We start from the raw sequence: 85,956 nt of genomic DNA on the forward strand, positions 1-85,956 counted from the left end.
GGGGCCGTTGCGGGGCGTGCCTGTGGCGTCGGCGCTCGGCGACCAGCAGGCGGCGGTTTTCGGGCAGGCCTGCTACGAGACGGGGACGGCCAAGAACACGTACGGCACGGGGAGTTTCCTGCTGCTCGAGGGCCGGTTGGGCGGTGTGCGGGGACGACGTCCGGTCCGCGAGGAACGCGAACGCCAGGAGCCTGCCGTCCGCGGTCACCACCGTGCCGGCCAGGGCGTTGACGCCGCTGAGGGTGCCGGTCTTGGCGCGGATGAGTCCCGCGCCCGGTGAGCCATCGGCGTAACGGTCCTTCAGGGTGCCGGTGAAGCCGCCGACCGGGAGGCCGGTGAGGACCGGGCGCAGTTCGGGGCGGGCGGGATCGGCCGCCCGGGCGAGCAGGCCGGTCAGCATCGTGGCGGAGAGCCTGTCGTGCCGGTCCAGGCCGCTGCCGTCGGCGAACCGGGCCCCCTTGACCGGCAGGCCCAGTTCGCGCAGCCGGTCGGCGACGGCGCGGCCGGCGCCCTGGAAGCTCGCGGGGCGGCCGGAGGCGAGGGCGGTCTGGCGGGCGAGGGCCTCGGCGAGGTCGTTGTCGCTGTGGGTCAGGGTGTGCTCGACCAGCGCGGACAGGGGCTGGGACCAGGTCCTGGCGAGCATGGTGGCCTTTTCGGGGGCGCGCGCGGGGGCCGGGGCTGCCTCGGTGGCGACGCCCTGCCGGGTGAGCAGGTCCGCGAACGCCCGGGCGGTGTCGCCGGCGGGGTCGGCCGAGCGCGGGGCGGGACCGCTGGTCGAGCCGTCGAGGCGGCCCTCGTTGGTCATCAGGGCCGTGACCGGGGCGATGTTGTCGTTGACGCCGATCGGGTGGCGCCCGGGCCCGGCGTACCGCGAGGTGTCGTAGGCCAGCCGGACGCTCGTCACGCCGCGGCCGCGCAGGGCGCGGGCGGTGTCGGCGGCCAGGGCGCGCAGCCGGGCCGTGTCGAGGGTGGGGTCACCGCCGCCGACCAGGGTCAGGCGGCGGGCGTCGGGTGTGGCGACGACCGTGGTGGGGATGCGGTGGTCGGGGCCGAGGGCGGTGAGCGCGGCGACCGAGGTGGCGATCTTGATCGTGGAGGCGGGCGTCATCGGGGCGGCGGCCCCGTTCCCGTACAGCTGCTTGCCCGTCGCCACGTCGATGACGGACGCCGTCCGCAGCGGGCCGAGCCCGGGGGCGGCGAGCAGGGGGTCGAGGACGGCCGCGAGCGCGCCGGGCGGCGGGGCGGCGGCCTTGGCGGCGGTGTCGCCGAGGGTGGTGAGGACGCCGGGGGCGCTGGGCGCCGGGGCGGGCACGCCGGGGCGGCCGGGGCCCGCGGCCTGGTGATGTGCGCCACCTGTGCGGGCCTGGGCGGCCGCGACGGCGCGCTCGGCCGTACGCTGACCCGAGTCCCAGGGTCCGGCCAGGGTCACCGCCCCGGCCGCCAGGACGAGGCCGAGCACGGCGGAGCCCGCGGTGAGCTGCACCACCTTCGGCTCCAGCACGGCTGACCAGCCCCTTTCGCGAGCACTCAGTTGCGTGAGGGACACTTAACCACTGAGCTGTGCCGTGAGCACGGCAGCCCCGGTTTGTGTTGATCTTGGAGGAGCCACCCGTGGAGTTCGACGTCACCATCGAGATCCCGAAGGGGTCGCGGAACAAGTACGAGGTGGACCACGAGACCGGTCGTATCCGCCTGGACCGCCACCTCTTCACGTCGACCGTCTACCCGGCCGACTACGGCTTCGTCGAGGGCACCCTGGGTGAGGACGGTGACCCGCTGGACGCGCTGGTCCTGCTCGACGAGCCGACCTTCCCCGGTGTCCTGGTCAAGTGCCGCGCCATCGGCATGTTCCGGATGACGGACGAGGCGGGCGGCGACGACAAGCTGCTGTGTGTGCCGGCGTCCGACCCGCGGGTGGAGCACCTGCGCGACATCCACCACGTGTCGGAGTTCGACCGCCTGGAGATCCAGCACTTCTTCGAGGTCTACAAGGACCTGGAGCCCGGCAAGTCGGTCGAGGGCGCGAACTGGGTCGGCCGCGCCGAGGCCGAGGCCGAGATCGAGGCGTCCTACAAGCGCCTGGAGGCGCACGGCGGCGCCCACTGACCTCCGGTCCTTCGGCCACGACGGGCGGCGCACCTCACGGGTGCGCCGCCCGTCGTTCGTGTGTGCCCATGGTCGTGCCCATACTGGGCAAACGGGCCGGAGGCAAACGGGCCGGGCGGGTCCGATGGCTCCAGTGGTTCCCACGGTTCAGATGGGTCGACGGGGTTCTGATGGGTCGCTCGGTTCTGATGGGTCCGGGGGGGTTCTGATGGTTCGCAGGGTTCAGGTGGTTCGGATGGTTCGATGGGAGTGAGGGCAAGCACAGTGGCGCCGGAGACGGGCGGTTTCGAGGACCGCAAGCCTCAGTCCGACGAGGCACACAGCGCGTTCACGCCCCCGCCGGGCGTGGAGCAGCCCTCCGGGCCCGAGGAGGACCAGCCGACGTCGGAATTCGCCCTGCCGCGAGGGCTGGCGCCGGAGACGCCCGTCGAGCCGGAGGGTTCGGCGTTCGCGACGCCCTCGACGTACTCCACGAAGGAGTCCCCTCCCGCGTTCACGCCCGCGCAGGGCTTCCCGGCGGTCAGCCTGGCGAAGGACGCGCCGTGGCAGGACCGGATGCGCACGATGCTGCGGATGCCGGTCAGCGAGCGGCCGGTGCCGGAGCGGGTGCAGCGGCAGGACGACTCGGGGCCCGCCGTTCCCCGCGTACTGGACCTGACACTGCGTATCGGCGAGCTGCTGCTCGCGGGCGGCGAGGGAGCGGAGGACGTCGAAGCGGCGATGTTCGCGATCTGCCGTTCGTACGGGCTCGACCGCTGCGAGCCCACCGTGACCTTCACGCTGCTGTCGATCACGTACCAGCCCTCGCTGGTGGACGACCCGGTGACGGCGAACCGGACCGTGCGGCGGCGCGGTACCGACTACACCCGGCTGGCGGCGGTCTACACGCTGGTCGCCGACATCAACTCCGAGGACTACGAGGTCTCCTTGGAGGAGGCCTACCGGCGCCTGGCGGAGATCCGCCGCAACCGGCACCCCTACCCCGGGTGGGTGCTCACCGTGGCGGCGGGCGGGCTCGCGGGCGCCGCCTCCATGCTGCTCGGCGGCGACATGGCCGTGTTCCTGGTGGCGGCGGCCGGCGCGATGCTGGGCGACCGGCTGGCGTGGTTCTGCGCGGGGCGCGGGCTGCCTGAGTTCTACCAGTTCGCGGTGGCCGCGGTGCCGCCGGCCGCGATGGGTGTGGCGGTGAGCCTCCTCCACGCGGGGCTCCGGCCCTCCGCGGTGATCACGGGTGGGCTGTTCGCCCTGATCCCGGGGCGGGCGCTGGTGGCGGCCGTCCAGGACGGCCTGACCGGCTTCTACATCACCGCGTCGGCACGGCTCCTGGAGGTCGGGTACTTCTTCGTCGCCATCGTGGTGGGTGTGCTGTCGGTGCTGTACGGGGGTGTGCAGCTGGGCGCCAAGCTCAACCCCGAGGGGGTCCTCAACGCGGTCGAACGGCCAGTGATCCAGATCCTGGCCGCGGTGCTGCTCTCCGTGACGTTCGCGATCCTGCTCCAGACGGAACGTTCCACGGTGCTGTTCGTGGCGCTGAACGGCGCGGTGGCCTGGGTGATCTACGCCTCGATAGCCGTGACCGCGGGCGGGTCCACGGTGATGGCGACGGCGGTCGCGGCAGGGGTGGTGGGCCTGTTCGGGCAGCTGAGGGCGCGCTACGAGCACACCTCGTCGCTGCCGTACGTCACGGCGGCGATCGGGCCGCTGCTGCCGGGTAGCGCCACGTACCTGGGGGTGCTGAACATCGCGCAGAACAACATGGACGCGGGCTTCACGTCCCTGGCGCGTGCGGCGGCGCTGGCGCTGGCCATCGCGATCGGGGTCAACCTCGGCGGTGAGATGGCCCGGCTGTTCATCCGCGCGCCGGGCTCGGCCGCGGGTCGCCGCGCGGCCAAGCGGACGCGCGGCTTCTGAACCGGCGCGGCCCCGTCCCGGCCCCGGCGCCGCCCGCCCGCCGACTGGACCGGGGGCCGTCGCCGTCCCGAGGGGCGAGCGCCCGGGGCCGGTGCCGGCCCGCGTCAGGCCGCCGGGCGCCGCCGGGGCCGAGGGCGCTGCCGGGGCCGTCAGGCCCCCGGGCGTGCCGGGGCCAAGGGCGGTGCAGGCCCCGAGGGGCGAGCTCCAGGGCTGGTGTCGGGCGGTCAGGCCGCCGGGCTGCCGGGACCGAGGGCCGTCCCGGGGCCGAGGGCCGTACCCGAGGGGCGAGCGTCAGGGCCCGTGCAGGGTCGCGTCAGGCCCCCCGGCGTGCCGGGGCCGAGGGCCGTCCCGGGGCCGGGCGCTGCCGGGCCGGGGCGTCAGGTCGCTGGGCGCTGTGGGGGCGGGGGCGTCAGGCCGCCGCGGCGGCGGAGTACGGCGTAGCCGACGCCCAGGCCGATGGCGACCGGCCATTCGATGACGTCGGCGGCGCCCAGGACCCCGAGGCCGATGTAGACCGGCAGGCCGCGCTTGGCGGGCAGGACCTGGCGCGCGGCCGCGACCGGCAGCAGCGCCGCGTTCGCCGCGCCGCTCGCGACCCGGTCGAGAGAGGGCACCGTGAACGTGATCGTGCGCCCGCCCTCGTGCTTGTCGCTCTGTTCGGCCTTGCCGACCTTGTCGGTCTTGTCGCTCTTCGGGGACTGCGCGGAAGCCGGTTCCTTGGGCGCCCTGGTGCGCGACTCCGCCGGCTTGGTCGTCTTCGACGTGCGCTTGCGTGGTGATGAAGGGGTGGCCACAGATCTCACATCCAAGGATGTGTTATGAGCTGATTGTCTATATTTCAGGGTATCCATTCCGGGACGGCTGAATCGGACGCGACGACCGACCGGAGGCATCAGCCCATGTCATCACCCATGTCATCGCTGCACAGCGCGCGCCTGCTGGCGCCCTCTCTGTTCGGGCCCATCGCCTCCGGCGTGACGTACGGCGTCACGGCCGGTGTACGCGGCGCCGCCGGTGTCGCCGGGCAGCTCATCGGGCTGCCGCAGCGTGACGTGTGGTGGCGGCCCGGGCGGTGCTACATCGAGGTCCACGGGGTGCACGGGGTGGGCGGCGAACGGGTCGCCCGCCGTGTGGAGCGGTCGCTGGAAGGGCACCCCGGCGTGCTGTGGGCGCGGGTGAACGCCCCGTCCGAGCGCGTCGTCGTCGCCGTCGGCTCACCGCCGCCCGCCGAACGCGAGCTGGTCGCCCTGGTCAAGCGCGCCGAGGAGGCCCTCGGGGCGCACCCGGACGAGTTCGACGAATGGTGCCCCGAGCCGCACCACCCCTGCGAAGGCCCCCGGACCCGCCAGTCCGTGCCCGCGCTGGCCGCCGACACCGTGGGGCTCGGCATCACGGCCGTACGGCGGCTGGCACCGTGGTTCCGGCTGCCGCCCGAGGTGGCGGCGGTCGTCGGCGCCCTCCAGCACCACCCGCAGCTGCGCCATCTGGTCGCCGATCTCAGCAGCACCGAGCAGGCCGAGTCCCTCCTGCCCGTGGCCAGCGCCCTGACGCAGGGCGTCGCCACGCGCGGCGGCGGACTGGCCCTCGACGTACTCGAACGGGTCGCCCAGTGGCGGGAGGCCACCGCGGAACGCCAGGCGTGGACCGACGCCGAGCCCGGGCTGGTCCACGGACCCGAGGACGCCGAGGCCGAGCCGCTCGTCATCGACCGGGCCGGGCCGACGCCCAAGGACTCGATCGACCGGTACGCCGAGCGCGCCATGGCGGCGGGCCTGACGGCCGGGGCCCTCACGGTGCCCTTCGCGGGCTTCCGCCGCGGGCTGGCCGTCGCCCTGTCCGCCGTACCGAAGGCCACGGAGGCGGGGCGCGAGGGCTTCGCCACCCACCTGGGCAGGGCGCTCGCGCTGCGGGGCGTGGTGACCATGGACCGCGGCGCGCTGCGGCGGCTGGGGCAGGTGGACACCGTGGTCCTGGAGGAGGACGCGCTGCGCAGCGAGCGGTACGAGCCCGTGGACCTGGAACTGCTCAGCGGCGCCGACCCCGAGGCGACCGCCGAGCGGCTGTTCGCGCTGTTCGACGCGGACGCGCCGCTGAGCGTGGTCCGCGACGACGACGGCTGGGTGCTGGGGCCGCTGGACGACCTGGAGCTGTCGGGCCGTACGGGACGCCAGGCGGAGGCGCGGCTGCGGCGCCGGGGCAGCGAGCGGGCGCTCGGCCTGGCCAAGGGGCGGCGCCTCCAGGCCGTCGCGGGCCTGGGCACCCAGACGGCGCCGGGCGCCGAAGCCGTCGCGGCGGCGGCGCGGCGGGCCGGGGCGCGGGTGGTGCTGGCCACGGACCGGGAGGCCCCGGCGTTCACGTTCGCCGACGCCATCGTCCCGGCGGGCCGCCGCCTGGTCGCCTCCGTACGCGGGCTCCAGGCCGATGGGGCGGTGATCCTGCTGGTGTCGGGCAACCGGCGGGCGCTGGGCGCGGCCGACTGCGGCGTCGGGGTGCACCGGGAGGGCGAGCCGCCGGCCTGGGGCGCCCACCTGATCGTCGGCGCCGACCTCGAAGCGGCGGGGATCATCGTGGACGCCGTGGGCATGGCGGCGCGCGTGGACCGGGACAGTGCCGTGCTGGCCGCGGGCGGCAGCGGTGTCGGCGCGGTCGCGGCGCTCCAGGCCCCGCCGCCGCAGGCCACCGCGCGGGGCATGGCGGCCGGTACGACCGCCGGGGGCCTGGCGTTCTGCATGGGTGTCTGGCGCGCCCGGCAGCTCCTGGCACGGCCCCTCGCGCCGCCCGTCACCACCGTGCCCTGGCACCTGATGCCCACCGACCGCGTGCTGGAGCGGCTGCGCACCGCCGCCGACGGCCTGACCCCTGACGAGGCGGCCGCACGCGGCGCCTCCACGAGCGGCACCGGTAACGAGCCCGCGCGGCTCACCCTGCCCTCGGCGTTCATCGAGGAGCTGGCCAACCCCCTGACCCCCGTCCTGGCCGGCGGCGCCGCCCTCGCCACCGCCGTGGGCTCGCGCACCGACGCCGGGCTCGTCGCCGCGATCACCGGCACCTCCGCGCTGATCGGCGGCTTCCAGCGGGTGCGGACCGAACGCGCCCTGGAGGAGCTGTTCCGCCGCTCGGCCATCGGCGCGCGCGTACGCCGGGGAGGGCGCGAGCGGCTGGTGACGGCCGGGGACCTGGTGGAGGGCGACATCATCCTGCTGCGGCCCGAGGACGTCGTACCGGCGGACTGCCGGCTGCTGGAGGCGGAGGGCCTGGAGGTCGACGAGTCGTCGCTGACCGGCGAGTCGCTGGCCGTCCACAAGGACCCGGCCCCGGTGGTCGCCACGGACCTCACCGAGCGCCGTTCGATGGTGTACGAGGGCACCACCGTCTCCGCCGGCCGGGCCGTGGCCGTCGTGGTGGCGACCGGTTCGAGCACCGAGGTGGGGCGCAGCCTCGCCACCGCACGGCAGGCCGCGCCGGAGACCGGCGTGGAGGCCCGGCTCGCCTCGCTGACCCGCTCCAGCCTGCCCATCGCGCTCGGCTCGGCCAGCGCGGTGACCGCGGCGGGCCTGGCGCACGGGCGCCCCCTGGTCGACAACCTGGCCTCGGCCGTGAACCTCGCCGTCGCCTCCGTACCGGAAGGGCTGCCCTTCCTGGTCAACGCCGCCCAGCTGGCCGCCGCGCGGCGCCTGGCCGACGTCGGGGCGCTCGTCCGCAACCCGCGCACCATCGAGGCGCTGGGCCGCGCCGACGTCCTGTGCTTCGACAAGACCGGGACGCTGACGGAGGGCAAGCTCCAGCTCGCCGCCGTGAGCGACGGCGACGGCGCCGTGGCCCTCGACCAGCTGGACGCCCCGCGCAAGGAGGTGCTCGCCGCCGCGCTGCGGGCCACCCCGCCCGCCCGGCAGGCCGAGCCCATGGCCCACCAGACCGACCGCGCCGTGACCGCCGGCGCCCGCAGCGCCAAGGTCGGCGCCCGGCACGGGGCCGCGCGGTGGCGGCGGCTGGACACGCTGCCCTTCGAGCCGTCCCGCGCCTACCACGCCACGTCCGGCCACACCGGGCACGGCCTGCTGCTCAGCGTGAAGGGCGCCCCCGAGAACGTACTGGAGCGCTGTACGCGGCGCAGGGCGGCCGGCGACGCCGGGGAGGCGCCGCTCGACGGGGAAGGCCTGGAGCGGCTGACCGCCGAGGCGGAGCGGCTGGCGGGTGCCGGGCGCCGGGTGCTGGCGGTGGCGGAGCGCCGGATGGGCGCGGAGGAGGACCTCACCGACGAGAGCGTGCGGGACCTGGTGTTCCTGGGGTTCCTCACGCTCGCCGACCCGGTGCGGGCCGGGGCCGCCCCCGCGACCGCGCGGCTGCGGGAGGCGGGCGTGCACACCGTGATGCTCACCGGCGACCACCCGGCCACCGCCGACGCCATCGCGTCCACGATCAGCGAGGTCACGGACCCGAAGGTCTGCACGGGCGCCGAGCTGGACGAGCTCGACGACGACCAGCTGGACGAGCTGCTGCCCACCGTGGACGTCATCGCCCGGTGCAGCCCGCACCACAAGGTCCGTATCGTCCAGGCGTACCAGCGCGTCGGCCGGGTCGTGGCGATGACCGGCGACGGCGCGAACGACGCCCCCGCCATCCGGCTCGCGGACATCGGCATCGCGCTGGGCCGCCGCGGCACCCCGGCCGCGACCGCCGCGGCGGACCTGGTCGTCAGCGACGACCGGCTGGAAACGATCGTCTCCGCGCTGATGGAGGGCCGGGCGATGTGGGCCTCGGTGCGGGCCGCGCTCGGCATCCTCATCGGCGGCAACCTGGGCGAGGTCACCTTCAGCGTGCTGATCTCCACGCTGACCGGCACCACACCGCTCAACGCCCGCCAGATCATGCTGGTCAACCTGCTCACCGACCTCGCGCCCTCGCTGGCGATCGCCGTGCGGGAGCCGACCGGCCAGGTCGGCAAGCGGCTGCTGGCCGAGGGGCCGAGCCGCTCCCTGGGCAGCGCGCTGACCCACGAGATGCTGCTGCGCGGCGCGATCACCGCGACCGGCGCCGGGCTGGCGTGGACCGGTGCGCGCCTGACCGGGCGGGGGAAGCGGGCGAGTACGGTCGCGCTGGCGGCGGTCGTCGGCACGCAGCTCGCCCAGACGCTCACCACCGGCGGCCTCGACCGCCATGTCCTGGCCGCGAGCCTCGGCTCGGCGGCGGTACTGGCCGCCGTCATCCAGACGCCCGGCGTCAGCCAGTTCTTCGGCTGCACGCCGCTGGGGCCGGTCGGCTGGGGCATCGCGCTGGGCGCGATCACCACCGCGACGCTGCTCGGTACGGCCCTGTCCCCGCTCGTGCGCTCGCTGACCGAGGGTACGGAGGAGGGAGCCCAGCGGGAGGAGCAGGACGGGCAGAAGGAGCGGGACGGGGAGGAGTGACCGTCAGCGCTTGGCGTGGCGCCCGCGCGGGGCCGCCGGCGTCCCTTCCTCGATCGCCGGCTGCTTCTTGCTCTGCGAGCGGGCGCGCAGGTATTCGATGACGATCGGGACGACCGAGATGAGCACGATGAGGATCAGGATCGCCTCGATGTGCTTGTGCACGAACGCGATCTTGCCCAGCGACGCCCCGAGCAGCGTCACACCGGCGCCCCACAGAACGCCGCCGATGATGTTGAAGGTGATGAACGAGCGGTAGTTCATCCGGCTCACACCGGCGATGATCGGCGTGAACGTGCGCACGATCGGTACGAAGCGGGCCAGGATCAGGGACTTGGGGCCGTGCTTCTCGAAGAAGTCATGGGCCTTCTCCACGTTCTCCTGCTTGAACAGGCGGGAGTCCGGCCGCTTGAAGAGGGCCGGGCCGACCTTGCGGCCGAAGAGGTAGCCGACCTGGTCGCCGATGATCGCGGACAGCACGATCAGGGTGCAGACCAGCCACAGCGGCGTCTTCAGCACACCGGTGGTGACCAGCAGGCCCGTGGTGAACAGCAGCGAGTCACCGGGCAGGAAGAAACCGATCAGCAGTCCGGACTCGGCGAAGACGATGACCAGGACGCCGATGAGGCCGAAGGTCTCGATGAGATAGTCCGGGTCCAGCCAGCTCGGTCCGAGCGCAAGCGTATTCACGGGTTCCGGGGCTCCTGGGTCGGTGGGCGGGGGACGGCTGCCCAAAGCTATCAACGCTTCCCCTCCCGCACCCGTTCCACGCCCTCCTTGGCCCTCTGCCCGGCGCCTCGCGCCCCGTCCCGAGGCGCCGGGCAGTGTTCCCGTCAGGCGTGGCGGGACGCGTTCGCCAGGATGGCGTCGTGCAGGTGCCGGGCCAGGCCCGGACGCATGGCGTCGTAGAACGCCGTGAAGCGCTCGTCCGTCACGTACATCTGCGCCAGGCAGGTGTGCATCTCGTACGGGCACTCGGAGAACCACCGGCCGATGTGCCGGCGGTGTTCCTCCGCCAGCTCCATCGCCGGCTCGCCCGTCGGCGGCTCGTCCCGCGCCATCAGGGCCTGGTAGCGCTCCGCCCAATCCGCGGACTCGTCCTGGATGCGCTGCCAGTCCGCCTTGGTGTAGCGGGCGGTCCGCTGCTGGGACTCGCGGTACGCCTCCGTGCCGCCCCAGCGCCGCTGCGCCTCGTGGGCGTACTGCTCCGGGTCGTGGTCCCCGAAGACCTCGAACTTCTCCTCCGGCGTGAGGTTGATCCCCATTTTCCTCGCCTCCATGGCGTGTTCGACAGCCTCGGCCATCTTCCTCAGCTCGGCGATCCGTGTGGTCAGCAGCTGGTGCTGGCGCCGCAGGTGCTCCTGCGGGTCGGCGTCCGGATCATCGAGGAGGGCCGCGACCTCGTCGAGAGGGAAGCCGAGCTCCCGGTAGAACAGGATCTGCTGGAGCCGGTCGAGGTCGGCGTCGTCGTAACGCCGGTGCCCCGCGTGGCTGCGGCCGCTCGGGGAGAGCAGCCCGATCTCGTCGTAGTGGTGCAGGGTCCGCACCGTGACGTTGGCGAAACCGGCGACCTGGCCCACGGAGTAGCTCACGGCTTTCGGCTCCCTCGCTGAATCGGTACGTCCCTCAGCCTGGGCCCTCACGCCACGTGAGGTGCAAGCCCGGTTTCCGGGCCCTGACCTGGTCTCCCACCGCCGCCGCGCGACGCCCTCAGCGCACGTCGCCGGGGTGCGGCGTCCCCGTCGCGTACGGGTTCTTCCGGCCCTCCGCGAGGACGCCCACGAAGGGCTCGCCCTCGCCCGCGAACGTGTACGCGCCGCGCTCGATGCGCTGGATCAGCGCCCGGGTCCACTCGGCACCGGAGTCCGCCGAGTGGACCCACATGTTCATGATCTCGCCGATGTGGCCGAGCGCCTCCGGCCCCTCCTCCGGCGTGTAGTACTCGGTGACGGCCGCCCGCCACCGCTCCAGCCCCTCGATCCGCCGCTTGAGCAGCGCCACGGCCTCCTCGCGCGGCAGGTCGACGATGAAGCCGACGGCCGCCGACAGGACGTCCATCTTCTGGTCGTACGCCATCAGCGACTCGCGCAGCAGGGCGAAATACTCCTCGGTGCCCTTGTCGGTGAGTTCGTATTCGGTACGCGGCGGGCCGCCGGCCGTGCTGGGGGCGGTCTCGTGGGCGTGCAGCAACCCCTGCTTGGCCATCTGCTTGAGCGCGTGGTAGATGGAGCCCGGCTTGGCGGTGGACCACTCGTGCGCGCCCCAGAACTCCAGGTCGTTGCGGACCTGGTAGCCGTGCGCCCGCCCGTGCTGGCGCACGGCGCCCAGGACCAGCAGTCGGATCGCTGACATCCAGGTACCCTTCCTGGTCAATTTTGACCAGAGTACGCACCGCCGTCCCTACGCGTGCTGCGCCTGCCCGCGCTCCATGTCGATCAGCTCGAACGAGTTCTTCCCGTCCAGCGACTCGCGGATGATGTCCGCGTGTCCCGCGTGCCGGCCCAGCTCCTGGATCAGGTGCATGCCCAGCCAGCGCACCGAGACGCGGGCGCCCTTGGGGTACCAGGGCGCGTCCGGCAGCGGGAAGGTGTCGTCCAGGCTGGGCACCGACCGGATGAGCTCCTCGGTCTCCTTCGCGACCGCGTCCCAGAAGGCCAGGATGCCCTGGACGGTCTCGTCACCCACCAGCCGGAAGCCGTCCGCCCAGGTCTCCTGGTCGCGCTTGCGCTCGTTGGGCCGCTGCTGGGCCATGCGGAGCCAGCTCAGCTCGACCTCCGCCACATGCTTCAGCAGCCCCGACAGAGACAGTTCGCTGGCGCTCGGGCGGCTCGCCGCCTGCTCCTCGTCCAGTCCGATGACCGAACGGCGGAGCGCGCCTCGCTGCGCCTCGATGAAGGAGAGCAGCGCGCCGCGCTCGTCGCCGTGTGCCTCAGGGGGAACGAAAGTGACCATGGGGGGTGTCCGCCTTATCCGCCGTGCCTGGAGCCGTGTTGCCCTGACACCACCAAGCTAGGGGGACTCGCGGTCAGCCCCTGTCCGCAACTCCGCGCGGGACAGGAACCAGACGCAACCAGACGGAAACAGGCGGAATCAGATCGGGTCAGAACGGAAAGCGACTGCGTCCGTGCTGGATCGAAATCCACTTGTGCGTGGTGAAGGCGTCGACGGTCGACTCGCCGTTCAGCCTGCCGATACCGGAGTGCTTCTCACCGCCGAACGGCACGATCGGCTCGTCGTGGACCGTGCCGTCGTTGATGTGGATCATGCCGGTGTGGATCCGCTGGGCCACCCGTACACCGCGCTCGACATCACCCGTGTGAACGGCGCCGCTGAGCCCGTACGGAGTGTCGTTGGCGATCCGTACCGCCTCCTCCTCGCCGTCGAAGGGGATGAGCATCACCACCGGCCCGAAGATCTCCTGGCTGAGGACCGGCGAGCCCTCCGGTACGCCGGCGAGGACGGTCGGCGCCACGACATTGCCGTCGGCCCCGCCCCGCAGAAGCGCCGTCGCGCCCGCGCCCACCGTCTGCTCGACGAGCGTCGTCACCGCCTCGGCCTGCGAGGAGTTGATGAGCGGGCCGATGTGCGTGGCCGGGTCGGCCGGATCGCCGGTCTTCAGGGTCCGCACCTTGGCGACGAACTTCTCCGTGAACTCCCGCTCCACCGACCGGTCGACCAGCACCCGGTTCGCGGCCATGCACACCTGCCCCTGGTGCACGAACCGGCTGAAGACGGCGGCGTCGACCGCGTAGTCGATGTCCGCGTCGTCCAGCACGATGAGGGCGCTGTTGCCGCCGAGCTCCAGGACGGACCGCTTGAAGTTGGCCGCGCAGACCGTGGCGACGTGCTTGCCGACGCGGTCGGAGCCGGTGAAGGAGATGACCTTGGGCACCGGGTGCTCGATCAGCGCGTCGCCGATCTCGGCGATATCGGTGATCACGACGTTGAGCAGACCGGCCGGCAGACCGGCGTCCTCGAAGATCTTCGCGACCAGGCTGCCGCCGAGTATCGGCGTGTTCTGGTGGGGCTTGAGGACGACCGCGTTGCCGAGGGCGAGCGCCGGGGCGACGGACTTGATCGACAGCAGGAAGGGGAAGTTGAAGGGGCTGATGACGCCGACGACACCGACCGGCACCCGGTAGAGGCGGTTTTCCTTGCCGTCGATCGGGGAGGGGAGGATGCGGCCCTCGGGCCGCAGCGCCAGGTTGACCGCCTCGCGCATGAACTCCTTGGCGAGGTGCAGCTCGAAGCCCGCCTTGGTCCGCGTACCGCCGAGCTCGGCGGTGATCGCGTCGGCTATCTCGGCCTCGCGCTCCTCTATCAGCCGCAGCGCCCGCTCGAAGACGGCGCGGCGCGCGTACGGATTGGTCTCGGCCCACGCGCGCTGTGCCCGCTCGGCCGCCCGGTAGGCCTGGTCGACCTCGTCGACCGTGGCCACGGTGATGGAGGCCAGCTTCTCGTCGTTGTACGGGTTGAAGTCGATGATGTCCCACGAGCCGCCACCGGCCCGCCACTCACCGTCGATGTACTGCAGGGCCAGATCTGTGAAGTAGGACATGCCATCCCTTCCGGAGGCGCCACCGCTCGTGATGGGACGTCATCCTACTGGCGGGTCACGTGAGTTGGAGGAGTCCTCGGAGAAGGTCGCGGCTCTCCTCCGGACCGGGGCTGTCCTGATGCAGCCGCGCCATCACCCGCTCGTACTGAGCCACCTCCTCGCGCTTGTCCACGTACAGCGCGCTCGTCAGCTGCTCCAGGTAGACGATGTCGGAGAGGTCGGACTCGGGGAACCGGAGCATGGTGAAGGCGCCGCTCTCCCCCGCGTGACCGCCGAAGCTGAAGGGCATGATCTGGAGGGTGACGTTGGGCTGCTCGGAGACCTCGATCAGGTGCTTGAGCTGCCCGCGCATCACCTCCCGGTCGCCGTAGGGCCGGCGCAGCGCGGCCTCGTCGAGAACGGCGTGAAATCGCGGTGCCCGCTCCGAGACGAGCACCTTCTGCCGCTCCAGGCGCAGCGCCACCCGCCGGTCGATCTCGGCACTCGGGGCGCCCGGCATGCCCCGGGCGACGACGGCGTGCGCGTACGCCTCCGTCTGCAACAAACCGTGGACGAACTGCACTTCGTAGATGCGGATGAGCGAGGCTGCGCCCTCCAGGCCGATGTACGTCTGGAACCAGCCCGGCAGGACGTCGCCGTAACTGTGCCACCAGCCGGTGACGTTGGCCTCGCGGGCGAGGCCGAGGAGCGCCTCGCGCTCGGTCTCGTCGGTGACGCCGTAGAGGGTGAGCAGGTCCTGGATGTCCCTCGCCTTGAAGCTCACCCTTCCCAACTCCATACGGCTGATCTTGGATTCGGACGCCCGGATCGAGTAGCCGGCGGCCTCCCGTGTGATGCCGCGCGACTCCCGCAGCCGCCGCAGCTGCGAGCCCAGCAGGATGCGCCGCACCACGGAACCGCTCGATTCACCTGCGGTCACGTCTCCAACCCTCCCCATCGCTGATGTGTACGACGGAGCACCCCCGAGCCCCGAGGTGCCGGATTCTGCCACCAAAACGCTTCACCCCGTACTCATTCGGTTACGGAAAGACGAAGGCTTGGCCGCCCGAACGACGCCCAGGCGTCGGCAAGGTGAAAATCATCGGCGCAAGATATGGCCAGCAACCGGCACAGGGGCGGACACGTCGGGCGCGTGCACGTGCATCTGCCCTTGCATCAGATGGTCGCATTCGGAACCATGGACCCCGCGCACCTGCGTACTCGTTCGTGTTGTCGCACCACAGCCGCGAATCCCGGGAGTGCCTCGCATGGGGACGAATGGATCGACCATGCTCGAGCCTTTGAGGCAGGGGCTTCCGCCGATCGACGCCGCCTCCGTGTCCAGTTCCGCCTCGTGCGCGCTGCCCGCCCGCTATGAAGCGGTGCGTGGCGCACGGCAGTTCACCAGTGCGACGCTCACCCAGTGGGAGATCGGCGACCGGTTCGACGATGTCGCGCTGGTCGTGTCGGAACTGGTCACCAACGCGCTGCGGCACGCGCTGCCCCCGGACACGCGGGACGACGTCTCCTACGACCCGCCCGTGCGGCTGCACCTGATGCGGTGGGCGAGCCGGCTGGTGTGCGCCGTGCGCGACCCCAGCCCGGACAGTCCGGCCACCCGTGAGTCGGAAGAGGACTTCTCGGCGGAATCGGGACGCGGACTGTTCCTGGTCGAGTCCTTCAGCGACAGCTGGGGCTGGCACCCGCTGGCCGGGACGCTGCACGGCAAGGTGGTCTGGGCGCTGTTCCGCCTGACGGACACGCCCGCGTCGCCGTAAGCACGACGAGGTCGCCGTCGGCACGCCAGGACGCCGCGCCGCCGCTGAGGCAACGGCGGCGCGGCTCAGCCGTTGACCAGGTGGTCGAACTCCCCGTCCTTCACGCCCAGCAGCAACGCCTCTATCTCGGCCGGCGTGTACACCAGGGCGGGGCCCTCGGGGTGACGTGAATTGCGTACGGCCACGTGCCCGCCGGGAAGTTTGGCGAACTCCACGCAGGAACCCTGCGAGTTGCTGTGCCTGCTCTTCTGCCATATGACGCCGTGAAGCTCTGTGGCCGCCATGCCGTTGTACACGTGGTGCACAGGACGCTCCCCGAGATACATGGTGCAGGTGTCAACTACATGGATCATAGCTGTTCACGTGCAGCTGCATTGGCATATGCACGTGCACCGCCGGTGACCCTCGGTGACACGGGCGCGCCACTTCCCCCTACACCCGTAGAGACGTGCGGCGAGCCGGTTCGGCTCCCTTTTCTTCTCGCCCGCACGCGCAGCCATACGAAAAGGGCCCCCCACGGCATTCATGCGATGCCGTGGGGGGCCTGTGGCCCGGGAGGGTCGATCAGCGTGCCGAGGAGGAGTAGGGCAGCAGGGCCATCTCCCGGGCGTTCTTGATCGCGCGGGCCAGCTGTCGCTGCTGCTGCGCGCTGACGCGGGTCACGCGCCGGCTGCGGATCTTGCCGCGGTCGGAGATGAACTTCCGCAGCAGGTCGGTGTCCTTGTAGTCGACGTACGTGATGCCGTCGCGGTCCAGCGGGTTGGGGCGGGACTTGGCGGGCTTGCGCTCCGTCGAGCGGCGGGGGGACATGGGTCAGACCTCCAGGAGGGCGTCGAAGGCGGGCGGGAGCCGCTTCCAGGCCTCGCGGCCGGCGGCGAACTCCGCGTCGGTGAGCAGGCAGGAGTCGAGGAGTTCGGCGAGCCCCTCGCGGTCCAGGCCGGGCGAGGTGAAGACCAGGTGCTGGCAGCGGTCCCCGTGCTCGGGGTCCCAGTCCAGCGCGGCCGCCGCCCGGCGTACGGGCGGGACCATCTCCCAGGCGGCGTCCGGCAGCGAGGCGAGCCACGGCCCGGCCGGCTCGACGCACAGGGCGCCCCCGGCCGCGTCCCACGCCAGCAGCGTGTCGGGCCGGTCGGCCAGCCAGAACCGCCCCCGGCTGCGGGCGGCCGCGCAGCACAGGTCCTCCAGCGCCGCGTAGAGCCGCTCCGGGTGGAACGGACGGCGTCGGTGCCACACGTATGTGGCCACACCGTGCGCCTCCGCGTCCTGCGGCAGCAGCGCGCACGCCGGGTGCTGGGCGGCCGCCGCCGCCTCGGCGTCGAACCCCGCCAGCGCGGCGGCGGCGAGGTCCCCGTCCGGCACGGGGACCTGGCGGGCCGTCGGGTGGAGCTGGGCCAGCAGCGCCCGGTCCTCGTCGTCCGCCTCGGGGCTGTCGAGGACGGCGAGCACGGGGGCGTACTCCAGCTGGCGCGCCCAGGTGTCGGCGACCGTGCGCTGGTCGGTGGCGGCGGCCGCGAGACCGGCCTCCATCAGGTCGTCGCCGTTGCCGAGGTACGGCAGGAGCAGTGCCGGGTCGACGGCGGTGATGACGGACGTGACGGTGAGCCCGGCCGCCGCCACGACCTCGGCCATCGCCTTCGGCTCGACCGAGTCCCACAGCTCGACGACCGCGAGCCGGGTGAGACCGGAGTCGGCCAGCCGCTCCAGCTCGGGCACCAGGTCCTCGCGCAGCGCGCAGCACGCGCAGTCGTTGACCAGCGGCGTCTCACCCGTCGACAGCACACCGGTGGCGTCCCGGACGGTCCGCACGACCTGCCCGTCCGGCGCCGTCGCCAGGTCGTGGTGGAGCGCCACGCTGCCGGGGACGGTGGCGAGCAGCCGCTCGACCGCGGCCGCGCGGGCCTCGGAGTGCAGCCCGCCGACGATCGCGACGGACAGCATCAGCGGGCCCCGTGACGCCGGCCGTAGCGCTGCTCGAACCGCTCCACGCGCCCGGCCGTGTCCAGCACGCGCGCCTGGCCCGTGTAGAAGGGGTGGCTCGCGGAGGAGATCTCGACGTCGATGACGGGGTAGGTGTTGCCGTCCTCCCACTCGACCGTCTTGTCGCTGGTCGCGGTGGAGCGGGTCAGGAAGGCGAAGCCGCCCGCCTTGTCACGGAAGACGACGGGCTCGTACGGGGGGTGGATTCCCTGCTTCATCGCGCCTCAGCGCTCCTCTCGGAAGTCGACGTGCCGTCCGACGACCGGGTCGTACTTGCGCAGCGTCATGCGGTCGGGGTTGTTACGGCGGTTCTTGCGGGTCACGTAGGTGTAGCCGGTGCCGGCGGTGGACCGGAGCTTGATGACCGGTCGGAGTTCGTTGCGGGCCATGGGGTTAGAGTAAGTGGAAATGGTTTCCATTACCAAGGCAGCATCCAGAGAGGTAGGTCACCCTTGTCCGCCCACTGCCAGCTGACCGGCGCACAGCCGGGCTTCGGCAATCGCATCTCGCACTCGCACCGGCGTACGTCGCGGCGCTTCGACCCCAACATCCAGCGCAAGCGCTACTGGCTGCCGAGCGAGGGCCGGTACGTCCGGCTCACCCTGTCCACCAAGGGCATCAAGACCGTCGACGTCATCGGCATCGAGGCCGCCGTGGCCCGCATCCGCGCGCGGGGAGTGAAGGTCTGATGGCCAAGAAGAGCAAGATCGCCCGCAATGAGAAGCGCAAAGAGGTCGTCGAGCGGTACGCGGCCCGGCGCGCCGAGCTGAAGGACCTCATCCGGCGGCCCGGCACCGCCGAGGCGGAACGCCTCGCCGCTCAGGCGGAGTTGCGCCGCCAGCCGCGCGACGCCAGCCCCACCCGCGTACGCAACCGGGACAGCGTGGACGGCAGGCCGCGCGGCCACCTCCGCAAGTTCGGGCTGTCCCGTGTGAACGTGCGCCAGCAGGCGCACGCCGGATTCCTGCCCGGAGTGACCAAGTCCTCCTGGTAGCAACGGGGGTACCGGCTGGTGGCTTGGCGCGCGTTCCGGCACTCACTGGGGAGACGTGGCGTGGACGTGCACAGGCTCGTACGCACCGCAGTGGTGGCGGCGGCCGGAGCCGCTGCCGTGCTCGTCCTCCCGCTCGCGCCGGCCGGCTGCGGCGGCGGCCATGACCGGCGGAGCGACGACGACAGCGGCGGCGGGAAGCCCGTAACCGTAAACGGCCCCACCCCGTCCCCGAGCACCTCGGCCGGCACCTCCGGTGAGGCAGAGGGGTCGTGGGTGGGGTTCACGGACGGCAAGCCCGTGAACCTGACCATCAAGAAGGGCCGCGCCCTGGTGCTCGCGGAAGGGCACGTCCGCCACGGCGGCGCGCGGGACGACCACCGGGGCGCCCCTCGCCCTGACCCTGGCTCTGACCTGCGACGACGGCTACACCGGTCGTACCACGGGCACGAGCCGGAGCGACGGCACGAGGCTGGTCGTCTCCTGGACCGGCGGCACGAAGGACACGCTCACCAGGGCCGCCGTGCCCACGTCTCCTAAACCTCCTCGGTCTGCCGAAGGGCGTCCGAGAGCGAGTCCAGGGCCTCCAGCAGCAGCCGCGCCCCATCGCGTACGACCGGATCGACAACCGCACCTGATTCTCCCTCACCCTCCAGCCGGGCCACCGCTTCGCGCACCTCGTCCCAGCGCGGGACGCGGCGCTCGCGGATGGCCTTGGCGCCCTGCTCCGTCGCGTGCCGCAGCGCCTCCGCGAGGGCGGCGGCGGCCGGGAGCGGGGCGGCGTCGCGGTCCGGGAGGTGCGCCTCCATCAGCATGGCGACCCGGCCGAACTGCGCCAGGGCGTCCTGGGCGTCGGCGGCCGCGGCACGGGACAGCCCCCGGTGCCTGACCGGCTCGTGAGCGGCCCGCTCCACGGCCTCCTGCCAGGCGACGCGGGCGTCCCGGTTGCCGAGGAGCGCCTCGCGTACGGCGGCGGTGCCCCGGGCGGCCGGGTTCGCGTGGTGCGCGACGACGCAGGCCGCGTACCTGCCGTCCGCCGCCAGCCAGTCGGCCAGCCGGGTGCGCAGCCGGGGCGTCTCCCAGGCCGGGTACACGGCGTACGCCAGCATCGCGAGGACGCCGCCCAGCAGCGTCAGCACGACCCGTTCCGGAACCGTCTGCGTCCACGCCGTGCCGCCCATGCCCAGCAGGAACACCACGTACGCCGACACGCACGCCTGATTCGCCACGTACCCGCTGCGCATCAGCAGGTACATCCCGAACGCGCAGACCACCGCCAGCGCGGCCGATGTGTACGTGCCCGGATGCGCCGCCCGCACCACCCCCGTGGCGAGGGCGACGCCCAGCAGGGTGCCGCAGAAGCGGGCCACGGAGCGGGAGTACGTCTGTGTGAAGTCCGGGCGCATGGCCATCACCGCGGCCATCGGCGCCCAGTAGCCGTGCCCGAGCGGCAGGGCCGTCCCGATGACGTACCCGCCCGTCGTCACCGCGCTGACCCGGACCGCATGCCGGAACACGGGGGACTCGCCGCGCAGTTCGCCCCGGACGGTGCGTACGGCGACGGGCACGAGGCTGATGAGCGACGGCCTCTCCCGCAGCTCCCCCACGTCGGCCCGGTCGGTGCGCGTCGCGGTCTCCACGACGTCCGCCAGCAGGGCCGTGAGCCGGGTCGCGGCGCGGCGGGCGGGCCCGGTGAGGACGGCGCCCGTGTCGGGCCTCTTCAGCGCGGCGAACGCGGCGGGCGGGATGGTGGCGGGCCGGCCGTGGCGGATGGCGTGGGCGGCGGTGTGGAGTACGGAGGCGGCGGCGTCCAGCAGTTCGCGCACCCGCTCGCGCTGCGGGCCCTCGCGCGGGACGCCCACCGCCGGGTCGGCGAGCGAGGCGAGGACCGGCCGGATGCGCTCGGCCAGCCCGCGCGCGCCATGCAGTTCGGCGGGGCGGCGGCGGGCCTGGCGAGGGGTGACGGCGGCGGCACTGCGGGCGGTCATGAGCGGGACGGGGTCGAACGGGGCGTACGGGTCCTGGCACAGCCGCCGCGCGTAGCCGGCCTCGGCGCCCAGCGCGTCGGCGAGCGCGTCCCGCTGGGCGCCCCAGCGGCGGATCGGCACGAGGACGATGAGCGCGGCCTGGACGAACCCGCCCACGGCGATCATCGCGGCGTGGCCGGCGGCGTCCGCGACGGAGGTGGGGAGGGTGACGGTGACCAGCATGATCGCCACGTTGGACGACGCGATGATGCCGGTGGTGGGCCCGGTGGCCCAGGCCAGCCCGGACAGGAACGTCCACAGCGCGAGCAGGGCGATGAACAGGGCGATGTGCGCGCCGGTCAGGTAGCCGAGGAAGGTCGACACGGCGAGGCTGGCGCCGGAGGCGAGCGCGAGGGTGGGGCGCGGCCGCCAACTGCGCTGGAAGGTGGCGATGGCGGCCTGGAACGCCCCGAACGCGGAACTCACGGCCACGCCCGGCCCGAAGAGCGCGAGGCTCGCCCCGACGACCAGCCCCAGCCCGGCGGCCGCGCGCAGCGCGACGAGCGGCTCCGGACGCCGCCGCTCCACCTTCAGCCCCGAACGGGCGGTCGCCTTCAGGGCGCGGAGCCAGCTCATGGCGTCGAGGGTAGCCACGGCCCGTCACGGGTTCGGGGAGGTCGCCGGGCCGGTCATCGGTCGGGCACGTCAGGACGGCAGCCGGCCCTGGTCCGGGTGGGCCGTGCGTGCCCGGTCCGCCGCGGCCGTGCCGTGGTGCCAGCCCGCCTCGTCCGTCGCGCCCCGGACCCGGGTCGTGGTCGTCTCCGGGAACATCCGGTCCGCGCGGGCCGTGACTGCAACGTCCCGCGCCGCCAGGACCGGCAGCAGGGTCGGCTCCTCGGCGGTGACCCGGCGGGAGGTCGCGTTGAGCCGGTCGCCGAGCCGGTGGGCGTACGCCAGCAGGAACGACTGGCGGAACGTCTTCGTCCGCTTCCGGCCGCCCCGCCGCTGCTCGGCCTCCGCCTTCGTCATCGCGCCGGTGCCCTGGACCAGCAGCGAGGTGTGGAGCAGCTCCACGACCTCCAGGTCCGGTTCGAACCCGACGACCGTCGAGAACCCGAACGCCTCGTTCCACACCGCCCGGCAGCGGTTCGCCGCCGCGACCGCGTCCAGCAGGATCGCCTTCGCCGTCTCGTACGGAGCGTCGACGCCGATCCGTATCGCGGCGGGCTCCTCCGCGCTGTGCGTACGCGCCGCGAGAGCCGCCTCGTCCAGGCTGTGGCGGGCCATCAGCTCCTGCGCCTTCGCGGTGAGCGCCTCGGCCTCCTGCGGGTACCCGGTCGCCTCCGCCTTGGCCAGCAGCGCCCGGATCCGGGCCAGCATCCGCGGCTCGCCATGCGCCGGAGCCGCGTACAGCGGGGAGGCGCCGGGCGCGGGGCCGACCGGCTCGATCGCCGGCAGCCGGGCGAGCAGCCGGTACAGCTCCAGCACGGCCGTGGCGTACGAGAACCGGTCGGCGTGCCACCCGGTGGCGTCGAGCCCGGCGAGCTGCGCGGCCCAGCGGGGCGGCAGTTGTTCGTACGCCCGCGTCTCGGCGGCGATCAGCCGCGACACCAGCCGCACATGGTGCTCGTCGAGATCCCGCCGTACCAGCCGGACGACATCGGCCGGCTGCCAGCCGCGCTGCCAGGCCCGCCGCAGGAACTCCTCACCCCGCCGCGCCAGCTCCGCGTCGGCGCCCGGATCGGCCGCGAGCAGCGACGCGCCGGTGTCGAGGGCGGTGTCCTCCTCCGCGTACAGGGCGGCCGCCAAGGCCCTCTCGACGGTGCTCATGACTGCCGCTCGTCGCAGGAGCGGCGCGCTTCGGCGATCACCGGGCGGCGCTCCGGCGACCGGTCGACCTCCGTGTGCCCGACCGACATCAAAGTGCCTCCTCACGCGTACACCGACACCCGAACACCATGGTCGCAGCCGCCACTGACATCGAGCGCCGATTGTCAGTGCCGGGTGCCAGACTCGCGTGCGTGAGCGAACGCTGGGTTCTGGACGGCACCGAGGGCGGCGGGGCGCGGCTCGTCCCCCTCGGCGGGGACGGGCTGCCCGCCGGCCCCGTGCTGACCGAGCCCGACCTTGTCGAGGCGGTACGGTCGCGGCCGGGCGTCGGCCGGTGGGTGTGGCGTTCCACGGCCGCCCTCCACCCGCGGCTCCTGGCGGCCGGCGTCCGGATCGAGCGGTGTTACGACATCGAGGTCGCCGAGCAGCTGCTGCTCGGGCACGAGGGACGGCTGGGCGAGCCGCGTTCGGCGGCGGCGGCCTGGGCGCGGCTGCACGACCGTCCCGTACCGGCCGATCCACCGCTCAGGGCGGCCGAGCCGGGCTCGCAGTCGCCCCTGTTCGAGCCGCGGCCCGTGAGCGTCCCCTTCGAGGCGCTCCTGGAGGTGTACGCGGACCAGCAGCGAAGACACGCGGCCGCCGAGCATCCCGGCCGGATGCGGCTGCTGACCGCGGCCGAGTCTGCGGGGATGCTGGTGGCCGCCGAGATGACCCGGGCGGGGCTGCCATGGCGGGCGGACGTCCACCGGGCGGTGCTGCACGAACTGCTCGGCGAGCGGTACGCGGGCGGTGGCGAGCCCCGCCGGCTGGCGGAGCTGGCGGATGAGGTGTCGGCGGCGTTCGGGCGCCGCGTCCGCCCCGACCTGCCGGCCGACGTGGTGAAGGCGTTCGCCCAGGCCGGTATCAGGGTGAGGTCCACCCGCCGCTGGGAGCTGGCCGAGATCGACCACCCGGCCGTCGAGCCGCTGATCGCGTACAAGAAGCTGTACCGGATCTGGACGGCGCACGGCTGGGGCTGGCTCCAGGACTGGGTCCGTGACGGGCGCTTCCGGCCGGAGTACCTGCCGGGCGGCACGGTCAGCGGGCGCTGGACGACGAATGGCGGCGGCGCGCTGCAGATCCCGAAGGTGATACGCCGCGCGGTCGTCGCCGACGAGGGCTGGCGGCTGGTGGTGGCGGACGCGGACCAGATGGAGCCCCGGGTGCTCGCGGCGATCTCCCGCGATCCGGGGCTGATGGAGGTGGCGGGCCACGAGGACGACCTGTACACGCGCCTGTCCGACCGGGCCTTCTCCGGCGACCGCGAACACGCGAAGCTCGCGCTGCTCGGCGCGGTCTACGGGCAGACCAGCGGCGACGGGCTGAAGAATCTCGCGGCGCTGCGCCGCCGGTTCCCCCGGGCGGTGGCGTATGTGGACGACGCGGCGAAGGCGGGAGAGGAGGGCCGGCTGGTCCGCACCTGGCTGGGCCGGACGAGCCCGCGCGCGGCGGGCGCGGCGGAGGCCGACGAGGCGGGCCTCCCCCAGGACGACGCCGAACAGCCCGTGGCGGACGGCGAGTTCACGCCGGGGTACGCGTCGGTGAACGCCCGCGCGCGGGGCCGGTTCACCCGGAACTTCGTCGTACAGGGCAGCGCCGCCGACTGGGCCCTGCTGATGCTGGCCGCGCTGCGGCGGGCGCTGGCGGGGATGCGGGCGGAGCTGGTGTTCTTCCAGCACGACGAGGTGATCGTGCACTGCCCGGCCGAAGAGGCCCCGGCGGTCGCCGAAGCGATCCGCGCGGCCGGGGACACCGCCGGGCGGATCGCGTTCGGGGAAACCCCGGTGCGGTTCCCGTTCACGACGGCGACGGTGGAGTGCTACGCCGACGCGAAGTGACCGACGCGCCTCACCTCCGCGGTCGCGTGTCAGCCGCGAGCCGCGGCGGACGCGTGCCGGGAGATGACGCCCCAGGGTGTGCGCTGCCACGCCCTCGCGCGCGGCACCGGGGATGTCTGATCGGCCGCGATCCGGGTACACGCCCCATATGGAATCTCTCATCCCGTTCACCACGGAATTTGCCGCTAAGGACCATGTCATCGGCATTGGTCCGCTGGTCGCGGGCATCGTCGTCGTCGGATTCCTGATCGGCGCGTTCTGGGTGGGGCTGCGCATCAGAAATCGGGAGCCCGCGCCCCCGAAGCCGGACGAGCAGCCGCACCGGCCCCCGGACGCCGGGATTCCGGGCGAGGTCGAAGGTCACCGCCGGCCCGCTGAGCTGGACGAGCGGGAGGACCGGCTGATGCCGTACGAGCTCAGGCGCCAGAACACCGATCCGGACCCCACGCCGCGCACCGAGACGGACGCCAAGTGGGGCGGCTCCGCCAGCGGCGGCTTCGGCAGCGGCGGCCCCAACGCGACCGGCGGCTGACCGCCGGTACCCCGCTCGGCCCTGCCCCCGCCCCGGCCGGGTTGGGCCCCCGCCCCCGGCCGGCATGCGCCCCCGCTCCGGCCTCCGACGGCCCCGGGCCGTACCCCGCCCCGGGGCCGCGGCCTGCCCCCGGCCGACGCTCCCGCGTGCCGTTTCGTGGTCGTGCCGCCTGGGCACTCGGGGCCCATGACCGGTACGGACAGGGCCACGCACACCCCCGCCAAGGCCTCCGCCCGCGACACCGCGCGGCTGGCCGCACAGGTCATCGCCCCCACTCTCGCGGCGGGCGCCGTCATCCGCCGCCGCGCCGGTATGGCCCTGGCGGAGCGGTACGCGCTGGACCGGCGCGCCACGAGCCTGCTCGCCGAGCTGCGCGGCCACTACGGCCCCGGCCCGCTCCGGCTCGACCTGGCGGGACGCCGCTTCGCCGTGGTCCTCCAGGCGGGCGACGCCGCCCACGTCCTGGCCGGCACACCGGACCCGTACTCCCCGGCGACCCGCGAGAAGCGGGCCTCGCTGGAACAGTTCCAGCCGCACGGCGTGCTCATCTCGCGCGGTGCGGAGCGCGACGACCGGCGCGCGTTCAACGAGGCGGTGCTGGAGTACGGCCACCAGCTGCACAGCCTCGCCCCGCGGATGGTGCGCACCGTACGGGAGGAGGCGGGCAAGCTCCTGGGCGCGACGACCGCGGGCGACGGCGAGATCGGCTGGACCGCCTTCCGGACCGCCTGGGACCGCACCGCCCGCCGGATCGTGCTCGGCGACACCGGGCGCGACGACACCGGGCTCACCGCGATGCTCGGCCGGCTGCGCTCCACCGCGAACTGGTCCACCGCCGCACCCCGCCGCGCCACCCTGCGCGACCGCTTCGAACGCCGCCTGCGTACCCACCTGGACCGGGCGGAGCCCGGCAGCCTCGCCGCCGCACTCGCCGCCACGCCCGCCTCGCCCGGCACCGACCCGCCGGGGCAGGTGCCGCACTGGCTGTTTGCATTCGACGGGGCGGGTATCGCGGCGTTCCGGACCCTGGCCCTGCTGTCCACGCACGCGGCGCAGGAGACACAGGTGCGCAACGAGCTCGCGGTCACCGACCTGACGGAGCCGCACCTGCTTCCGTACACCCGTGCCTGCGTGCTGGAATCGGTGCGCCTGTGGCCCACCACGCCGTTCCTGCTGCGCGAGTCGGTGCGCGAGACCGCCTGGGGCGAGGACACGCTGCCCGCCGGGACCGAGTTCCTGATATACGCCCCGCTGTTCCACCGGGACGAGTCGCTGCCGTACTCCGACCGCTTCACGCCGGAGATCTGGCTCGACGGCACGGCGCAGGACACGGAGGCGCTGATGCCGTTCAGCGCGGGCCCCGGCGAGTGCCCGGGCCAGGACCTGGTGCTGCTGGTCACCTCGACGATGGTGGCCGCGCTGCTCGAACGCCACACCTATCTTCCGGAGCGGCCCGGCCGGTTGCGCCCGGACCGGCCATTGCCGCGCACCCTCGACCACTTCGGCCTGCGCTTCGCGGCCCTGCCCTTCCGTCCAGGGCGTTGACGGCAGGAGCTGTGACATGATGCGAGAGCCTCGCCAAGGCTGCTGTGAACCTGTGAACCTGGTGAACGGAGAGGTTCGGCATGGCTCCTCACGCCGGGAAATGGCAGCGTGTGCCGCTCATTCCACAGAGCAGGCAAGCGACGGAGGCCGAAACGCCTCCTGTCTATTCGGCACTGACGCGCGAATGGAAAGCGCTGGGGCGGACGGTGCCGGGACTGCCGGACCGCGAATGGGACGCGCTGGTCTCGACTCCCGTGTGGCCGGGCCGTTGACCCGTCTGCCTCCGGCCGCTGCTCAACGTTCGAGTGAATCAGCGGCGGACAGTACCCTCAGTGGTGTCTTTTCGGTTTCACATTCGTTGTGATTTTCGCAGCGGAAGCCGGGCCCCTCAGGCTCGTTGTCACGAAATCCGTGGCGAGACTTCCTCTGTGGAAAGGAAGCCGATCTATGAAGTGCAAGAAGGCTGCGGTAGCCGTCGCCGGTATCGTCATGGCGCTGGGTGCGGCCGCTCCCGCGGTCGCCGACGCGGAGGCCTGGGGTGCCGCCAAGAACTCCCCGGGCGTCATCTCCGGCAACGTCGTCCAGGTGCCGGTGCACGTGCCGATCAATGTGTGCGGTAACACCGTCAACGTCATCGCGCTGCTGAACCCCACCTACGGCAACGTCTGCATCAACAAGTGACGCGGCGCCGGGCCCTGCCCGCGTAACAGCCGGTCCCGGAGCGCTCCGGGACCGGCTTTTCCCTGTCCGAATGACCCAAGCGGGCGAGGTAATCCACCAACGGGCTACTGGGGGACGGACCGGCGCTCACGATCGGCCCATTAAGAATACTTTTGCTCCACGTGACGGCGAACGCGACATCCTGACGCCTGGCGAAGGAGCGGACATGGGTCATCCAAGAGGGCACCGGGGAGGAAAGAGACAGCGGACGGGCGCACGGCTCGCGGTGTTCACCGCCGGTGTGCTGGTGGCGGGCGTTGCCGTGTCCGCCCCGGGCCACGCCGCCGAACCGGCACCTCCCAGAGGCCCGGTCCCCGTCACCGGTCCGGTCGACGGAACGGCGCTGGGCGCCTATCTGGACTACGGGCCGCGAGGCATCCACCGCATGGCGGGCCTGCGCAAGTGGCTGGGCGGCACCGAACTCCGGGTGGGCCACACCTACCTGCCCGGTGACGTGTGGACCAACATCGAGGGCCGCCCCGGCTTCCTGGAGCACTGGGCACAGTGGCGGCGCGCCAAGCAGGACCGGCTCTTCGTCCTCAACGTACCCATGCTGGAGCGAAACGAGAGCCACCTGCCGGACCCGGTCGTGCGGCAGTTGCTGCGGCTCGGCGCCGACGGACGGTTCGACCGGCACTTCCGGACCCTCGCCGAACGCCTCGTGGCACTGGAGGTGCCGGACACCGTCATCGTCCTCGGCTGGGAGATGAACGGCATCACGTACTCGCACCGCTGCGGCCCCGATCCGCAGGCGTGGAAGGCGTACTGGAAGCGCATCGTCACCGCCATGCGCTCGGTGCCCGGGCAGAAGTTCCGGTTCGACTTCGCGCCCAGTCGCGGAGTGGACGCCATTCCGTGGACCGAGTGCTATCCCGGGGACGACGTCGTGGACATCATCGGGATGGACTCCTACGACCAGCCTCCGGGTGAGGACTTCGACGACCAGGTCAACCAGCCTTATGGCCTGCGCCACCACGTGGAGTTCGCCGCTGCCCACGGCAAGCCCATCTCGTACCCGGAATGGGGGCTGTTCCGCAACGGCGACAACCCCGAGTACATGCGGCGCATGCTGGAGTGGTTCGACCGGCACAAGCCGCTCTACCAGACGATCACCGACTACTGCCCGCACGGCGTGTGGCAGTGCGACGAGAACCCGAAGTCGTCGGAGGTGTTCCGTACGGTCCTCTCCGGCCGCGACGCTCCCACCGAACCGGCCCCCGAGCCGACCCCCACGCCTGAACCGGACCCGGACCCGGAGCCCGAGCCGGAACCGGAACCGGAGCCGGAGCCCGAACCGGAGCCCGAGCCGGAACCGGAACCGGAGCCGGAGCCGGAGCCGGAACCGGAGCCCGAGCCGGACCTGGAGCCTCAGCCCGAGCAGTCCGGGTGCATTCCGCTGGATCTCGGCCCCTGGATCGAGAAGTGGCTGGGCCGCAAGCTGTGCGTCCGGCTCGCCTGGCGCGAGTAGCGCACGTCATGCGCCGCCGCGCCCCGGCAGGCGCGGCAGGCGCAGCAGGCGCACCCACGCGCGGTCGCGCAGCCGGTCCGCCGCCCACCGGCGGCCGGCCGCGCATCCCGCCCGCAGCAGCATCGGCACCGCCGTGCGGCGCCGGGCCAGCAGCAGCCGCTGGTTGACGGCCGGTTCCGGGCGCCAGTGGTGCTTGTACGGCTCGGTGCCGCGCAGCATGCTGAGCGTGCCGCGGCCGCTGGCGCTGCACTCCTTGGCCCCGTTGCGCAGCAGCATGGTCGTCACGTCCACCTTGCCGGCGCGCAGGACGGGGTCCGCCCCGTACAGGTAGCAGCCCGACAGGCGCGGTGACATGAGATTGAGGTTGGCGGCGACGACCTGGCCGTCGACGCGGAACTCGGTCACCATCGCGTTCCCCGACTCGACCATGGTCCGCACCGCCCGTTCCAGGTGCTCGGCGAACCGGGTGCTGAGGTGCTCGGCCGTCACCTGGCGCCCGGCCCACTGGCGCTGGTGCAGCTCCAGCAGCCTCCGCAGCGCCACCGGCACCTCGGCGGCGGGTACGACGCGCTCCTGGATGCCCATCCGGTCGATCTTGCGCAGCTTGGAGCGGGACCGCTGCGCCCGCGACGAGGGCAGGCGGTCGACCAGCTTGTCGATGGTGAGGGCGGGCAGTTCCAGGCAGGTGGAGTCGGCGAGCCTGCGGCGCGGACCGCGCCAGTACGCGTAGACCCGCTCGGCGGCGGCCCCCGCGCGTACCTCCCGCAGGTCGATCACGGCGGTACGGGCGAGGTCGCGCAGCGCGTCGGCCAGCGCGGGGAGGGCCTCGTCGCAGGTGTCGTCGACGAGCACGTCGGAGAAGTCGGTGATCGAGCCGCCCAGGTGGGTCAGGACCGGCAGGGGCGCGCGCACCAGCCGCAGCGGCGCCGCCGCGACCAGCCGCCCGTCCTGGCGTACGAGCACGACCCGCAGGCGGCCCGGGATCCCGTACGACACCCACCAGGAGTGCAGCCACGAGTGCGCCTGGAACGGTGTGGCGGCCCCGCACCTGGCGTACAGGTCCGCCCACTCGCCCGCCAGCCGCCCGAACTCCTCGCCGTCCCGGCAGACCGTCACCTCGGTGCTCATACCGCCTCCGGCTGTGCCACCGAGGGGGAGCCCGGGCCGGGCACGGCCGCGTACCGGCCCCGTGCCGTGTCCCGGCGCGGCCGGACCAGGAGTGCCAGCCCGCCCAGCAGGCCACCCGCGCAGCCGCCGACGAGCGCGGACAGCGGCGCGGACGGCGAGACGGGGGCGGTGGGCGTGGCGGCGCGGGTGAACTGGACGACCCTCACGCCGGTGCTGTCCTGGGTGTGGGCGCCTTTCTGTACGAGGGCCCTGGCCACGCTGTCGGCCATGGCGACCGCGGTCTCGGGGCGCGGCGCCCGCGCCGTGAGGGAGATCATCGGGGCGTCGGGCGAGGTCGCGGCCTGGACGCCGGCGCGCAGGGTGCCCGCCGGAACCCCCGCCTCGACCTGGGCGTCGGCGGTGACCGCGACGTCGGTGGCGACCCGCCCGTACGCCTGTGCGAGGCCCAGCGCACCGGCCGGGTCGGACCCCTTGGCGGGTACGACCACGACGTAGCTGGTCGCCGCGTACTGCGGGGTCGCCAGCAGACCGTACGCGCCCCCCGCCGCCAGGCCCAGCAGCGCGGCGCCCGGGACGAGCAGCCGGCGGTAGGCACCCGCCCGGGTCAGTCGGGTCAGCCGGCCGATCACACGGCGTACGAGGAAGGAATGGGGGGTCATCGGTCACTCGCTTCGTAGGGGAGCTTCGTGGCTTCGTGGTAGAGGGACGTCAACTGCCGGGCGCTGTGGGCGATGTCGTAGCGGCGTACGGCGTCGGGGACCGGGAGCCGCTCACGGGGGACCGACCGCAGCGCGGCCGCCACCTCGGCCGCCGACGCGCCGATTCGCAGCGCCCCGGGTGCCTCCCCGGCCGGCAGGTCGTCGAGGGCCGGGCACGCCACGTACCGCACCGGCAGCCCGGCGGCCAGGGCCTCGACGATCGCGAGCCCGAACGCCTCCTCCGCCGACGTCGACACGAACACGTCCATGGCCGAGAGCAGCTCCGGCAGGCCCCGGGACACCGCGCCCGCCCACACCACCCGCTCCGCCGCCCCGCACTCCCGGGCGACCCGCTCCAGCCGCTCCCGCTGATCGCCCTCCCCCACCAGGAGCAGCCGCGCGCCGGGCACGTCGGCCACCGCGCGGATCAGCGTGCCGAACCGCTTGCCCGCCGCCAGCCGCCCCACCCCGCCGACGACGTACGCGTCCGGCGCCAGCCCCAGCCGCCGCCGCGCCGCCCGCCGCGCGCCCGCGTCGAAGGCGAAGCGCCCCACGTCGATGCCGTTGGGTACGACCCGGATGCGCGCCGGGCGCACGCCCCACCCGGCCAGGCGCCGCGCCACGGTGTCGGAGACGGCCACCGTCGCCGTGCCGAGCCGCTCGGTGGCGACGTACAGGGCGCGCGCCCCGGCGCTGAGCGGCCGGCCCTCGATCTGGGCGGCGCCCAGGGAGTGCTCGGTGGCGATGACCGTGCGCACCCCGGCGAGCCGGGCGGCGAGGCGCCCGTACACACAGGCCCGGTACAGGTGCGTGTGGACGAGGTCGAACCCGCCGCCCGCGATCAGCCGGGCGAGGCGGGGCAGCGCGGTCAGGTCGCGGTTGCCGCGCATGCCCAGGTGCGTGACCGGCACGCCGTCCGCGCGCAGGGCGTCCGCGACGGCACCGGGGTTGGTGAGCGTGACGACGCTGCTGTGGACCTCGCGCATATGGGGGATCAGCAGGCGCAGTTGCTGTTCCGCACCGCCGATGCCGAGGCCCGTGATGATGTGCAGGACCCTCATGACACGGGCATCGGGGCCGGGGCCAGGTCCACGGCGGCGCGCCGCAGCGCGTGCAGCCGGCGCTTGGCGTGCAGCCGCCAGCCGGTGTCGCGCTGCCCGATGTGCACGCGGGGCAGCGCGAACACACCGGCCAGCTCCGGCGGGGGGCCGACGGCGGCGCCATAGGCGTACCCGGCCTCGCGGACGGCGCGGACCGTGCGGGCGTCGAGGTGGCCGTAGGGGTAGCAGAAGCCCTCGGGGGCGGTTCCCGTGACCGTACGGAGCAGTTCCCGGCTGAGCCGGGTCTCCTCGGACAGCGCCAGGTCGGTGGCCGGGGGGAGGGAGACGTGCAGCAGACCGTGCGAGGCGACCTCCATGCCGGCGGCGGCGCAGCGGCGTACGCCGTCCTCCGTCAGCAGCGGCTTGCGCGGGCCGTCTTCGTCCCAGGCGTTGTCGCCGCCGAACCGGCCCGGCAGGACGAAGACGGTGGCCGTGCAGTCGTGGCGGCGCAGCAGCGGGACGGCGTTGTCGAGGAAGTCGGCGTACCCGTCGTCGAAGGTCAGCCCGACGAGCCCGCGAGCGTCGCCGCGCCGGGCCGCACGCAGCAGCTCCCGTACGGACACGCCGCGCAGCCCGCGGTCGCGCAGCCAGCGCAGCTGCCTGTCCAGCCGGGCGGGGGAGACGGTCACCCGGTACGGGTCGTCCGTCTCATTCGTGCGGTCGTCGATCGAGTGGTACATCGCCGTCCACAGGCGGGTGTTCCGAGTGGCCATGAGCGAGCCTTCGCGAAGCGGTACGGACGAGGGAGGGGACCACCGGCGCCCGCAGCGCGCAGGCGGCGGCGACGAACACGACGGTGACGGTGACGAGTGCGACGGGCGCCGCCGCGAGGGGCGCGCCCGCCGCCCCCGCGCACAGCCACCCCGCCGCGGTGGCGACGGCGGCGGCCGCGGTGAGCCTGGCCAGGCCGCGCACGAGGGGGCCGACGGCGAGCGGGATGCTCTGCCGGCGTACGCCGATCAGGAGCAGCGCGGCGGAGAGCGTGATGCCCAGGGCATTGGCGGCCGCGATGCCGACCGCGCCCCAGGGCCCGGCGAAGGCCAGGCCCGCCCCGGCGGTCACGGCCACGCCGGCGGTCATGACGGCGGCCGGGTACCACAGGGGCGTGGAGGCGGAGAAGTAGCAGCGGACGAGGGCGCTGACCAGTGTGTGGCCGAGCAGGCCGAGCGCGTAGATCCGCATGACGGCGGCGGTGGCGGCGGTGTCGGCGCGGTCGAACGCCCCGCGCTGGAAGAGCAGTTCGACGATCTGGGGCGCGGCGGCGATGACGGTCGCGCCACCGGCCAGCACGATCACTCCCGCCAGCAGCAGATCCCGCTCGACCCGCCGCCGGGCGGTGTCCGTGTCACCGGCCGCCATCGCCCGCGCCACCACCGGGAAGGTGACCGTGCACATCATGAGCGACAGCACCATCGGCAGCTGCGCGACCTTCTGCGCGTAGTTGAGGTGCGAGATGGCGCCGGCGGGCAGCGGCGCGGCGAGGAACCGCTCGACCAGGACCTGTGACTGGCGGGTCGCCGCGAACACGATCACGGGCGCGAGGAGGGCGACGACGAGCCCGCCCGCAGGTGCCCGCTTGCCCTCGGCCCGGGCACGTTCGCCCGTCAACTGCCGCCACAGCGACGGCGCCTGGACCAGCACCATCAGCACACCGCCCGCCGCGACCCCGGCCGCGGCCGCGCGCACCCCCCAGGCGGGCCCGAGCAGGACGACCGCCGTGAGGATGCCCATGTTGTACGCGATGTTGATCGCGGCCGGCGGCAGGAACCGGCCATGGGCGCGCAGTGCCGCGCTGCAGTACCCGGCGAGCGTGAAGGTGAGCACACAGGTCGCCGTCAGCCGGGTGCAGTCCACCGCGAGCCGCTGCTGCGGCAGGCCGGGCGCCAGCACGGGTACGAGCCAGGGCGCGGCCAGCACGAGGAGGCCGGCGGCCGCGCTCATGCCCAGGGCCGCCTTCGGAAGCGTGGCCCTGACCAGCGCCCGCACGGGGTCGTCGCCGGTCGTCCGGCGCGCGAGGGCGCTGCTGAACGCGGGGATCAGGATGAGCGCCATCCCGTCCTCGATCAGCAGCGTTGCGGCGAACTCGGGCACGGTCCAGGCGACGAGGAACGCGTCCGTGTCGGTGCCCGCGCCGAAGGTGTGGGCCAGGAGCTGGTCGCGTACCAGCCCGAGCAGGGCGCCGGCGGCGGTCAGGGCGGCGGTCAGCACGGCCGCCCTCGCGAGGAACCGGTTCGTGGGCCGCCACGCTCCGCCTCCCGGCGCGGACGGCTCGGCCACCCCCAGCGGCACGGCGCTGCCCTCACCCACGGGGCCGCACCTCCCGGTGGCGGCCGGTGTCGACGGCACAGGTGCGGTCGGGGCTCGGGCGGGCGGCGTCCGACGTGGGGACGCCCGGCCCGGCTACGCCCGCCGGGGCGGCGGCGCCCGGGGTGGCGGGCACCGGACCGGCGTCGCCCGGCGTACCGGCGCCGTGCGGGGACAGGGCCCACCAGGCCGCGAGGCCGAGGACGAGGCCCGTCAGGACGGTCGCGGGGCCGCCGATGTCCGCGTACGTGAAGTCGACGAGCTGCCAGACCAGCAGGCCCACCGCCACCAGCCCGCACTCCGCTCCCGGGAGCCGCCGCAGTCCCCGCAGCCCCCACAGCCGCCGCAGCCCGCACGCCAGCAGCGCGAGCCAGCTGCCCGCGACCGTCGCCAGGCCCAGCAGGCCCTGCTCGCCGAGGAGCAGCAGGTACATGTTGTGTGGCGACAGCAACGGCTGCCGCTGGAAGCCCGACCCCGCGCCCGCCGTGTCGCTGCCCGACGACAGGGCGAGCGAGGCGTGGCCGTCCCGGTACTGGGGGAAGCCCTTGAGTCCCACGCCGGTCAGCGGCTCGGCGCGCCACATCGACGCCGCCGCGGCCCACATGGTGTACCGGTCGGTGACCGACTGGTCGGGGGCGGCCGTGACCTGGGAAATGCTCGCCACCCGCTCCTCCACCATCCTGGACCCGACGCCGAGCCCCGCGACCAGCACGACGCCGACCGCCCCGGCGGCCAGTCCCGCCCACACCGCGCGCCGCAGCCCGGACAGGGCGAGGAGCACCCCGCAGGCCACCACCGTCGCGATCCAGGCGCCCCTGCTGAAGGACACCACCAGCGGGACCGCGAGCAGCCCGGCGCAGCAGACCGCCACCGCCCTGGCCCTCCCGGCCGTCCCGAGCGCCATGCCCACGGCGGCCACCAGCCCGAACGCGACGACCGCCGCCATGCCCAGCACATCGGTGGCCCCGAACGTCCCCACCGCCCGTACGTCCTCGCCCTGGTACGAGGCGCCCGTCCCGGTCAGGTACTGCACGACCCCGACCGCCCCCTGCACCAGGGCCAGGCCGATCACCGCCCAGGCGACCAGGGCGAAGTCGCGCCGGTCCCGTACCAGCAGCACCACGGCGGCGGGTACGAGGACGAAGACCTGGAGGTAACGGGCGACGCCCGGCAGGCTCGACGCCGGATCGTTCGACGCGACGGCGGCGGCACAGACACCCAGCACCGGCAGCCCGAGCACGACGGCCGCCGTCCGCGACAGCGGCCGCGCCCGGGCCCGGTCGCGGTCCCGCACCAGCCGTACGACGCAGAAGGCGACCAGCACGGCCGACGCGGCGTCCGCCACCGTGCCGGTCCCCTGCTCGCCCCGCGGCGGCGGCACCAAGAGCAGCGCGACGACCGCCAGCAGCGGCACCAGGGGCGCCCAGCGCGGAACCGCCATCAGCTGCCCGCCGGGCGGATCAGCGAGGCCGCCGTACGCAGCAGGATGCACACGTCCTGCCAGAGCGACCAGTGGTCGATGTAGTGGTTGTCGAAGCGGCACCGGTCCTCGATGGAGGTGTCACCGCGCAGCCCGTGCACCTGCGCGAGCCCGGTCAGCCCCACGGGCATGCGGTGCCGCGCCGCGTAACCGGGGTGGAGGCGGCTGAACTTGGCGACGAAGTACGGGCGTTCGGGACGCGGGCCGACCAGGCTCATGTCGCCGCGCAGCACGTTCCACAGCTGCGGCAGCTCGTCGAGCGAGGTGCGGCGCAGGAAGGTGCCGACCGCGCTCATCCGCTCGTCGTGGGCGACGCTCCAGCGGGTCGCCGCCTCCTCGTCGTCGGCGGGGCGCAGCGTACGGAACTTCAGCAGCGTGAACAGCCGCCCGTCCTGGCCGACGCGCTGCTGCCGGAAGATCACGCCCGGACCGTCCGACAGCCGGATCGCGGCCGCGCACAGCACCAGCAGCGGGCAGAGGGCGGCGAGCATCAGGCCGGCGACGGCGACGTCGAGGACCCGCTTGGACAGCCGCCCCCGGTGGGCGGGCGCCGGGTCCAGCCGCCGCCACTCGTGGCCCCACAGGTGCTGGCTCATCGGCGTACGTCCGCCGTCGCCGCCGCCGACCAGCCAGCTCGCGCAGCCGTAGTGGCTGAACAGCGTGACCAGCTCGGCCTGCTCGCTGCCCAGGAACACCGCGTCGCGCACGCCGTTCTGGATGACGGCCCGGTGGATCTCCTCGGTGGTCGTCAGAACGGGCAGTGACGATTCGCCCGGTACCCGGTGGCCGCTGACGACGCCGACCGGCCGGATGCCGTACTCCGGGTGCCCGGCCAGCGTGCCGGCCAGCCGGTGCGCCTCCGGCACGGGGCCGACGACGAGCGCGGACCTCGGGTGGGCGCGCGCGGCGGCGCGGCGCCTGTGGTGCAGCACGGCACGGCACGCGCAGACGAAGGCGAGGTGGACGCCGTACGCGGTCACCAGCGCCGCCGGGCCGATGGCGCGCGGCGGGGACTGCGCGGCCAGCAGGGCGGCGGCCGCGCACCAGGCGAGGGCGGCACGCCCGGCGAGGGCGGGCAGTTCGTCGAGTACGGAGGCGATGGCGCCGGGCCGGTAGAGGCCCGCGTACGCGTTGAGCGCGGCCAGGCACGCGGTGAGCTGCATGAGCAGGCCGGCGCCGCGCTGCTCGTCGGTGAGCACCAGCGCGCCGAGCAGGACGGCGACGCAGTCGGCGGCGACCAGCGAGGAGGTGAAGGGGGCGACGGGCGCGGGGCGGCGCGGCGGCAGGGCCACCCGGTCGGCCGGCCCGCGCGGCGGGGCCAGGTGCGGTGCCGCGGCGACTCCCTCCGTGGCCAGCGTGGCTTCCGTGGCTTCCGTGGCGTGGACGCGGTCCGCGGTCGGGGTGTTGGCAGCGGTGCTTTCCGTGGTCACTGGGAGACCGGCTCCCTGAGCTCACCGCGCGGCGCGGTGGCCACCTCGCGGTACACGTCCGCGAGGGCCGCGCCCGCGCGCCGCACGTCGAATCGCTGGAGTACGTGCTGCCGGGCCTGCCGGCCCAGTGCCTGCCGCAGGATGGGCCGCCGCAGCAGCCCGGCGAGGGCCGCGGCCAGCGCGGCCGGGTCGTCGGGGCGGACCAGGCAGTGCGCCGCGTGGCCCGGCGGCAGGCTCTCGCGGGCGCCGTCCACGTCGGTGAGGAGGACCGGGCGGCCGCCGGCCATGGCTTCGAGGGGCGCCAGGGCCAGCCCTTCCCAGCGGGACGGCAGGACGACCAGGTCGGCGGCCCGGTACCAGGGCGCCGTGTCGGCGACGGCACCCGCGAAGGTGACCGACCGGGGCGCGGCGGCACGCAGCGCGGGGGCGGAGGGTCCGTCGCCGACGAGGGCGAGCCGGGCGTGCGGTACGCGGTCGAGGACGGCGGGCCACGCCTGGAGGAGCGTGTCCTGGCCCTTCTGGCGGCACAGCCGTCCCACGCACACCACGAGCGGCGCGGCGGCGGGCAGCGCGAGCGCGGCGCGGGCGGCCGCCCGGTCCATCCCGGTGGCGAACCGGGCGACGTCGACGCCGTTGTGGATGACGGCCCAGGCGGCCCGTACCCCGGCGTGCTCACCGCGCCGCCGCTCCGCCTCGCTGACGCAGACGACGCGGTCGGTCCAGCGGGCGGCGGCCCAGCGCTCCCAGCGCCGGGCGAGCGCCCCGGTCACCCCGCCGACCGCCTCGAAGGACCAGGCGTGCGGCTGGTACACGGTCGGAACGCGGCCGCGTACGGCGATACGGGCGGCCAGCCCGGCCTTCGCGCTGTGCGCGTGCACCAGGTCGGGGCGTACGAGATCGACGAGCTCGGCGATCCTGCGGCTCTCGGCCACCAGCCGCCGCCCCGGTTCGCGGCCGGCCCGCCACGGGTGCACCTCGGCGCCGAGGCCGCGCACCGCCGCCGCCAGCGGCGTACCCGGCGGGCAGGCGACGGCCACCCGCATCCCCAGGGCCAGGTGCGCCCCCACCACGTCGGTGACCACACGGGCCACCCCGCCGTCACCGGGCTGGACAACATGCAATGCGGTGAGTGGGCGACGCACGCGTGACCCTTTCTTCGAAGCCTTCTACGACGTGGGTGGCAGTGAGGGGTCGGCGCTCTTCGGCGCGCGGCGGACGTCAGCGGCGCGCCGGACCGCGCCGCACGGCAAGAACCTCTGAATTCCCCATACGGGTTCTCCACTGTGACGATTGAGGACCGCGAAAAAGGGTTCCCGCTGGGACGGAGCGGAAGCAGCGGGAAGAACGTTATAGCTCAACAAACACGACCCGAAGCAAGGGAAACACCGGCGGGCCAACTTCCTGATTTTCAGGTCGCGTTAGCCGGTGCGGCGTGTCGCGCACGACCAATTCACGCGGTGGGTTCACCCGTTCGGTGGCGCAGGGGCTGTCCACGCCGGCGATCCTGGTGCCCTGGTGTCGGCCGGGATGCGGAAAGGCAGGTGACCATCCCTGGGCCGCAACAAATACGGGGCGGACCACCCTGTCGGCGGCGCCCGGAAAACACCCGGGGAGCGGCCACGATGTCCTTTCCGGGGCAGGTCAGGCGGTTGCATTCACCCATGGGGCCGAATCACACTCGCGCCGCATGCGTTTGCGGGCCGCGCGGGCGGGACTCACGGTGATGTCACATTCTCGACGCGTCACTGGAAGGACAAGGAATGCGTCTCCTGACACCCCGCCGCGTGGCGGTCACCGCGATCTGCGCCGCGCTCACGCTCGGTACGGCGGGACCGGCCCTCGCCCACTCCCACCACCCGCTGCCGCAGTCCACCGGCGCCGTCGACGCGGAGGCCAGGGCGCCCCAGGACATCGGCGACATCCTCAGTTCGCTCACCAGTCTCCTCGGCGGCGTCGTCACCACCGTCCTGGGCACGAACAGCAACCAGGCTGCCCCCGCCGGCAACCTGAACAGCGCGCAGATGACGGACCTCACCGCCGCCATCGAGGCCCTGAAGAAGGCGGCCGCCGAAGCGGAAGAGGAAGAGGAAGACGCCAGCACGCCCACCACCACTCCCACCACGGTGACCGGCGGCGGCTCCATGGCCGGGACGGACGCGGACATGGAGGAGGCGCTCGCCGACATGCAGGAGGCGGTCACCGAGCTCGTCGCGGCCACCTCGAAGAAGCAGGCGTCCGCCGACGCGTCGCGCATCCAGGCGGCGGTGAAGAACCTGGTCGACACGGTCATGCGCGATGTCACGAAGATGGCCGAGACGCCCACGACGGGGATGACCACCCTTCCGGCCCCCACGACCGCCGAGACGCCCCTCACCGGCGTCTGAGCAACCCGCGTCCGAGCAGGCCCGCGGGCCCCGAAGGCCCCCGGCGCACACCCTGACGGCCGTGCCGCCTCAGCTTCCCCGGCTGAGCCGGCACGGCCGCCTGCTTTTCTCCGTCACGCTGATCTGGAAATAGGACCGCTTCTCATCGTTCGAGTGCAGTGGCGAGAATTCCCCTCTCATGGAGTTTCCCCCGAGCGGAGGGCTCGTTACAGATGACAGAGCGCCGCACAGGTGATCCAAGTGGCCTGTCGCGTGCGCGAGTTGCAGCGAACAGACGCCATTCCAGGAAGGACTCACTCCCCATGAAGCCCACAAAGGTTGCCGCGGTCGTCGCCGGTTCCGTGATGGCTCTGGGCGCGGCCGCCCCGGCCTTTGCCGCCGAGACCCTTACCCCTTCCGGCCTGAACGGAGCGGTTGAACCGTTCGGCAAGCCCCGCCTCACCGAAGCGGTTCCCACCGAAGCGGTGACCAAGGCGACGACCGACGGCAAGGTCGTCAACAAGGTCAAGGACGCCGCGAAGCCGCTGCTGGGCGGAGTGCCGCTGGGCAAGTAGTCGCCGTACGCGGCGCTGCCGGGGCCGGCTGGGAAGATGGGTTCCTGTCGGCCTTTTGGCATGCCCTGCTGGGACGTTGCTGCAACCGGGCGAATGCTGAGTCGTTTCCCGGCGCGTGCTCGTTCTTTTGGTCAGCACCATACTCACAAGCAAACTTGGGAAGGCGCACGCAGCTATGAACCTGAAATCTCAGGCCCGCGTGGGGATTGTCGTCACCTCCCTCGCATCGGCGGTGATGGCGACCCCCGCAGCGGCGGCCACCGCGCCGGTGGCACCGGTGGACGTGCCGCTGCACGGCCTGCGCGCCGTACTCCCCATGGAGCCGCCGACGCTGCGTACCGGTGTGCCCCTCCCCATGCCGGGAGGGCCGATGGGTCTCACCGGCCACGGGGAGGGCACGTTGCAGCCGCTGCTCCTGCCGCAATTCCCCGTGACGGCCGGGCTCCCCGAGACGCTGGTCAGCGCCTCGCTGCCGGACGTCGTGGAAAGCCAGCCGTTGAGCCGCGCGCTGGTCTCGGCGCCCGCCTCCGACGCGCGGGCCATCACGCCCGGAGCGGTACTGGGCATCCCGCTCACGCTGCCGCGGGCCGAGACGCGCGGCCTGCCGGGCGTCGAGCTGCCGAGGGCCGGCGTTCTGACGCCGGCCGTCACCGCGGGGCTGGAGACGACCCTCGGACTGGCGCGGTCCGAGCCCTGATCCCCTGCTCTTCCACCGCCTCCCCCGCCCCCTCGGGCGGGGAACGCGCCATTGGAGTGGCACGCCGTTACCCCGGCCCGAAGAGCGGCGTTATAGGGCAGTGACAACCGCAGGTCCGCGGTCGATTTCCACGTACAAGGAGATACTGATGTCTCGCATCGCGAAGGCTGCCGCCGTTATGGCCGGCACGAGCGCCGTCGCCCTGAGCGGAGCCGGCATGGCGGTCGCCGACGCCGACGCCCAAGCCGCGGCCGCTCACTCCCCCGGTGTCATCTCGGGCAACGTCGTCCAGGTGCCGATCGAGATTCCGGTCAACTTCTGCGGCAACACCATCGACGTCATCGGTCTGCTGAACCCGACGTTCGGCAACAAGTGCGCGAACGTCGATCACAAGGACCACAAGAACCACAAGGACGGCTACGGCGGCTGAGTTCTGGCCACCCGTACGGCCCCCCGGCTCACCGGCCGGGGGGCCGTTCCGTGTCCCTACCGGTGGATACGGTGGTGGTCGGCGGCGTCCGCCGGGGTGACGTGACCTGGCGCTGCCTGGTGCCGGTGCGCAGGGTGCACGCCTGACACATTCGCGGCCCTATCCCTCGTTTTCGTGAAGAAAACAGGGAAAACCGCGACGAAAGGATTCGGCGTGTAACGTCCCCGCCATGACGATGACGAGCGTGCAGGACGAGGTGTCCCACGACCGCGATGAGGACGCCGCGCACGGCACGGGCACGGGTGCGAGCCGGGCGTTCGCGTGGATGCTGGTGGTCACCGGCGCGGCGGGGCTGCTCGCGGCGTGGGTGATCACGCTGGACAAGTTCAAGCTGCTGGAGGACCCGAACTTCACGCCGGGCTGCAGCCTGAACCCGGTGGTGTCGTGCGGCAACATCATGAAGAGCGAGCAGGCCTCGGCCTTCGGCTTCCCCAACCCGATGCTGGGCCTGGTCACCTACGGCATGGTGATCGCCATCGGGGCGGGGCTGCTGGCCGGCGCCCGCTACCGCCGCTGGTACTGGCTCGGCCTGAACGCCGGCACGCTCTTCGGCACCGGGTTCTGCATGTGGCTGATGTATGAGTCGCTGTACGAGATCAACTCGCTGTGCCTGTGGTGCTCCCTGGCGTGGGCCGCGACGATCGTCATGTTCTGGTACGTCACCTCCCACAACGTACGCAACGACATCCTCCCGGCCCCCCGCGCGCTGCGCGGCTTCCTCGACGAGTTCACCTGGGTGCTGCCGGTCCTGCACATCGGGATCATCGGCATGCTGATCCTCACCCGCTGGTGGGACTTCTGGACCAGCTGAGGCCCGGGCGGGCTCACCGCCGGTACAGCCGCACCGCCCGGGTCTGCTGCGTCACGGTCTGCCGCCTCACGGTCTGCTGCGTCAGGGGTCAGCCGCTTCGGGCGGGAGCCGCAGTTGCAGCATCGCCAGGAGGCGCTGCCGGGGCTGGGCGAAGTCCAGCCCGGTGAGCTCCTGCGCGCGCCGGATCCGGTAGCGCAGGGTGTTGCGGTGGATGTGCAACCGCGCGGCCGCCACGGGAATGTTGCGGTGTGGCGACCCGCGCGGCGCCCAGCAGCACTTCCTCCGAGCGCGGGGTGAGCGGCTGGGAGCCTTCCTGGACCCAGATGGTGCCCAGCGGCCGGGCCCCGGCTCGGATGGCGACCGCCAGTCGGCGCCGGATGCTCATCGACGGCGATCACCGTGTCGCAGGTCCGCAGGTGCTCGAAGGCCCCCCACTCGCGCAGCCTGGAGAGGTACGCCTCCGGGCTCTGCCAGCCCAGGATGGACAGCCGCCGCAGATCGTCCACCTCTCCGGTGCGGCGGGCTGCCCGCGGTCGCGGTCAACTACCGGTGGCCCGACGCCGTCTTCCTGTTCCTCCTGAACTCCTCGGGTGCGGTCGCACTGTTCGTCTGGCTGGTCGTCTGCTTCACCCAACTGCGCATGCGCGGAATCCTGCTACGCGAGTCGCCGGACAAGCTGGTCGTGCGGATGTGGCTCTTCCCGTACCTGACGTGGGCCACCATCGGCATGATTTCCTTCGTGCTGGTCTACATGCTCACCGACGACGCCGGCCGCGAACGGGTCATCCTGTCCGGACTGGTGGCGGCGCTGGTCGTGGCCATCTCGGTGGTACGTGACCGGCTCCGCACCGGTACGCGGGACGATGTCACGACCGACTCGGTCAGCCCGGTCGGCTCGGTCGGCTCGATCTCGAAGCCGTAGCACGCGGGCCGTACCGCTCGGTCCCGTCCTCGCCCAGAAAGGGCCCGAGCGGTACGGGTCCAGGCTCTCCGCAGCTCAGGAAGGGCAAGTGTTGGCGGCGACAGTATGGCTTGCAGTACGCCGACGCTCGCATGGAGAGAGCCGTTGGACCTCGCCGCCCAGCGCCTCGGCGATCGCCTCGAACTCGGCGAGGGGCCCTGCACAGCCGATCCCGCTCCGCTCACGCATTCGCTCACGCAAGCCATCTCGCGGCACCCCGGCCGTGTGACGCGTCATGCCCCGAGCAAGGAAAAACCCCAGGTCACGGCGAGTGAGTCCTGGGGTTTCTCTGAGCCGCCTTCGGGATTCGAACCCGAGACCTACGCATTACGAGTGCGTTGCTCTGGCCAACTGAGCTAAGGCGGCATGCCGTGCGATTCCCTCGCGGGTGCAGCGGCGGGCACAAGTCTACACAGGTCCGGAGGGTGCATCGCACACGCTCAGCGGCAGCGCTTGCCGGTGGGTGGGACCGTGCCGTCCACCAGGTAGGCGTTGATCGCGGTGTCGATGCAGTCGCTGCCGCGCCCGTACGCGGTGTGGCCGTCGCCGTCGTAGGTCAGCAGGGTGCCGGAGGCGAGCTGGGCCGCGAGGGAGCGGGCCCACTTGTAGGGGGTTGCCGGGTCGCGGGTGGTGCCGACCACGACGATCGGGGGTGCCCCGGCCGCCTCGATGCGGTGTGGGCTACCGGTGGCCTTGGCGGGCCAGTACGCGCAGCTCAGGGAGGCCCACGCCAAGCCCTCACCGAAGAGCGGGGAGGCCTTCTCGAAGGACGGAACAGCGGCGGCCACCTGCTTGGGGGTGGTGAAGGCGGGCGGCTGGTCCAGGCAGTTCACGGCGGCGTTGGCGAACATCAGGTTCGAGTACGTGCCGTCGCTCTCACGCTCGTAGTAGCTGTCGGCCAGGGCCAGCAGGCCGGAGCCCTCGCCGCCCATCGCGCGCGTCAGAGCCTCGCGCAGTTGTGGCCAGGCGGACTCGTCGTACATGGCGGAGATCACACCCGTGGTCGCCAGCGACTCGCCCAGCTCGCGGTCCTCGCCCGCCGGGATGGGATCGGCGTCGAGCCGGTCGAAGAACGCCCGGAGGAGGGCGGTGGCGCGGGCGGGCGACTCCGTGCCGAGCGGGCAGTCCGGCTGCTTGACGCAGTCGGCCGCGAAGGACCGGAAGGCCGTCTCGAAGCCGGCCGTCTGGTCGCGGTTCAGCTCGGCGGTCGGCAGGGACGGGTCCATCGCCCCGTCCAGGACGAGCCGACCGGTGCGGGACGGGAAGAGCTCGGCGTACGTCGCTCCCAGGAACGTGCCGTACGAGGCGCCGACGTACGTCAGCCTCGCGTCGCCCAGCACCGCGCGCAGGATGTCCATGTCCCGCGCCGCCTCGACCGTCGAGACGTGCGGCAGGATCCTGCCGGAGCGCTTCGCGCAGCCGGCGGCGAAGTTCCTGAACGAGGTTGCCAGACGCTCGGTCTCGCCCGGGTCGTCGGGGGTCTGGTCGACCTGCGTGTACGCGTCCATCTGCGGGCCGTCGAGGCACTGCACGGGCTCGCTGCGGGCCACGCCGCGCGGGTCGATGGCGACCATGTCGTAGCGGGCGCGGACGGGGGCGGGGTAGCCGACGCCCGCGTACCCCTGGAGGTAGCCGATGGCCGAGCCGCCCGGGCCGCCCGGGTTCACCAGCAGCGAGCCGATGCGCTTGCCGGGGCCGGTGGCCTTGATCCGGGACACCGCCAGCTTCACTTGCGCGCCGCGCGGCTTGGCGTAGTCGAGCGGGGCACGCATGGTGGCGCACTCGAATTCGGGGGCGCCGCACGCCCGCCAGGCGAGGCGCTGGCCGTAGTACGCCTTGAGATCCTCGGTCGACGCGGTGGTGGCCGACGCGGATGCGGGAGGCGCCGTGCTCCCGTCGGTGCAGCCGGCCAGGAGCAGGCCGAACGCCGCGAGGGCGACGGCGGACGTACGGAGGAGACGACTCGAGTCCATGCCCGGAGCGTAACCGGGACCTGACGATTCGTGCCTGCCCGTACCCGTATGGGTGATCCGTCGCGTGGGCTGCGGAGCCCCTGCGGGTGGGGGTCGGGCCCCGCACGTCACCGCCGCACCCCGTCGGCCCCGGGCCGCGTGTGCGGAGGGCTGACGGTCAGCCCGCGCGGAGGGCCATGGTCATCGCCTCCACCGCGAGCAGCGGCGCGACGTTGCGGTCCAGGGCCTCGCGGCAGGCCAGGATCGCCTCGATGCGGCGCAGGGTTCGCTCCGGGGTCGACTCGCGGGCTATCCGGTCGAGGACGTCGCGCACGTCCTCGTTGGCGATGGCCGTGCGCGAGCCCAGCTGGATGGCCAGCACGTCCCGGTAGAAAGCGGTCAGGTCGCTGAGGGCCAGGTCCAGGGTGTCGCGCTGCGTGCGCGTCTTGCGGCGCTTCTGCTTGTCCTCCAGGTCCTTCATGGCCCCCGCCGTGCCGCGCGGCATCCGGCTGCCCTGCGAGCCGCCCAGCGCGGCCCTCAGCTCCTCGGTCTCCTTGGTGTCGATCTCCTCGGCGACCTGCTTGGCGTCCTCACCGGCCGCGTCGATCAGCTCCTGGGCAGCCTTGAGGCAGCCGCCCACATCATCGATGCGCAGCGGCAGTTTGAGGACCGTGGCCCGGCGGGTCCGGGCGCGCTCGTCGGTGGCGAGACGGCGGGCTCGGCCGATGTGGCCCTGGGTGGCGCGGGCGGCGATGTACGCGGCCTCCGGCTCGATGCCGTCGCGCCGGATCAGTACGTCGGCGACCGCGTCGACCGGCGGCGTACGCAGCGTCAGGTGACGGCAGCGGGAGCGGATCGTGGGCAGGACGTCCTCGATCGACGGCGCGCACAACAGCCAGACCGTACGGGGCGCGGGCTCCTCGATGGCCTTCAGCAACACGTTGCCGGCGCCTTCGGTGAGGCGGTCGGCGTCCTCCAGTACCAAGACCTGCCAGCGGCCGACGGCGGGCGAGAGCTGGGCCCGCCGTACGAGCTCACGGGTCTCCTTCACGCCGATGGAGAGCAGGTCGGTGCGGATGATCTCCACATCGGCGTGGGTCCCGACGAGGGTGGTATGGCAGCCGTCGCAGAACCCGCAGCCGGGTTCCCCGCCGAGCGCCCGGTCCGGGCTGACGCACTGCAGGGCGGCCGCGAAGGCGCGGGCGGCGGTGGCCCGCCCGGAGCCGGGCGGGCCGGTGAACAGCCACGCGTGCGTCATCTTCGAGGCGTCGGGCGGCGCGGTGCCGTTCGTGACGGCGGTGACCAGCGCGTCGGCGTCACGCGCGGCGGCGGCCAGCTGCGCGTGCACGCGGTCCTGGCCGACCAGGTCGTCCCACACGGGCATGGGTCACCGCCTTCCTGCGTACGTGTCGGTGGGCTCGTGTCGCTGTGGAACCCATTGTGGGGGACGGGTCTGACAACGCCCGCGTCAGCGGCCGCGGCGGCCGTCCCGGGGGTCGTCATCGTCCTCGTGCGGGCCGAGCAGTTCGTCGGCGAGCGAGGGCAGGTCGTCCAGCGGGGTCTCCTCCGCCCAGTCGGAGCGGCGTCGCGGCCGGCCCCGTTCGTCGAACTGGGGCAGCTCGCGGGTCCGCTCGTTGTCCCGGGCGTTGTCCTGCGCGTCGTGCCGGGGCGGCTCGTGGCGTCCAGCACGGGGGGCCTCGGCGGCCCGTCCGGGGGCTTCGTCCCGGAAGAACCCCGGCGGCACGCGGTCGGCCGGCCCCGCGTCCCGTACGGGCGGCAGCACCGCCGTCTCCTCGGCATCAGCCGTGTCCCGAACCGGACGGAGGACCGCCGTCTCCTCAGCGTCGGCCGGCCCCGCGTCCCGTACGGGCGGCAGCACCGCCGTCTCCTCGGCATCAGCCGCATCCCGAACCGGACGGAGCACCGCCGTCTCCTCGGCGTCAGTCGGCCCCGCGTCCCGTACGGGCGGCAGCACCGCCGTCTCCTCGGCGTCGGACGGCGGCGCCTCCGCCTCGTCCTTGCGCATGGTGACGCGCGGGACCGGAACCTCCTGCGTCACCTCGTCAGGCCGCACGACCGGCGTCGGTACGGTCATCTCGTTCGCCGAAGCCGACGCCGCAGCCGCGGCGGACGCGGCGGCCGCTGCCTCCGCGAGGCGCCGCGCCTCCTCGGCGCGCAGCAGGGCCTCCTCGGCCTTGCGCTGCTTCTCCAGGCGCCGCGCCTCGGCCTCGGCGCGCAGCCGTTCCTGCTCCTCCTTGAGCTTGCGCAGCCGTTCCTGCTCGTCGCGGCGGGCCTTCTCCTCGGCCTCGCGCCGCCGCCGCTCCTCCTCGGCCAGCCGGCGCGCCTCCTCCGCCCGCCGCCTGGCCTCCTCGGCCTGCCGCTCGGCCTCGCGCTGCCGCGCCTCTTCCTCCTCGCGGCGCTTGCGCTCCTCCTCCTCGGCACGCAGCTTGGCGAGCTGTTCCTGGCGCTCGCGCTCCAGGCGCTCCTCCTCGGCCTTGCGCGCCGCCTCTTCCTCGGCCTTGCGCCGGGCCTCCTCCTCGGCCGCCCTGCGCGCCTCCTCCCGGGCCTTCACCTCGGCCTCGGAGAGCGGCAGCATCCGGTCGAGCCGGTGGCGTACGACGGTGGTGACGGCCTCCGGGTCCTGGCCGGCGTCCACCACCAGGTAGCGACCGGGGTCCGCCGCCGCGAGGGCGAGGAATCCGGCCCGTACGCGCCGGTGGAACTCCGCCGGCTCCGACTCCAGCCGGTCCGGCGCCTCCGTGAACCGCTCCCGCGCGGTCTCCGGTGAGACGTCCAGGAGCACGGTCAGATGCGGTACGAGGCCGTCGGTGGCCCAACGGGAGATGCGGGCGATCTCGGTCGGGGACAGGTCGCGTCCGGCGCCCTGGTAGGCGACGGACGAGTCGATGTACCGGTCGGAGATGACGATCGCGCCCCGCTCCAGGGCCGGGCGGACCAGCGAGTCGACGTGCTCGGCGCGGTCGGCGGCGTACAGCAGCGCCTCCGCGCGGTTGGACAGTCCGGCGCTCGACACGTCGAGGAGGATCGAGCGCAGCCGCTTGCCGACCGGCGTGGCGCCCGGCTCACGCGTGACGACGACCTCGTGCCCCTTGGCCCTGATCCACTCGGCCAGCGCCTCCACCTGCGTGGACTTGCCCGCGCCGTCGCCGCCTTCCAGGGCGATGAAGAACCCGGTCGGCGACGGCACCTGCGCCGGGTCGCCGCCGCGCAGCGCGTCCCGCAGGTCGCGGCGGAGCGGCACACCGGAACGGTCGTCCGTCTTGGCCAGGACCAGTGCCGCGACGGGCAGCAGCAGCGCACCGGCCAGCATGAGCGTGAAGGCGGCGCCGCCGTGCGCGAAGACGAAGTCGCCGCTCGCGAGGCGGTGCGGGCCGATCGCCGCGGCGAGCAGCGGGGCGGCGATCGCGCCGAGCGCGATGGAGACCCGGACGACGGCCTGGAGGTGCTCGGTCAGCCGCGGCCGCCGGAACTCCTCCGTCTCCTGGTCGAGCAGGACGTGCCCGGTGTGGGCGGCGACGCCCGCCACGAAGCCCGCGACGAGCGCGATGAACAGCACGGTCGCCGTGTCGGGCACCAGGCCCATCGCGAGGAGCGCGAGGCCCGTGGCCGCGATCGCGAGCGCGAGCAGGCGGCGGCGGGAGAGGGCAGGCAGGACGGACGGTGCGCGGCGGATGCCCACGCCCGTTCCGCCGGTCACCGCGAGGACGAGCAGCGCGAAGGCGACGGGGCCGCCGCCGAGGTCCCTGGCGTGCAGCACGGCGACGGCGACGGTGGCCGCGACGGCTCCCGCGACGGCTGCGCAGGCGAGCACGAGCACGGGTATGGCTCCCGTACGCCCCTTCTCGATGCCGCTTGCGGTGGACGGGCGGCGCAGGCCCTCCAGCGGGGAGCGGGGGCGCGGGGTCTGGGCGTCGGGCAGTTGCAGGAAGTACAGGACGGAGACGGAGGCGGCGAAGAGGCCGGCCGCCACGTACGACCCGAGGGCCGCCTGGTGCGCGGTGAACCACTCGATGCCCGTCCCGAGCAGGTTGCTGATGAGCGTGGCGACGAGGAGCGCGGCGGCCGCGCCGGGGATGGCGGCGAAGCCCGTGCGCAGGGACAGGCGGCGCAGCGCGTCCATGTGGTCCGGCAGCGGACGCACCGCCGCGCCCTCCGGGGGCGGGGCGGGCAGCAGAGCGGGGGCGGCGCCTTCCTTGGCGACGGTCCAGAACCGCTCGGCGACACCGGCCAGGAAGACGGTGCCCAGGAGAAACGCGAGGGCGTGGTCGGGCGTCCAGTCGATCCACAACGGCGCGACGACCAGCAGCGCGACGCGCACGCCATCGGCGGCGACCATGGTCCAGCGCCGGTCGAGCGGGCCCTTGGAGGCGGTCAGGCTGGTCAGCGGGCCGAGCAGGACGGCACCGAAGAGGACCGTGGACACCACCCGCGCCCCGAACACCGCCGCGACGGCGAAGGCCGCGCCCCGGTAACCGCCTCCGAAGGCTCCTTCGGTGACCGCCGCCTGTAGGGCCAGCAGCACCAGGACGAGCAGGGCGAGGGCATCACCGATCCCCCCGACGAGCTGCGCGCTCCACAGCCGCCGCAGGGGCGGGGTGCGCAACAGGGCCCGTACGGCGCGCTCGCGGGAGTCCGCGGCAAGTGCGGCGTCGGAGTCTGAGATGGGGCTCAAGACCGTTGGCTGCTCGGCTCGCGTCATCCCATCAGCCTATCCGCAGCGACCGACACCCAGTCGTCCCCGCCCGGACAACTGGGCGCGGTCCGGGATACGGGGGCCGGCGCCTCCCGGGCACCGGCGTGCCGGGACGCGTCGAAGCGGCCCTCCGGCTTGCTGCCGTCGGGCCGCTCCGCGGCGGACTACGGGCGGACTAGTCGTCCGACGAGGCCTTGGAGGCCGTGGCCTTCTTCGCCATCGTCTTCTTGGCCGCCGTCGTCGTCTTCGCGGCCGCCGTCGTCTTCGTGGCGGCGGTCTTCTTCGCCGTGGTGGTCTTCTTGGCGGCGGTCTTCTTGGCCGTCGTCGTCTTCTTGGCGGCCGTCTTCTTCGCCGGCGCCTTCTTGGCGGTCTTCTTCGCCGGGCTCTTCGCCCGCTTCTCCGCGAGCAGCTCGTAGCCGCGCTCCGGCGTGATCGTCTCCACGCTGTCGCCCGTCCGCAGCGTCGCGTTCGTCTCGCCGTCCGTGACGTACGGGCCGAAGCGGCCGTCCTTCACGACCACCGGCCGCTCGCTCACCGGGTCGACGCCAAGCTCCTTCAGCGGCGGCTTGGCGGCGGCGCGGCCGCGCTGCTTGGGCTGTGCGTAGATCGCGAGGGCTTCGTCCAGCGTGATGGTGAAGAGCTGCTCCTCGTGCTCCAGGGAGCGCGAGTCCGTGCCCTTCTTGAGGTACGGGCCGTAGCGACCGTTCTGCGCGGTGATCTCCTCGCCGGTCGCCGGGTCCGCGCCCACGACGCGCGGCAGCGACATCAGCTTGAGCGCGTCCTCCAGGGTCACCGTGTCCAGGGACATGGACTTGAAGAGGGAGGCCGTGCGCGGCTTCACCGCGTTCTTGCCCGTCTTCGGGGTGCCCTCGGGCAGGATCTCCGTCACGTACGGGCCGTAGCGGCCGTCCTTGGCGACGATCTGGTGCCCCGTCGCCGGGTCCGTACCCAGCTCGAAGTCGCCGCTGGGCTTTGCCAGCAGCTCCTCCGCGAGCTCGACCGTGAGCTCGTCGGGCGCCAGGTCCTCCGGGACGTCGGCGCGCTGGTGGCCTTCCTGGTCCTTCTCGCCGCGCTCGATGTACGGGCCGTAGCGCCCGACGCGCAGCACGATGCCGTTGCCGACGGGGAAGGAGGAGATCTCGCGGGCGTCGATCGCCCCCAGGTCGGTGACCAGCTCCTTCAGGCCGCCGAGGTGGTCGCCGTCGCCGTTGCCGGCCTCGGCCGCACGGCCCGCGGCGGAGCCGTCGCCCTCGCCGAAGTAGAACCGCTTCAGCCACGGCACCGCCTGCGCCTCGCCCCGCGCGATGCGGTCGAGGTCGTCCTCCATCTTCGCGGTGAAGTCGTAGTCGACGAGCCGGCCGAAGTGCTTCTCCAGCAGGTTGACCACGGCGAAGGACAGGAAGGACGGCACGAGCGCCGTGCCCTTCTTGAAGACGTAGCCGCGGTCCAGGATGGTGCCGATGATCGACGCGTACGTCGACGGGCGGCCGATCTCGCGCTCTTCCAGCTCCTTGACCAGCGACGCCTCGGTGTAGCGGGCCGGAGGCTTGGTGGCGTGGCCGTCCGCCGTGATCTCCTCGGCGGTCAGCGCGTCGCCCTGGGCGACCTGCGGCAGCCGGCGCTCGCGGTCGTCGAGCTCGGCGTTGGGGTCGTCGGCCCCCTCCACGTACGCCTTCATGAAGCCGTGGAAGGTGATCGTCTTTCCGGACGCGCTGAACTCGGCGTCCCGGCCGTCGCTCGACCGGCCGCCGATCTTGACGGTGACCGAGTTTCCGACGGCGTCCTTCATCTGGGAGGCGACGGTCCGCTTCCAGATCAGTTCGTACAGCTTGAACTGGTCGCCGTGCAGGCCGGTCTCCGCGGGTGTGCGGAAACGATCACCCGAGGGGCGGATCGCCTCGTGCGCCTCCTGCGCGTTCTTGACCTTCCCGGCGTACACGCGCGGCGAGTCGGGCAGGTAATTGGCCCCGTACAGCTGCGTGACCTGCGCACGGGCCGCGGCGACGGCCGTGTCCGACAGGGTCGTGGAGTCCGTACGCATATACGTGATGAAGCCGTTCTCGTACAGCTTCTGCGCGATCTGCATCGTCGCCTTGGCACCGAAGCCGAGCTTCCGGCTGGCCTCCTGCTGGAGGGTCGTGGTGCGGAAGGGCGCGTACGGAGAGCGGCGGTACGGCTTCGACTCGACGGACCGGACGCTGAACGACGTCTCGGCGAGCGCGGCGGCCAGGGCGCGCGCGTTCGCCTCGTCCAGGTGCAGGACCTGGCCGGACGACGCCTTGAGCTGCCCGTCCGGGCCGAAGTCGCGGCCCTGCGCCACGCGCCGGCCGTCGACCGCGGCGAGGCGGGCGATCAAGGTCGACGGGTCGGAGGAGTCGCCCACGCGGCCGGTGGCGAAGGTGCCGGTCAGGTCCCAGTACTCGGCCGAGCGGAACGCGATGCGCTCGCGCTCCCGCTCGACCACGAGCCGGGTGGCGACGGACTGCACGCGGCCGGCGGACAGCCGGGGCATGACCTTCTTCCACAGGACCGGCGAGACCTCGTAGCCGTACAGGCGGTCGAGGATACGGCGGGTCTCCTGGGCGTCCACCATGCGCTTGTTCAGCTCACGCGGGTTGGCGACGGCGGCCTGGATGGCGTCCTTGGTGATCTCGTGGAACACCATGCGGTGGACCGGGACCTTGGGCTTCAGGACTTCCAGCAGGTGCCAGGCGATGGCCTCGCCCTCGCGGTCCTCATCGGTGGCGAGGAAGAGTTCGTCGGACTCGGCCAGCTGCTCCTTGAGCTTCCTGACCTGGGCTTTCTTGTCGGCATTGACGACGTAGATGGGCTGGAAGTCGTGTTCGACGTCCACCCCGAGGCGGCGTACCTCGCCGGTGTACTTCTCGGGCACTTCGGCGGCGCCGTTAGGGAGGTCGCGGATGTGTCCGACGCTCGCTTCGACGACGTACCCCGGGCCGAGGTAGCCCTTGATCGTCTTCGCCTTGGCAGGCGACTCGACGATGACGAGTCGGCGGCCGCCCTGTGCGGTCTCGCTGGTCGGGGACAACTTCGCTCTTCTCTCCGGTCGACGCTCGGTGGCACGTGCGGCGCGGTGTGGTCATACCGCGTGCACTCCTGCGCACTGCTGTGGCGCTGTGCTGTGACGCTGCTGTCGCTGCGGAGTGTGACGGTACAACCCGCCCCCGTGTCAAACGGCAAAAGACCGCAACGGCCACTCGAACGGTAACCCGAGTCCGGGCTTTCCTGCCGCCCGGACTCCCCTCAGAACGCGGAGCCCCCCATTCCACCGCCCCTTCAGATCCGGCCGAAGCACCACACCCCGAGGATCAGGAACGCCGCCCCCAGCGACGTCGCGAACGTGATCGCCGCCACCGGGCTCACGCCGTGCGCGACCGGCGCCCGGTGCAGCGCGCGTGCGCCGGTCCACAGCAGCAATCCCGCTCCGAACAGCGTGAACGCCGTGCCGGCGAAGATGGCCGGTCCGCTCTCCATGCCCGTACCCCGCTCCTCGATGATCTTCTGGTTGCCCCGAGGGCGAGGCTGACACCTCCCGGCGTCATGAGGGCGAATTACGGGTGAACGGCACGCGGTGCGGCGCGTGCGTTCACCCGCGCGGAGCCGGGCGGAGTGTCATGGCCCACGTCCCGGGCCGAGCCGCCGGCGAGGTCACCGGTCCGCGACCGCCTCGATGCCGGGACGGCCGGACAGACCGTGGCCGCCGGAGGTGCCGGACACACCGTGGCCGCCGGAGACGCCGGGTACGCCCTGACCGCCCGGCGTGCCGGACAGGCCGGCGCTGTCCACCGGTCCGCTGACCCGGCCGGTCGTCGGCTTGAGGTCCGGGCGGCCGACCGTGCACACGAGGGTGCGCATGCCGTCCTCCCACTGGGACTCCCACGGACGCCATCCGAACATCGCCAGGTCGGCTCCGGGTGCCCAGGCGGACTCGTACCTGTTGGCGCAGAGCTTGTGCATCTTCTTCTCCACGTCCTTGAACTGCGTGGTCTGCGGCATCTTCACGAAGCCCACCACCTGGTCGGTGTGCGGCTCGGCGCAGTCGGTGAGCGGCGTGATGACGGTGTCGTCGTCCACCTCCTTGTAGAGCAGGCAGTCACCCATGGCCCAGGTGCTCACGGGCAGGTCGGCTCCTTCGTCGCGGAAGGTGCCTATCTCGCCCCCGAGAGCCGCCTTCTGCCCCACGACGAGGCATGCGGTGGCGCCCTCCGCGGCGTCGAAGCCCTCCTTCGTCGGCACGACGGCGTAGGACGCCGCCTCCGGCAGCGACTTCACGAGCGCGTCCGTCTGCCCGGAGCACCGGCCGGGCCCTTCCGTACGGGCGGCCTCCGCGTCCGCGCTGCGTTCGACCGCGATGACCTGGCCGTCCGGATCGTCCTCGCCGCAGTCGACGACGCCCAGGTTGGGCGGGGCGGCGAGCGGTGCGCCGGGCCAGACGACGGAGACGCAGTCGCCCGCCTTCAGCGGGGCCAGCAGCCCTACGGATTCGCCGTATGGGTAGACCGGCCCGGTGGGCGTCGCCGTGGCCGAACCGCTCGGTGATGACGTCCCCTTGGCCGCCGGGTGCTTGGTGTCGTCGTCCCCGAGGAGCGCCACGACTGCCCAGGCGGCGCCGCCGAGCACCAGGACCACGGCGGCGACCATGGCGACGACGGCGGCGGACGGTTTGATGCGCCGCGGGGCGGGTGCGGGCTCGGGCGCGGGTGTGGCGTACGGGTTCCACGTCCCGTACGGCCCCGGCGCCGGTGCCGGTCCTGACCCCCCGGGCAGCGGGAGCGAGGCGTACGGCGAGGGCTCGGACGTCCCGTGCGGCGGCGTGGAGGGCGTGGCGGGGGCCGGGGGACCGCCCGGTTCCGGCCCGCCCGCGACCGGCGGCCCGAAGCCCGCCGCCGCGGTCCGCCGCGCCGCCTCCAGGCCGCGCGCCACTACCTCCGGAGCCGCCCGGCGCACCGGGTCCTTCAGCAGCAGCCCGTGCAGTACGGCGCCGAGTTCGGCGCCCGCCCGCACCGGAGGGGTCGGGTCCTCGGTGAGCAGCGCGGTCAGCGTGCCGTACTCGTCGGCCCGGTCGAACGGCCCTCGCCCCTCGACCGCGGCGTACAGCGTGGCGCCCAGCGAGAAGAGGTCCGCCGCCGGTGTCGGCGGTTCGCCCCGCGCGCGCTCCGGCGCCAGGTACCCCGGCGTACCGAGCACCCCGGCGGTGGCGGTCAGCCGCGGCTCGCCCGACTGCGGCTGGAGCGCGATGCCGTAGTCGGTCAGCAGCACCCGGCCGTACGGCGCGCCGGACGCATCGGGCGCGAGCAGGATGTTGGCCGGTTTCACGTCCCTGTGCAGGATTCCGATCCGGTGCCCGGCCGTGAGCGCGTCGAGCACGGCGAGCCCGACCCGGGCCGTCTCGGCAGGCGTCAGCGGCCCCGCCCGCCGGATCAGTGCCTGGAGGTCGACCGCTTCCGGTACGAACTCCATGACGATCCAGGGCAGTCCGTCGTGGACGACCACGTCGTGCACGGTGGCCACGTGCGGATGACCGCGCAGCCGTGCGGCGTACCGTGCCTCACTGCGGGCCCGGGCGATCCGCGCGGCCGGCTCGCCGTCGGCCATCGCCGTATCGGACATGGCGATCTCCTTGATGGAGACCTGGCACGCCAATTCCTCGTCGTACGCGAGCCACACGCGCCCCATACCGCCCGCGCCCAGCTTGCGCAGCAGCCGGTACCGGCCCGCGACGACCCTGTCTTCGCCCTGATCCGGCGTGTCTCCGGTCATGGCGCCTCCCCCCGAGACCGCGGCGTCTGTGCGACACCGCCCACGTACTGTCGACGGTAGCCGCGGGCACCCCTTACGCAGGAGCCCTTCCGCGGTCAAATACCGTCACTCCGGATTCCTCAAACACCCCCTCATCAGCCATGTCGTGCTGTCACAGCGCTTCGCACACCCGCTCGGACGGACAGACCCGGCGGCGGCCCCTTGGCTCATCCCGCCGTGGCCGGTTCCAGGAACCCTTCCTCCACCAGCAGCCGGATCGCCTGTGGCGTACGGTCACGCAACAGCACCGGGTCCTCACCCATCAACTGGGCGATGGCGTCCAGGATTCGTCCGGCGCTGAGCGTCCCGTCGCACACGCCCGCGAAGCCCGCCCCGACGGCGTCCACCTTGGTGGCGCGGCGCATCCCGCGGTTCTGCCGGAGCACCACATGCTCGGGGTCCTCCGCCCCCGGCAGCCCGACCTGCTCCTGCACCACCTCGGGCGCGAGCACGAAGTGGTCGGCCAGCAGCGCCGCGTCGTCCCGCGACCGCAGGTAGTCCTGGCGCGCGAAGTGCGCGAGGACCGTCTCGCCGAGCGGCTGCTCAACCGGGTGCGGCCACTCCTCGATCACGATCGACGGCTCCTCGGCGCCGGACTTGCGCAGCGTGATCCAGCCGAAGCCGACCGCCTTGGTCCCGCGTGCCTCGAACTCGTCCAGCCACGCCTCGTACCGCGCCGCGTACCTCTCGGGGTCGTCGCGGTGGTCCCCGGCGTCCCGCAGCCACAACTCGGCGTACTGCGTGACGTCCTGCACCTCACGCTGCACGATCCAGGCATCGCACCCAGGCGGCACCCAGGACCGCAGCCGCTCCTGCCACTCCTCGCCCTCCACGTGCTGCCAGTTGGCGAGGAACTGCGCGAACCCCCCGTCGTTCAGCCTCGCCCCGGCCTGCCGGACGAGCGTGCGGCACAGATCGTCTCCGCCCATCCCGCCGTCCCGGTAGGTCAGCCGGGCACCGGGCGAGATGACGAAGGGCGGGTTGGACACGATCAGGTCGAACGTCTCCGAATCCACCGGCTCGAACAGCGAACCGGCGCGCAGGTCGGCCTCCGGCGCACCGGACAGCGCGAGCGTCAGCCGGGCGAAGTCCAGTGCCCGCGGGTTCAGGTCCGTCGCCGTCACCCGGGTGGCGTGCTGTGTGGCGTGCAGCGCCTGGATGCCGGAGCCGGTGCCGAGGTCCAGTGCCGAGGCGACGGGCGTACGGACCGTGATCCCGGCGAGCGTGGTGGACGCCCCGCCCACGCCGAGAACCACGCCCTCGCCGCGGCCTCGCGCTCCGCTCGCCCCGCCCACGGCGCAGCCCAGGTCGGAGACGATGAACCAGTCCTGGCCCTCCGGCCCGCCGTACGGCCGTACGTCCACGGTGGCGCGGACCTCGCCGGCGTCCTCCCTCACCCACCCGTCGGCGAGCGCCTCTTCCAGCGGCAGGGCGGCGCGCGCCTGTTCGTACGTCACGGGCCGCTGGAGGAGGAAGAGGCGCACGAGCGTGTCGAGGGGGCCGTCCCCGCGCGTGGCGCGCAGAGCGGGCACCGTCTCGCTGCGGGCGAGCGCGGCGTACGCGGGTGCGCCGAGCAGCTCGAGCAGCCCGTCGGCGGTGAAGCCGATGGCGAGCAGGGCGTCGCGGAGGCGGGCGGCGCGATCGGGCACCGGGAGGCTGGCGGTAAGGCTGGTCGTACTCACATGCTCATTGTGGCCGCCGCCACTGACAATCAACGCGCGGCCCGGCCCCCTGCCGGGGACCGGGCCAAGGCTCGCAAGGAAAACGCGTACGAGTGCCTACGTGCGTTCGGGTACGGAGAAGCGGGCGCTAGCTCGCCGAGGCCGGCTTCGAGGCCGAAGCGGAAGCGGCGGGGGCGGAGGCGGAGGCGGCCGGTCCGGGCTTGGCGGGCGGGATGGTCGGCGACACCGACGCCTTGGCCTTCTGGCAGCCGGGCTGCTTGGCCATCGCCTGGCCGAGCTGGCCGGACTGCAGTTTGGCCAGCGCGTCCTGGTCCATCTTCTCGATCTTCTTCAGCCCGTCCGCCACGTTCTGCAGCCCATCGGCGAACTTCTGCTGGTCCCTCGGGTTGAGCGCGTCGACCTGCTTCTTCAGCGCCTCGTACGCCGCGGCCGTGGCGTTGAGCTCCTTGACCGCGTCCTGCTGGAGCTTCTCGCCGTTGTCGACGGGCGGCACCCCGGCGTCCTGCACCGCCTTGGCGAGCGCCTTGTCGGCGTCGGCGATGTCCTGGAAGGCCTTGGAGTCGGCAGCCTGGATGTCCGCGGGCTTGCCGTCCGCCGCCGTCGAGATGATGGTCTGCTGGGCGTTGGCCCTCTTCTGGATCTGCGGCTGCGCCTGGTCGCAGACCTTCTTGGCCCAGGCGTCCACCTTGTTTTCACCGTCGTCTTCGCTGCAGCCCGACAGTGCGAGCACCAGTACCGCACCGCCGGACAGTGCGGCCGCAAGCTTCTTGTTCACCGGATTGGTCCCTTCCGAGGCTCTCGGCCCCGGAACATACACGCCAAGTGGGCGACATTCGCGTGTCGGGTGACCGTTCCGTACGCTTTTACAACCATTTGCACCAAGGGAGATAAGCCTCACGACCCTCGGCTCGACGGGCGGACGGAGCGTCTATGCGTCCGTCCGCCCGTCACCCGATCGGGTGTTACAAGGCGGTCGCCTTGCTGGCGACCCGCCCGGCCGAGCTGTCCTCGTCGTCCCCCATGTCGACGGAACGCCGCTTGGACGCGTACACCGCTCCGACGATGATGACGATCGCGACAGCCGCCACCACAGCCCGTACGCCCGCGCTGGCGTCGCCGCCGTAGCTGAACTGCACGACCGCGGGCGCGATGAGCAGCGAGACCAGGTTCATCACCTTCAGCAGCGGGTTGATGGCCGGTCCCGCCGTGTCCTTGAAGGGGTCGCCGACCGTGTCGCCGATGACCGTCGCGGCATGCGCCTCGCTTCCCTTGCCGCCGTGGTGGCCGTCCTCGACCAGCTTCTTGGCGTTGTCCCAGGCACCTCCGGAGTTGGCGAGGAAGACGGCCATCAAGGTGCCGGTGCCGATGGCTCCGGCGAGGTACGAGCCGAGGGCGCCGACGCCCAGGGAGAAGCCGACGGCGATCGGGGCCATGACCGCGAGCAGGCCGGGGGTGGCCAGCTCGCGCAGCGCGTCCTTCGTACAGATGTCGACGACGCGCCCGTACTCCGGCTTCTCGCTGTAATCCATGATCCCGGGGTGCTCGCGGAACTGCCGGCGCACCTCGTAGACCACCGATCCGGCCGACCGCGACACCGCGTTGATGGCCAGCCCGGAGAAGAGGAACACCACCGCGGCACCGAGGATCAGCCCGACGAGGTTGTTGGGCTGCGAGATGTCCATGGTCAGGTTCATCTCGGAGGCCCTGGCCCCCACCTCGCGTACGGCCGTGGCGATCGCGTCCCGGTAGGAACCGAAGAGCGCGGCCGCCGCCAGGACCGCCGTGGCGATGGCGATGCCCTTGGTGATGGCCTTGGTGGTGTTGCCGACCGCGTCGAGGTCGGTGAGCACCTGGGCGCCGGCGCCCTGGACGTCGCCGGACATCTCGGCGATGCCCTGCGCGTTGTCGGAGACCGGTCCGAAGGTGTCCATCGCGACGATGACGCCGACGGTGGTGAGCAGGCCGGTGCCGGCCAGCGCCACCGCGAACAGCGCCAGCATGATCGACGTACCGCCGAGCAGGAACGCCCCGTACACCGACAGCCCGATGAGCAGGGCCGTGTAGACGGCGGACTCCAGGCCGACGGAGATGCCCGCGAGGACGACCGTGGCGGGGCCGGTCAGGGAGGACTTCCCGATGTCCCTGACCGGGCGGCGGCTGGTCTCGGTGAAGTAGCCGGTCAGTTGCTGGATCAGCGCGGCCAGCACGATGCCGATGGCGACGGCCACCAGCGCGAGGACGCGCGGGTCGCCGCCGTGCGTCGTGATGGCGGACTCGGTGACGCCTTCGAGTTCGGCGTACGAGGACGGCAGGTAGATGAAGACCGCGGCCGCCACGAGGGCGAGCGAGATCACCGCGGAGATGAAGAACCCGCGGTTGATCGCGCTCATCCCACTGCGGTCGGCGCGCCGCGGGGCGACCGCGAAGATGCCGATCATCGCGGTGACCACGCCGATCGCCGGAACGATCAGTGGGAAGGCCAGTCCGTAGTCGCCGAACGCCGCCTTACCGAGGATGAGCGCCGCGACCAGCGTCACGGCGTACGACTCGAAGAGGTCGGCGGCCATGCCCGCGCAGTCGCCGACGTTGTCCCCGACGTTGTCGGCGATGGTGGCGGCGTTGCGCGGGTCGTCCTCGGGGATGCCCTGCTCCACCTTGCCGACGAGGTCGGCGCCGACGTCGGCGGCCTTGGTGAAGATGCCGCCGCCGACACGCATGAACATCGCGATGAGCGCGGCACCGAGACCGAAGCCCTCGAGCACCTTGGGGGCGTCGGCGGCATAGACCAGGACCACGCAGGAGGCACCGAGCAGGCCGAGGCCCACCGTGAACATGCCGACCACGCCGCCCGTACGAAAAGCGATCTTCATGGCCTTGTGCGACACGGCCGTCAGATCCTTTTGCGGCTCTCCGGGCGCCGGAGTGGCCTCACGCGCGGCCGCCGCCACGCGCACATTGGCGCGGACGGCCAGACGCATGCCGATGTATCCGGTGGCCGCCGAGAAAAGCGCCCCCACCAGGAAGAACAGTGATCGTCCCGCACGCTGTGACCAGTCGTCCGCGGGCAGCAGCATGAGCAGGAAGAACACGACGACCGCGAAGATGCCGAGGGTCCGCAGCTGACGGGCCAGATAGGCATTCGCGCCTTCTTGTACGGCCGCCGCGATTTTCTTCATGGCGGCGGTGCCCTCACCGGCCGCCAGTACCTGGCGTACGAGCAGTTGGGCGACGACCAGGGCGGCCAGCGCCACAGCCGCGATGACGACGACGATGATCCGGTTGTCGTCGGTGAGGACCGCGGCCGCGAGAGAAGTGGGGTGGTCGGACAGGTGTGGTGTGAAGAGCCCCGCCATTCGTCCTCCTTGACGTCAGAAGAGCTCAAGATGTGGACGGATTGTAGGGAGCAGAACCCGATCAAAACAGAGCGCCGTAGAACAGAATTGACCTTTGCTCGCCACTAGGCAAATGTTCGACGCAAGGAATCCACTCGAAAGTAGTAATGACCTAGAACCGTTGACACTTGGCGACGATCTAGGAAAAGCAAAAAGGCCCTGCTCAGCAGGGCCTTTTCATTCGCGGGACGGCGGTCAGGAGACTACCGCGGCCGGGTTCGTCGGCCAGGTCATTCGGATGACGCCGCCCGCCTTGCCGGCGGACACCTCGACGTCATCGACGAGCCCGGTGATGACCGCCAGGCCCATCTCGTCCTCGCCCTCCGCGTCGTCGAACTCCTCCGCGGGCGCCGAGCTGCGCTTGCCGGGCACCCCGGCGGCGTCGGCCGCGGCCACGCCCGCGCCCGGCACCTCGTCACCGACCTCGATCGAGAACGTCTTCTCCTCCTCGTTCAGCACGACCCGGACCGGAGAAGTGACGTTATTGCTGCGGTGCAGCCCGACGGCGCGGGAGCACGCCTCACCGACGGCGAGCCTGACCTCGTCCAGCACGGCTTCGTCGACCCCGGCCCGGCGCGCCACGGCGGCCGCCACCAGACGGGCGGTCCTGACGTGCTCGGGCTGGGCGCTGAAGCGGAGTTCAACGGTGGCCATGCGGTCCCCCTCGGTCCCTACGAGCGTGCGTCCCAGAGGGCCGGGCTCGACGCCCGGCACCCTGCCTTCCTCCCGGAGCCTCCGGCGGCCCGGCCGAAGCGCCGCCGAAAGCCCGGCCCGAACCTCCGGCCGTGAGCCCCAGCCGGAACCCCGGCCATGAGGCCCAGCCATGAGGCCCGGCCCTGTGGCCCTCGGCCATGAGGCCCGACCTGCGGCCCGACCTGCGGCCCGGCCTGTGGCGCGGCCGAAGCGCCAACCGGTGCCGACCGGCGCTGACCGGCACCGACGGTGCGCCGACTGCGGCATCGGTCGAGGCGCCGGCCGGGGCCGGTTTCCTCGCCACGATCCGCGATCGGCACGGCCCGACGCGCCCGGGCCTCCGTCCGGCACGCGGCCCGGACCTCGGTACAGCGCCGGACCGGCCGGAACTCGGCGCGACCGGCCTTGTCTCCGGCCCGGCCGACCGGCCTTCTCAGTCGGTCGCCGCGACGGCTTCCTCCACGGTGGTGTGGATCGGGAACACCTTGGTGAGACCGGTGATCCGGAAGATCTTGAGAATGCGCTCCTGGTTGCAGACCAGGCGCAGCGAGCCCTCATGCGCGCGGACGCGCTTGAGGCCGCCCACGAGCACGCCGAGGCCGGTCGAGTCGAGGAAGTCCACGCCCTCCATGTCGACAACCAGGTGGTAGCTGCCGTCATTCACCAACTCGACCAACTGCTCGCGCAGCTTGGGCGCGGTATACACATCAATCTCGCCACCGACCTCGACGACCGTACGGTCGCCGGCGGGGCCGGACACATTGCGAGTCGACAGGGACAGGTCCACGGATCCTCCAGCACCTTGCTATCGAGCGGTCGCCCCTCCGATCTCCGGACGGAGCCTGGGGACGGATCGCCAGCCGCGATGGCATTCAATCACTTACCAGCAGCCATGCACGACGCCTTGGGAGCATTGTCCGTCATGCCGGTGACACACTCGGTGCCGATGGCCATGAATCACCGCCCCAGTCGACCTCCCGAGAGCGGGGACACCCGCCCCTCCCCCGGTACGGTCCTTGACCGGCTCGCCGCGGGGGCGAACCGGGCTGCGCGCATCACTCATACGGAGCACCTGCCCCCCAGACCGGGTAGGCATGCCGTCTGGCCGGATCGCATCCGCCCAGAAGTGATCAACGCCATCCGTACGGCGGGTATCGAGCACCCGTGGGCCCACCAGGCGGCCGCCGCGGAGCACGCCCTGGACCGCGAATCGGTCGTCATCGCCACCGGCACCGCGTCCGGCAAGTCCCTCGCCTATCTGGCCCCCGTCCTGTCCACGCTGCTCGACGGCTCCGAGGCGGCCAACGGCCGGGGCGCCACCGCCCTGTACCTCGCCCCGACCAAGGCCCTCGCCGCCGACCAGCTGCGGTCCGTGAAGGGGCTCGCCGCTCCGCTGGGCAACCGGATCCGGCCCGCGGCGTACGACGGCGACACGCCCGTCGAGGAACGCGAGTGGGTCCGCCAGTACGCCACTTACGTACTGACCAACCCCGACATGCTCCACCGGGGCATACTCCCCTCCCACCCCCGCTGGTCCTCCTTCCTGCGCGCCCTGCGCTATGTCGTCATCGACGAGTGCCACACCTACCGCGGGGTGTTCGGGGCCCACGTCGCCCAGGTGCTGCGGCGGCTGCGCCGCGTGTGCGCCCGCTACGGCGCGTCCCCCGTCTTCCTCCTCGCCTCCGCCACCGCCGCCCAGCCGGCCCTGGCCGCCGGACGCCTGACCGGCCTGCCCGTCACCGAGGTCGCCGACGACGCCTCCCCGCGCGGCGAGCTGGTCTTCGCCCTGTGGGAGCCGCCGCTCACCGAGCTGCAGGGCGAGCAGGGCGCCCCGGTGCGCCGTACCGCCACCGCCGAGACCGCCGATCTCCTCACGGACCTGACCTTGCAGGGGGTCCGCTCGGTCGCCTTCGTACGCTCCCGGCGCGGGGCCGAGCTGATCTCGGTCATCGCCAAGGAGCGTCTGGCGGAGGTGGACCGCTCCCTGCCCAAGCGGGTCGCCGCCTACCGGGGCGGCTACCTGCCCGAGGAGCGGCGGGGCCTGGAGCGGGCCCTGCACTCCGGGGAGCTGCTCGGGCTCGCCGCGACGACCGCCCTGGAGCTGGGCATCGACGTCTCCGGCCTGGACGCCGTCCTGATCGCCGGCTACCCGGGCACCCGCGCCTCCCTGTGGCAGCAGGCGGGCCGCGCCGGACGCTCCGGGCATGGGGCACTCGCGGTCCTGGTGGCCCGCGACGATCCGCTGGACACGTTCCTCGTCCACCATCCCGAGGCGCTGTTCCGCCAGCCGGTCGAATCGACCGTCCTGGACCCGGACAATCCGTACGTCCTCGCCCCCCATCTGTGCGCGGCCACCGCGGAGATGCCGCTCACGGAGTCCGACCTAGGCCTGTTCGGTCCGGCCGTTTCCGAGCTGCTGCCCCAGCTGGAGTCGGCGGGCCTGCTGCGCCGGCGGGCCTCCGGCTGGTACTGGACCCGCCGTGAACGCGCCGCCGATCTCACCGACATCCGCGGCGAGGGCGGCAGCCCCGTCCAGATCGTCGAGGCGGGGACGGGCCGCCTGCTCGGCACCGTGGACGAGTCGGCCTCCCACGCCGCCGTTCACGAAGGCGCCGTCCACCTCCACATGGGCCGCACCTATCTGGTCAAGGAGCTGGACCTGAAGGACTCGGTCGCCCTCGTCGAGGAGGCCAATCCCCCGTACTCCACCACCGCCCGCGACACCACCACCATCTCCGTACTCGAAACCGACACCGAGATCCCCTGGGGCGACGGGCGCCTGTGCTACGGCTCCGTCGAGGTCACCAATCAGGTCGTCTCCTTCCTCCGTCGCCGTCTGATCACCGGGGAGGTGCTGGGCGAGACCAAGCTCGACCTGCCGCCGCGCACCCTGCGCACCCGCGCCGTGTGGTGGACCGTCACGGAGGACCAGCTGGACGCCGCCCGGGTGAACCCCGAACAACTGGGCGGCGCCCTGCATGCCGCCGAGCACGCCTCCATCGGGCTACTGCCGCTCTTCGCCACCTGCGACCGCTGGGACATCGGCGGGGTGTCCATCCCGCTCCACCCGGACACCCTGCTCCCGACGGTCTTCGTGTACGACGGGCACCCGGGCGGTGCCGGATTCGCCGAGCGTGCCTTCCGCACCGCCCGCGAGTGGCTCACCGCGACGCGCGACGCCATCGCGTCCTGCGACTGCGAGGCGGGGTGCCCCTCCTGCATCCAGTCCCCCAAGTGCGGCAACGGCAACGACCCGCTGCACAAGCGGGGCGCCGTCCGCCTCCTCACGGAACTGCTGAGGGGAGCCCCGGAAGCGCCCGAGGAGGCCCCGCCCGCGCCCTGACCTCCGGCGTGTACGGCCCGAAGCGCGCCCGTGCCGTCACGTCGGCGATCTCGCCCCGTACCGTGCACCGCACCACCTCCGCCCCCTGCGCCCGCGCCACCCGGGCCGCCGCCCCGCACGCGTCGGCCGTGCCCCACAGCGCCCGGTCGGCCGCCGCCAGCGCGGCCAGGTCCGCGGCGCCGCCCGCCAGGTGGCGGGAGGCCACCGCCTGCCCCAGGGCCAGGACCGCCGCGAACACCGCACACATCACGGTGGCGGCCATCGCCGCCCACACCGTCGCCGAGCCGCGGTCGGCGCCGCTCATGGCGTCACCCCCACGGTGTCCTCGGCCAGCGCCGCCGCCTCCGCACTGAGCGTCAGCGCCAGCGCGCCCGGCCCCGGCGTGGGAGCCTCCACCCGCACGCGCCACAGCTCGCCGGCCCGCTCCACCGCCACCCGGGCGCCTCCGGGAGCAGCCGACCGCGCCGCTGCCACCGCCGCCTCACGCGGCTCCGAGCGGGCCACCGCCCGCGCCCCGGCCCGGGCCGCGTCCACGCACTGGATCTGCGCGGCGGCCGCCATCAGCGCCCACACCAGGGCCATGGTGAACAGCACCAGCGCCGGCAGGACCGTCGCCGCCTCGGCCGTCACCGAACCACGGTCACCGCCGACCGTCACCCAACCACGGTCACCGCCGCCTGTCTCATCAGCCAGGGCCTCGGCAAGGGGGGCCTGAGCACCGGGGGTCTCAGAACTGGGCATTGAGCGCCCTCCCGATCACCGACTCCAGCCCGCCCGACACCACATCGCTCGTCACGATCTTGTAGAGCACGGCCGCGAAGGCACACGCGGCGATCGTGCCCATCGCGTACTCGGACGTGGTCATCCCCGCGTCCTCACGCGCCCTGCCCAGCAGTGCCTTCATCCGGTTCCACATATCCGCCCCCATGAGTTGTCAGTCCGTCACAACAGTTCGCTCTGAAGCACGCCGCTACAGAAGTTCGCTCGCCAGCCCGATCACCACCGGCGCCACTCCGACCGCGAGGAAGGCGGGCAGGAAGCAGAGCCCCACGGGCGCCGTGATCAGCACTTGTGCGCGCTGCGCACGGGCCGTGGCCTGCCGGGCCTGTTCCGCCCGCAGCCCGGCGGCCAGCCGGGAGACCGCGTCGGCCGCCGGAGCGCCCGAGGCGCTCGCCCGCTCCAGGCAGCGGGCCAGTGGCCGGGCGCCCGGTATCTCACCGAATCGCCCCCACGCCTCGGCCGGTTCGCCGCCGAGGCGCAGTTCGGCCGCCGCCCTCGCCAACCGGTCGCCGACCGGACCACCCAGCGACTCCCCGACAGCCTCTGCCGCCTCGCGCGGTGCCGCCCCCGCCGACAGGCACGCCGCCAGCAGGTCCGCCGCCAGCGGGAGCCGGTGCGCCACCTCCCCGCCGTCGTCCCCGGCCGGGCGCGGGCGCCGCTGCCACTTCCGTACGCCATAGGCGGCGGCCGCTCCGACCGCGCACCCGGCAACCCCTTCGACCAGGACCCAGCCCGTGATCGCGGCGCCCAGGGGTGCCGCCCACTTGCCCACCCACGTGCCGTACTCCGGCCGCCAGGTCCGGTGCCGCCCCAGCTCGGCACCCAGCAGCGCCGCGATCCGTCCGCGCACCCGGCGCTCACGCCGCCGTGCCGCGACCGTCCAGCACACCCAGCCCGCACTCGCCAGCACGGTGAGCATCGTGAGCACCGCACCGAGCGTGTGCGCGCGGTCCCCGGTCACAGCGCCTCCCCGGCCCGTACGACCCGTCCGGCCCACCACAGGCCCATGGCCTCCAGGAGCCCACCCACCACCAGGCAGCCCCAGCCCGCCGGGGTGTGCAGCAGCACCCGCAACGGGTCGGCACCGAGCGCCCAGCCCATCGCCAGGCCCACCACGGGCAGCAGCGCCAGCAGCCCCACGGTCGACCAGGCGCCCGCCAGTTGGGCCCGCAGCCGCTCCTGCTGGTCCCGGCGTTCCCGCAGTGCCGCCTGCAACCGGTCGAGACCCGCCGCGAGACCGGCCCCGCCGTCCACGGCCACCTGCCAGCAGGCGGCCACCCCGGCCAGCCCGTCCGCGCCGTCCTCCCGGGCCGCCCGCCGCAGTGCCTGCGGTACGTCGCCCCCGAACCGCGCCGCCGCCAGGACCGCCGCCTCCTCACGGCCCAGCGCGCCTGTGGAGCGCGCCGCCCAGAGCAGCGCCTGCGCGGGCTGCCATCCGGCACGCAGCTCGCCCGCGACCGCACCGCACAGCGCGATCACCATGTCCGCCCGCCGCGCCCGCTCCCTCGCGTGCCCCCTGGCCCGCAGCCGCCGCCTCACCAGCGGCACCGCGACCGCGCCCGCAGCCAGCGGCAGCACCGACTCGCCCAGCACCGCCAGGACCACCGCCGCCACCAGGCACAGCCACTCGCGCCGCACCCACACCACGGGGCCCCACCGCCGCCAGGTCCACAGGGCAGGCATCCTCGCCTCGCCGCCGCCCCCGCCGCCCGCGAAGAGCAGCCGGGCGCGCCGCGGTCCCCGCTCGCGGTTCCACAGCAGCCAGGCGGCCGCACCGGCGCACACCGCCGCGTACATCGGCTGTCCCGTCACCACAGCGCTCCCCCGATCAGCGACCGCAGCCGCTCCCAACCCCGCTCTTCCCGAAACCCCTCGGCACCCCACCGCAACGCGGGAACCGTCACCACCAGGCCCCGACCGTCCCGCTCCAGCACATGGACCTCGGCGATCCGCCGCTGCCCGGCCCGGTCCCGCACCAGGTGCACCACCACCGACAACCCGGCCGCCACCTGGCTGTGCAGCGCCGCCCGGTCGAGCCCGGCGGCCGTCCCGAGGGCCTCCAGCCGGGCGGGCACATCGGCGGCGGTGTTGGCGTGGACAGTGCCGCAGCCGCCTTCGTGCCCGGTGTTCAAGGCGGCCAGCAAATCGGCCACCTCAGCGCCACGCACCTCACCCACGACCAGCCGGTCGGGCCGCATCCGCAGCGCCTGCCGCACCAGGTCCCGCAGCGTCACCAGGCCCGCGCCCTCCTGGTTCGGCGGCCGGGCCTCCAGGCGGACCACATGCGGGTGGTCGGGCCGCAACTCGGCCGAATCCTCGGCCAGTACGATCCGCTCACGCTCACCCACCAGGCCGAGCAGCGTGGAGAGCAGTGTCGTCTTGCCGGAGCCCGTGCCGCCGCTGACGAGATACGACACCCGGGCCTCCACCAGCGCCCGGAGCAGGCGCTCCCCGCCCGGTGGGACCGTGCCCGCCGCCGCCAGCTCGCTCAGCGAGAAGGCCCGTGGCCGCACCACCCGCAGCGACAGGCACGTGGAGCCGACCGCCACCGGTGGCAGCACCGCGTGCATCCGCGTCCCGTCCGGCAAGCGCGCGTCCACCCACGGCCGGGCGTCGTCCAGCCGCCGCCCCGCCACCGCCGCCAGCCGCTGCGCCAGCCTGCGCACCGCCGCGGCGTCGCGGAAGGTGACGCCCGACAATTCCAGCCCCGCGCCCCGGTCCACCCATACCCGGTCCGGCGCCGACACCAGCACATCCGTCACCGCCGGATCGGCGAGCAGCGGCTCCAGCGGCCCGGTGCCCACCAGTTCACCACGCAACTCCTCGGCGGCCCCCAGCACTTCGGCGTCCCCCAGCAGCCGACCCTGCGCCCGAAGAGCCGCCGCCACGCCGGCCGGAGTCGGGTCGGCGCCGCTCTCCACGAGTCGCTGCCGGACGGCCTCCAGCAGCTCCGCCGTCACGACGCCCCCTCCCCGGCCAAGGCCTGCTCCCAGAACGCCGCGCAGAACCGCCCCAGCGGGCCCCGCGCGCTGTCGCCGGGCGGAGCGCCCGCGTCGAGCGCCGCCAAGAGCCCCGTTTCCACCGGTAGTTCACCGGCGAGCGGCAGGCCCAGCACGTCGGCGATCCACTGTTCGTCCACCCCGGCGGCGTACGGTCCGCGCACCACTACCCGCAGGTCCCGCAGCACCATGCCGACCGTGGACGCGACCCGCTTGGCGCCCGCTACGGCCCGCAGCTCGCCGGGTACGACCAACAGCCCGAGGTCCAGCTGCGCCAACGCTTCCGCGGTCGCCTCGTCCACCCTGCGCGGGAGATCCACGACCACGACGCCCCCGCGTCTCCGGGCCGCCGCCAGCACCGACCGCATCGCCTCGGGCCGGATCACCACCGCGTCACCCCGGTCCCAGCTGAGCACGCGAAGCCCCCGCAGCGAGGGCAGTGACTCCTCCAACGCCCCGCCGGCGACCCGGCCCTTGGATGCGGCGAAATCGGGCCACCGCAGCCCCTCCGCCTGCTCTCCACCGAGCAGTACGTCGAGTCCACCGCCCAGCGGATCGCCGTCCACGAGCATCGTCCGCCGGCCGCCGCGCGCCGCTGTGACCGCCAGTGCGCAGGCCAGCGTGGAAGCCCCGGCACCGCCCCGCCCGCCGATCACTCCGACGGTCAGCGCCTGCCGACCCACCCCTTCGGCCACATCGGCGATCCGGTCGACCAGCCAGCTCTCCGCGTCGGGCAGTCGCAGCACGCAGTCCGCCCCGATCTCCACCGCCCGTCGCCACACACCGGGGTCGTCCTGGTCGCGTCCCACGAGCATCACGCCCCCTCTGCGCGCGGCGCCCCGGCACCGGCCGGCCGCGTCGTCGCCCACCAGAACCAGTGGCGCGGCCTCCCAACGCGCCTTGCGCTCCGGCACCGAGTGGTACACCTCCGGATGCGCGCCTGCCGCGGCGCACAGCCTCAGCAGGTCGTCGAGCAGCTCCGCGTCCTCGGTCACGATCAGCGGCCCGGCCCGCCGCCCTTCATCGGCCGGTGCTCGGTCGGATGTGATGGATTCGGCCATGGTCTCCGCCCCCTCTTTCCTGTCTTCTCCGTGGGGTGCGCGGGTCTTCCACGGGCGCCACGAAGGCTTCCGCGTCAGTCGCGTACGCGATGCCGCGCGCAAGCTTCCGGACGGCCGCACGCATCGCTCACGACACGTACGCCCGGCTCCCGCTTGTCTCCCCGCACCTCTTCGCTTCCTCTTCTTCGCGCCGTCCGGGCGTCCTCCAGGTGAGGTGCGCGTCAGACCCGTCGGATGCACGTGAGGTGCACGTCAGATGCGCGCGCCTCCGCGCGGTTCGAGCGCGATGAGAGATCCGCGATTCCTTCGCCCGCGGACTTCGCGGACGGAATCACCGTGCACGGCTTCCGGAAATTAAGTGGATCTTGCTCAAAAACTGTGGATAACCCACCGGTTGTGAATATCCCAGTAGCCCATACCAGCGACTTCCACAGAGCAGCACATCGGCTACTCTGAGTGATGAACGACGTCGGACCACGGCACCCGCCGAGAGCGGGGGAAGAGAGAGCAGAATGATCGGATACAGCCGCCACCCACGGACGGAAACGCGTCCGGACATGCGACGACCCCCGCCGGGGGGGAGAGCGGGGGTCGTCTCTCCGGCCGACTCGGGGGGGGAGGAGTCGGACCGGGTTAGCACGGTCGCGAACGATCCGTGACTTCCATGGTGTACCCGAGAGGCCTCTTAGGCAAACCCACACGCCCGAGCGTAGGCCGAATGGAGGGCACCTATGCTCAGGCTCGTGGAAAACCACTCCTTGCCGCGCACAGCAGCCTTCTTTGACCTGGACAAGACGGTCATTGCGAAGTCATCGACGTTGACCTTCAGCAAGTCCTTCTACCAAGGCGGTCTGATCAACCGCCGCGCCGTACTGCGTACTGCCTACATCCAGTTCGTCTTCCTGGCCGGCGGCGCCGATCACGAACAGATGGAGCGGATGCGCGCGTACCTCTCGGCGCTCTGCAAAGGCTGGAACGTCCAGCAGGTCAGGGAGCTGGTCGCCGAGACCCTGCACGACCTGATCGACCCGATCATTTACGACGAGGCGGCGTCCCTGATCGAGGAGCACCACGCCGCGGGCCGGGACGTGGTGATCGTGTCCACCTCCGGCGCCGAGGTCGTCGAGCCCATCGGCGAGCTGCTCGGGGCCGACCGGGTCGTGGCGACGCGGATGGTCGTCGGCGACGACGGCTGCTTCACCGGGGAGGTGGAGTACTACGCCTACGGCCCCACCAAGGCGGAAGCGATTCGCGAACTGGCCGAAACGGAGGGATACGACCTGGCGCGCTGCTACGCGTACAGCGACTCGGCCACGGACCTGCCGATGCTGGAGTCTGTCGGCCATCCGTACGCGGTGAACCCCGACCGCGCGCTCCGCCGCGAGGCCGTGGCCCGTAACTGGCCGATTCTCGTCTTCAGCCGCCCGGTCCGGCTGAAGCAGCGGATCCCCACCTTCCGGATGCCGCCGCGCCCCGCCCTCGTGGCTGCCGCGGCGGTGGGCGCCGCGGCAGCCACGGCGGGCCTGGTCTGGTACGCCAACCGGCGTCGGGAGTCGGCATGACGACGACGTCCCCGCACGGAGATCCGCGTAGGGCCTGCGTAGGGCCCGCGTAGGGCCCTCGGCGGCCCGGGGGAGACTCACACAACGCGGGATGCCGGGCCCGGGGGGCGAGGTCTCATTCGGCCCCATTCCGGATCAAAAGTAAAAAGTGGAGTCAGGGCTTTCGTATATCTCCGGACGGTAGTACAAAGGACTTAACGGCCCGCGAGACCGAGGAATCCGAAAGGATCCCTGTTGAGCAAGAAGGCCCCACGGACCGAACAGCACGAAAGCTGAGCACCCACGCGACGTCGACCCGTCGATTACGGGCCAGCCGCACCAGGCGTCGGGCAAAGTCCCCGCCTGATGGGCATATATCGAGGACGCATGGTAACTCGGCGGACGTGCCAGCGGCGGTACCGGAACCGGTACCGCCGCAACCCTGTTCAGGCCTTCCCATGAAGCCGCCGACGCCCACCAGGCCGCGCCCGCCCGCCCACGCCGCACCCGCCCGCCGACCAGACCGGCGCGCCCGGAGGCCGGTGAAGGCCCGCGCGGGCTCCCCGCGAAGCCACCCGGCGCACCCTGGCCGGCAGTCTTTACGCGCCCCGCCCCCCGCTGGAGTGCCTCGCCGCCCCCCCCGGGCGCACTGTGGGCGGGCGTTCCACCCCTCCTGTGCGCAGCGCCTCGCCGGCCCCCGGCACCCTGGGCTGCTGCCCCTACGCCGCGCCGCGCTGGAGTGCCTCGCACACCGCCGTCGACTCCCGGACGCCGAGTTCCACCGCCCGCCCGCAGTGCGCGATCCAGGCCGCCATGCCCTCCGGCGTACCGGACAGGTAGCCCTCGAACGCCGCGACGTACGCGGCGCGGCCCTGCTCGGCGTGGCCCACCTCGGCCGGGCAGATCGCCTTGGGGTCGAGCCCGCTCCCGATCAGCACGATGCGCTCGGCCGCCCGCGCGACCAGTCCGCTGTACGAGGTGAAGGGCCGCAGCGCCAGCAGCTCGCCGTGCACCACGGCGGCCATCACCAGTGCGGGAGCCGAGCTGCCCGCGACGATCAGATCCGCCAGGCCCTCCAGCCGGCCCGCGACCTCGGTGGCGTCCGGCAGCGGTGCCTCGATCAGCGGCTCGTGGACGGCCTCACCGTCCCGCCGCGGCCGCCCGACCGAATCCCCCGCGCCCGCCACGCCCGCCACGTCGCCCCCAGCCGCCAGCCCACCGGCCCCAGCCCCAGCCCCAACGGAAGCCGAGGCCGCACCCGGGCCGGCGATGTCCGAGGACCTCGTCGGGTGCGCCGCCGCGACCAGGTGCAGCCGGGCCAGCACCCGCAGCGGTGACTGCCGCCAGATGGACAGCAGCTGACCGGCCTCGGCGCTCAGCCGCAGCGCGGCGCCGACCGTCCGCGCCTCCTCGTCCCCGCCGAAGTCCGTACGCCGACGTACCTCCTCCAGCGCCCAGTCGGCGCCGGACAGCGCGGCCGAGGCCCGCGCGCCGCGCAGCGCCGCCTCCGAAGTGACCTCGTTGCCGCGGCGCCGCATCACACGGTGCCCGTAGACGCGGTCGACGGCCTTGCGAACGGAATCCACGGCTTCGGGCACGCCGGGCAGCGCCCCCAGCGCGAGCAACGGGTCTCCCCGCCGCGAGGAAGGGGAAGGGTCTGCGGCACTCGTACTCATAAGTAGCGAGGCTACGCGTCCCGCCACCCGCGCCCCACTGAGGAGTGGTGTTCCTCATACATCGTGGCCGCGTGGCGCAACCGGCCCACCACGCACCGCTACGCTAGCTGAATATGAAGATCGCTTTCGTAGGGAAGGGCGGCAGCGGCAAGACCACGCTGTCCTCGCTCTTCATCCGACACCTCGCCGCCAACGAGGCCCCCGTCATCGCGGTGGACGCGGACATCAACCAGCACTTGGGGACCGCGCTCGGCCTCGATGACGCCGAGGCGGCCGCACTGCCCGCGATGGGTGCGCATCTGTCCCTGATCAAGGAGTATCTGCGCGGCACCAACCCCCGGATTCCGTCCGCCGAGACGATGATCAAGACGACGCCGCCCGGTGAGGGATCGCGGCTGCTGCGTGTGTGCGAGGACAACCCGATCTATGAGGCGTGCGCCCGGACCGTACGCCTGGACGACGGCGACATCCGGCTGATGGCGACCGGCCCGTTCACCGAATCCGACCTCGGGGTGGCCTGCTACCACTCGAAGGTCGGCGCGGTGGAGCTGTGCCTGAACCACCTGGTCGACGGGCCGGAGGAGTACGTGGTCGTCGACATGACGGCCGGTTCCGACTCGTTCGCCTCCGGGATGTTCACCAGGTTCGATCTGACGTTCCTGGTGGTGGAGCCGACCCGCAAGGGCGTCTCCGTCTACCGCCAGTACAAGCAGTACGCACGCGACTTCGGCGTCGCGCTCAGGGTCGTGGGCAACAAGGTCCAGGGCATGGACGACGTGGAGTTCCTGCGGGAGGAGGTCGGCGACGACCTGCTCGTCACGGTCGGGCACTCGGACTGGGTCCGCTCGATGGAGAAGGGCCGTCCGGCAGCCTTCGAGCTGCTGGAGGTCAACAACCGGATGGCGCTGCAGAGCCTGCAGAACGCCGCGGAGGACTCCTACCGGCACCGCGACTGGGAGCGCTACACACGCCAGATGGTGCACTTCCACCTCAAGAACGCGGAGAGCTGGGGCAACGCGAGGACGGGCGCCGACCTGGCAGCGCAGGTCGACCCCGGCTTCGTACTGAGTGAGAGGATCAGCGCTGCTCAGCCCGCTTGACCGCCGCAGAGACGGGAGCGGCGGGAGCAGCGGGAGCGGAGGCGGCGGCGGGCGCCGAGGTGGCGGGCGGCTGGGCGGCGAGGAAGGCCGGCCAGCCGTCCTGCGGGGACTGGCCGACCTCCAGGGTCCGCAGCTTCGCCAGTACGGCGGGGTCCTGGGCGTCCAGCCAGTCGGCGAGCTGCCGGAAGGACACGCAGCGCACCTCGCTCCGGACGCAGACCTCCGCGATCGTCTCCTCGATGGCACGCATGTAGGTGCCACCGTTCCAGGACTCGAAGTGGTTGCCGATGATGAGGGGGGCGCGGTTGCCGTTGTACGCGCGGTCGAATGCCCGCAGCATCCCGTCGCGGAACTGGTCGCCCCAGAACCGGTGCATGGAGGGCGAGCCGTTGGCCGTCCCCGACTGGTTGACCATGAAGTTGTAGTCCATCGACAGCGTTTCGAAGGACCGGCCGGGGATGGGGATCATCTGCAGTGAGAGGTCCCACAGCCCCTGGTCCTGCTTCGGCCAGACCTGGTCGTTGACACCGCTGGTGTCGTAGCGCCAGCCCAGTTCACTCGCGGCGCGCACAAAGTTCTTCCGGCCCTCCAGGCAGGGGGTGCGGGCGCCGATGAGTTCCTTGTCGTAGTCGAAGGGGAGCGGACTCTCGGCCTTCAGACCCGAGTGGGTCCTCCAGTTCTTGACGAAGGACTTGGCCTGGGCGATCTCGTTCTTCCAGTCCTCGACCGACCAGGTGCCGACCCCGCTCTCCGGGCCACAGAAGTGGCCGTTGAAGTGCGTGCCGATCTCGTTGCCCTCCTGCCACGCGCCGCGCAGTTCGCGCACGGTGTCGCGGATTCCCTCGGTGTCGTTGAAGCCGATGTCGGAGCGGCCGGGGGCGTGGCCGGGCGGGTCGTAGAGTGCCGACTTCTCCTCCGGCAGCAGGTATACGCCGCTGAGGAAGTACGTCATCGTCGCACCGTACTTCCGGCCCACCTTGCGGAAGTGGGAGAAGAGCTGCTGGCTGTCCTCGCCGGCGCCGTCCCACGAGAAGACGACGAACTGCGGTGGCCTCTGCCCGGGCTTGAGGCGCTCCGGCTTGAGCAGCCCGGGCTGGGCGCCGGTGTAGGCGGTGGAGCCGTCGCCGATGAGGCGGACCGCGCTCTTGGGCGCCGCGGCCGGCTTGGGACCGTGGGCGCCCTTGATGGGGGCCTTGCCGGGGCCGGCGCATCCGGCCATCCCGGCCATTCCGGCGATCAGTGCCACCGCGGCCGCGCCGACAGTGATCTTCTTCGTGGCGGCGGTCTTCTTCGTGGCGGCCATCTTCCGCCCACCCTTCTCGTCTCCCCACAGGGGGCTGCACGGGCTCTTTACGGGCTCAGCACGGGTCTGCTGCGAGCGCCGTCAACCTCGCACCGCGCACGGGGCGTAGAAGATACGACAAGCCGCACTAGAAGGACTTATCACTGGATCGAGTGAAAGAATGCCCCTTTTGCCTCGAAAATAATGCCGCAGACTTTACTCTGCATTACCCTCTGTTTACACAGAGTTGGCACTCCCGCCGCTGTACGCCGTGACCCACGGCCGCGACCCCACGTTCGTTCCATCCGCACGTACCGCGACCGCGCCGCCCCGGAGGAGACGGGAACCATGACCGCCTGCGTCCCAGCCCGCACGAGCCGCACCCGCGGCACCAGCCGCACCGGCCGTACGTCCCAAGCACCCGACGCGCCTCTCAAACGACCGCACAGCCCGCCGGGCCGTCGCCGATTCCCGGTAGCGGGCTGCGACGTGTCCGCCTCCCTCGTCGTATTCCTCATCGCGCTGCCGCTCTCCCTCGGCATCGCCCTCGCCACCGGCGCACCGCTCCAGGCCGGCCTGGTGGCCGCCGCCGTCGGCGGCATCGTCGCCGGCCGGCTGGGAGGCTCGCCGCTCCAGGTCAGCGGACCGGCGGCCGGCCTGACCGTCGTCACCGCCGAACTGATCCAGACCTACGGCTGGCGCACCACCTGCGCCATCACCGTGCTCGCCGGATTCGCCCAACTCGGGCTGTCCGTCCTGCGGGTGGCGCGCTCGGCCCTCGCGGTCTCCCCGGCCATCGTGCACGGCATGCTGGCCGGCATCGGCGCCACCATCGCCCTCGCCCAGCTCCACGTGGTCCTCGGCGGTACGCCGCAGAGCTCCGCCGTGGACAACGTCCGTGGGCTACCGGCCCAGTTGGCCGACCTGCACCCGGCCGCGCTCTCGGTCAGCGCGCTGACCGTCGCCGTCCTGCTGCTGTGGCCACGGATCCCGGGGCGTACCGGCCAGATCCTGCGGAAGGTACCGGCCGCGCTGGCCTCGGTGGCCGCGGCGAGCGTCCTCGCCGTCGTCGCCGGAATCCGGGTGCCTCGCGTGGACCTGCCCTCCTGGAGCAGCCACGCGCTGCCCGGGCTCCCCGAAGGCCCCGTCCTCGGCATCGCCGCCGGTGTCCTGACCATCACGCTCGTCACCAGCGTCCAGTCGCTGCTGTCGGCCGTCGCCGTGGACAAGCTGGCCGCCGCCCGCAAGGACCCCAAGACCCATGTGCCGCGCTCCAACCTCGACCGGGAGCTGGCGGGGCAAGGAGCGGCGAACATCGTCTCCGGGGCGCTCGGCGGACTACCGGTCGCCGGGGTCGCCGTGCGCAGCGTCGCCAATGTGTCGGCGGGCGCGATCAGCCGCCACTCCACGATGATGCACGGCCTGTGGGTGGTACTGGCGGCGCTGTTCCTCGTCCCCGTACTGGACCTGATCCCGCTGCCCGCGCTCGCCGCGCTGGTCATGGTCATCGGCATCCAGATGGTCAGCATCACCCACATCCGCAGCGTCACCCGCCACCGCGAAGTGCTGGTGTACGCGGTGACGGTGACGGGCGTCGTACTGATCGGCATCCTGGAGGGCGTGGGGCTCGGCATCGTCGTGGCGAGCGCTGTCGCGATGCACCGGCTGACCAGGACACGGATCACACGGGAGACCAAGGACGGTGTCGAACACATCAAGGTACGGGGGCAGTTGACGTTTCTCGCCGTGCCCCGGCTGAGTCGGGTCCTGCACCAGATTCCCCAGGGAGCGGACGTCGTCGTCGAGTTGGACGGATCGTTCATGGACCACGCGGCCTACGAGACCTTGCAGGACTGGCAGATGTCGCACCTGGCCCAGGGCGGGCAGGTGGAGATGACCGGCCGCACCGGCGTCCGGATCGCCGAACCCGGCGCGGGCACGCACGCGTGCTGCCGGCCGTGGACACCGTGGCGCAACCACCACTGCGGTGAGCACCCGGCCACCGAGTCCAAGCGGCACACGGAGACGCACCAACTGGCCCGTGGACTCGGCTCGTTCCAGCGCGATACGGCTCCACTGGTACGTGAGGAGCTGGCCAGGCTGGCACGGGAGGGCCAGCGGCCGTCGCAGCTCTTCCTCACGTGCGCCGACTCCCGCCTGGTCACCAGCATGATCACGGCCAGCGGTCCCGGCGACCTGTTCACCGTACGGAACGTGGGCAACCTGGTGCCGCTGCCCGGCAAGGAGAGCGGGGACGACTCCGTGGCGGCCGCGATCGAGTACGCGGTGGACGTGCTACGGGTGCAGTCCATCACCGTGTGCGGGCACTCGGGCTGCGGGGCGATGCAGGCACTGCTCAGCAGCAGTCCCGACGCGCCCCAGACGCCGCTGCGCCGCTGGCTGCGGCACGGCGTGCCGAGCCTGGAGCGGATGAGGAACACGCACCGCAGCTGGGCGCGGATCTCGGGCAGAATGCCGACCGATGCGGTGGAGCAGCTGTGCCTCACCAATGTCGTCCAGCAGCTGGAGCACTTGAAGGCCCACGAATCGGTGGCCCGGCGCATCGCGGACGGCACGCTGGAGCTGCACGGCATGTACTTCCACGTGGGCGAGGCACAGGCGTACCTGCTCTCGGACACGGACACGGGCGCTCCTTCGAGTACGGGCACCGGTGCGGAGAACATCGTCTTCGACCGGGTGGCGCCCTCACCCTGCCCGTCCGCCCGGGAGAGGGAGCCGGCCTGACGGTGGCCCCCGGTCACCCGTGCGCACGCATCTGAACCTTCGGCGTACCGCGTCCGTGGAAGTGAGCGGTGGCCCCTTCTTCCCACCGCCCGGGAGGAAGGGGCCACTTGACCCACCCTGTCCCGTTCACTCCGTCAGCCGACACGGCACCGGAAGGCATACGCCGAGACCGGCAAAGAGGTCTAAACCAGTGTGCCGGTAGCTCTTGTCACCCGGGCATCTGGCTGATGAGCTATGGGCTGGGACACATCGGACGCCCTGGGAATGGGAGATGTCGTGAGCAACGAAAGCCTGGCTGGGGGCGCCCCCTCAGGGGGACTCCTGAAGGAGGAGCGGCGGTTCGCACCGCCCGCCGAGCTGGCCGCGAACGCCAATGTGACGGCGGCCGCGTACGAGCAGGCCAAGGCGGACAGGCTCGGCTTCTGGGCCGAGCAGGCGCGTCGGCTCAGTTGGGCCACCGAGCCGACCGAGACCCTCGACTGGTCGAACCCGCCCTTCGCGAAGTGGTTCGCCGACGGCAAGCTCAACGTGGCGTACAACTGCGTGGACCGGCACGTCGAGGCCGGACACGGCGACCGGGTCGCGATCCACTTCGAGGGCGAGCCCGGGGACAGCCGGGCGATCACGTACGCCGAGCTCAAGGACGAGGTCTCCAAGGCGGCCAACGCCCTCACCGAGCTCGGCGTCCGCAAAGGCGACCGGGTCGCGGTGTACATGCCGATGATCCCCGAGGCCGCTGTCGCCATGCTGGCCTGTGCCCGCATCGGTGCCGCGCACTCGGTCGTCTTCGGCGGTTTCTCGGCCGACGCGGTGGCCTCCCGTATCCAGGACGCCGACGCCAAGCTGGTCATCACCGCCGATGGCGGGTACCGGCGCGGCAAGCCGTCCGCGCTCAAGCCCGCCATCGACGACGCCGTCGCCAGGTGCCCGCAGATCGAGCACGTCCTCGTCGTCCGCCGCACCGGCCAGGAGACGGCGTTCACCGAGGGCCGGGACGTCTGGTGGGACGACATCGTCGCCCGCCAGTCCGCCGAGCACACGCCCGAGGCGTTCGACGCCGAGCACCCGCTCTTCATCCTCTACACGTCGGGTACGACGGGCAAGCCGAAGGGCATCCTGCACACCTCCGGCGGCTACCTGACCCAGGCGGCGTACACCCACCACGCCGTCTTCGACCTCAAGCCGGAGACGGACGTCTACTGGTGCACCGCCGACGTCGGCTGGGTGACGGGCCATTCGTACATCGTCTACGGGCCGCTGGCCAACGGCGCGACGCAGGTCATGTACGAGGGCACGCCGGACACCCCGCACCAGGGCCGGTTCTGGGAGATCGTGCAGAAGTACGGCGTCACGATCCTCTACACCGCGCCCACCGCCATCCGTACGTTCATGAAGTGGGGCGACGACATCCCCGCCAAGTTCGACCTGTCCTCGCTGCGCGTCCTGGGGTCGGTCGGTGAGCCGATCAACCCCGAGGCGTGGATCTGGTACCGGGAGAACATCGGGGGCGGCAAGACCCCGATCGTCGACACCTGGTGGCAGACCGAGACCGGCGCGATGATGATCTCGCCGCTGCCGGGCGTCACCGAGACCAAGCCGGGCTCCGCGCAGACCCCGCTGCCCGGTATCTGCGCCACCGTCGTCGACGACGAGGGCAACGAGGTGCCCCACGGCGGAGGCGGCTACCTGGTCCTCACCGAGCCGTGGCCGTCGATGCTGCGCACCATCTGGGGTGACGACCAGCGGTTCATCGACACCTACTGGTCCCGGTTCACGGGCAGGTACTTCGCGGGTGACGGCGCCAAGAAGGACGAGGACGGCGACATCTGGCTGCTCGGGCGCGTGGACGACGTCATGCTGGTCTCCGGCCACAACATCTCCACCACCGAGGTCGAATCGGCGCTCGTCTCGCACCCGAAGGTCGCCGAGGCGGCGGTCGTCGGCGCGGCGGACGAGACGACCGGCCAGGCCATCGTGGCGTTCGTGATCCTGCGCGGTACGGCGAGCGAGGACGACCAGCTCGTCAACGACCTGCGCAACCACGTGGGCGCCACGCTCGGCCCGATCGCCAAGCCCAAGCGGATCCTCCCGGTCGCGGAACTGCCCAAGACCCGCTCCGGCAAGATCATGCGCCGCCTGCTGAGGGACGTCGCGGAGAACCGGCAGCTGGGTGACGTCACCACGCTCACCGACTCGTCCGTCATGGACATCATCCAGTCCAAGCTGCCGACCGCCTCCAGCGAGGACTGACGGGCTGCGCAGAGCCCCTGACACGAGCGCCCTGACGCCAGTCCCCCCGCATGCGGCGGCATACGGGGGGCGACACACGGGGGGCGCATACGGGGCATATGGCCACAGACGGCACCCGGCTCCAACGAGCCGGGTGCCGTCTTTGTCCCTATGGTGGATTTCGCCGGATACGCCCTTGCGCACGCCGGGTAGGGTAAGGATCTCGTCAACAACACGACAAAAAGATCGTCAAAAAGATCTCAGGGTGCGCCGGGAAGTCTGGTCGGCATGTAGTTCGCCATGCCCGCCGAACCGACCGGAGGTCCCAGCCCGTGGCCGCGCCCAAGCCCACCACCAGCCGCACCTTCCTCACGCGCCTCTCGCTCCCCGAGCGGACGTACATCACGGACGCGTTGCGCACGGAGACCGTGGGCGGTGTCCTGCTCCTGCTCGCCGCCGTCGCGGCCCTCGTCTGGGCGAACACCCCACTCAGCGACAGTTACGAGTCCGTACGCGACTTCCACATAGGCCCGGCGGCGCTCGGACTCGACCTCTCCATCCAGCACTGGGCCGCAGACGGACTGCTCGCCATTTTCTTCTTCGTCGCGGGCATCGAGCTCAAGCGCGAGCTGGTCGCGGGCGAGCTGCGCGATCCCAAGGCGGCCGCTCTGCCGGTGATCGCCGCGCTGTGCGGAATGATCGCCCCCGCCCTCGTATACATCCTGGTCAACGTCACCGGTGGCGGTTCGCTCGCCGGCTGGGCTGTTCCCACCGCCACCGACATCGCCTTCGCGCTCGCCGTGCTCGCGGTCATCGGCACCTCGCTGCCCTCCGCGCTCCGCGCGTTCCTGCTCACCCTCGCCGTCGTCGACGACCTCTTCGCGATCCTGATCATCGCGATCTTCTTCACCAGCGACCTGAACTTCGCCGCGCTGGGCGGCGCCGTCGCCGGTCTCGTCGTCTTCTGGGCGCTGCTGCGCAAGGGCGTGCGCGGCTGGTACGTGTACGTGCCCCTGGCCCTGGTGATCTGGGGCCTGATGTACAACAGCGGCGTCCACGCCACCATCGCCGGCGTCGCCATGGGCCTGATGCTGCGCTGCCACCGCCACGATGACGAGGACCACTCCCCCGGCGAGCGCATCGAGCACCGGATACGGCCCCTGTCGGCCGGACTCGCCGTACCGCTGTTCGCGCTGTTCTCGGCGGGCGTGTCCGTCTCCGGCGACGCGCTGACCGATGTCTTCACCACACCGGTGACGCTCGGTGTCGTGCTCGGCCTGGTGGTCGGCAAGGCCGTCGGCATCTTCGGCGGTACGTGGCTGACGGCGCGCTTCACAAGAGCGACGCTCAACGAGGACCTGACCTGGGCGGACCTCTTCGCCGTCGCGACCCTCGCGGGCATCGGGTTCACCGTCTCGCTGCTCATCGGCGAGCTGGCCTTCACGGGCGACGCGGCCCTGACCGACGAGGTGAAGGCAGCGGTCCTGATGGGCTCGCTGATCGCCGCCGTACTCGCCTCGATCCTGCTGAAGCTGCGCGTACGCCGGTACGCGGCGCTGATCGCGGAGGAGGAGCGCGACGAGGACCTGAGCGGCATTCCGGATGTGTACGAGCAGGATGACCCCGCGTACCACATGAGGATGGCCGACATCCACGACAGGAAGGCCGCCGAGCACCGGCGGCTGGCCAAGGCGGCTGCCGCGGCTTTGGCGGGGGGCGATACGAGGGGCAGTGCGGGGGGCGATGCAGGGGAAGACGCGGAGGAAGTGGCGGGGGCATCGCGCGGCGACGGCGACAGTCCGGCATGATCGGGGGTCGGACTGTAGGAGAGATGAGGGAGCGACGATGAGCGACCCCGCCGGCAATGGTGCACCTGGTGCTGAGCGCAGTCTCGGCCAGCTGGTCGCCTCGGCCACCGCCGAGATGTCCGCGCTGGTTCACGACGAGATCGCGCTGGCCAAGGCCGAACTGCGACAGGACGTCAAGCGCGGCGCGATGGGTGGTGCGGCCATCAGCATCGCGGGGGTGTTCGCGCTCTTCTCGCTCCCGGTGCTGAGCTTCGCGGCGGCGTACGGCATCCACAACCTGGGGCTGGGCCTGGCCTGGTCCTTCCTGATCGTCGGTGGCGCGTATCTGGTGCTGGCGGGGCTGCTGGCGCTGATCGCGGTGTCCAAGTTCAAGCAGGTCAAGCCGCCGGAGCGGTCCATCGCCTCGGCGAAGCGGACGGCCGCCGTGCTCGGCAACGCCAAGCCGCACCCGCGCGGCGCCGGCGATTCCGCTGCGGACGCCCTCGCTGGCTCCGCCGCCGGTTCCGCCGCCGTTTCCGGACGTCCGGTTCGTCCCGCCATTCCGGTCAAGGACGAGGCCGAGGTTGTGGCACGCTCGTCTGCATGACCGTCCCTGAGAGCAGCACTGGCAGTCCCGTACGGATCGATGGTCCCTGGACACATCGCGACGTGGCAGCCAATGGGGCGCGCTTCCATATCGCCGAGATGGGTGATGGGCCGCTGGTGTTGTTGCTGCACGGCTTCCCGCAGTTCTGGTGGACGTGGCGGCACCAGTTGCCCGCGCTCGCCGAGGCCGGGTTCCGCGCGGTGGCGATGGACCTGCGGGGCGTGGGCGGCAGCGACCGTACGCCGCGCGGTTACGACCCGGCCAACCTGGCGCTCGACATCACGGGTGTGGTCCGGTCGCTGGGCGAGCCCGACGCGGCGCTGGTCGGACACGATCTGGGCGGGTACCTGGCCTGGACGGCGGCGGTGATGCGGCCGAAGCTGGTGCGGCGGCTGGCGGTCTCGTCGATGCCCCATCCGCGCAGGTGGCGTTCGGCGATGCTGTCGGACTTCTCGCAGTCGCGGGCGGGGTCGTACGTGTGGGGCTTCCAGCGGCCGTGGCTGCCTGAGCGTCAGCTGGTCGCCGACGACGCGGCGTTGGTGGGGCGGCTGGTCCGGGACTGGTCGGGGCCGCGGCCGCCGGAGGAGGACGCGATCGAGGTGTACCGGCGGGCGATGACGATCCCGTCGACGGCACACTGCTCGATCGAGCCGTACCGGTGGATGGTGCGTTCGATGGCCCGCCCGGACGGGATCCAGTTCAACCGCCGCATGAAGCGCCCGGTGCGGGTTCCGACGCTGCACCTGCACGGCTCTCTGGACCCGGTGATGCGTACGCGCAGCGCGGCGGGGTCGGGCGAGTACGTGGAAGCGCCGTACAGGTGGCGGCTGTTCGACGGGCTGGGGCACTTTCCGCACGAGGAGGACCCGGTGGCCTTCTCGACGGAGCTCATCAACTGGCTCAAGGACCCCGAGCCGGACCGGTAGACCGGTAGACCGGGCGGGTGCGGTTGGCGGCGGTAGGGACGGTTGTACGACGAACAGCCAATTGCCCGGCGCATAGGCCAATTGGCGGGCCCACGGGCGGTTACCGACCTTGGGGCCCGGGCAGACGTCGGGGTATGGGCTGGACGCACGACTACGCTGACGCAGCACGCAACCGCCGCTCGACCTCCGCGCCGATCCCTCCGAGGAGCGGCTCCCAGGGCGGCCAGGGGCCGGACCCCCGCTTCGGCATCTCCCGCATCCTCCGCCGCCGGGCCCGCTGGGTCTCAGCCCGCCTGCGGCATACCCGCACCTAGCCCGCGCCGCGGGCCGGCCGCTGCGCCTCGCAGGGCGCCGGCCGCCCGGGGACCTTGCACCGCGACGGACAGCAGTCGTCTCCTGGGCGGTCCGCCCGTTGTCCGGCTTGTCCGGCGTCAGCCGGTGACGTAGACCTCGGTAGAGGCAGCGCAGGGGCAGGCGTTACGGCCGGGTCGGTGCCGGGTCGGGCCGGGTCGGTCCGTGGGACGACCGGGGCTGCGGCGCGGGCCCGGAGCATGGTGGGCCGGGGACGGATGGTCAGCGTGGCGTACGCGGCCGATGGGCGACCGGACTCCCGGCCGACCGGGGGACTGTCGGCCGGTCGGACCGTCGTACCGTTGGCCGGGCTGGGTGCCGGGTTATCGGCCGGGCTGGACGCCGGGGGCGGCACCCGGCCCGGTCAGAGCGCGCAGCCCTGGCTGTCGACCTGCTGGTTGGCGGTCCTGCCCAGCTCGATGTCCTCGCGGATCTCGTCCGCCGTCAGCGCGTAGCCGGTGTTGGCGTCGTCCAGGGACCTCGCGAAGATGACGCCGTACACCTTGCCGTCCGCCGTCAGCAGCGGGCCGCCGGAATTCCCCTGGCGGACCGTCGCGAACAGCGAGTACACATCGCGGCGCACCTCGCCCCGGTGGTAGATGTCCGGGCCGTTGGCGTTGATCCGGCCGCGGACCCGCGCGGAGCGGACGTCGTAGGCGCCGTTCTCAGGGAAGCCCGCGACGATCGCGCTGTCACCGCTGCGCGCGTCCGTGCCGGTGAACTGGAGCGGCCTCGCCTCCAGGTCCGGCACGTCCAGTACGGCGATGTCGCGCTGCCAGTCGTACAGGACGACCTTCGCGTCGTACCGCCGGCCCTCGCCGCCTATCTGGACGGTCGGCTCGTCCACTCCGCCGACCACATGGGCGTTGGTCATCACGCGGCGCTCGGCGAAGACGAAGCCGGTGCCTTCCAGGACCTTGCCGCAGCTCGGAGCCGTACCGACGACCTTGACGATGGAGCTCTTCGCGCGGGCCGCCACCGGGCTGTTGGCCAGCGCGGGGTCCGGCGCGCGGACCTCGGTGATGGGCTCGTTGGCGAACGGGCTGAAGACCTGGGGGAAGCCGTTCTGCTTGAGGACCGAGGAGAAGTCGGTGAACCAGGTCTCGGCCTGCCCGGGCAGCGCCCGGTCCACGCCGAGCAGCACCTTGGAGTTGCGGACCTCCTTGCCGATGGTCGGCAGGGTGGTCTGGGCCAGGAAATAGCCGAGTAGCCAGGCCACGAGCAGCATGGCGACCACGTTGACGAGGGCGCCGCCCGTGGCGTCCAGGGCGCGGGCGGGCGACCAGGTGATGTGGCGGCGCAACTTGTTGCCGAGGTGCGTGGTGAAGGCCTGTCCCACCGAGGCGCAGACGATCACGATGACGACCGCGACGATGGCGGCGGTCGTCGACACCTTGGCGTCGTCCGTCAGCGGCCCCCAGACGAGCGGAAGCAGGTACACCGCGACGAGGCCGCCGCCGAGGAAGCCGATCACCGAGAGGATGCCGACGACGAATCCTTGGCGGTACCCGATGATCGCGAACCACACGGCGGCGACCAGCAGCAGAATGTCCAGCACGTTCACCGTCACTAGCCTCGCAGATTCGTCTCCGGTCGCCCCTGTCGCCCCGTTCGGCCGCGGAGCACAGCGGTCAGCCTGTCATGCACGCCAGTCGAGCGTGACGTGCTTCGCCCGGTCCCAGGGCTTTTCCCAGCCGGCGAAGTGAAGGATCCGGTCGATCACACCGGCCGTGAAACCCCAGACCAGAGCCGATTCGACCAGAAATGCCGGACCGCGGTGGCCACTGGGGTGGACGGTCGTCGCACGGTTCGCCGGATTCGTGAGATCCACCACGGGCACGGTGAAGACGCGGGCCGTCTCGGCGGGGTCGACGGCGTGGAACGCGCTCGGGGCGCGCCACCAGCCCAGGACGGGCGTCACGACGAAGCCGCTGACGGGGATGTAGAGGCGGGGCAGTACGCCGAAGATCTGTACGCCGGCGGGGTCGAGGCCCGTCTCCTCCTCGGCCTCGCGCAGCGCGGCGCGCAGCAGCCCGTCGCCCTCGGGGTCGCCGTCCTCGGGGTCGAGGGCGCCGCCGGGGAAGGACGGCTGCCCGGCGTGCGAGCGGAGGCTGCCGGACCGCTCCATGAGCAGCAGCTCGGGGCCGCGCTCGCCCTCTCCGAAGAGGATCAGCACGGCGGCCTGACGGCCCCCGTGCTCGGGCGGCAGGAAGCGGCTGAGCTGCTCCGGCGCGATGGTGCGCGCCGCGCGGGCGACGGGCTCCAGCCACTCGGGCAGGCCCTTGTCACTCACCTCAACCGGCTCACGCCGCCCCCGGGGCGCGGAAGCGGGACCCCGGCCGGACTGGGGAGGGGTGCGGGGGGTGGCGGCGGGCGGCGGTGCGGCGTGCTCCACAGGCGCGGGGGCATGGGGCTCGGCCACGGCGGGCGTAGGCAGGTCGGCTGGCCGGGGCGGGGGATGCTCGGCGGGCGCGGGGCGGTCGGCGGGCGCGGGCGCGGGGCGGTCGGCGGGTGGGGCAGCCGCACCGGGGGGCAGGGGGTGCTCAGAGGTCCCGGCAGCGCCGCCGCGCGGGGCGGCGTGCGCGTCGGGGGGCG

General features: G+C 72.6%; 70 protein-coding genes, 1 tRNA gene and 3 pseudogenes. 27 read left to right on the top strand and 47 right to left on the bottom strand.

Going from position 1 to position 85,956, the window contains the following annotated elements:
* Positions 1 to 121: 121 nt before the first annotated feature.
* Positions 122 to 1,501, bottom strand: a pseudogene (dacB, locus tag QWM81_RS19005) (D-alanyl-D-alanine carboxypeptidase/D-alanyl-D-alanine endopeptidase); the annotation flags it as partial.
* Positions 1,502 to 1,611: 110 nt separating this feature from the next.
* Between dacB and QWM81_RS19010 the strand changes: the two are divergent.
* Positions 1,612 to 2,106, top strand: coding sequence for an inorganic diphosphatase (locus tag QWM81_RS19010; protein ID WP_290113300.1), 495 nt, complete (start codon positions 1,612 to 1,614; stop codon positions 2,104 to 2,106).
* 243 nt (positions 2,107 to 2,349) lie between these two features.
* A complete protein-coding gene (locus tag QWM81_RS19015) occupies positions 2,350 to 4,017 on the top strand; it encodes a threonine/serine exporter family protein (protein WP_290113301.1) in 1,668 nt (555 codons plus the stop codon).
* 377 nt (positions 4,018 to 4,394) lie between these two features.
* Here the strand turns inward: QWM81_RS19015 and QWM81_RS19020 are convergent, their stop codons facing one another.
* Positions 4,395 to 4,811, bottom strand: coding sequence for a hypothetical protein (locus QWM81_RS19020; RefSeq protein ID WP_290113303.1), 417 nt, complete (start codon positions 4,809 to 4,811; stop codon positions 4,395 to 4,397).
* Positions 4,812 to 4,928: 117 nt separating this feature from the next.
* On the opposite strand from QWM81_RS19020, the gene QWM81_RS19025 reads away from it, so the two are divergent.
* On the top strand, positions 4,929 to 9,425 hold the full coding sequence (locus tag QWM81_RS19025; RefSeq protein ID WP_290113304.1) for a cation-translocating P-type ATPase: 4,497 nt from the start codon (positions 4,929 to 4,931) through the stop codon (positions 9,423 to 9,425).
* A gap of 3 nt (positions 9,426 to 9,428) precedes the next feature.
* On the opposite strand, the gene QWM81_RS19030 is transcribed toward QWM81_RS19025, so the two are convergent.
* From QWM81_RS19030 to QWM81_RS19055, 6 genes are all read right to left on the bottom strand, one after another.
* On the bottom strand, positions 9,429 to 10,112 hold the full coding sequence (locus QWM81_RS19030; RefSeq protein ID WP_290113305.1) for a DedA family protein: 684 nt from the start codon (positions 10,110 to 10,112) through the stop codon (positions 9,429 to 9,431).
* Positions 10,113 to 10,255: 143 nt separating this feature from the next.
* Positions 10,256 to 11,014, bottom strand: a complete 759-nt coding sequence (locus QWM81_RS19035; protein WP_290113306.1) for a MerR family transcriptional regulator — start codon at positions 11,012 to 11,014, stop codon at positions 10,256 to 10,258.
* Between the two features lie 118 nt (positions 11,015 to 11,132).
* On the bottom strand, positions 11,133 to 11,774 hold the full coding sequence (locus QWM81_RS19040) for a PadR family transcriptional regulator (protein WP_290113307.1): 642 nt from the start codon (positions 11,772 to 11,774) through the stop codon (positions 11,133 to 11,135).
* Between the two features lie 48 nt (positions 11,775 to 11,822).
* Positions 11,823 to 12,374 (bottom strand): DinB family protein, encoded by a 552-nt coding sequence (locus QWM81_RS19045; RefSeq protein ID WP_290113308.1) that lies wholly within the window; start codon positions 12,372 to 12,374, stop codon positions 11,823 to 11,825.
* Positions 12,375 to 12,522: 148 nt separating this feature from the next.
* The gene (locus QWM81_RS19050) at positions 12,523 to 13,980 is read right to left on the bottom strand and encodes an aldehyde dehydrogenase family protein (protein ID WP_290113310.1); all 1,458 of its coding nucleotides are present in this window, start codon (positions 13,978 to 13,980) and stop codon (positions 12,523 to 12,525) included.
* Between the two features lie 55 nt (positions 13,981 to 14,035).
* Entirely contained in the window at positions 14,036 to 14,917 is an 882-nt protein-coding gene (locus QWM81_RS19055; RefSeq protein ID WP_290113312.1) for a Sco1979 family transcriptional regulator, read from the bottom strand.
* A gap of 310 nt (positions 14,918 to 15,227) precedes the next feature.
* Between QWM81_RS19055 and QWM81_RS19060 the strand changes: the two genes are divergently transcribed.
* On the top strand, positions 15,228 to 15,737 hold the full coding sequence (locus QWM81_RS19060; protein WP_290113314.1) for an ATP-binding protein: 510 nt from the start codon (positions 15,228 to 15,230) through the stop codon (positions 15,735 to 15,737).
* 65 nt (positions 15,738 to 15,802) lie between these two features.
* On the opposite strand, the gene QWM81_RS19065 is transcribed toward QWM81_RS19060, so the two are convergent.
* From QWM81_RS19065 to rpmG, 5 genes are all read right to left on the bottom strand, one after another.
* Positions 15,803 to 16,042 (bottom strand): DUF397 domain-containing protein, encoded by a 240-nt coding sequence (locus QWM81_RS19065; protein ID WP_290113316.1) that lies wholly within the window; start codon positions 16,040 to 16,042, stop codon positions 15,803 to 15,805.
* 259 nt (positions 16,043 to 16,301) lie between these two features.
* Positions 16,302 to 16,547 carry a 30S ribosomal protein S18 gene (gene rpsR, locus QWM81_RS19070; protein ID WP_290113317.1) on the bottom strand — a complete coding sequence of 82 codons (246 nt, stop codon included), beginning with the start codon at positions 16,545 to 16,547 and terminating at the stop codon, positions 16,302 to 16,304.
* 3 nt (positions 16,548 to 16,550) lie between these two features.
* Positions 16,551 to 17,675 carry a CobW family GTP-binding protein gene (locus QWM81_RS19075; RefSeq protein ID WP_290113319.1) on the bottom strand — a complete coding sequence of 375 codons (1,125 nt, stop codon included), beginning with the start codon at positions 17,673 to 17,675 and terminating at the stop codon, positions 16,551 to 16,553.
* On the bottom strand, positions 17,675 to 17,932 hold the full coding sequence (locus tag QWM81_RS19080) for a type B 50S ribosomal protein L31 (protein WP_290113320.1): 258 nt from the start codon (positions 17,930 to 17,932) through the stop codon (positions 17,675 to 17,677). Before QWM81_RS19080 ends, QWM81_RS19075 begins: the two co-directional genes overlap by 1 nt.
* 6 nt (positions 17,933 to 17,938) lie before the next feature.
* Complete coding sequence (gene rpmG / locus QWM81_RS19085) at positions 17,939 to 18,103, bottom strand: 50S ribosomal protein L33 (protein WP_290113321.1); 165 nt, start codon at positions 18,101 to 18,103, stop codon at positions 17,939 to 17,941.
* A 63-nt stretch (positions 18,104 to 18,166) separates the two neighbouring features.
* On the opposite strand from rpmG, the gene rpmB reads away from it, so the two are divergent.
* Together rpmB and rpsN are read left to right on the top strand one after the other, a co-directional pair.
* Positions 18,167 to 18,403 (top strand): 50S ribosomal protein L28, encoded by a 237-nt coding sequence (rpmB, locus tag QWM81_RS19090; protein WP_290113322.1) that lies wholly within the window; start codon positions 18,167 to 18,169, stop codon positions 18,401 to 18,403.
* A complete protein-coding gene (rpsN, locus tag QWM81_RS19095; protein WP_290113323.1) occupies positions 18,403 to 18,708 on the top strand; it encodes a 30S ribosomal protein S14 in 306 nt (101 codons plus the stop codon). The genes rpmB and rpsN overlap by 1 nt, the downstream gene beginning before the upstream one ends.
* A gap of 533 nt (positions 18,709 to 19,241) precedes the next feature.
* Here rpsN and QWM81_RS19100 read toward each other — a convergent pair.
* Both QWM81_RS19100 and QWM81_RS19105 read right to left on the bottom strand, forming a co-directional pair.
* Positions 19,242 to 21,308 carry an FUSC family protein gene (locus QWM81_RS19100; RefSeq protein ID WP_290113324.1) on the bottom strand — a complete coding sequence of 689 codons (2,067 nt, stop codon included), beginning with the start codon at positions 21,306 to 21,308 and terminating at the stop codon, positions 19,242 to 19,244.
* Between the two features lie 69 nt (positions 21,309 to 21,377).
* Positions 21,378 to 22,502 carry a DUF2786 domain-containing protein gene (locus QWM81_RS19105; protein ID WP_290113325.1) on the bottom strand — a complete coding sequence of 375 codons (1,125 nt, stop codon included), beginning with the start codon at positions 22,500 to 22,502 and terminating at the stop codon, positions 21,378 to 21,380.
* A 191-nt stretch (positions 22,503 to 22,693) separates the two neighbouring features.
* On the opposite strand from QWM81_RS19105, the gene QWM81_RS19110 reads away from it, so the two are divergent.
* The 5 genes from QWM81_RS19110 to QWM81_RS19130 all read left to right on the top strand — a co-directional run bounded on the left by QWM81_RS19110 (position 22,694) and on the right by QWM81_RS19130 (position 28,644).
* The gene (locus tag QWM81_RS19110; protein ID WP_290113327.1) at positions 22,694 to 24,379 is read left to right on the top strand and encodes a bifunctional 3'-5' exonuclease/DNA polymerase; all 1,686 of its coding nucleotides are present in this window, start codon (positions 22,694 to 22,696) and stop codon (positions 24,377 to 24,379) included.
* A 148-nt stretch (positions 24,380 to 24,527) separates the two neighbouring features.
* The gene (locus QWM81_RS19115; protein ID WP_290113329.1) at positions 24,528 to 24,911 is read left to right on the top strand and encodes a DUF6479 family protein; all 384 of its coding nucleotides are present in this window, start codon (positions 24,528 to 24,530) and stop codon (positions 24,909 to 24,911) included.
* Between the two features lie 186 nt (positions 24,912 to 25,097).
* On the top strand, positions 25,098 to 26,456 hold the full coding sequence (locus QWM81_RS19120; protein ID WP_290113330.1) for a cytochrome P450: 1,359 nt from the start codon (positions 25,098 to 25,100) through the stop codon (positions 26,454 to 26,456).
* 447 nt (positions 26,457 to 26,903) lie between these two features.
* Positions 26,904 to 27,137, top strand: a complete 234-nt coding sequence (locus QWM81_RS19125) for a chaplin (protein WP_290113331.1) — start codon at positions 26,904 to 26,906, stop codon at positions 27,135 to 27,137.
* Positions 27,138 to 27,342: 205 nt separating this feature from the next.
* Positions 27,343 to 28,644 (top strand): glycoside hydrolase family 26 protein, encoded by a 1,302-nt coding sequence (locus tag QWM81_RS19130; RefSeq protein ID WP_290113332.1) that lies wholly within the window; start codon positions 27,343 to 27,345, stop codon positions 28,642 to 28,644.
* 6 nt (positions 28,645 to 28,650) lie between these two features.
* On the opposite strand, the gene QWM81_RS19135 is transcribed toward QWM81_RS19130, so the two are convergent.
* Genes QWM81_RS19135 through QWM81_RS19170 form a run of 8 tightly spaced genes read right to left on the bottom strand, consistent with a single transcriptional unit; the run spans position 28,651 to position 37,905 of the window.
* A complete protein-coding gene (locus QWM81_RS19135; RefSeq protein ID WP_290113333.1) occupies positions 28,651 to 29,772 on the bottom strand; it encodes a GNAT family N-acetyltransferase in 1,122 nt (373 codons plus the stop codon).
* A complete protein-coding gene (locus QWM81_RS19140) occupies positions 29,769 to 30,431 on the bottom strand; it encodes a YveK family protein (protein ID WP_290113334.1) in 663 nt (220 codons plus the stop codon). The genes QWM81_RS19135 and QWM81_RS19140 overlap by 4 nt, the downstream gene beginning before the upstream one ends.
* Complete coding sequence (locus QWM81_RS19145; protein ID WP_290113336.1) at positions 30,428 to 31,531, bottom strand: glycosyltransferase; 1,104 nt, start codon at positions 31,529 to 31,531, stop codon at positions 30,428 to 30,430. Before QWM81_RS19145 ends, QWM81_RS19140 begins: the two co-directional genes overlap by 4 nt.
* A complete protein-coding gene (locus QWM81_RS19150) occupies positions 31,528 to 32,283 on the bottom strand; it encodes a polysaccharide deacetylase family protein (RefSeq protein ID WP_290113337.1) in 756 nt (251 codons plus the stop codon). The genes QWM81_RS19145 and QWM81_RS19150 overlap by 4 nt, the downstream gene beginning before the upstream one ends.
* Positions 32,219 to 33,877 carry a lipid II flippase MurJ gene (locus QWM81_RS19155; protein ID WP_435372397.1) on the bottom strand — a complete coding sequence of 553 codons (1,659 nt, stop codon included), beginning with the start codon at positions 33,875 to 33,877 and terminating at the stop codon, positions 32,219 to 32,221. Before QWM81_RS19155 ends, QWM81_RS19150 begins: the two co-directional genes overlap by 65 nt.
* Positions 33,870 to 35,315 (bottom strand): O-antigen ligase family protein, encoded by a 1,446-nt coding sequence (locus QWM81_RS19160; RefSeq protein ID WP_290113381.1) that lies wholly within the window; start codon positions 35,313 to 35,315, stop codon positions 33,870 to 33,872. The genes QWM81_RS19155 and QWM81_RS19160 overlap by 8 nt, the downstream gene beginning before the upstream one ends.
* Positions 35,315 to 36,784: a sugar transferase gene (locus tag QWM81_RS19165; RefSeq protein WP_290113339.1), complete on the bottom strand. Its 1,470-nt coding sequence runs from the start codon at positions 36,782 to 36,784 to the stop codon at positions 35,315 to 35,317. Before QWM81_RS19165 ends, QWM81_RS19160 begins: the two co-directional genes overlap by 1 nt.
* Positions 36,781 to 37,905 (bottom strand): glycosyltransferase, encoded by a 1,125-nt coding sequence (locus tag QWM81_RS19170; RefSeq protein ID WP_353938318.1) that lies wholly within the window; start codon positions 37,903 to 37,905, stop codon positions 36,781 to 36,783. The genes QWM81_RS19165 and QWM81_RS19170 overlap by 4 nt, the downstream gene beginning before the upstream one ends.
* Before the next feature lie 639 nt (positions 37,906 to 38,544).
* On the opposite strand from QWM81_RS19170, the gene QWM81_RS19175 reads away from it, so the two are divergent.
* The 5 genes from QWM81_RS19175 (at position 38,545) to QWM81_RS19195 (ending at position 41,720) form a co-directional block, all read left to right on the top strand.
* On the top strand, positions 38,545 to 39,168 hold the full coding sequence (locus tag QWM81_RS19175; protein ID WP_290113343.1) for a hypothetical protein: 624 nt from the start codon (positions 38,545 to 38,547) through the stop codon (positions 39,166 to 39,168).
* Positions 39,169 to 39,470: 302 nt separating this feature from the next.
* Positions 39,471 to 39,722 (top strand): hypothetical protein, encoded by a 252-nt coding sequence (locus QWM81_RS19180; protein ID WP_290113345.1) that lies wholly within the window; start codon positions 39,471 to 39,473, stop codon positions 39,720 to 39,722.
* Between the two features lie 175 nt (positions 39,723 to 39,897).
* Positions 39,898 to 40,419, top strand: coding sequence for a hypothetical protein (locus QWM81_RS19185; RefSeq protein ID WP_290113346.1), 522 nt, complete (start codon positions 39,898 to 39,900; stop codon positions 40,417 to 40,419).
* 148 nt (positions 40,420 to 40,567) lie between these two features.
* The gene (locus QWM81_RS19190) at positions 40,568 to 40,849 is read left to right on the top strand and encodes a chaplin (RefSeq protein ID WP_290113347.1); all 282 of its coding nucleotides are present in this window, start codon (positions 40,568 to 40,570) and stop codon (positions 40,847 to 40,849) included.
* Between the two features lie 229 nt (positions 40,850 to 41,078).
* Positions 41,079 to 41,720 (top strand): vitamin K epoxide reductase family protein, encoded by a 642-nt coding sequence (locus QWM81_RS19195; protein WP_290113348.1) that lies wholly within the window; start codon positions 41,079 to 41,081, stop codon positions 41,718 to 41,720.
* A gap of 81 nt (positions 41,721 to 41,801) precedes the next feature.
* Here QWM81_RS19195 and QWM81_RS19200 read toward each other — a convergent pair whose 3' ends face one another.
* A complete protein-coding gene (locus QWM81_RS19200; RefSeq protein ID WP_290113349.1) occupies positions 41,802 to 41,954 on the bottom strand; it encodes a helix-turn-helix domain-containing protein in 153 nt (50 codons plus the stop codon).
* Positions 41,955 to 42,240: 286 nt separating this feature from the next.
* Between QWM81_RS19200 and QWM81_RS19205 the strand changes: the two are divergent.
* Positions 42,241 to 42,642: pseudogene (locus QWM81_RS19205) on the top strand (amino acid transporter); the annotation flags it as partial.
* 331 nt (positions 42,643 to 42,973) lie between these two features.
* Here the strand turns inward: QWM81_RS19205 and QWM81_RS19210 are convergent.
* The 12 genes from QWM81_RS19210 to bldG form a co-directional block, all read right to left on the bottom strand.
* Positions 42,974 to 43,047, bottom strand: a tRNA-Thr gene (locus QWM81_RS19210).
* Between the two features lie 74 nt (positions 43,048 to 43,121).
* Complete coding sequence (locus QWM81_RS19215) at positions 43,122 to 44,654, bottom strand: alpha/beta hydrolase (RefSeq protein ID WP_290113350.1); 1,533 nt, start codon at positions 44,652 to 44,654, stop codon at positions 43,122 to 43,124.
* A 157-nt stretch (positions 44,655 to 44,811) separates the two neighbouring features.
* Positions 44,812 to 46,017, bottom strand: a complete 1,206-nt coding sequence (locus QWM81_RS19220) for a DNA polymerase III subunit delta' (protein WP_290113351.1) — start codon at positions 46,015 to 46,017, stop codon at positions 44,812 to 44,814.
* Between the two features lie 84 nt (positions 46,018 to 46,101).
* Positions 46,102 to 49,353 carry a dTMP kinase gene (gene tmk, locus QWM81_RS19225; RefSeq protein ID WP_290113352.1) on the bottom strand — a complete coding sequence of 1,084 codons (3,252 nt, stop codon included), beginning with the start codon at positions 49,351 to 49,353 and terminating at the stop codon, positions 46,102 to 46,104.
* A gap of 169 nt (positions 49,354 to 49,522) precedes the next feature.
* The gene (topA, locus tag QWM81_RS19230) at positions 49,523 to 52,396 is read right to left on the bottom strand and encodes a type I DNA topoisomerase (RefSeq protein ID WP_290113353.1); all 2,874 of its coding nucleotides are present in this window, start codon (positions 52,394 to 52,396) and stop codon (positions 49,523 to 49,525) included.
* Between the two features lie 248 nt (positions 52,397 to 52,644).
* A complete protein-coding gene (locus QWM81_RS19235) occupies positions 52,645 to 52,842 on the bottom strand; it encodes a hypothetical protein (protein ID WP_290113354.1) in 198 nt (65 codons plus the stop codon).
* 174 nt (positions 52,843 to 53,016) lie between these two features.
* Entirely contained in the window at positions 53,017 to 55,128 is a 2,112-nt protein-coding gene (locus QWM81_RS19240) for a serine/threonine-protein kinase (RefSeq protein ID WP_290113355.1), read from the bottom strand.
* Between the two features lie 206 nt (positions 55,129 to 55,334).
* Positions 55,335 to 56,849 (bottom strand): DUF7059 domain-containing protein, encoded by a 1,515-nt coding sequence (locus QWM81_RS19245; RefSeq protein WP_290113356.1) that lies wholly within the window; start codon positions 56,847 to 56,849, stop codon positions 55,335 to 55,337.
* A gap of 127 nt (positions 56,850 to 56,976) precedes the next feature.
* Positions 56,977 to 57,624: a small secreted protein gene (locus tag QWM81_RS19250; protein WP_290113357.1), complete on the bottom strand. Its 648-nt coding sequence runs from the start codon at positions 57,622 to 57,624 to the stop codon at positions 56,977 to 56,979.
* 187 nt (positions 57,625 to 57,811) lie between these two features.
* Positions 57,812 to 60,202 (bottom strand): sodium-translocating pyrophosphatase, encoded by a 2,391-nt coding sequence (locus QWM81_RS19255; RefSeq protein WP_290113358.1) that lies wholly within the window; start codon positions 60,200 to 60,202, stop codon positions 57,812 to 57,814.
* Positions 60,203 to 60,436: 234 nt separating this feature from the next.
* Positions 60,437 to 60,895 carry an ATP-binding protein gene (locus QWM81_RS19260; protein WP_290113359.1) on the bottom strand — a complete coding sequence of 153 codons (459 nt, stop codon included), beginning with the start codon at positions 60,893 to 60,895 and terminating at the stop codon, positions 60,437 to 60,439.
* 472 nt (positions 60,896 to 61,367) lie between these two features.
* Positions 61,368 to 61,721 carry an anti-sigma factor antagonist BldG gene (bldG, locus tag QWM81_RS19265; protein ID WP_290113361.1) on the bottom strand — a complete coding sequence of 118 codons (354 nt, stop codon included), beginning with the start codon at positions 61,719 to 61,721 and terminating at the stop codon, positions 61,368 to 61,370.
* A 78-nt stretch (positions 61,722 to 61,799) separates the two neighbouring features.
* Between bldG and QWM81_RS19270 the strand changes: the two genes are divergently transcribed.
* Positions 61,800 to 64,277 carry a DEAD/DEAH box helicase gene (locus QWM81_RS19270; protein WP_290113362.1) on the top strand — a complete coding sequence of 826 codons (2,478 nt, stop codon included), beginning with the start codon at positions 61,800 to 61,802 and terminating at the stop codon, positions 64,275 to 64,277.
* Here the strand turns inward: QWM81_RS19270 and QWM81_RS19275 are convergent.
* The 7 genes from QWM81_RS19275 to ssd form a co-directional block, all read right to left on the bottom strand.
* Complete coding sequence (locus QWM81_RS19275) at positions 64,219 to 64,581, bottom strand: Rv3654c family TadE-like protein (protein ID WP_290113363.1); 363 nt, start codon at positions 64,579 to 64,581, stop codon at positions 64,219 to 64,221. The two genes, QWM81_RS19270 and QWM81_RS19275, sit on opposite strands and share 59 nt — an antisense overlap.
* On the bottom strand, positions 64,578 to 64,934 hold the full coding sequence (locus QWM81_RS19280) for a TadE family type IV pilus minor pilin (protein ID WP_290113364.1): 357 nt from the start codon (positions 64,932 to 64,934) through the stop codon (positions 64,578 to 64,580). The genes QWM81_RS19275 and QWM81_RS19280 overlap by 4 nt, the downstream gene beginning before the upstream one ends.
* A gap of 70 nt (positions 64,935 to 65,004) precedes the next feature.
* A complete protein-coding gene (locus QWM81_RS19285) occupies positions 65,005 to 65,205 on the bottom strand; it encodes a DUF4244 domain-containing protein (protein ID WP_290113365.1) in 201 nt (66 codons plus the stop codon).
* A gap of 42 nt (positions 65,206 to 65,247) precedes the next feature.
* Entirely contained in the window at positions 65,248 to 65,976 is a 729-nt protein-coding gene (locus tag QWM81_RS19290; protein WP_290113382.1) for a type II secretion system F family protein, read from the bottom strand.
* A 38-nt stretch (positions 65,977 to 66,014) separates the two neighbouring features.
* Positions 66,015 to 66,854, bottom strand: coding sequence for a type II secretion system F family protein (locus QWM81_RS19295; RefSeq protein ID WP_290113383.1), 840 nt, complete (start codon positions 66,852 to 66,854; stop codon positions 66,015 to 66,017).
* Between the two features lie 11 nt (positions 66,855 to 66,865).
* Positions 66,866 to 68,017 (bottom strand): TadA family conjugal transfer-associated ATPase, encoded by a 1,152-nt coding sequence (locus tag QWM81_RS19300; RefSeq protein ID WP_290113366.1) that lies wholly within the window; start codon positions 68,015 to 68,017, stop codon positions 66,866 to 66,868.
* Entirely contained in the window at positions 68,014 to 69,117 is a 1,104-nt protein-coding gene (gene ssd / locus QWM81_RS19305) for a septum site-determining protein Ssd (RefSeq protein WP_290113367.1), read from the bottom strand. The genes QWM81_RS19300 and ssd overlap by 4 nt, the downstream gene beginning before the upstream one ends.
* A 731-nt stretch (positions 69,118 to 69,848) precedes the next feature.
* Here ssd and QWM81_RS19310 point away from each other — a divergent pair.
* Positions 69,849 to 70,679: an HAD family hydrolase gene (locus QWM81_RS19310; RefSeq protein ID WP_290113368.1), complete on the top strand. Its 831-nt coding sequence runs from the start codon at positions 69,849 to 69,851 to the stop codon at positions 70,677 to 70,679.
* A gap of 698 nt (positions 70,680 to 71,377) precedes the next feature.
* Here the strand turns inward: QWM81_RS19310 and QWM81_RS19315 are convergent.
* Positions 71,378 to 72,334, bottom strand: coding sequence for a Fic family protein (locus QWM81_RS19315; protein WP_290113369.1), 957 nt, complete (start codon positions 72,332 to 72,334; stop codon positions 71,378 to 71,380).
* Positions 72,335 to 72,447: 113 nt separating this feature from the next.
* Between QWM81_RS19315 and QWM81_RS19320 the strand changes: the two genes are divergently transcribed.
* Positions 72,448 to 73,434, top strand: a complete 987-nt coding sequence (locus QWM81_RS19320) for an ATP-binding protein (protein WP_290113370.1) — start codon at positions 72,448 to 72,450, stop codon at positions 73,432 to 73,434.
* On the opposite strand, the gene QWM81_RS19325 is transcribed toward QWM81_RS19320, so the two are convergent.
* Complete coding sequence (locus QWM81_RS19325) at positions 73,412 to 74,737, bottom strand: polysaccharide deacetylase family protein (protein ID WP_290113371.1); 1,326 nt, start codon at positions 74,735 to 74,737, stop codon at positions 73,412 to 73,414. The genes QWM81_RS19320 and QWM81_RS19325 overlap by 23 nt on opposite strands.
* Positions 74,738 to 75,064: 327 nt before the next feature.
* Here QWM81_RS19325 and QWM81_RS19330 point away from each other — a divergent pair, with 327 nt between their 5' ends.
* The 6 genes from QWM81_RS19330 to QWM81_RS19355 all read left to right on the top strand — a co-directional run bounded on the left by QWM81_RS19330 (position 75,065) and on the right by QWM81_RS19355 (position 83,324).
* Positions 75,065 to 77,461 carry a SulP family inorganic anion transporter gene (locus QWM81_RS19330; RefSeq protein WP_290113372.1) on the top strand — a complete coding sequence of 799 codons (2,397 nt, stop codon included), beginning with the start codon at positions 75,065 to 75,067 and terminating at the stop codon, positions 77,459 to 77,461.
* Between the two features lie 234 nt (positions 77,462 to 77,695).
* Positions 77,696 to 79,711, top strand: a complete 2,016-nt coding sequence (acs, locus tag QWM81_RS19335; protein WP_290113373.1) for an acetate--CoA ligase — start codon at positions 77,696 to 77,698, stop codon at positions 79,709 to 79,711.
* A gap of 311 nt (positions 79,712 to 80,022) precedes the next feature.
* Entirely contained in the window at positions 80,023 to 81,498 is a 1,476-nt protein-coding gene (nhaA, locus tag QWM81_RS19340; protein WP_290113374.1) for a Na+/H+ antiporter NhaA, read from the top strand.
* A gap of 37 nt (positions 81,499 to 81,535) precedes the next feature.
* Positions 81,536 to 82,084, top strand: coding sequence for a phage holin family protein (locus tag QWM81_RS19345; RefSeq protein ID WP_290113375.1), 549 nt, complete (start codon positions 81,536 to 81,538; stop codon positions 82,082 to 82,084).
* The gene (locus QWM81_RS19350) at positions 82,081 to 83,010 is read left to right on the top strand and encodes an alpha/beta fold hydrolase (protein WP_290113376.1); all 930 of its coding nucleotides are present in this window, start codon (positions 82,081 to 82,083) and stop codon (positions 83,008 to 83,010) included. The genes QWM81_RS19345 and QWM81_RS19350 overlap by 4 nt, the downstream gene beginning before the upstream one ends.
* Before the next feature lie 134 nt (positions 83,011 to 83,144).
* Positions 83,145 to 83,324, top strand: a complete 180-nt coding sequence (locus QWM81_RS19355) for a hypothetical protein (RefSeq protein WP_290113377.1) — start codon at positions 83,145 to 83,147, stop codon at positions 83,322 to 83,324.
* 401 nt (positions 83,325 to 83,725) lie between these two features.
* On the opposite strand, the gene QWM81_RS19360 is transcribed toward QWM81_RS19355, so the two are convergent.
* Positions 83,726 to 84,925 carry a MarP family serine protease gene (locus QWM81_RS19360; RefSeq protein WP_290113378.1) on the bottom strand — a complete coding sequence of 400 codons (1,200 nt, stop codon included), beginning with the start codon at positions 84,923 to 84,925 and terminating at the stop codon, positions 83,726 to 83,728.
* A gap of 75 nt (positions 84,926 to 85,000) precedes the next feature.
* Positions 85,001 to 85,654 carry an NUDIX hydrolase gene (locus QWM81_RS19365; RefSeq protein WP_290113379.1) on the bottom strand — a complete coding sequence of 218 codons (654 nt, stop codon included), beginning with the start codon at positions 85,652 to 85,654 and terminating at the stop codon, positions 85,001 to 85,003.
* Between the two features lie 114 nt (positions 85,655 to 85,768).
* On the opposite strand from QWM81_RS19365, the pseudogene QWM81_RS19370 reads away from it, so the two are divergent.
* Positions 85,769 to 85,956 (top strand): annotated as a pseudogene (locus QWM81_RS19370) (hypothetical protein); the annotation flags it as partial.

Origin of the sequence: Streptomyces ficellus, assembly GCF_030406405.1 — a bacterium.
GTDB lineage: Bacteria > Actinomycetota > Actinomycetes > Streptomycetales > Streptomycetaceae > Streptomyces > Streptomyces ficellus_B.

What these genes read in the sequence shown, in the direction of transcription:
- QWM81_RS19275 (WP_290113363.1), bottom strand. Translation starts at nt 64,581, where the DNA reads ATGAGCGGCGCCGACCGCGGCTCGGCGACGGTGTGGGCGGCGATGGCC.
- QWM81_RS19345 (WP_290113375.1), top strand. Translation starts at nt 81,536, where the DNA reads ATGAGCGACCCCGCCGGCAATGGTGCACCTGGTGCTGAGCGCAGTCTC.
- QWM81_RS19130 (WP_290113332.1), top strand. Translation starts at nt 27,343, where the DNA reads ATGGGTCATCCAAGAGGGCACCGGGGAGGAAAGAGACAGCGGACGGGC.
- QWM81_RS19180 (WP_290113345.1), top strand. Translation starts at nt 39,471, where the DNA reads ATGAAGCCCACAAAGGTTGCCGCGGTCGTCGCCGGTTCCGTGATGGCT.
- QWM81_RS19325 (WP_290113371.1), bottom strand. Translation starts at nt 74,737, where the DNA reads ATGGCCGCCACGAAGAAGACCGCCGCCACGAAGAAGATCACTGTCGGC.
- QWM81_RS19220 (WP_290113351.1), bottom strand. Translation starts at nt 46,017, where the DNA reads ATGCCCGTGTGGGACGACCTGGTCGGCCAGGACCGCGTGCACGCGCAG.
- QWM81_RS19175 (WP_290113343.1), top strand. Translation starts at nt 38,545, where the DNA reads ATGCGTCTCCTGACACCCCGCCGCGTGGCGGTCACCGCGATCTGCGCC.
- QWM81_RS19060 (WP_290113314.1), top strand. Translation starts at nt 15,228, where the DNA reads ATGGGGACGAATGGATCGACCATGCTCGAGCCTTTGAGGCAGGGGCTT.
- QWM81_RS19270 (WP_290113362.1), top strand. Translation starts at nt 61,800, where the DNA reads ATGGCATTCAATCACTTACCAGCAGCCATGCACGACGCCTTGGGAGCA.
- QWM81_RS19135 (WP_290113333.1), bottom strand. Translation starts at nt 29,772, where the DNA reads ATGAGCACCGAGGTGACGGTCTGCCGGGACGGCGAGGAGTTCGGGCGG.
- QWM81_RS19315 (WP_290113369.1), bottom strand. Translation starts at nt 72,334, where the DNA reads ATGAGTACGAGTGCCGCAGACCCTTCCCCTTCCTCGCGGCGGGGAGAC.
- QWM81_RS19025 (WP_290113304.1), top strand. Translation starts at nt 4,929, where the DNA reads ATGTCATCGCTGCACAGCGCGCGCCTGCTGGCGCCCTCTCTGTTCGGG.
- QWM81_RS19255 (WP_290113358.1), bottom strand. Translation starts at nt 60,202, where the DNA reads ATGGCGGGGCTCTTCACACCACACCTGTCCGACCACCCCACTTCTCTC.
- tmk (WP_290113352.1), bottom strand. Translation starts at nt 49,353, where the DNA reads ATGACGCGAGCCGAGCAGCCAACGGTCTTGAGCCCCATCTCAGACTCC.
- QWM81_RS19330 (WP_290113372.1), top strand. Translation starts at nt 75,065, where the DNA reads ATGACCGCCTGCGTCCCAGCCCGCACGAGCCGCACCCGCGGCACCAGC.
- QWM81_RS19285 (WP_290113365.1), bottom strand. Translation starts at nt 65,205, where the DNA reads ATGGGGGCGGATATGTGGAACCGGATGAAGGCACTGCTGGGCAGGGCG.
- QWM81_RS19310 (WP_290113368.1), top strand. Translation starts at nt 69,849, where the DNA reads ATGCTCAGGCTCGTGGAAAACCACTCCTTGCCGCGCACAGCAGCCTTC.
- ssd (WP_290113367.1), bottom strand. Translation starts at nt 69,117, where the DNA reads ATGGCCGAATCCATCACATCCGACCGAGCACCGGCCGATGAAGGGCGG.
- QWM81_RS19185 (WP_290113346.1), top strand. Translation starts at nt 39,898, where the DNA reads ATGAACCTGAAATCTCAGGCCCGCGTGGGGATTGTCGTCACCTCCCTC.
- QWM81_RS19320 (WP_290113370.1), top strand. Translation starts at nt 72,448, where the DNA reads ATGAAGATCGCTTTCGTAGGGAAGGGCGGCAGCGGCAAGACCACGCTG.
- QWM81_RS19260 (WP_290113359.1), bottom strand. Translation starts at nt 60,895, where the DNA reads ATGGCCACCGTTGAACTCCGCTTCAGCGCCCAGCCCGAGCACGTCAGG.
- QWM81_RS19075 (WP_290113319.1), bottom strand. Translation starts at nt 17,675, where the DNA reads ATGCTGTCCGTCGCGATCGTCGGCGGGCTGCACTCCGAGGCCCGCGCG.
- QWM81_RS19125 (WP_290113331.1), top strand. Translation starts at nt 26,904, where the DNA reads ATGAAGTGCAAGAAGGCTGCGGTAGCCGTCGCCGGTATCGTCATGGCG.
- QWM81_RS19195 (WP_290113348.1), top strand. Translation starts at nt 41,079, where the DNA reads ATGACGATGACGAGCGTGCAGGACGAGGTGTCCCACGACCGCGATGAG.
- QWM81_RS19015 (WP_290113301.1), top strand. Translation starts at nt 2,350, where the DNA reads ATGGGAGTGAGGGCAAGCACAGTGGCGCCGGAGACGGGCGGTTTCGAG.
- QWM81_RS19100 (WP_290113324.1), bottom strand. Translation starts at nt 21,308, where the DNA reads ATGAGCTGGCTCCGCGCCCTGAAGGCGACCGCCCGTTCGGGGCTGAAG.
- QWM81_RS19055 (WP_290113312.1), bottom strand. Translation starts at nt 14,917, where the DNA reads ATGGGGAGGGTTGGAGACGTGACCGCAGGTGAATCGAGCGGTTCCGTG.
- QWM81_RS19050 (WP_290113310.1), bottom strand. Translation starts at nt 13,980, where the DNA reads ATGTCCTACTTCACAGATCTGGCCCTGCAGTACATCGACGGTGAGTGG.
- rpmG (WP_290113321.1), bottom strand. Translation starts at nt 18,103, where the DNA reads ATGGCCCGCAACGAACTCCGACCGGTCATCAAGCTCCGGTCCACCGCC.
- QWM81_RS19350 (WP_290113376.1), top strand. Translation starts at nt 82,081, where the DNA reads ATGACCGTCCCTGAGAGCAGCACTGGCAGTCCCGTACGGATCGATGGT.
- QWM81_RS19355 (WP_290113377.1), top strand. Translation starts at nt 83,145, where the DNA reads ATGGGCTGGACGCACGACTACGCTGACGCAGCACGCAACCGCCGCTCG.
- QWM81_RS19145 (WP_290113336.1), bottom strand. Translation starts at nt 31,531, where the DNA reads ATGAGGGTCCTGCACATCATCACGGGCCTCGGCATCGGCGGTGCGGAA.
- QWM81_RS19150 (WP_290113337.1), bottom strand. Translation starts at nt 32,283, where the DNA reads ATGGCCACTCGGAACACCCGCCTGTGGACGGCGATGTACCACTCGATC.
- QWM81_RS19040 (WP_290113307.1), bottom strand. Translation starts at nt 11,774, where the DNA reads ATGTCAGCGATCCGACTGCTGGTCCTGGGCGCCGTGCGCCAGCACGGG.
- QWM81_RS19080 (WP_290113320.1), bottom strand. Translation starts at nt 17,932, where the DNA reads ATGAAGCAGGGAATCCACCCCCCGTACGAGCCCGTCGTCTTCCGTGAC.
- QWM81_RS19290 (WP_290113382.1), bottom strand. Translation starts at nt 65,976, where the DNA reads ATGCTCACCGTGCTGGCGAGTGCGGGCTGGGTGTGCTGGACGGTCGCG.
- QWM81_RS19140 (WP_290113334.1), bottom strand. Translation starts at nt 30,431, where the DNA reads ATGACCCCCCATTCCTTCCTCGTACGCCGTGTGATCGGCCGGCTGACC.
- QWM81_RS19215 (WP_290113350.1), bottom strand. Translation starts at nt 44,654, where the DNA reads ATGGACTCGAGTCGTCTCCTCCGTACGTCCGCCGTCGCCCTCGCGGCG.
- QWM81_RS19105 (WP_290113325.1), bottom strand. Translation starts at nt 22,502, where the DNA reads ATGAGCACCGTCGAGAGGGCCTTGGCGGCCGCCCTGTACGCGGAGGAG.
- QWM81_RS19240 (WP_290113355.1), bottom strand. Translation starts at nt 55,128, where the DNA reads ATGACCGGAGACACGCCGGATCAGGGCGAAGACAGGGTCGTCGCGGGC.
- rpsN (WP_290113323.1), top strand. Translation starts at nt 18,403, where the DNA reads ATGGCCAAGAAGAGCAAGATCGCCCGCAATGAGAAGCGCAAAGAGGTC.
- QWM81_RS19235 (WP_290113354.1), bottom strand. Translation starts at nt 52,842, where the DNA reads ATGGAGAGCGGACCGGCCATCTTCGCCGGCACGGCGTTCACGCTGTTC.
- QWM81_RS19115 (WP_290113329.1), top strand. Translation starts at nt 24,528, where the DNA reads ATGGAATCTCTCATCCCGTTCACCACGGAATTTGCCGCTAAGGACCAT.
- rpsR (WP_290113317.1), bottom strand. Translation starts at nt 16,547, where the DNA reads ATGTCCCCCCGCCGCTCGACGGAGCGCAAGCCCGCCAAGTCCCGCCCC.
- QWM81_RS19295 (WP_290113383.1), bottom strand. Translation starts at nt 66,854, where the DNA reads ATGTACGCGGCGGTGTGCGCCGGTGCGGCCGCCTGGCTGCTGTGGAAC.
- QWM81_RS19190 (WP_290113347.1), top strand. Translation starts at nt 40,568, where the DNA reads ATGTCTCGCATCGCGAAGGCTGCCGCCGTTATGGCCGGCACGAGCGCC.
- QWM81_RS19120 (WP_290113330.1), top strand. Translation starts at nt 25,098, where the DNA reads ATGACCGGTACGGACAGGGCCACGCACACCCCCGCCAAGGCCTCCGCC.
- QWM81_RS19160 (WP_290113381.1), bottom strand. Translation starts at nt 35,315, where the DNA reads ATGGCGGTTCCGCGCTGGGCGCCCCTGGTGCCGCTGCTGGCGGTCGTC.
- QWM81_RS19045 (WP_290113308.1), bottom strand. Translation starts at nt 12,374, where the DNA reads ATGGTCACTTTCGTTCCCCCTGAGGCACACGGCGACGAGCGCGGCGCG.
- acs (WP_290113373.1), top strand. Translation starts at nt 77,696, where the DNA reads ATGGGCTGGGACACATCGGACGCCCTGGGAATGGGAGATGTCGTGAGC.